The organism is Lacrimispora sphenoides, from assembly GCF_900105215.1.
GTDB classification, from domain to species: Bacteria; Bacillota; Clostridia; order Lachnospirales; family Lachnospiraceae; genus Lacrimispora; species Lacrimispora sphenoides_A.
Genome location: NZ_FOIP01000001.1, coordinates 2,597,844 through 2,713,186 on the forward strand (window position 1 = coordinate 2,597,844; position 115,343 = coordinate 2,713,186).

Here is a 115,343-nt window from a genome sequence, read left to right on the forward strand (position 1 = left end):
ATAGACTCGTCGGCTAAAATCCTGGGAACAATGCCGATTCCGATATTTTCTTTCACCGCCTGCAGGATCACATCCGAGTTGGTGCTTACCCATTGCGGCTCGGCCGATAAATTGTTTAATGCCAGGGCACAGTCAAAGGTGTCCCGGATGGTACAGCCCTGTTCTCTCAAAAGCAGGGGCTCTTCAATAAGCCGGTCCAGAGCCACCGGCTGTGCAAGGCGTTCTGCAAAAGGATGGCCGGGAGCGCAGATAACTGCCATAGGATAGGAAGAAAAAGGAATCTTCTCCAACTGTTCGTCCGCTATGACACCCTCGATCAGGCCGATATCCAATTCATTTTTTAAAAGCTTATTTGTGACTTCAATAGAATTGTTAACGGTGACCTTTAGCTGGGTATCTGGGTTTGTCAGGGTAAAGCGGGATACCACTTTGGGAAGTAAGTATCTGGCAAGGGTTACACAGGAGCCGATCCGTAAAGGCGCCTGCAGATGCAGGGAGCCGGAGTAGTTTTCCAGATCCTGATACAATTCCAGGAGAGGAATGACCTTAGACAAATAAAATTTTCCGTTTTCATTGATGACCACTCTTCGGGACACACGGTTAAACAGAGAAGAGCCGACGGATTCTTCCAGTTCGTTGATGGCGTGGGAGATGGCTGGCTGGGTCATGGACAGCGCTTTGGCCGCTCCGGTGATGCTGCCTTCTTCACACACCGTTTTAAAGATAGTAAGATGTCTTAAGTTCATATCAGGGATCCTTCCATTACCAAGATGTTATATAACAATCTTCATTATATCATTTTGATAATGGTATGAACAGAGATTTAGAAAAAAATGTCAAAAATATTTAAAGCCTCACCATCATCAGATGGGCGGCCGCATAACTTCCATCCCGGTATTTAAAGCAGTACTCCTTGGTGCCGTAAATCTCAAAACCGTACTTTTTATAAAGAGCCAGACCCCGTTCATTTTCACTTACCACTTCCAGCTCCAACTGCTCATAGCCCATTTCCCGGGCTCCCCTTATGATGGCTCCAAGGAGATGGGAACCGATCCCAAGCCCCCAGTATGGCTTGCATATGGAGATGCCAAAGGTGGCCCGGTGGGCATAACGATCAAATAATGCAATGGGGTTGATTCCGGCATTTGCAATAATCTTCCCGTTAACTACGGCGCAGATCATCAAATCCTTCTGGCTTTTAAGGAGGGAAGATAGAAAATCCTGTTCGTGGTGGAGAGAGATGTTGATCTCATCTGCGTATCGGGACATATACCTGGTTTCCTCTGAAGTCTGGCTCATGAGTCTTAAGATAGCGGCTGCGTCACCAGGGCCGGGACTTTTTAAGAGGCATGGGGTCCCGTTTTTTAACAGGACTTCTTTTGGCTTGTATTCCATAATTGAATTACCTCCTGAAATGAAAAAGAAAGCAGCTGATTTTGCGGCTTTCTTTTTCTGTCATAGTTTATTTGAAACCAGGTATCTTTACAGCCGTTTTGCAATGGCCTTTATAAATTCCTCACTGTTTAAAGCTGTTGGATTAGGTATGGTAGTAATGAGTGCCAGATCTTTTGTCATTTCACCGGCTTCGATGGTATCGATGGTCGCCTGTTCCAGTTTATCTGCAAATGCGGCCAGTTCTGCGTTTCCATCCAGTTCTCCCCGTTTTCGCAGTGCACCGGTCCATGCAAAGATGGTGGCAACGGAGTTTGTGGAGGTTTCCTCCCCCTTTAAGTGCTTGTAGTAATGGCGCTGTACGGTTCCGTGGGCGGCCTCGTATTCATAATCCCCATCCGGAGATACCAGGACAGAGGTCATCATGGCCAGAGATCCGAAAGCAGATGATATCATATCGCTCATTACATCGCCGTCATAGTTTTTGCAGGCCCAGATGTAGCCGCCTTCTGATTTCATGACGCGGGCGACTGCATCATCGATCAGGGTGTAGAAATAGGTGATGCCTGCCTCTTTAAATTTGTCCTCGTAATCAGCCTCAAAGATGTCCTGGAAAATATCCTTGAAGGTATGGTCGTATTTCTTTGAAATGGTATCCTTAGTGGCAAACCATACATCCTGACGGGTGTCAAGAGCGTAATTAAAACAGCTTCTTGCAAAGCTTTCAATGGAATCGTTTAAGTTATGCATTCCCTGTACGATTCCTGGACCGTTAAAGGAATGGACCAGCTCCCGTGTTTCGCTTCCATCCTCTGCGGTATAGACAAGTTCTACTTTACCGGTTCCGGGGATCTTCATTTCAGATCCTTTATAAACATCACCGTAAGCATGCCTTGCTATGGTAATAGGTTTTTTCCAGTTCATCACACATGGTTCGATTCCCTTTACAACAATGGGAGCGCGGAACACGGTTCCGTCTAAGATTGCCCGGATGGTGCCGTTGGGACTTTTCCACATCTCTTTTAGGCTATATTCCTTTACACGGTCTGCGTTGGGAGTAATGGTGGCACACTTGACAGCGACCTTATATTTTTTGGTGGCATTGGCGGAGTCAATGGTCACCTGGTCGTTTGTCTTGTCACGGTATTCCAGGCCCAGGTCGTAGTATTCTGTATTTAAATCAATATATGGCAGCAGAAGGTGGTCTTTGATCATCTGCCAGAGAATCCTGGTCATTTCATCGCCATCCATTTCGACGATAGGGGTTGTCATCTTAATCTTATCCATGTGTTTGTCCTCCTTAGAAATGTTCGTGTTATGCTATAGTATACGATGAATTATAAAATCACACAAGCGTTTCTATGTAAACTTATCCAGCCATTTTTCAATATTATACACAGTTTTCGGCTCAATGAAATGTTCCACCTTTTCCACCTGCTCTAACTCATCAGAATTTTGATTGATGTAGCAGAAAAAACGGTGGAGGACTTCATGGCGGAATAATAAATATTCTCCCAGCTCTAAGCCGTCCTCTGTCAGGGATACGGTGCCGTATTTCTCAAAGCATACCAGTCCCTGTTTCCTTAAGTTTCCCACCATTTTTGATGCGGAAGAAGGCTTTACATGCAGGCATTCCGCCAGCTCCTTGATGCGGACAGGCTGGCCGTCACGATGGATCCTGCATATCATTTCCAGATAATCTTCCATGGAGGAAGTGATTTGCGTATGCTCCAAGAGGGAGTAACCCTTCAGGGTATAGAAATTATCGGTTTGGGCCATGGTTCGATCCTTTCTTTTAACCTTTGAATATTACTTATATTTATTCTCATATAGGGAGATCTATGAGTGGGGAGGGTAAAAGGAGGGATGATTCGTTTAGCGCTAGCTTAATAGCACTTTGAACAGGGAGTTCTGCCCAGGGCATCTGCATCTGCTTGTGTCATGTGGGCAGGGGATTTCATATTGCGAACCTTAAGATGCTTTCTGATAAATTATCAGATGTGATTTTATAAAAAAAAGTTTACATCAGAACCAAATCCGTGTATAATGAAATCTTACAAGTGTAAGATTAAAGGAGAACCATTTTGCGCAATCATAAATTATGGAAAAAAGAGAATCTTTCCGGACTTCAATTACTGGACCGGATTCCAAGACTGGCAATCCTGGGTGCTTTATTCGGATTTCTGTTTCTGGCGCTTATTTTACGGTTATACCGTTTACAGATCCTGGAAGGGGCAGCAAATCAGGAGGAGTTTATGAGTTCCATTATGAAGACTCAGAGACTTGCCGGAAGCCGGGGAAACATCTATGACAGGAATGGGAATTTACTGGCTTCAAACCGGCTTTCCTATGATATAACCCTGGAGGATTCCCAGAATTACAGATCCAACAAAGAACGTCAGCGGTCCTTGAACGGAATTGCCTATCAGCTGATCCGCCTGGTTCAGGATGAGAACAAGCTGAATACAGTTTTGCCTATATCTGTGGACGAACAGGGAAACTATGGATTTACAGAAGAAGGGTGGAAGCTCAGCCGTTTCAAAGCCGATTTTTATGGAAAAAGCACGATAGATGAGCTGACGGAAGAACAAAAGAATGTAACAGCAGAAGAACTCATGAAAAAATTATGCGGCAAGGAAAAGTTCCTGATTGAGGATACTTACACAGAAGAAGAACAGGATCAATACGGACTGCCTCAAAACCTTACTGCAAAGGATATTTTGCAGATAGCAAACATCCGCTACGGCCTTTCCTTAAATTCATACCGCAAGTACCTTCCATATCTGGTCGCATCAGATGTGTCTGAGGAATCGATGGTGGCGGTGTTGGAAATGAAACGCAGCCTGCCGGGGGCGGATATCCAGGAAGGCAGCATCCGTGTTTACGACGGAGGAGAAAGCCTTTCTTCCATATTGGGGTATACCGGGCCGATTTCCGCCGATGAACTGGAAGCAGGGAATCGGGAAGGTGCCGTTTACACGAACCAGTCCACGATAGGAAAAGGCGGAATTGAGAAATCTATGGAAGACCGGCTTCGTGGCCAGGATGGCATGGAACAGTTTTATACGGACGTCGTGGGAAACCGGAAATCGGACCCGGAAATCACCAGGGTGCCCCAGACTGGAAACGATATTTACTTAACCATTGACAAGGATTTACAGAACGCGGTTTATCAGATGCTGGAACAGCAGATTGCCGGAATCCTCCTTGCCAACATGTCAGAGAGCAAAAGGGCGGACATGCCAAAAGCAGCCGATGCCTCCCAGATCCGGATTTCATCGGATGAAGTGTATTTTGCATTAATAAAGAATCATGTCATTGATACCGGACGGCTGCAGGAAGCGGATGCAACGGATCTTGAGAAGGCTGTCTATGAAAGGTTTACGAATAAGAAAGAGCAGGTTTTTAGGGAGTTTTCTGATTCCTTTGATGTTTCAGACTCCGGATATGACTCTTTAAGCAGTGAGGTGAAAGGTTATTATGATTATCTTCTGGATGTAGTAAAGAAGAAAAAAATACTTTCGGATAAAAGCGGGGATTGGGACCGGAAGGAAAAAAGCTTCCGCCAATATCTTTCCGATTGTATTGCAAATGGCTGGATTGATTTAGGCCAGGTGGAATCCTCTGAAAAATATATGACACTTGAAAACAGCAGACACCTGACGGAAGAAATGATCCTGGACAGTTTAAAGAAAGATTCCGGTTTTGATTTACTGATATTTCAGGCAATGTTAACAGAAGGTACTTTAACTGGGGAGGATGTGGAAAAACTTCTTTATGAACAGGGAATCCTATCAAAAGAGGATCCGGATTATGCCCTTCTTACCAATGAGCAGCTGAATGCCTGGCAGTTTATACGTAAGAAAATAAAAAATCTGGAGATCACCCCCGCCCAGCTGGCGTTAAACCCCTGTTCCGGATCGGCTGTAGTGGTTAGCCCCAAGGACGGACAGGTGCTCGCCTGCGTAAGCTACCCGGGCTATGATAACAACCGGCTGGCAAATCAGATGGACACGGAATACTATCAGAGGCTTGCAGCAGATTTATCCCTGCCCCTGTTTAACCGGGCTACCAGCCAGCTGACGGCTCCTGGTTCCACCTTTAAACCGATAACGGTAATTGCAGGATTGAATGAAGGGGCCATCAGTACAGATACCAGTATCGTATGCACCGGCGTATTTGATAAGATAGAGCCTCCTCTGCGCTGCTGGAAACGGTCAGGACACGGTCCGATTCTCTCCAGTGCCGATGCCCTTAAAAATTCCTGTAATGTTTATCTGTCCGAAATCACATACCGGCTGGGGACCGGAGAGGACGGGTTGTTTTCGGAAGAGAAAGGACTCAATAAGCTTCGTGAATATGCCGGCTTGCTTGACCTGGATAAAAAGACAGGCATTGAAATCGGGGAAGCGGAACCTCATGTTACGGATCGGTTTGCCATACCTTCATCCATCGGACAGGGAACCCATAACTATACGACGACGCAGATTGCGCGTTATACCTCAACACTTGCTAACCATGGGAATAGCTATGACCTTTCCCTGATTTATAAAGTGACAGATTCAGATGGCAATACGATCCAGTCCTTTACGCCAGTGCTTCAGTCCAATGTTTCAATTCCAGACTACATATGGAATGACGTGGCAAAGGGCATGAATGAACTGGTAAAAACCAATGCAACCTTAAAAGACTTAAAAGTGAATGCAGCCGGAAAGACCGGAACGGCAGAGGAATCCAAAAGCCGGCCAAACCACGGACTTTTCATAGGATATGCCCCGTTTGAGGACCCGCAGATAGCCGTAACTGTGCGGGTCGCCAACGGCTACAGTTCCGGCAATGTGGTCGGGGTAGGAAAAGAGATTTTCAATTATTACTTTCATCTGGAAGATCCCGCTGATATCCTTACCGGGACTGCTTCCGGCGTTTCCAATAATCTGCGGACGGATTAACAGGAGGTATGCGATGAGGCATAGAAAAAGGAGATTTTTATTCAGCACTGTTTGCACACTTGGTATATTGCTGACCGGTTTGGCAGGGGCGGCTCTGTTCTTTTGGATTCAGGAGAAAATCGAAGCGTCAAGGAAAAAGCCTGATGAGTTGTTTCTGGAATATGTGGAATGCCTTTCTAAGGCAGACTATACGGATATGTATGGGATGTTAGATGATCAGAGTCATCTTAATATCAGTGAAGAGGATTTTATTACCAGGCATAAAAATATCTACGAGGGGATTGAGTCTTCCGGAATAATCGCCCAGATCGGGCAGGTAGTGGAAAAAGACGGGGTAGCGGCGGTCAGCTACAATATGAGCCTTGACAGTATAGCAGGAGAAATAAACTTCAGCAATCAGGTAAAGTTCCGGAAGGAAAAGAAAAAAGGCTATCAGATGGTGTGGGACGACAGTGTGATCTTTCCGGAGCTGAGTCGTTCCGATAAGGTGAGAGTATCAACAGACAAGGCAAAGAGAGGAAGTGTTTTTGACAGGAACGGACTGCTTCTGGCAGGAAAAGGCACCGCTTCCTCCGTAGGTTTGGTACCCGGAAAAATGAGTGAGGATTCTGCCGGAGATCTGGAGACCCTTGGGAACCTTCTTGGGATATCTGCGGATGCAATCGGGAAGAAACTGTCGGCCAAGTGGGTGAAAGAAGATTCTTTTGTACCTTTAAAAACTATTAAAAAAGTGGATGAGTTAAATTTGAATTCCATGGAGCCCCGGGAGGACAATGTTAAAAATAAGGAATTCCAGGATGAACTTCTTGCAGTTCCGGGAGTCCTGATCACAGACACGGAAGTACGCTATTACCCATTGGGAGAGAGTGGAGCCCATCTGGTGGGATATGTTCAGAATGTGACGGCAGAGGATCTTGAAAAACATCCGGGTGAGGATTATCTATCGGACAGCGTGATCGGAAGAAACGGAATGGAGGCCTTGTTTGAGAAGGAACTGAAAGGGACCAATGGACGGACAATTACTATTGCTGATTCCGGCGGGACCGTTAAGAAAACCCTGGCTGCAAAGCCGAGAGTAGATGGAAAGGATATCACCCTGACCATTGACAGTAAACTTCAGGATGAGATTTATCAAGCATTCAAAGAGGATAAGAGCTGTACGGTCGCCATGAATCCTTTTACCGGCGAAGTGCTGGCCCTTGTCAGCACGCCATCCTACGATGACAATGATTTTATCCTTGGAATGTCCGAAGAAAAATGGGCTTCTTTAAATGGTGACGAAAGAAAGCCCATGTTCAACCGGTTCCGTCAGAGATTTGCTCCGGGATCTTCCTTTAAACCCATAACCGGTGCCATCGGGCTTACCACCGGAGCGATTGATCCTGACGAGGATTTTGGTAGAGAAGGGTTAAGCTGGAGAAAGGATGAAAGCTGGGGGAATTACTATGTCACCACCCTTCATGATTACAGCCCAGCGATACTGGAGAATGCATTTATTTATTCGGATAACATTTATTTTGCAAAGGCTGCATTAAAAATCGGCTATGATGATTTCATGTCCGGTTTGGATAAGCTGGGTTTTAATCAAGAGATTCCTTTTGATATTTCTGTAACAAAGTCTCAATACTCCAATACGGAACGGATCGAAACTGAGGTTCAGCTGGCTGACAGTGGATACGGACAGGGCCAGATGTTAGTGAATCCCATACACTTGGCGACGCTTTATACCATGTTTGCCAATCATGGAAACATCATAAAACCTTATCTTCAGTACAAAGCGGAGCCAAAGCCGGAAGTCTGGCTGCCGGGGGCATGTTCCCCGGAGATTGCAGACAGGATTCAGACTGCTCTCGGCAAGGTGATCAGTTCCGAACACGGGACCGGGCACGCGGCTTACCGAAATGATATTGAGCTTGCGGGAAAGACGGGAACGGCTGAGATCAAGGCATCAAAAGACGATAGAACGGGTACGGAGCTTGGCTGGTTTGCTGTCTATACTACAGATCCAAATCTTGAGACTCCTATTCTTCTTGTCAGTATGACGGAAGATGTGAAGGACCGGGGAGGGAGTGGATATGTGGTGAGAAAGGATAAAGCTATTTTAAATTCTTATATTCCAGGGGGGCAGTAAATAGAGGGCTGCCGATATGGTTTGAATTTAATATGCTAATTCTTTTCTTTAATTAAAAAACGTTTTTATTGTAAATATGATATCAAGAAATTATGCATAGATATACACGAGAAATCCCTAAGAACAAAATTAGGGATTTTTTTGTGTATGTTTATGCGTTTTTCTGTCTGGTTGGTGAGGGGATGTAATCTTGAATTTATAAAAAAGAACATATGTTCGAAAAAGTATTGACAACTGGATTCGATAGTATTATAATCCAGTTGTCGACAGAACAGAACATGTGTTCGAAAATGTAAGAAGAATAACGTAGGATCAGAGATTGTTTCGTGGCAATGTTTGTAACAGTTTAATGATCAGAGTTAACGTGTTTAGCGGTAAAATAACTAAAGAAATCAAAGAAGAAAAATTCAAATTAAAAGAGGAGAAATAATATGTCAAGTACAAATAAAACATCATTAGGATTAAATATGTGGGAAGCATCAAATAAGCCTGTAAGACAGGATTTTGTCAATGATAATGTTATTATTGATGAGAAAATTACTAAGTTAAATAGTGATTTAAATAATAAATGCTTAATTTAATCAACTGTAAGTATGCTACAGAACAAATATAAATTTATGCTATACGGAGCATATGCTGGATCTAGTTATTACAGGTAAAATAGGATTTTAAAAGTCTTATCTAATGGCATAGCAAAGTTGGACTACTCTGTGGATTAAATGATTATTTAAGTTATTTGAGTTCACGGAATACGTTATACTAGTTTGGTCTCACTGATGCTTAAAATGATCATTTACATCTAATAAGCACTAAAATTATATATATTCAGCACTTCCGGGATTCCACCGTCAACAGGCCGCAAAAACAGTATCACCAATCTCATTTACAAACGAATAGATATAACCAGCCTTATAAGTGCTTAATAGTACTGGAGCTACAACAGGTTTTAGTTTTTTGTTAATGTAAAAAAATGTAGTTTCATTTGCTAACCACTGACGGTGCAGTTATAGAAAGAAATATTAATCTGATCTCCTGATATACCTGAGCATTACGTTTATGGTCCTAAAAAACGCCTAATGTGTTAATGAAATTGGCCTTATACCATTTATATTATCGCTTACCGTTACTAAATTGCTATTTGTTGTAGCAATCTGATTCTGTAAATCACTATATTATTGAGTAGTGGACCAAAACGGCTCTATCTTTTACAATAATGTGGAAGGAGGGCTTTAACAAATGATAGAGCAGATTTTGGAAAAAGTAATCAATACTATGCTGCCGCACCTGGATAGTGGACAAATGGAGCAGTTGCATAATGCACTGTATATTAATTTTCACGGCGTGGAAGTAAGGGAAGAATGTTACGAGGTAGCAGAAACGGGCATTGACGGCGACACCTTAAAGGTCAAGATGTTCGTGGCAAGCAAAAAGGCAGTTAACCGACAGGAAAATACCTTAAAGCAATATACAACGGAGATCTGCAAGATGCTGGATTTCCTGGGGAAACGGATTGAGGACATTACCGCCATGGATCTCCGATATTATTATGGGGTCATGAGGGAGCAGCACGGCATTAAAATGACCACCATGCAGACAAGGCTGCATTATTTATCCAGCTTCTGGGATTTCCTCACTACAGAGGAGCTTGTGACCAGTAACCCGGTTAAGCGGGTAGGGATCCTGAAGCTGGCCAAGACCATCAAAAAGCCGTTTTCCCAGGAAGAAATGGAAGCACTTAGGGTTAATTGTACGGTACTGAGGGACCGTGCCTTAATGGAGTTTTTGTACAGTACAGGTGTCAGGGTGTCAGAGTTGGCGTTACTGAATGTTTGTGATATAGAAATGGGGCGGCAGGAGTTGATTGTATTTGGTAAGGGAAGTAAGGAAAGAAAGGTGTATTTGACGGATAATGCTAGGTTTTACTTAAAGAGATACCTTAAGGAGCGTATGAAGGAGGAGGGGATAACCGAGGAAGAATTGGTAAATAAGCCTTTATTTGCAACACTAGATCAGCCTCATGCTCGCCTAACTGTTGCCGGAATCCAATATATGTTTAGGCAGCTTGGGCGGCGTGCAGGTGTGAAGAAGGTCCATCCGCATCGTTTCCGAAGGACTATAGCTACTGATCTATTGAATAGAGGGATGCCGGTGGAGCAGGTGTCAAAACTTCTGGGACATGAAAAATTAGATACGACAATGATCTACTGCACTGTCCAGGAGGAAAATGTGAAAGAGTCTCACCGAAAGTTTGCATAAATAGCTGAAATGGATTGATTTTAAGTAGCTGGAAACGGATGCTTTATTAAGTTTACCCTTTTTCCAAACAAAAACTGGGAATAAAGTAATAAGGAGATATGAGAGATGGCTTAATAATATAGTGATTTAAGATCAGATTGCTACAAAAATAGCAATTTAGTAACGGTAAGCGATAATATAAATGGTATAAGGCCAATTTCATTAACCACATTAGGCGTTTTTTAGGACATAAACCGTAATGCTCAGGTATATCAGGAGATCAGATAATATTTCCTTTCTATAACTGCACCGTCAGTGGTATAGCAAATGAAACTACATTTTTTACATTAACAAAAAACTAAAACCTGTTGTAGCTCCAGTACTATTAAGCACTTATAAGGCTGGTTATATCTATTCGTTGTAAATGAGATTGTGATACTGTTTTTGCGGCCCGTTTGACGGTGAATCCCCGGAAGTGCTGAGATATATATAAATTTTAGCTGCTTATTAGATGATTAAATGATCATTTTAAGCATCAGTGAGACCAAACAGTAACGATATTCGGAACGAAAAAGTTGCTACAGCATTAAATCCAATCTGTATTGTAGTATCATCATAACGATGACAGTATAGTATCCGAAAGTCACTGCTATGCCGTTCCACGATAAGCAGGCTATTGGTGCACAATAGTCCGGTAGTTTTTACCTGTAATACCGAGATCGGCCAGCCTTATATGCATCCAAGTATTACGCCGTATTTAATGCGGCGATTTGTTTACTCGCTAGATACTTACAGTCCTGATTAAGGATTAATTTGCTGTTCAATATTTAAATCACTATTTACTTGAGTCAAACGGAACTGATACTCCTTCTTCCCCTCAATAGGAAAGAAGGAGTATCAATATAATAAATTATTTATTCTATCATAAAGTTTACCATTGGCAAAAAAAGAAATATGGCAAGAAACCACATGGTACTGAAACGGAAGATATCATAAACACGACGGGATGCAGGTGAGGAGTACCAGACAAAAAACTCCAAATACAATCAATTATGAAACAAAAACTAAAATTACCAATAGAAAATGAAAGGAGGAACTTATTATTTATGAACCGACCGGAATGTTTACATATCCCTACCCTCCACGAGGGAGAACAAGCACAAATCAGCTGGGGAGCGGTGGAAGCAGATAAAAATTATATTGCAGAACGGGTATTTAATGAATCTTTTTTACAGGCCCTGTCCGGATACACCTGGGATAATATTGACAGTACCAATGATCCATGGAGCATGTATGATCAGGATGCCCTCACCTGGCATCAAATCGAAACCAGAACAGGCAAAGGTCAGCACTGGGAACGCCTGGATTATGAGCAGTTAAGCTGGTCGCAGCTTGAGAACCATTCGCATACCTGGCAGCAGTTAGAAAGTCAGGAAATCAGTTTTGAAATATTTAAAGGTCCCGGCGATGAACGGCCCGGCATTGAGCAGGGGTGTACCTGGCTGGAACTGGACGAGCTTAATAAAACCTGGACTAGCCTAGAAAACTCCGGACATTCATGGGAAGAAGGGGAGAAAATGACGCTGCCTGGCCTCTCATGGGAGAGTATTGACTCCAGATGGCGGACGTTTAACGAATGGGAAGGAAAAGAATTGACCTTTCATGAACTGGATACACAGAAACAGATTGAAGAACACCGGGGAATGACAGATTTCATCCCAATTGGGGCATTAAACACAATGTACCGGATCAAAGCATATGATTCAAACGGTGATGAGTTTGATTATTTAGCAACAGCACAATTGCCGGTTATTCCTATATTTTACCGCAACAGCACCATGGAATACCCGGTAAAGACCGGCAAACGTTACTCAGTCCTGCTGAAAGCCCAGGAGGTCAGCGGTCTTGACAAGATCCGCATGAACCTCCGGTATGATCCATACTTACTGGAATTAACCAGTCTAGCAGCCGGCAGCCTAAGAAGCATAGCAGAACCAGGAAATTATCCGGAAGAAAATTTAAGAATATATTCCAGTATACCGGGAAAGCTGTGGTTTCAATCAACCAGACAGTTAAGTCAGAATGAATGCTTTAGCGGTTCCATTGCATTGGTAGAATTTATCGCCAAGGGAACTGGAAGTGCAGCAGTATCATTATTTTAAGATGAAGAAGGGATTAGATGAACGATAAAAAAATTATAGAGGACTATATAGATAAAAATGAATGGGAAGCGCCTGACACAAATGCGGATGAGGACGTATCAGGCGAAGTATCATCTGAAGCAGAAAGCCTGAAAATACGAGTTCGCCGGGCGGCACTATCTTCGGAGTATGAATTTATCGAAACAAAACAGTATCCGGAATCCCCATTTAACTACTTTGAAACAAATCAGGTAAATGCCCAGTTAAACACCGGCAATGTCCAATATGATACAACCGATTTTGTACTGCCCGGCAGGGATGGCTTCGATGTATCCATAGCCAGACGCTATGATTCCGGCTGTGCAAATTTAGTGGATATGGCTCCACATGTCCTCGGTTCAGTTATAAGAACAGGTTCTATAAATAACACATTTTATACCTCAACCTATGGACTAGGACACGGATGGTCCTTTGTTCTGCCGTCCATTGAGACTGTGCAGAATTTTGGTTGGACTTGGTGGCCCCAATTATCAACAACTCGCAGTTATGATTATATTCTACATCTTGAAGATGGAAGAAGTTTAAGAATGAACCGGGATTTCGACGTATTTGAAAATTATCATTTAAAAGATGTGGAAATTGATACCAAGTCAGGTGAGATTTGGCACCCTTATAAGGCGGATACTCCCAAATCTTATCATCTCATAATTAAATACAAGAATGGAAACAGGGATTATTTTAATTCTAATACAGGTGATGGTGACCGAAATATGGGCCGAGTAGATTTTAAATTGGTCGCCCGCCAGGATAGGTTTGGAAATACCATTTTTTATAATCTAAAGGGCTCCCAAGGTATGGAGATTGTGGACACCTGGGGGCGTACAATCACACTGAGTAGAACCAATGACGGATTTGTCTGGGAATTACCGGAAATTACGGCAGGAAATGCATGCAAAATTGCCTACCATATCAATAGGAAAGGTACTCAAACACTCACCGAAGTAATAGGCCCTGTAGGCAGCTTGACCGAGTATAACTACGAAACTTCCAGAGGTTATATGAAATGTGCCTCCTCTGGAGTAATAGGAAACGACCCCGGAACGCAATATCGCGAGTATCTGCTGCTAAAGAGCGTCACATACCCCAATCATGCCTCCACACAGTTTACCTATGACAGGAAAATTAGCATTAATAATAGTACTGGTGGATATATTGACCATTTTGCATTGACGATGAAAAAGGATATTGCTGACGGAGCCGAATACAACAAGGGAGAATATAACTACACGCTTGATTCTGAACTCCAAAATGGTAAGTATATCGAATATGCAAAAGTAACAAATCACCAGGACATTGTGGAAACCTATAAGTTCTATAGTGATGGGCAGCTAGATATAAAGGAGGTTAAGGATCATAATAACCTTATTTCAAAGAGCGATTATACATATAGCAATAAACTAATGATAAGAGCCATTGACCAGGTATTTGACAGAAACGATCAATCAAAATTTCTGAAAAAGGAAACCAACTGGACTTATTCCTCCGATCAAAAAGCAAATGTCATTAAGTTTAAGGAAACCTATACGGATGACCCTTCCAGTGATCAGGAAATCATTACAGAGTATGGAGACTACAGCCTCATTCTTAAAACAGAAAGAATAAATGGCACTGACCTGATCATAGAAAAAAATGAGCTTCATAAGGATTTAGGAAATAGGGTCATAAAATATCATCGGGTCTATGAAAATGGAGTCTTAAAAGAAAAGACAGAATATGATTATCAGGATAAGGCCAATCCCTATTGCGTGACCAACGAAAGAAAATACTTCCTGGCTGATAGCGGGAACCTGGAACAGTCAGGTGAATATGCGGAAACCATTTATAAATACAGTTCTCCATCTAGTACCGCCAGCAGATACACACATAACGTTATATCAAAAGAACAGACCGTCATCCGCGATGCAGACGGCAAACTCTGCGATCCAATCAAGGAAGAATTTCAATATGACAATTGGGGACGGATGGTCTACAAAAAGGATTCCAGGAATCAGGTAACTACCTATCGCTATGACGAACTGGGACGGTTTGTGGTAGAGACGCTCCCTCCGATAGACGGCAATCAGGCATTAAATGAAACCTATTATAATGACAGCTTAAACTTTATCACAACAACAGATGCAAATCACCAGAAAAGACGAATTCAATACACACCCTTTGGACAGATTCAGCAGGTCTGCCTAGCCGTATCCAAGGAACCGGCCACAGGTGATGTTGTGCTCCAGGATTTCCGGTATAATTCATGGGGAGAGCTGACAGAAGCGGTTACATATGATGGGAACGGCACAGCAGCGGATAATATAAGAAAAACTGAACGTTATTCCTACGATTCATTTGGCCGGGTGCTATCCTACACGATTCCACAAGTGGACTATGAGGAGAAGCATGAATACAATGAGGTATTTACCGATCCGGCGGATGGCATGAAATACTTTCGTGAGGTAAAAAAAGTCATAGGAGACGCCTTCGCTCCGGATATAGTGACAGAATGTTATAAAGACCAAAAAGACCAGGTTAGAAAGGAATTTTTAGCCGGAAAAAGGGTGTTTACCTACATATATGACAATGCAGGAAACAATATTAGTAAAATTGATGACAGGAACACAGAACGCTTTGAGTACGATTACGCAGGCCGTGTAGTAAAATCCATACGGACAGACTCCGGTCAGGAAAGAATTACCAGCATTCAATATGATGCATTAGGCAATAAACGCTTCCAATGGGATGAAGCTGGAAAGAGAACCGAATTCCAATACGATAAAGCAGGACGTCTTGTTCAAACCTTAGCGCCGTTTGACCACCGCAGCCAGAAAGTAAAATATTACTATGATGGAGCCGGTAATATCATATGTGAAAAGAAGACACAAAAAGATGGCTGGCAGGAGACTCAGTATGTGTATGATGCCAGGAACCGTTTGACTGATACCTACCAGTACCTAAGTCCGGGCAGTTGGATTAAGACTACCTGCCGGTATGATGCAATCAATCAGGTCATTCTAAGGAGAACTGGGGATACCCCATCCGGCCAAGGACGGGAGGTGACAAAATACACTTATGACCGCTTTGGAAATGTCACGGCAATGACGGATGCCCGTGGCTATACGGAATACTATGAGTTTGACAAAGCCGGAAGATTGCAGAAAAAAACGGACAGAAACAAGGACCAGACCGTTTATCAGCATGATGCCCTGGAACGACTGATAAAGGAAACCGTGCAAAAGAGAACTCCTGATGGAATGGCAGTCAGTGAGAGGGAGTACGCCTATGGTAAGAACGGCAAGCGGATTCGGGAAGTCAGCCGAGAATTCGTGGGAGGAAAACAAACCCTCCTCCTGGAGACGAAGTACCGTTACAATAATAAAGGACAGCTAACACGCCAGGAAGATCCCGGAAATGTAAGGAAAGATTATACTTATGACATATATGGAAACCGGCAGTCCTTTCAACTGATTTGTGAAGGAAAGGCAAGCCCGGAGGTCAGTATGTATTACGTGTATGGTGACTTATACCGTTTAAAGCAGGTAAGAAAAAGTAACGCTGCCGGGGTGATACTGGCAGAGTACGAATACGACGAAAAAGGCAACCGAAAAACCCTCCGCTATCCGCAATCCGGTATGGAAACCAGTTATAAGTATAATGACGGCAACCGGGTAATATCTTTAGAGAATAAACGGCAGGGAACTGTGATTACTGCATGGGAATACAGCTATGATGTAGATGGGAATATTCTAAGCAAAATTAATAAAGCCAATTCTGCCCCAGTCACCATATCATATCAATATGACCGGCTGGGCCGTCTGACAGAAGAAGACTATTCCGACTGGAAGCGGACGATTTATACCTATGATGCCTATTCCAACCGTATGAAAATGATGGTGGAAGGAAGAACAAAGGATGAGCTGGTCAGTGTTACCAGCTATGAGTATGGTTCGAACAACCGATTGGAAAAGGAGACAAAGAAGCAGGGGAAAACGACGGAAACTTATCGGTACCGTTATGATAATAATGGGAATGAGACCTTCCGGATTTGGGAGAAAACAGCGCCAACACCGGACTATCCTGGAAATGTCAAGTTATCGGGGAATTATCAAAAGGAGACTCCAACGGTTTATGAATGGAGACATTATGATGGATACAACCAGCTAATCCGAATCAATCAGGACGAGAAAGAGATTACCTACCAGTACCGGGGAGATGGCCTGCGCCATAGCGCCCAAGTGAGGAAACTCACTGAAAGCCAGGGAAAAACGAACCTGTATTGTTGGGATGGAAGCGATATTGTAGCGGAACAGGCGGACGGCGATAAAATGAAAACCTATTTAAGAGGAATCAATTTGATTGCCGGAGAAATAGACCATGTGGTATACTACTATATATTGAATGAACATGGGGATGTGACCCAGCTTTGGAGTCAAAACGGAACTTGTAAAGCCTCGTATGAGTATGATGCTTTTGGAACTGAGCGAAATCTAGATAAGGAGGATGATAATCCGTACCGGTATTGTGGCGAGTACTACGATTCGAGCAGTGGCACTTATTATCTCCGTAGTCGTTATTACGATCCAGTAACAGCTCGCTTTACAACAGAGGATAGTGTCCGTGCACGTAGGAAGAACATTTTTGATCCTTACGGAAATTATCAAGATATTCAGTTAAATGGTGGGGTATATGTTGATCGGACAAAAGGTCAATATATTGTAGATGATCCGCTTGGTTTGAACTTATATACCTATTGCCAAAATAATCCTATTATGTTCACTGATCCAAGTGGGCACGAAGTTACAAAGGATAAGCCGCCGACAGACAATGAAGGATATGTTGCCCCTAAAGGAGGGCCTGTACAAGGCAAAGATAAAAGCGGTAATAAAGGCTGGGTTGATAAGAATGGTAACATATGGGTACCAGTTCCTGATGGAAGTCCCAACGCTCATGGTGGTGGGCATTGGGATGTTCAACGGCCTGATGGAAAAGGATATGTTAACAAATACCCGGGTGGCGCTGAACGTAAGGGATCAGGCAAGGTGCCTAATTTACCTAAAGTTCCCAACAACAATGCAGTAAAAGCAGTTGCTACTGGGGTAGCGGTTGCAGCTGGAGGATTTTTAATCTGGACAGGCGTAAAATGGATTACTGCAGCTCTCGTAGCCGCGCCAACTGGGGGAGTAAGTTTAGTCGTTGCCGCTGTAACGCCATAAAATGGGAGGAGAATATTTTGAATAGCAATTTACACGTGGAATCAGTCAATGGAGCTGCTTTGGAAGCATTAAGTCAAAACGAGGTATATCAAGCCCAAACTCTTTTTAGGCAAAATGCTAAGAAAAATCCTTGCTTCATAACTTTCAATAATTTGGGAGTGTTTCATGTTTTTGAAGGTTTAGTAAAATCTAATAATAGTGTACATAGGGCAACAAAGTTGGGTGTAGGATACTTAAAAAAAGCTGAAGCATATCAAAAATCAAATCTTACATTATCGGCTTTTGGATCGGTATGTTTTGACGCTAAGGACTACGAAGAAGCAAGTGAGTATTTTAGACAAGCATGTGAATTAAAACCTGATTATGCTTCTCTATATAACTGTGGAGTGTCCTATTATATGCAAGGCAAATATGGTGAAGCGGTACAATGGTTTCAAAAAGCCTTTGCTATTTGTGGCGATGACGATTATTCTAAGGCGTCCGTACACTATGCTTTTTCATTGCTCTATAGCAATAGGAAAGAGTTTCTCGTAGCTTTTCATAAAATGTTTAAAGTTAAGGATGAAAGCATGGAATGGGAAAAGTTTATTTTGGCATATTTTGCTGACGATTTGCTAATGGCAGAAAGTCAAATCGAATCTATGTTAAAACACTTCAGCATCGACCTCCATGATATGGCAATTGTCTTTGACTGTTTACTTAAATTGGGTAAAGGAGAAAAAGCAACGGAATACTTGAAACAAAAAGTGGAGGCTTTGGAGGAAAGCGATTATAATATGCGACCTGAGATGAACCGAATGAAAAAGGCACTTTTTCAAGCTGACTATCGAGCAAAGTTGATTTCTGAGTATAGATATAAAATACCGCTTATTAAACAATGTTGTTATTACGGTTGTAAACAGCACAATCCCATCTAATTTAATATGGCAGCCGCCTTGGGATCAATCTCTTGGCGGCTGTTTTCATATAATGCTTTAAGAATCAAGTAAGTTAGAAAAGTCAATCGAAAGGTCTTGGATTTGGAGCAGCAACAGTGGGGCCTGCTGGAGTATCATGTTTGTGAGGAGCTTATATAAATTTAACGTGACATAAACATTAGTGTGCAATTTTTTAGTTTTGACACACTCCTATAGACGAAACGCTTTAACTACTTAACTTATTGGCATTGTCTGCAATACCAGCTACCGGTACAGTAACCTTTTTATGCTCATTGGCTATAAATATCTTCATCATTTAAAATAGCTAATGTAATTTTTCCTGCCGTGCTTCCATTCGCCTGAGTCCCGCCCTGAATGTTTGTCGCAAACACATAGGTTTCATTTCCGGTCTCCACAAAGCCGATGAACCAGCCGTTTACATTTTTCCCTTCCACAGTCCCGGTCCCGGTTTTCCCGTACAGGGAAGCACCATTGGAAGAAGAGAGGAGTAAGGACTCTTTTACCGCCTTTATATTCTCCTGTCTGAATGGAAGATCATCCTGATAGAACCGAGCTAAAAGCTTCACCTGCTCAACCGGTGAAATCTTTAACGAAGATTGGATCCAGTAACGCCCTATTCCGCCGGATAAGTCCTTGTTACCATATCCGATAGTATCTAAGTATTGCTTTAACCTAGGCAGCCCGGTCTTTTCATCCAGGGAAGTGAAATACCAGTTAACCGAACGCTTCATGGCAGTATCAAGAGTCTGGTCCTGGTTCCAGGCTTCAAAAGGGTAACTGGTCCCATCCCAGGAAAGCAGGGAGGCTTCCGGCGTTATGGTTCCAATTTCCAGAGCGGCTAAGGCACTGTAAATCTTATAAGTGGAATCCGGGGAAACCCTCCTTGTTCCGGCGTCACGATTATAGATGCAGTACTGTCCCGAATCTAAGCAATACAGAACAAAACAGCCATCGTATCCTTTGAAATAAGAGGATAAATCCAGCGTAGTTACATTTTCAGCCGTAAAGTCGTATTCTGTACCAGTGTAGGCATCTGCAGACAATACTGGAATACAACCCAGCACCAGTGCTGCAATCACAGTAAAAAGAATTCTACTTTTCACCACACGCCACCTGGATTCTTTGTGGTAACCGGCAATGTTCAGAATGCGCCTTTTTATCTCTTTCTTTGAGCCGCTGATACTGGCGGCGGAATAGGAAAATAAGGATATCTTTTCTGCAAAATTTATCAGCGTGCTTCCATAATCCAGATAGCTGTCCGAATCCAGGAGGGACAGGACTGATGAATCGCAGGCAATCTCCCGGTCGCTTCTCATTTCCTTAAAAGCAAACCAGACAAAGGGGTGGAACCAATAAATGATTTGTGCCAAAGCCATAAGCCTGTTTACCAGAAGGTCCTTGTGTTTGCAGTGTAAAGTCTCATGGAGAAGAATATACCGGATTTCCTTTTTGGAAAGCTCAGTAAGCATATTAATAGGAACAATGATGCAGGGATTCCATAATCCGGCCGCAATAGGAGAGGAGATATAAGCGCTGCTATAAATCGGTATTTCTTTTCTAACACCAGATTCATCCATACATGTTGCAAATAGTTCCCGTATCTCCTTATTCTGAAGTGGAAGAGAGGACCTTTTCAGCTGCCTGATTTTCCTGCTAGAATGGATATGAAAACCAGTCATTAATACCATGCCGGTGATCCAGATACCAGTTAAAACAGTTGGAAGTACCGGATGCGCTACACGGCTTACGGAAACAGAAAAATCCTGGAGAAAATATTCGGTGGCTGCCGCGGTCTTATAGGCAGCCCCTAAGGTACCTGCATGCTCAGGCGAAAAGGAGCCGCCCAAAAACCGCAGCAGCTTAAACGCATATCCAGGAAAAAGAAAAGAGCAGGGTAGAAATGGTGCAGCCAGCACAAACAGAAACAGGAACCACAGATTGTACCGGATTCTTGCAGTCAGCTGTTGGTTTAATAATTTCCTGACCAGCAGGATTGCGGCAAGCAAAATGGCCAGGACCACGCTGTTAAGACAAAGGCGTGTCATAAAAGAATCGAGCATAATCAGCGTTCCTCCTCTTGTCCGCCCAGAAGAAGCTTTCTCAGTTCTGCCAGGTCTTCGCTTGATACATAATCACTGTTTAAATAGTTGGTCACCATGCTTGATATCTTTCCGTTGTAGAAACGGTTTAAAAAATGATCATTTTCTTTCGTTAAATATTCTTTTTTTTCCACGAGCGGGGTATAGACGAAAACACGGCCTTCCTTCCGATAGGTGGCAGCACCCTTTTGAACCAGTCTTTTTAAGAGTGTGTGAATGGTCTTTGGGTTCCAGCTGGTGGTCTTCACCAGTTTGTCCGTCACTTCGTTGGTACTGATGGGGGCATCATTCCATAGCACCTTCATTACCTCATATTCTGCTTCGGATATTTGCGGCAGTTGATTCATATGCGGTCTCCTGTTCTTACAATTGTAATAATACTATTATAAGAGCACGATGCAGGCATGTCAATGAGTTCTATGACTCTGTCTATTTGCAATCAGCGAAACATTAAAAATATAAACAGATTTTAAACATGGGACCGTCGGATATTGCATTTACTTAACAGCCATTTTTCCGTAAAATGAAACCATAAACAAACAAGGGAGGTTTAAGGGATGAAATTAAGGAGATTAAGCGGCATACTGTTGGCAGGGCTGATGGCGGCTGGAACGCTGGCCGGATGTTCAGGGTCCAAAACAGATGCCACAACAGCGGCAGCAGGCGGACAGACGGCTGCTCAGACAGAAGCGGAAAAGACTCAGTCAGCAAGTGGGGAAAAAACTGTCATTAAGGTCTGGTCCAAAGACCGGCACGACGCCACCTATGTTCAGAAAAAGGTAGACGAATACAATGCAAGTAACACGGATAATATTCAGATAGATTATCAGCTCTATACGGATAATTATGTGCAGGCCATTGATATGGCGGTACAAAGCGGGGAACTCCCTGATATTTTGGTACAGCAGGATCAGATGTTTGATAAATATGTAAACGAGGGTCAGTGGGCAGATTTTTATGATTACATGGATTCTGATATGAAAGAATATTTTAAATCTGTGGTTTATCCCGGTTACAACGAACTGGATGGAAAGCTGTATTTCATCCCAACCACCGGAACTACCTGCCGTCTTTTCTATAACAAAGAAATCTTTGACCGTGTAGGGATTACGGAACCACCAAAAACACTGGAAGAGGTGGTGGAGTATGCTAAAAAAATCAATACGGAATTATCCAAAGAAGGAATTTATGGATTTGCAGAAAATATGAAAAGTGCCAGCTCAGGCTTGCAGCGTTCCATGTGCGTCGGCCTGGATCGAGAGACCGGTCTGGTACGTGGATACGACTTCGTAAAGGGAGAGTACGACTTTTCACAGTGGGCAGATACTTTGAAGCTTTGGAAGGAACTGCTGTCCGACGAATGTGCGTTTCCTGGATGTGAATCACTGGATATCGATCCCTTAAGAACTCAGTTTGCAGCCGGCAAGATTGGTATGTATATGTCTTACAGCCATGCAGAGCCAGGGGTATACCAGAATCAGTTCCCTATGGATTCCTCTAAATGGGACTGCGTACCCATTCCAACCGTTGGCGGAAAAGCCACAGGAAAACAGTATTTTACCGGTACAGGAAGTTATGTTTTAAATGCAAAAAGTCCTAACGTGGATAAAGCATTTAAGGTTTATAAGGATATCTTTGCAAATGAAGATTATTTAATCGGATACTACGAAGGTGGATTTGGCGTAAGCATTCTTCCAAGTGTTATTGAAAAGGCAAAGCCAGGTAAAGATTTCCAGGATAAAAAATGGCTGCTCATCAGTGATATTGATGCCCTCCTTCCTAAGCCTCCTCACACTGCCTTCGCATCTGGTATGGTGGTGGAAGGTGAAGATATGTTTAAAACCTGCGAATCTATTTATTATGGAGACGCGGATATAGATTCTACCTTAAAGGATCTGACAGACCGTTACAATAAAGCGTATCAGGAAGCAGTGAAAAATGGAAGCGGTCATGAAGTAAAGATTGAAAACTATGACCCGATGAATCCAACTTTACAGTAATATTGAAAGAGGGGCGCAAAATCAGCGAGGCCCCTCTTTCTTTGAAAAGAAAGGAGTATGCAGATGAAAGACTGGAATAGCAAAAGTGCCTTGCGGGGAAGTAAGATTGTGAAAAAAAACCTGCAGGCCTATTCATTTATGCTTCCCAACTTGATTTTGTTCACCGTCTGTTCCTTATATCCGGTGGTGTGGACTTTGAAATATGTATTTTTCCAGTATGGGGGATATGGAACAGGAGTACCGAGATTTGTCGGCCTTGCAAATTTCGCCCGGGTGTTCCGGGATAAAGTTTATTGGGAAAGTGTGATCCATACTTTTACATACGGTTTCGGGAAGGTGGTTTTTATCATTCCTCTGGCCTTTTTTCTGGCATTTCTCTTAAATCAGCAAAAACGGGGGAATGGCGCGGCCCAGAGCATTGTATTTTTGCCTACCATTATGAGCTCCGCCGTCATGGGTCTGGTGTTTTATCTTTTATTCAATGCCTACAATGGTGAGGTCAATAAGTATTTAATGACGGCAGGTCTGATACAAAAACCCATAAACTGGCTGGGGAAAGAACATGCCATGAAAACCCTGATCCTGACAGCGGTCTGGGGCGGTGTGGGGAATTACATGGTATATTTTATAGCCGGAATCCAGCAGGTATCCGGGGAAGCAATCGAAAGCGCCAGGATCGACGGGGCCGGCAAGATCCAGACCATCTGGTACATCATCATTCCAATGCTGGGCCCCATATTAAAGATTATACTTATGCTGGCGATCACCTCTGCGTTTCACGACATTACCAATGTGATGGTATTAACTGAGGGCGGCCCCACCAATGCTACCATGGTCATGTCCCTGTACGGATACCGTTACTTCTTCCCCATTTCAGCGGCTGAAGCCACGGTTCCCCAATATGGCTACGGTGCTGCGGTCAGCGTCATATCCGCAGTGATCGCTGGTATGGTAACCGTAGGTTATCTGCGAATATCTAAAAAACTGGATGAAATTTATTAAGGAGGCGGCAGCATGAAAAACTGGAATGGAAAACATCTATCAAAAGCCGCCTGGCTTTCTCTGGCCGCAAAATGGGTATTTCTGGGCATTATGATTTTATTTACACTTTATCCGGTCATTTATACAGTGCTGGGATCTTTGAAAACCAATGCTGAGCTGACCCAGGGCGGCGGCTTTTTCCCGGAGAAATGGCATTTTGAGAATTATTACCAGGCTTTTGTCCAGGCAGACTTTACAAAATATACGTTTAACAGCATCGTGGTCAGTGTTTCCGTTACACTTCTCGCTGTGGTTACCTGCTCGCTGGCCGGTTTTATTCTGGCCAGAAGAGAGTTTGCCGGGAAAAAGGTGCTCTTAGCTCTTTACTTATCCATGATGTTCGTATCCTTAGGGTCAGTTACCCTGTATCCAATCTACGAATTACTTCGGGCATTAAAGTTAAATAAGTCCATAATTGCCCTTATTGTGGCTCTTACGGGAGGGCAGGCCACCAATGTTTTTCTGGTCATGGGATTTACAAAGGGGATTCCAAAAGAGCTTGATGAAGCTGCCATCATTGACGGCTGCAGCATTTATGGAGTTTATTCCCGGGTCATTTTACCCTTAAGTAAGCCAATCCTGGCGGTAGTAGCCCTATTTTCTTTCCGAAATGCCTGGAATGATTATATCACCAGTCTGATCATGACGATTTCCATGCCGAAGCTTCAGACTCTTACCGTGGCGGTCGTTCAGCTAAAATATTCTGTCAATGCCGCGGCCGAGTGGCACATCATGCTGGCGGGAGCGTCCATCGCTATCATCCCGATCCTGATTGTCTATTTGTTTGCCAATAAACAGTTCATTGCAGGCCTTACGGCAGGTGCAGTAAAAGGATAGGAAAAAGGGCGGGTCCTGTGATATACTGGTAAAAAACAGAAGAGCAGGAAAACGGGGGGAAAGCATGAAGAAATTTATAAACAATTTAAGATTCCGCAGTAAAATCATCTGGCTGTTCGGAATTATGTTTTTCTTTACTACCGCCATTAGTGGATTATCCTATTATCAGTACGCCTCCAATGATATTGAAGAGAATTTCAAAGTGGGGTCAGAGGACGTCCTGGCTCAGATTGTGAATACCTTGGGCCAGCGGCTGGGTGTCATCAATCAGAGGGCTAAGGGAATGCTTGCTAATTATACCTTTATGGTAACCCTTTCCGATTATTTAAATAATCCTAATGACATCAATCTGGTAAAAGCCTTAGGGACCATTCCGGATTTCATGAGAGACTTTGAGACCGGGGAGGGGCTGATCCACTCCACCTATATTTATACGGATAAAGGGAGCTTCGATAATTTTGTCCGAATGAGAAATTGGGAGTTTGATTTTAAAGAATCTGTTTTTTACAAAAGCTACCAGGCAGGCGGAGGCGATGCCATTCGCTGGTTCCCGATGTGGAAAGATGAGATATTTCAGGACAATGACCAGGTGATTCCCTGTGTCTGGCAGTTCAGTGTTCAGGGCTATGTGGGAAAGGAATATTTGGTGATCCAGTTAAAGAAAACCGAACTGGAGCGTCTTTTAGAAGGAAAATATGAATTTTTTGACAAAATACTTATTCTAGATGGTGCAGGAAATGTAATGATAGGTTCCCATGATATGGATCCGGGAGAACTAAGAAAGCTTTCGGAGTCCAGGGAAGGGGGAAGCAATGTCATTACCAGCGACTTTCAGTACGAGGGAGATTCCTATCTGGTCACCTATGAACGTCTTAAGGAAAATGGCTGGCAGATCTATGGGCTGAAATCAAGGCAGAGCCTGCTTGGAAGTCTGAAAATTCTTAGAAATACGATATTTGAGATCATGGGCGTTGTTTTCTTACTGGGAGTAGGGGTCATCCTGTGGTTGTCCCACCAGCTGACAAATTCTTTAAGACGGTTAGAAAAGCGTATGAGCTGCGTGGAAAAAGGTGACCTGGGAGTTCGGTTTTTCTACCCCTATAAGGATGAAGTAGGCAGCCTTGCAAAATCTTTTAACTATATGATCGGAGAGATCCAGAGCCTGGTCCGGAAACAGGAGGAGACCATTGAGGAGCTGAAACGGGAACGGGATTATGTGGCTGAGGTTCAGAAGCAGAAGCGGAAAGCGGAATTAAAGGCCCTGCAGGCTCAGATCAATCCTCATTTCCTCTATAATACCTTAAATGCCATCACCTGGCAGGCCGCCGATCAGGGAGCAGAAGAAATCAGCATCCTTTCTAATTCTCTTGGTAAGTTTTTCAGGATCGGCCTAAGTAAGGGGGCAGAGGTGATCACCCTTCGGGAAGAACTGGAACATGTGTCAAGCTATTTAGACATCCAGAGCATCCGCTATCATTCCCGTTTAAGCTACGAAATTCATGCGGATGACAAATGCCTGGATTTCCGTATGATCAAACTGATTCTGCAGCCTCTGGCTGAAAATTCCATTTATCATGGAATCAAAGAGAAACAGGGGGCCGGTATCATAAAGATCTCCGTCAGTGAAGAAGGATCTGGCAAAGAAACGGTCACGGAGCTTGTAGTATGGGATAATGGGGCAGGGATTCCGGAAGAAAAGCTTGCATTCATCAATGAAACCTTAAAAAAGGGCGGAACGGACTGTGGAGCAGGCTATGGCATCTACAATGTCAATGAAAGGATCCGGCTGTTTTACGGAAAAGAATATGGGCTGTATTATGAAAGCAGCTTCGGCCATTGGACAAAAGCGGTTCTTAGGATTCCGGCAATGACAGAGGAGGTGGAATGATGTACCGCATATTAATCGTAGATGACGAAGACTATGTAAGAGACTTACTGGTCAGAAACATCCAAAAATCCGCCCTGGAAGTGGATGTGGTTGCGGTGGCAGGTGACGGAGAGGAAGGGCTTAGAGAAGCTCTGTTAAATAAGCCTGATATTATCATTACGGACATAGCCATGCCCTTTATGAATGGCCTGGAATTGATCCGCAGGATTCAGGAAGCCGGGCTTTACAGTAAAAATGTGGTCATAAGCGGTTACGATGAATTTGACTATGCAAAGCAGGCCATTTCACTTGGAGTCAAGGATTATTTACTAAAGCCCTTTTTGCCCAGGGAAATGATTGATGTTTTGGCAAAGGTGATACAAGAGCTGGACAGCCAGAAGGCGCTTTTGCAAAATATGAGCCTGTTAAAGGAACAGGCCGTGAGCCGGGCCGGACTTGCCAGGGAAAAGGCGCTGAAGGCGCTCTTAAGGGGAAAGGAGTGTACAGAGGAACCGGACTTCATACTGGAAGGCAGTTTTTATGCGGCAGGAGTGATCCGCATGGAAGGCGGAGCATGGGATTTTGGCAAGCAGGAGCATGTGGAGGAGTTTCTGATGCTGATACGGAACGGTTACCTTTCTGCCGGGATCTGCCTGTATGCGGTCAGCTTTGACGGGATTCAGCTGGCGTCCATCTGGTGCGGTGACGGGGAAAACGAGGAGCACTTCCTTAAAAAGATTGGGGAAAGTCTGGAAAAAGTCAGTATGAGCCTGGAGAAGTATTACCATATACAAATGAACAGCGCCCTTGGCCGTGCTTACCGGAGTCAGACAAAGCTGGTGGATTCCTACCGGGAAGCTATGGCTGTGTGGCGGGGAAACTTAGACGTAGAAAAGCGATTCCTGTTTTATGGTGAGGAAAGCAGCCGGAAAGAGGAAATCAGCAGCAGCCAGATCCGGGAGTGGAAAAACCAGATCCGGCTTTCTGTGCGTGCAGGACAGGAGGCAGGGGCTCTTGCTGGGCTGTCAGGCCTGATGAAGTGTTATGCCTCCATGTCCAACAGGAAGAATGATTATGTGGGCGTATCTGTGGGGGAACTGGTTTATGCCATTCAGAATGATATGGAGCAGGATGGATATGACCGGGCGGATACGGAGCCTCTATCTTCCATGCAGGATCGGATCAATTACGGAAGCCTGATGGATATGAACCATATGCTGGCCACCTATATTGAAAAGTGCTGCCGGGTAGTACGGGAAAATTCAGAGGAAACCAGGGCAGATGCAGTGGTGAAGCAAATGAAGCAGATCATTGAAAATGATCTGCATAAGACGGAGCTGGACCTGGAGGCAGTGGCTTTAAAGGTGCATTTCAGCTCCAGCTATGTCAGGCAGATTTTCAAACAGTACGCAGGAGAGTGTTTTGGTGAATATTTAATCCGAAAGCGCATGGAACGAGCCGGGAGTCTGCTCCAGAAAACAAGCATGAAAATCCAGGAGGTGGCAGACCAATGCGGGTATGAAAACCAGCGATACTTTGCCAGCAGCTTTAAGAAATTTTATGGCTGCACTCCCACGGAATTTAAAAAATTGGTGGAAGAAGAGAATTTATATTAGGAGGGGTAGGATAATGATTCAATTTACAGAACAGGAAATCCGGCACTTAAGAGAAAAGTACCAAAGGCAGCGGTCAGCTGTTAATCGTATCATGGAAGATGTAAAGGAAATCATGGCAGAGCCTGTTTTGGTTCCCAAAACAGGGATCGCTAACTGGACCCTTTATTATTACTGCCCGGATTGTTCTGTGCGGCTTACTTTTGACAGAAACGATAAGTATCATCACAGTTGCCCCTCCTGTGGTCGGGTTTATTCCGGTGAGCCATATGACAGCACCTGGTGGGGGCTTATTAACAGCAGAAATTACACGGCAGTATTTCAGATGGCACTGATCCATCTGATCACAGGAGAAGCTGACTATGCCAGAAAGGCCGTAGATATCATGATGGAATATTCCAGATACTATAAGGACTATGAGGTCCACGGCAATATTCCTTATAATGGTCCCGGTAAGTCAGGCGCTCAGACTCTTGATGAGGCTAATTTCCTCAGAAGCTTTGCCATGAGCTATGATCTTCTGTCTGAATTCATGACGGAGGAGGAAAAAGAGTTTATTGGAAAGGAAATGCTCATCCCTGGAGCTGAATTTTTGATGGAACACCGCCATAACCAGCTGCACAATCATGAAGTGATCATAAGCTCAGCCATTGCGGTCATTGGACTGATCTTTGACATTGACCGGTATATCCAGTTTGCCGTTTATGAGCCTTATGGGATTCTATATCAGCTGGAGAATGGGGTGCTCCCGGATCACATGTGGTTCGAAGGAGCGCTGGGCTATCACTTTTATGCCCTTACCAGTTTCTTTGCCTATGAAAAGTTTGCCCTTCATACGCCTCACAGCCATATCGGTCATCCAAATTATAAAGCCATGATGGAGCTGCTGGCATCCTATCTGGAACCGGGATTCCGTATTCCCATGTTAAATGATACTAATTATGGACATACATCCTCAAGTCTATATTTATATGAATTTGCATACCGGGAACTGGGAGGAGAAAAGCTTCTTTTTATACTGAACCAGCTGTATGAAGAAGAAAAGAGAGATAATCTGGAAGCCTTTATTTATGGGGCAGATGAGCTGCCTAAGTGCAGTATGGAGCCAGGGAATTACCATGTGGAAGCAGGGCAGTCTGGGAGCACGATTTTAAGAGGGAAGGATGATAGATATCTGCTGATCAAGCATGACCGCTATGGCGGGGAGCATGATCATTATGATCGTCTTGGCATCAGTTATCTGTCTCATGGAAAGAGGATATCTCCTGATCTTGGGACCACCGGATACGGTGCGGTTATGCACTATGATTTTTATAAGAATACAGGTTCCCACAATACGATAAACATTGACGGAGATAATCAGGCGCCGGTCAATGCAAGGCTAACCCGTTATGAAGATAGAGATGGGGGCATATATGTGGAAGCAGAAGCGGACTGGACCAAACCCTATGAAATGCCGGACAGCTTTACCATCGTTCAGTGGAAGGAAGAAATTTACCGGCCTGTAAAAATGGTGAGAAAGATCGCATGGGAGGAAGATTATTTTGCGGAAGTATTCCAGGTAAAGGGGGCAGGGAAGGATCTGCCTGTGGACTGGGTCATGCATTTTTCAGGAAAACGGATCATACAGCCTGAGGGAATGGAAATAGAAAAGTTTTCTGACAGGAAGCCATATAGCTATCTTCATCACATGAAAAAGGCCATTCTGTCAGAAGATCAAACCACTGTGATCCATGATTATGAGGATGGAGGCATACATACCCGTGTATTTACCTGGAACCAGGGGATGGAATTGTATGATGGGATGGGGCCTGATAACCCGTCTATATCCGATATCAATTACCAGATCGAACGCGGGTATGGACCGGATCTTGTATTTGCCCATGTGATTACCAGCAGCAATGGGCCTTGCCTGCTCATGAATGTAAACTTTTCTGTAGATGGGGACTGTATCGTGATTGAAGTGGAAGGAGAAAAGGACGAAAGGAAATGGAGCAAGATCCATAAGATGTAAAGGATAGAAACAGGGCGGCCCAAAAGTTGGTAATCGACTTTTGGGCCGCCTTATTTAAGAAGGGAAAAAGCAGTGTAAATAAAATGGAACCTGTTTTTTATTTACTGCATATGTTAGGATATGGAAACTTTTTTTAGATGTATGGAGGCAGAAGGATGTCTGAAAATATATGCTTAACAGATTTAAAAAGGGGTCAGAAGGCAGTGATTGCAAAGCTGGCCGCCTATGATGATATGAGAAGGCGCTTACAGGATATTGGCATTATAGAGGGTACTACTGTGGAGTGCCTGGGAAAGAGCCCTTTGGGAGATCCTACGGCATTTTTAATACGGGGTGCGGTAATCGCTCTTAGAAGCGAGGATTCCGGCCGCGTCTTGGTGCAGTCAAATATAGAGGAAAAAGCAAACCGTCATTATGGGAAAGAAATGGTGGCTGCTAACCTTTCGCTGGAGGATTAGGTATGGGATTAAGCAGGGAATCGATGGGAATAAAGTCTGTGGACTGCGGTCTGGAAATTAAGAAACGGAAGGAAGAGGATAAGGTCATTGCACTGGCCGGAAATCCCAATGTAGGTAAGAGTACGGTATTTAATCAGCTTACTGGGATGAATCAGCATACAGGAAATTGGCCGGGAAAAACCGTTGCCAATGCCCAGGGCTGGTGCTCGGATGGTCAGCAGGGATATGTTATGGTGGATATTCCCGGCTGCTATTCCCTGATGGCCCATTCCACGGAAGAAGAGGTTGCCAGAGACTTTATTTGCTTTGAAAACCCGGATGCAGTAGTCGTAGTCTGTGATGCCACATGCCTGGAGAGAAACTTAAACCTGGTGCTGCAGATCATGGAGGCAACGACCAATGTGGTGGTATGTGTAAACCTTATGGATGAGGCTAAAAAGAAGAAAATTTTCTTAAACCTTGATATCTTGGAACAGCGCCTGGGGGTCCCGGTTGCCGGAACTGCAGCCAGGAGCAATAAGGGACTTGATCAGATCTACACCGGTTTAAAACACTGCCTGGAACAAAAAGAAGAGGTAGAGGAAAAACCTGCTCTCATCCAATATCCCCAATATATTGAAGATGCCATTGCCAGGCTCCTGCCCGCAGTGGAACAATTGGCCAAGGGAAAGGCAGAGGCCCGATGGCTTTGTGCCAGACTGTTGGATGCCAATGAGAATCTGATGGAAGCCGTAAGAAGATACCGAAAGACCGTGGCCGATTCCGAAGAAGTGGCTTCCTGTCTTGCTGAAATCTGGGAAGAATGGAAGACTGCCGGGATCAGCCAGGAGCAGGTAAGCGACGACATGGCTACTGTTTTCATAAATAAGGCAGAAAATTTATGCATGGATATCGTGGAATATGAAAATCAGACCTATAACCGGAAGGACCGGAAGCTGGATTGGATTTTTACCAGTAAGGCTACGGGCTTTCCCATTATGTTCCTGGTTTTACTTGGAATCTTCTGGATTACCATAACAGGGGCCAATTACCCGTCAGAGTTAATAAGCACCGTACTGTTTAAGATAGAAGCCTGGCTGATCGGGCTGGCTGACGCTGCCGGTGTGCCGGTGATTATCACTGAACTGCTGTTTCATGGCATTTACCGGGTTCTGGCCTGGGTAGTAGCGGTTATGCTGCCTCCTATGGCAATATTTTTCCCATTGTTTACTCTTCTGGAAGATTTTGGATACCTTCCCAGAGTGGCTTTTAATTTAGACAGATGCTTTAAAAAGTGTTCTGCCTGCGGAAAGCAGGCGCTTACCATGTGACAATGGAAATCTATGCTTTTTTTGATTCTTCCATGTTTAACTTGACACTTTTTCTTAGAAATGTTATATTTATTTACACGTAAACTGTAACTGAAAATAATACAGAATCACAACTAAAAACGCCGGAAATCAGTAACATATGGCACAACCAAAAAGGAGGTACAGTATTTGGGCTTTTCTATCGACGTAAGTATTCCAGTTATGACCGTGTTTCTTCAGGGGATTATCAGCTTCTTTTCTCCCTGTGTGCTGCCACTCATCCCGCTTTACATAGGGTATCTGTCGGGAGGGACGGGAGTCCGCGGGGAGGACGGGCGGATTTATTATAAACGCAGCAAGGTTATGCTTCACACTGTCTGCTTTGTTATCGGGGTCAGCTTCGCATTCTTCCTGTTGGGGCTGGGATTCTCAGCTCTTGGAAGCTTTTTTAAATCAAACCAGCTTCTTTTTGCAAGAGTGGGAGGTATCCTGGTAGTTTTATTCGGTTTATACCAGCTGGGAGTTTTTGGGACCTCATCTGTATTGGGAAGGGAACGCAGACTGCCATTTTCCCTTAATACCCTGGCCATGTCGCCCTTAACTGCGCTAATCATGGGCTTCACCTTCAGCTTTGCCTGGACGCCTTGTGTGGGACCGGCCCTTGCCAGTGTCCTGCTTATGGCTGCCTCAGCCTCCACAAAGGCAATGGGTTTTGTCCTGATTGGAGTATATACCCTGGGATTTGTTCTGCCGTTTCTGGCAGTGGGATTCTTTACTACCACAGTGCTTGAATTTTTTAAGACTCACGGCAATATTGCAAAGAATGCGGTAAAAGTCGGAGGAGTTCTCATGGTATTTATGGGAATTTTAATGTTCACCGGAAAGATGAATGCTGTGACCGGATACCTTTCATCCATTCCGTCACCTACGGCCACAGAATCAAGAGAGACGCCGCAGCCGGAAACGACTGCAAAAGCATCGGAAGAAGAATCTGCATCTGAAGAAGAATCCGTATCGGAATCGGGGAATACCGGTGAGTCAGATGAAGCCAATGAGCCTCTTCCGGCAGTTGATTTTACTTTAACCGATCAGTACGGCAATACTCATTCTCTTTCTGATTATAAAGGAAAGACGATCTTTTTAAACTTCTGGGCGACCTGGTGTCCCCCATGCAGGGCGGAGATGCCGGACATCCAGAAAATATATGAAACTGCTGATACAGAAGGGGATAATGCACTGATCATTCTGGGTGTGGCAGCACCTAATTATGGAAATGAAAAAGATGAAGAGGGAATTAAACAATTCCTGAACGAAAACGGATACACCTATCCGGTTCTGATGGACACGAATGCGGAACTGTTTGAAGCTTATGGAGTATTCTCTTATCCGACCACATTTATGATTGATAAGGATGGCAATGTATTTGGTTATGCAAGCGGTCAGCTTTCGGAAGATACAATGCGCAGTATTATAGAACAGACCATGAAGGGGCAGCGGAAATAATCTGCCGATATGGTTAAAACAGAGCAATTATGGCATTCCAAAGGGGAAAAGAATCTTTGGAATGCCATTTTTATTGGTTGAAATTACTGGAGGATTTTTCTTCATGAGCCTTGCGCAAACGGTCCCGGTTGTAAATGAGATGAAGAGTCATGGCATCCTGTGCGGCAATGGCATCGTTTTTTTGTATGGCATTTACAATTGCCATATGTGTTCTTATGGTTTCTTCTTTTAACTCGGAATGGGTAATGTCAATAAGCATATCAATAGCATGCATAATAAGAGGCTCAAGCTGCGGTACGATGACATTTCCGCTGATCTCTGCAATCTTAGCATGGAAAATGGCATCGGCTTCTGAGTGGGATTTTCCTAAGTCGTAACATTCCGCCACCCGTTCCGCCAGGTGGAGAAGCTCCTCGGCCTGCTCCGGTGTGGCCTTTGAGGCAGCCATAGCGGCGACCCTTGGCTCGATCATCATGCGGAATTCTAAAAGATCAGTCACCAGTTTCTCCTTATTTTCTATAAAGGTGAATCCAAGTGGATCATCAGCCACACCTGTATTGTGGCAGACGTAGATTCCGGACCCTTGCTGAACTGTCAGAATGTTGCGTGAAACAAGAGCCCGTATGGCTTCCCGCAGAGTGCTCCGCCCAACGCCCATAAGAGAGGAAAGCGTGGTTTCATTGGGGAGCTGTGCACCTTCTTTTAATTTATTATCAATGATATATTTGATGATTCCTTCCGCTGTTGTATCGGCAAGAGATTTATGTGATGGTGTCATGGCAAATTCCTTTCAGGTGAACAATAGTTTTATCTGATTATAAATGTAATTTCTGATTCATTCAAGTGCAAATGAATCAGATGAGTCATGAGTACATGAATATTGGTCTGATGAATATATAAAAGAAATAGATAATACATGATAGTATGTATGAAAATATTAGGAAAATACATGAAATAATGAAATGAATCATGAGGAATAGTTGACAATCATGTGATGAATTATTATAATCAAGATATAAATATAAAATGAAAAATTCAAGATAAACAGGAAAGGAGCATTATTATGGTTAGTCAGGATATACGGAAACTAGCTCCGGAAATCGACCCGCTTCGGATGGGTATGGGCTGGAAGGTAGAGGACCTTTCTAAAATGCAGATCATGGTGGAGAGCACCTTTGGAGACAGCCATCCGGGAAGTGCTCATCTAATGGAACTGGTAAATAAGACAGTGGATGGGGTAAGAGATAAAGGAGGAAAGGCAGCCAGATATTTTACAACGGATATCTGTGATGGAATGGCCCAGGGCCATGACGGCATCAACTATTCTCTGGTCTCCCGTGATACGATCTGCAATATGATTGAAATTCATGCTGGCGCAACTCCATTTGACGGCGGAGTATATATTTCAAGCTGTGATAAGGGAGTGCCTGCTCATCTTATGGCAATCGGCCGGGTGAATATGCCTTCCATTCTGGTAACCGGCGGTGTTATGGATGCCGGCCCGGATCTTCTTACCCTGGAACAGATCGGTAAGTACAGCGCCATGTGCCAGAGAGGGGAACTGGAGCCGGAAAAGCTGGAATATTATAAGCAGCATGCCTGTCCATCCTGCGGAGCCTGTTCTTTTATGGGAACGGCATCAACCATGCAGGTCATGGGAGAGGCCCTTGGCCTTATGCTTCCAGGATCCGCTCTTATGCCAGCAACCTGCCCGGATTTAAAGGATATGGCTGAAAGAGCCGGACATCAGATCATAGAACTTGCAAAAAAGGGAATAAAACCAAGAGATATTGTTACCATGGAATCCTTCGAAAATGCGATTATGGTACATGCCGCCATATCCGGATCAACCAATTCCCTGATCCATCTGCCGGCGATTGCCCATGAATTTGGTTTGGAAATAGATTCTGAGATGTTTGACCGGCTGCACAGGGGGGCCCATTATCTTCTTGATATCCGGCCCGCTGGAAAATGGCCGGCTCAGTACTTCTACTATGCAGGCGGAGTGCCCAGGATCATGGAAGAGATCAAATCCGTGCTTCACCTGGATGCAATGACTGTAACAGGAAAGACTCTGGGTGAAAATCTCGATATATTGAAACAAAATGGCTTTTATGATAAATGCGATGAATATTGTGCAAACGTCGGTGTGAAAAAAGAAGAAATAATCCGGCCGTTTCATGATGCCATCGGAACAGATGGGGCAATTGCCATCTTAAAAGGAAATCTGGCACCGGAAGGTGCGGTCATTAAGCATACGGCATGTCCAAAGGAGATGTTTGAGGCGGTGTTAAATGCACGCCCCTTTGACAGCGAGGAAGAGGCGATTGAGGCGGTTTTGAAACACCGCGTAAAACCTGGAGATGCTGTATTCATCCGATATGAAGGTCCAAAGGGAAGCGGAATGCCGGAAATGTTCTACACCTCTGAGGCGATTTCATCGGACAAAGAGCTTGGACGCACCATTGCCCTGATCACAGACGGGCGTTTTTCCGGAGCTTCCACAGGTCCTTCCATCGGACATGTTTCTCCGGAAGCAGCGGATGGCGGTCCCATTGCACTCGTGGAGGAAGGGGATATGATCCAAATTGATATTCCTAACCGGATCCTTGCAATTGTAGGTGTAAAGGGCCAGCGAAAGACAGAAGATGAGATGGAAAAGATTCTTACGGAGCGGCGGGAGCAATGGCAGCCAAGACCTTCAAAATACCAGTCGGGAGTATTGAAAATATTCAGTGAACGTGCAGTATCGCCAATGAAGGGCGGTTATATGGAGTAATAAAATGAAGAGAAAATGGGTATGGCAGGGGAGCTGCCATGCCTTTTTCTATTATTGAGGATATAGTATGAGATTAACATATGGTGGAGGGGCGCGGTATATGGTACAAACCTGTTTGAATAGGATTTCTCAGGAGGTGGATGATATGGATTCATCAGATCAGGTGACTTATGAGGAAAAAAACATGACCATAAAGGTGGAGCGGGTTTTTATTGGTGAAAAAACAGCTAAGGAGCGGGTTTTGGAATTATTGAAAAAACGCAGGGATGCCGGGGAGTTTCGGACATGATCAGATTCAGTTATGATCGTTCCGTAGCCTGGCTCAGGATGCATTGCACTTCTGTATGGGGAAGTCGCTTTGAATATTGTTGGAAGTATGTGTATAATGGTGTTAAAACAGGACTTAATCAGCCCCTTAATAGAGGAGGGGTACTGGAAAGCCCTGTTTTTCTATACCCATTGTTAGGTTTTCAGGTAAGGAAGAGTAAATTTAAAATTAAATGGTGCAAAATAGGAGGACACGCGAACTGATTTCGGATATATTAGTAATAGAAAAGGAGGCAAATCTTATGAAACATACAGCATATATTAAAACTGCCTTGGGTCCGATTAAAATATCCGAAGTGGATGGTTTTATTACTGAGTTGCTTTTTGTAAAAGATACCCTTGAAATTCCCGGAGAACAGAAGACCCCTTTGTTGGAGAAAGCGGAAAAGCAGATTAAGGAATATCTGGACGGGACAAGCAGGGGATTTGATTTGCCGCTTGCTGCAAAAGGGACGGAGTTTCAAAAGACCGTATGGGAAGCCCTGCATAAAATTCCGTATGGAGAGACGCGAAGCTATAAGCAGGTTGCGGAAATGATCGGAAGTCCGGACGCATCCCGGGCGGTTGGTATGGCAAATGGCAAAAATCCCATACTGATCCTGACACCGTGTCACCGTGTAGTGGGTTCAGATGGCAAGTTGACAGGCTATGCGGCAGGCCTTGAAATCAAGGAACAACTACTGGAATTGGAACTGACATATGGCGGCCGTTGAGACGAAGTTCTTTGATTACGGCAGGAAGGAAATAGAATACCTCTCCAATTCAGATCCGGTGCTTGGTGATGCGATGGCACGGTTCGGAAGGGTGGAGAGGGAGGTAATTCCTGATCCCTTTGCTGCTCTGGTCAATGCGATTATAGGCCAGCTAATATCTGTAAGTTCTGCCAAAACCGTATGGAGCCGAATTCAGGAAAGTCTCGGAGATATTACCCCGGAAAACTTATCAGCCGTTTCCGCGGATGAAATTCAGCGCTGCGGCATGATCATGAAAAAGGCTATAACCATCTCTGAGCTGTCAAAGGACATTTTACAGGGTAAGGTATGTCTGAATAATTTGCGGCAACTGCCAGACCAGGAGATCATCCGGTACTTAACGACGATAAAAGGGGTTGGGCTTTGGACAGCTGAAATGCTTCTCATTAATTGCCTGGAACGTCCCGATGTGGTTAGCTGGGGTGACATCGCCATTCGCAGGGGAATGGAAAAACTGTATGATTTTCCTAAGCTGACAAAGGACCAATTCGAAGTGTGCAAGAGACGGTATTCACCCTATGGCTCGGTAGCTTCCATTTATTTGTGGAAGATTTCCTTTTTATAAGGTAGGATAACATGGCAATGGAACGGAAGAATACCCATGGTACGGCAAATATATGAAAGGAGGTGTATTGCCATGCTGACAGAGGAGGAAAAATGGAAGGCAGCGCTTGAATGTGATACGTCTTATGACGGAAGATTTTATTACGGAGTAAAAACAACAGGAATTTTCTGCCGTCCTTCCTGTAAATCAAAAAGCCCTAAACGTGAAAACGTTGAATTCTTTGATACACCAGAGCAGGCACGTGAAAGCGGGCTTCGCCCCTGTAAGCGCTGCCGTCCTGATTTGCTGGAATTTCACCCGCAGAGAGAGAATGCGGAAAAAATTAAAGTAGTTTATGACCTTTATTATTCAGACAATGATCGCTTAAGGGAGGAATTGAAAAATCTTGGGCTCAGCAGAAACAGAATCCTCCAGCTGTTTCAGAATCAATATGAAAAGACCCCGACGGAGTATTTAAATGGTTTACGCATAGACAATGCAAAAAAGCTTCTGGCAAATACCCCGGATAATATTCTGCAGATTGCTTTACAAAGCGGCTTTGGAAGTCTTTCATCTTTTTACACACAGTTTAAGCGTGTAACGGATGTTTCTCCCAATGAATACCGGGAGAATCTCACAGGAAAGAATGCTGATTAGGAGAATGGTGAACTTTAGGAAGCAGTACTTTAGGAAGCAGTACTTTAGGAAGCAGTACTGTAGGAAGCAGCACCTATAGTATATGGTACAAACCTGCTGGAATAAGATTTTCCAGGAGGTGTAAGTGATGGATCGATTAACTCAGGCAGCTTATGAGAAAAAGAACGTCTTTACAAAGGCGTCAGCCTGCTACAAGGCGGCGCTTTACATGCGCCTGTCAAAAGACGACGATGGTACAGGGGAAAGCTCCAGCATTGGCACTCAGCGGAAAATGCTTCGTTCCTATGCGATAGAAAATGACTTTGAAGTTTACGGGGAATATGTGGATGACGGCTACAGCGGAACCAATTTTGACCGCCCGTCCTGGAAACGGCTGTTGAAAGATATAGATGCAAGGAAGGTAAACCTGGTAATTACCAAGGATTTATCCCGCCTTGGAAGGGATTATATCATGACAGGACAGCTTACTGAAATTTATTTTCCTTCCAGAGGGATCCGATACATAGCGGTCAATGATGGATATGATTCCGATAGTCCGTGGAGTGATATTGCACCGTTTAAGAACATTGTAAATGAGATGTATGCCAGAGATACTTCAAAAAAGATCCGCAGTGCATTCCAGACCAAAATAAATGAGGGGGCATTTATCGGAAATTTTGCTCCCTACGGCTACCAGAAGGATCCGCAAAATAAAAACCACCTTCTCATTGATCCTGTGGCAGCTTCCATTGTCCGGGAGATATTTGAATGGGCGGAGCAGGGGGCGGCTCCAACCCAAATTGCAGAGTATTTAAATGAGAGAAAGGTGTTGACACCGGCCATGTACCGCTGCGCCGAACGGCCTTATTTGAACTCGGATGATTATTCTAGGAGAAAGGAATGGACATCAGGCACGGTCTGTAAGCTGTTAAGCAACCCCGTATACTTAGGCCACATTGTTCAGGGAAAGACTGTAAAGGTTTCCTTTAAAAGCAGTATGACCCTTCGGAAGCCCAGAAACGAGTGGGTAGTCGTTGAGGATAAGCATGAGCCACTCATTTCCGGGGAGACTTATGAACGGGTAAGAAGACGGAGCGTTTCCCGCAAAAGCACAGCGGTAACCGGTTTTACCAATATTTTTTCCGGACTTGCCAAGTGTGGGGACTGCGGCCGAAACATGTCGTCCACAGGAACCGGTAGAAAAGCGAAATCCCGCAAGCTGGTATGCGGAGGGTATAAGCTTTACGGAAGGAAAGAATGTACGAATCACTTTTTAGATTACGAACTTCTTTATCGCGTAGTGCTTCAGGAAATCCGCAGCCTGCTATCATTTACGGAAAGTGAAAAGGAAGAAATCGAAGAAACCCTTCGTGAGCCTGTTAGCCCTGTAGAAATGCAGGGGGAAGAAAAGGCAGTGTTTTCACTGAAAAAAAGAAAAAAAGAGCTTGGTTACATAATTGAAAAACTCTATGAAGACCGGGTAAATGAAAGGATTAGTGAGGAGCGGTTTTATATAATGCTGGATTCCTGTGAAAAGGAGGAAAAGAAGATTGCAGAAAGCCTGGCCTTGATGGAAAGACCCTGTTCTTTGGATCAGGAAAGTGAGCCTGCTTCTGACTGTCTGCTATCAAGCCTGTTAAAGGATATAAGCCAGGAAAAAGGGCTTTCTTCCGATTTGCTGGGAAAATTTATAGATAGAATTGAGATTTTCCAAAGCAGTGAAGGGGGAGAGGGGAAAGCAGGGCGTAAATACCAGACGATCCGGATCTATTACAAAGTGGCTCCTATAGAAGATAGGAATGGTTTAGCATAAATTTCCGCTGTCATGTGCATGGGGTTTGGATGCAATGCGGCAGGAATTATCGGATGCCGGATCATCGATTCTCCGAGAGAGCGGCTGATTGCCATGATTACCAATAATTTTGTGCCGTGCAACGGGCGATTCCCCACCATGATCGCCATTATAACCATGTTTTTCGTGGGAGGGGCCACGGGTGCTTTTTCCTCCATATTGTCTGCGGCTATCCTGTCAGGTGTGATTATCCTTGGGATTATCATGACGCTTGTCATATCAAAGCTGTTATCGGCTACCATATTGAAGGGGGTTCCCTCCTCCTTTACCTTGGAGCTGCCGCCTTACCGGAGGCCTCAGATCGGCAAGGTCATCGTGCGTTCCATATTTGACCGTACCCTGTTTGTATTAGGCCGTGCTGTTTCCGTAGCGGCTCCGGCCGGGCTGGTCATCTGGCTTCTGGCCAATATATCGGTTGGTAATGCGACCCTGCTGGCCCACTGTTCCGGCTTTCTGGATCCTTTAGCCAGACTCATGGGCTTAGACGGAGTTATCCTTCTGGCTTTTATCCTGGGTTTTCCGGCCAATGAAATCGTGGTTCCCATCATCATCATGTCTTATATGGCAGAGGGAAGCATTCGGGATATCAGCGACCTGTCCGTCTTAAAAGAGCTTCTTGTAGCCAATGGATGGACCTGGATTACTGCAGTAAGCACCATGCTGTTCTCCCTGATGCACTGGCCTTGCTCCACCACCTGTCTTACCATCCGGAAAGAGACACAGAGCATGAAATGGACGGCTGTTTCCTGGTTGGTCCCCACTGTAACCGGATTTGTGGTATGCTTTTTATTCACAACTATTGCAAGGGTTTTCCTCTGATGTTTAAATTTCCCTGTGATTGTCTACAATAGGAGTAGAATACCGAATGGGAAAGGAGGGTGAAGCGTGAGCAGGATCTACCACGTTTACTCCCTGTCAGACCGGTTGAAAGCCAGAAAAATCGAGGGCGAGATTGCCAAGGTTGACGGGGTGAAAGATATCAGAATCTCGGAAGACTTAAAAGAAATGAAAATTGATATGGACAAAGGAAAAACATCCGCTGTCATGGAGCGGGTGGTAAACATCTGCAGCCGGATATCCTACGGATGTGAAGTAAAATATAAGTTTATTTAAACAGGACATTGAAAAAGGCGGCCAACGGGGCCGCCCTTTTTCATCAGTAAAAATTAATGAGCATTCTTTGCATAATCACCAATTTTTTTATCCATGTTAGAAATATGTTTTGTGAGCCAATCCACTACCATTTGATTGGCGTTTAAAATCACCAGAAGATTGCCTCCGGAAGATTTATATTCACTCCTTAATTTCTCCAGCTGCGCAATGAAAGCGGTATGAGCCTGCTTTTGCTCCGCATAACCGGGGTAATGAATGCTCATCATGTATTTTTCTTCGTCTGCAAAATGCTTTTTTGTATAAGCATCCAAAAAATCAAGAAGCTCTCCAACGTATTCCTTTGCGCGGTTGTTTTTCCCTGCTTCAAACAGCGCTTCTGCTTTTTCAAACCACATTTTATGCTGATCATCAATCATTGATATCCCTACGGATAAATTCGGTGTCCACGGCATAACAATTCCTCCTAATGTTTTAAAAATTTACATCTTCTTCCATTCTATACTAGAATTTCCAAAAGTTCAACCGTAGATATAGACAGAAAGGACATTTCAGATAAAATGCGGACATTTTTATTATTAAATATAAATTCAAAGAGAGCAGGGGAAAACAACGTTCAAAATAAGCAGATGAATTGACGTACCTTCCCGGTAATGCTATAATTTTTACTTAGTATGTAGTAAAAAAAATAGAACCCTATGGGGATGCCATTATGCCCAAAAGTATGGGCAGGAAAGAGGAAACATGGAGACAGAAGGAATCCGTCTGAACAAATTTTTAAGTGAAGCCGGGGTATGTTCCCGAAGGGAGGCGGATCGCTTCATTGAGGCTGGGAAAGTCTGTATAAACGGACAAGCGGCTAAGCCCGGCCAGAGAGTTTTACCTGGTCAGTCAGTTACAGTAAACGGACGCACCATTCACGCAGGAAAAGGAGATAATAGCCATAAGGAAGATCCGGTCCTTCTGGCAGTTCATAAACCCAAAGGTATCGTATGCACAACATCGGATAAAGACCGTGCCCCCAACATTGTGGATTTGGTGGATTATCCTGTAAGAATTTACCCCATCGGCCGCCTGGACAAGGATTCGGAGGGGCTGATCCTCATGACCAACCAGGGCACTCTGGTGAATAAGATGATGCGCAGCGGAAATGCTCATGAAAAAGAATATTTAGTAAAGGTCAACCGCCCGATAACCGATGAATTTATCCGGAATATGAAAAAGGGAGTATTCTTACCGGAGCTAAATGAGACCACAAGGCCCTGCGTTGTAAAGAAGGCCGGTGAAAAAGCGTTCCGTATCATTTTGACCCAGGGGCTAAACCGCCAGATCCGCCGAATGTGCGGACAGCTTGGCTTTGAAGTACGGATGCTGAAACGATTGCGAATTATGAATGTTGAACTGGGAGAATTAAAACCCGGAGCTTACCGGGAGCTTTCGAAAAGGGAGTACCACCAGATGAAAGAGGCCTTAAAAGGCTCGACGAATCGTTCTTATAAAGAACAGAAAAAGGAGATATCTGATGGACGCTAACATAAGCAGAATGAAAGAATTGATTGCCGTTTTGACGGCAGCAGGAAAGGCTTACTATCAGGAAAGCCGGGAAATCATGAGCAATTTTGAGTATGACAGGCTTTATGATGAGTTAAAGGATCTGGAAGAGGAGACTGGAATCATACTTTCTCAAAGCCCCACGCAGTATGTAGGATACCAGGCGTTAAGCGAGCTTCCAAAAGAGGCTCACGAAACTCCCATGCTTTCCCTTGATAAGACCAAGAGCACGGAGAGTCTGCAGGAGTGGCTGGGCGGCCAGACCGGAGTGCTGTCCTGGAAGCTTGACGGTCTGACCGTTGTTCTTTCCTATAACCACGGAACCCTCCAAAAGGCCGTAACAAGGGGAAACGGAGAGATCGGCGAAGTTATCACAAATAATGCAAAAGTATTTTCTAACATTCCTTTAAATATAACCCATCAGGGAGAACTGGTTTTACGCGGAGAGGCAGTGATCAAGTATTCGGATTTTAACCGGATCAATGAAGAGATCGAAGAGGTTGCTGCCAAATACAAGAATCCAAGGAATTTATGCAGCGGATCCGTAAGGCAGTTAAACAACCAGATCACAGCTAAGAGAAATGTGAATTTCAAGGCATTCGGCCTGGTAACGGCTGAGGACGTTGACTTTAAAAACTCCAGAAAAGAGCAGTTTGAATGGTTAAAGAGACAGGGCTTCGATGTGGTGGATTATAAAATGGTGATCAGAGATACTCTGCCTGAAGCGGTAGAAGAGTTTTCCAAAGCCATTTCCAGTTATGATATTCCTTCAGACGGCCTGGTGCTTTTGTTAGATGATATCGCTTACGGAGAATCTCTTGGCCGTACATCCAAATTTCCCCGTAATGCCATTGCTTTTAAATGGGCTGATGAAATCAAAGAAACAAAACTTGACCACATCGAATGGAGCCCATCCAGAACCGGGCTCATTAACCCAGTGGCAATCTTTGACCCGGTGGAACTGGAAGGAACTACGGTTAGCCGGGCCAGCGTTCACAATCTAAGCATTATGGAGGCATTGGAGCTGGGAGAGGGAGATGAAATTACTGTTTATAAGGCTAACATGATCATTCCCCAGATTGCCGATAACCTGACAAGAAGCAAAAAGATACGGATCCCTGAACAATGTCCAGTCTGCGGCGGAAAAACGGAGATCCGCAAGGTGAATGATGTCAAGAGTTTATACTGCACCAACCCGGACTGTCAGGCCAAACGGTTGAAAGGTTTCACCCTTTTTACGAGCAGGGATGCATTAAACATTGACGGTTTATCAGAGGCGACCTTAGAAAAATTTATCGGAGCCGGGTTCATCCGGGAATTTGCGGATATTTTCCATTTAGAGCAGCATGAGGAAGTCATCACCCAGATGGAAGGCTTTGGAAAAAAGTCTTACGACAACCTGATAAAAGCAATACAGAAAGCTTCCCATACCACCCTTCCAAGGCTGATCTATGGTCTGGGGATCGCAGGTATCGGATTGGCAAATGCCAAGATGCTGTGCCAGGAATTTAAGTTTGATTTTGAAAAGATGCGCGCAGCAGGGGAAGAGGAACTGACCGCAGTTCCAGGAATCGGAAAGGTGTTAGCGGATGCCTGGATCACTTATTTTAAGGAAGAGAAGAATGATGAGATGGTGGACCGCCTGCTGTCTGAGGTAAGCTTTGAGGGCGATATGGAGGCCAGGGGGGACGGAATCTTTGAAGGTATGGTATTTGTCATTACTGGTTCCGTGGACCACTATGAAAACCGGAAGGCCCTTCAGGAGGCCATAGAAGCCCACGGAGGCAAGGCTACTGGTTCGGTGACCTCTAAGACCACCTATTTGATCAACAATGATACTACGTCCAATTCTTCCAAGAATAAAAAGGCAAAGGAACTTGGAGTGCCCATTATTTCAGAAGAGGATTTCATTAAAATGCTGGAGGAATAAAATATGCCGATTAAAGTACAAAAGGATTTACCTGCAAAAGCCATACTGGAAAAAGAGAACATTTTTATGATGGATGAGGACCGTGCCTTAAGCCAGGACATCCGTCCTCTTCAGATCTTGATCATTAATCTCATGCCTGTAAAGGAAGAGACAGAGACTCAGCTTCTCCGGGCCCTATCAAACACTCCGCTGCAGGTGGACGGTACTTTTTTGATGCTGGAAAGCCATACCTCCAAGAATACGTCAGCCAGCCATTTAAATAAATTTTATGTTTATTTTGATGAGGTAAAGAAAAGAAAATTCGACGGAATGATCATCACCGGTGCGCCGGTGGAGAACATGGAATTCGAAGAGGTGAACTACTGGGAAGAATTAAAGAAGATCATGGAATGGAGCAAAACCCATGTGACCAGTACCCTTCATATCTGCTGGGGAGCCCAGGCAGGGCTTTATTACCATTATGGCATTCAGAAATACAAGAGAGAGAGTAAACTGTCAGGCATCTACCGGCATAAGGTTCTGGACCGGAAGGTTCCCCTTGTCCGCAGTCTGGATGATTATGTGATGGCTCCTCATTCCCGCTTCACAGAGGTAAGGAGAGAGGATATTGAAAAGCAGCCGGAGCTGGTGATTCTTGCGGAATCAAAAGAGGCCGGGATTCTTCTGGTAATGAGCCGGGACGGAAAGCAGGTATTTGTCCAGGGACATCCGGAATACGACCGTATGACTTTAGACGGAGAATATCACAGGGATTTGGATAAGGGATTGGAACCTGAGATTCCATGCAATTATTATGAGAATGATGATCCTGATACGGTGCCGGTGCTTAATTGGAGGAATGGGGCGAACACCATGTATGGGAACTGGCTGAATTTCTATGTATATCAGATCACTCCATATTTACTGGAGGCGGAGGAATAAAAGCCCTTTATTTTACAATGTTTTCCGCATTTTAAATTAATTTAATGTAATTTAAAAAGTATCGTACACTATCGCATTATAACAGTATCTATCATGGAAATGGGGTACAGATGGGGTACAAAAACGTATTAAATGGGGTATGACATATATTAAAAACGACCTGTATAATATAATGATTAATTATGTAAAATAGACCCTCTATTAGTTGTGATGATAAACATTATTTTTATGTCTTTATTTCTTGGAGTATACATTGCGAGCACATCGTTTGCTTCAGAAGTGGATAAAGATCACGCATTTAATAGCTATGAGAGTGTAGCTAAGATTTCTAACTCTGAAACTATATCAGGTAATGATAACGGTTTCCTCAGAAAAGCAAGTAGAACTACTGCAGTGTGCCTAGATTACTTGGAAATCGATAAAAGATTCTTGAAAAACCAATGGAGGGCAGTCGGGGAGACTGAAATCACTCCAACAGTAACCTGGAAAATTGCAATGGAACTAGAATTATATAAAAATGACCATATTGTAGCAACTGCTGGTAAGACCAAAAATAATACAAGTAGTTATACTGGAAGAACAAAGTGGTGTTCCGGTAAAAGCAGTGATACTTGGTCATCAGAGGGGATATTCAGAGTATTTGATGACAATGGAGTAAAAATACATGAACAAGAGTTATATGTAGATATGTAGATTAAAAGTTGATTGACCATAAAAATGTATAATCAGACCATCTTCATATAGTTTTGATGCAGATGGTCTGATTAAATTTATTCTAATCTTTGAAGTTTAGATTGAAGGAGTCAAATGAAATCTAAAAAAACAGGCGTAGTCACAATTATTGGGGAGGGCATACTCCCGGTTAAAGTGTGCGATATTAAGAATGGAAGACCAAAAGTAAAAAAAATTGAAACAGAGAATTATTACGAATTTACACTAATTTATTCAATATTTCATAGGGAAAAGAAGAGGTATGATAAAAACACACTTAAAGAAATAGAGGTAGAGTAAAAAATAAGGAATAGAAGAGTATTGAACTCAACTATTCCCTATAAATTATTTCGTAGTTTTTAGAATTTTTGTTTTCTGATTATCAGTAATATATCCCTTTATAACTGCATTAACCAACATTGCGGCCGTAAGTTGACCCTTACCGCAATCATATAATCTCATTAATGTCTCAAACATAATTATCCCTCCAGACTTGATAATACTAATGTGTCAACAGTTGCTCTTAAAGACTGATTCTCTGCTTCCAGGGCGGCTAGTTATAGTTTTCAATATTTGATTTCCAATAAAAGCGCAGATTTATAGATTGTCGTATCATATGAGTCAAGCGCATTATAAAAACCGTAAAATTCCTTATTCTATGCAGGATAATAAAATGCCGTTTGATATATTTATCATCCGATTTCACCATAAAAATATCGAAGCAAAAGGGACTTGACAAAAGTGTATAGCAACCATATACTATTAACATGGAAGAGATTAAAAACAACAAACATAAAATTGCATATGAATCTTTAGATTTGGCGTTTGCTTTAATGGAACTAGATAAAAAGACGCGTTACTATGGAACTGATGTGCCAATTTTTCACTCTGAAATACATGTAATAAAGGCAATAGCCGAACACCCAGGCATTCATGTGGGCGGTCTGGCGGATATTCTAGGAGTAACAAAAGGGGCTGTCTCGGAAATTATTAAAAAGCTGGAGAGAAAGGCTCTGATTATAAAGGAAGTTGATGAGCTGAATTTATCTAGATATTCACTGAGCCTGTCGAAAAAAGGGGAAAAAGCTCATAAAATCCATATGCATTACCATGCTATTTTAAATGGTGTTGTGGAAAATGAGCTGCAAAATGCTACCGAGTCTGAATTGAATTTTTTGTCAAACTTCTTGTTATCCCTTAAAAGCAGGGTTGAAAATTTCGATGAAAATATTGTTAAATAAAAATTTTACATAAGTGTATGGTAGCTATACACATTTTTATTATAATTAGGTTAGGAGGAACTAACATGAAAAAGAAAAGAATATTAGAAGAAGATAATACTACTGATAATATTGAAACTAATGAGCGGAGATATAGACAAATGCTTCAAACTAACGAAAGGATTTTCGGGGCTATTTATAATTCTTTTGCTTCGTATGCTCCCTTTTGTTTTTATCCATATACATATTCAATGCTTCTACAATCCAATCCTATTGATAACGTAGTGGAAAATAATGAAATTGAAGAACTTTTAAAAAAGCAAGATGAATAAATCATTAAATCAAAGAGTAAAAGGGGGGATGAAAAGCAGTGTATAAAAATATGTGTTGTCATTCAAGAAAAAAACTTAGTCCTTCAAAAGAAAATTATTTAAAAGCTATATATAAGTTATCCGAGACAGCACAAGCAGTACGCTCAATTGATCTTGCTACCTATTTAGGAGTTTCTAAACCGAGTGTTTATAATGCTGTGACCATATTGCAAGAGGAAGGATTAGTTATTAAACCTTTACGTGGAGAAATCCATCTCACTGACGAAGGGTATAACCAAGGGAAAATCATTATATATAAATTTCAACTAATAAAACAATTCTTAATTTCCTGTTGCAATGTTAATGAGCGGATAGCGAGTGAAGATGCTTGTAAAATAGAGCATCTTATCAGTGACGAAACTATGTTTGCTCTAAAAAGTATACTGCATGAATGGCATCACCAAATCCGGTAAGGCCATCTACAGAAACAATCAGGATATCCTCTACTTCCCGGTTTTTAATTTCTGTCAGAACTCCAAGCCAGTATTTTGCACTTTCATTTCCTCCAACCCACATACCCAGAACTTCCTTTGAGCCGTTTAAGTGAATTCCGATAGCAATATAGACTGCTTTTTTGACAGTTGCATTATCCTGCCTTACATAATAGTGAATGGCATCCATGAACACAACCGCATATTTTCTATCAAGGGGACGATTTTGCCACTCTTTTGCCAGGGACAGAATGCGGTCTGTCATCTTAGATATCATTTCAGCAGAGGCTTCTACTCCATAAACACTGTGCAGATGAGTTGAGATATCTCTTGTGGACATTCCTTTCGCATACATGGAAAGTACTTGATCCTCAATATTGGATATATCTGTTTGATTCTTTTTTACAATCTGTGGCTCAAAATCACCTTTTCTATCTCTCGGAATATCCAGAGAGATTTCTCCCATGGAAGAGACTACGTTTTTCTTACTGTAGCCGTTTCGGCTGTTGTCCGTTTCTTTTGCCGAATAGTCATACTTAGAGTATCCGAGCTATGTATCCAGTTCCACCTCCAGCATACCTTGCAAGGTATCACCAAGCAGGTCTTTTAGCATCTCCTGGACGTCCTGTGCAGTTTTGGGCTGATAATGCTTTAAGAGCCCATTGATGAATGCTTTTCGTTCCGGTGAAAGTTTTCTTTGTCTTGCCATAAAAATATCCTCCTGGATTAATATTTATTTTAACATTAATCCAAGAGGATTTCTCTTAGTTTACACAAAATTTTTTACAGTCTCAACTTCGACATAAATAGAAGTTACTCATTGAAACTAGAAGTCACCTCTTTATTTTACTTCTACCATTAATTTGGTTAAATAAAGAGGTAACTTCTATAAAAGACATAATGCTTGCAAGAACAGTACTTACTTCTACTTTTTCTTCACTTAACAAATAGAATTTCTGGGTCTATAATAATGATTAAGGCATCATTTCGTTTTTTGGCAGTACCTTATTAAGGCATCCGGAATAAGTGACAAGACTAAATATATGCCAAAAATATAGGACTAAGTTCTACAATGGAACCGTCTGTGCCAAGTCAACTTATTTCTTTATTAGTTCAGGACGCAGCGTTACGTCATCTGGTAAGATTTTTTAAATGAAGCGTATCATGCAGCCTGTAATTCTGCCAAGGCGTAAGTATATTAAGTCCCCATGGTAAGCTGCCTGAATAAATTGACCACATTAACCTGTCCGTATCCCCATATGTTATTTGGATAGGTGTATGAGCTTGCCCGCACGGCACCTCTCATCATCAGTCGGCTGACATCGACTCCATTCATCGTTTTGTAATACTCCTTGACAATGGCCCACTCAAAGGCCATGGCAATGATGCCGGCCACATGAGCAGCAGCAGCCCCTGTGCCTGTAACAGAACCATATCCATTACCGGGAACCGCACAGGTAAGCTGATAACCAGGAGCAGCAATATCCGGTTTAATAAGGCCGGTTCTTGTATAGCCCCTGCTTGATTCTCCAATTATTGAGTTATTAATCTGATTGTATGCAGTCACAGTCGTTTGGTGACTACCGTTTCCGGGTGAAGTGATGGTGGTATCAGGAGAGGAATTAAGAAAAAAGGTCTGATTGGATATGAGACCGTTTGAAGGGAGCCAGGCATGAAAGGACAAAGGTTCATTTTCAACGCTCCTGATCCGTATGCGCCAGACTCCGGGAGTGGTATTCTGAAAGCGTACAAGAATCATCTGGTCTCCGGTTTCCACTTCAAAAACATTATTACTGATATAAAGAGTGGTAGGGGTGAATATAAAGTTAATTATCCTGCAAGCACCAAATTCAGGATAGATCGACTGGGAGGATTCTCTATATGGTGAGGAAATATCAATGGAAAGCCGTCCAAGGGAACTTGACCAGATTTCCATAGCAAACATTTTATCTTTTTCCCCTATTCTTAATTCAAAATCATTGTAATAAGGCTCTGATTGGGTAGAATTAAAATAATGTCTTTGACTGTTTCCCTCGTTACCGGCAGAGACGGATATGCCGATACCGGGCTGCAATGCCATGTCGTTTAGGTAACTACTTAGTGAGCTACTTCCATCATTGCCCCCAAAGCTGCTTCCAAGGGCAATACAGGTAACCACAGGTTGGTTAAATCTTTCCTGAATGGTAAGGGAATAACGGAAGCCAAGTATAAGATCTGATTCCTGGAAGCATAAAGCATCATTAGGAATAAAATAAAAGTTTTTTAGATTCTCTTTTGCTTCCTTAAGCTTTACGATCACCAGATCAGATTGAGGGACTACACCGCTAAAGGATTCCAGTAAGTTGGGAGTGCCGGCAATAACGCTTGCAATGGCCGTTCCGTGTCCATTGGTGTCTGTTGTTGGTACAATGGAGAAGGGGGCTTCAGAGTTTAACGCGGTATTGATTGTCTCCCGGCTGTATTCCGTACCAAAGGTAAACGTATCGGGAGGAGAGCCCTCTTGCTGAGTCTGGTCCCATATAGTAAGGATACGGGTTGAACCATCGCTGTTGCAGAACGCGGGATGCTGGTAATCAATACCGGTATCAATGACAACTACAATTACACCCTGTCCGAATAGAGCTAAGGTAGGATTCCTCTGCACCTCACCAATGCCGGTCTTTTCAAGGCTGACCGTAGAAGTGAGTGTGTATATTAAAGGAAAGGTGTGAACAGGATACTTTTCAAAATCACAAATATGTATGTCAGCAGTTGGGACATGGAGTAAGGAATGACGGTTGTTTAAATAGGTAATGTTATCCTCACTGACAGATGGAGCCACTGGGTTTGTAATAATTAAATCATAATAATCATTATCCAAAATTTTTATCATAATTAAGTCTCCTTATTACTACAACAGTAGTATTCATGTAATTTAAAAAAAAGAGAGCATCCGTCAAATATATTCCGGTAGCGTTGCCGGATTGATATGCGTGTTAAATGATATGACAGAAGATGAATAAAAATGAAGTAGTTGTAGGAAAAAAAAAGGAATCTTATATTGGTTTTAAGAAATCAAGAGATTGGAAGAAGATTAAGTACTCAAAGACGAAGATTTTGTTTGCATAGAATATATACTAAACAAAAACAGCATGACGACGCTGATCCTGGCAAAGTACGATGATAATGATGAATTAATTATTACAAACCATGTTTCTCTTGGCGTTAGAAACTCAGGCAGCATGGAATGATAATTTCAAATTGTCCTTTAAAACACTTAAAGGGATATACTGATGCAACATGGATTGATCCATTGGTATGTACAATCGAATACATGCCTTCTGAAAAAGAGGGAATACGTCAACCAACATTTAAAGAAGTGAGAGATGATAAACTACCAAGGCAATGCAGGATTAAGGAAGATGACAAGTGAGAGAGTACTGCAATTTGAAAGTGCTGTTGATGCTGAACTCGAAGCACAAGGGATAAAAGTACTTGGAGGATAGTCAAAAATATTACATCCAGATAAATCAGGAAATTTAAAAGCAAAACCATCTACTGTATATGTAACGTGGCGTATTGGCTACACAGCAGCAAATGGATTTTTATACAAGAGCATATTCTAATGATTTAAATTGTCTTCTTAAAAGTATGGTGGGGGCAAATGAATATCAGGATCTAGGAAGTGCTGCTAAGGGATATTATGAGATTAGGGTAACAAATATTGTACCAACATATGCTATTAATCATACAACCGAAACAAATAAAAAATTCACTTCCGGTACAGTCTTAGAATGTCAAGCCTATGTAGACATTGATGCCATAAATGTAATTTCTGGTGGAGAGTGGTATGGCTCTGATGTAGTAACAATTCCATAATTTAGCTCTTTGTTAATATTAACAATAAAGCAGTATTATTTTAAAGTTTATTATCTGTTTCTAGGGTGTCTTGGCCTACGAATAATAGCAAAATGATTCCTTTAAACGAGCTGCTGTATTTTTGCAAAAGATATGATATACTATAGTAAAAGGTAGGTAAAAAATTATGGATAATATTATTGGTGGTTCTTCAGGCTGGACATATATTTATCTTGATGATCAAGATATAGAGTCTCCGGTATCGCCTAGTTCCATAGAAGCAATTAATAACAACTTAAAAATCATAGAAGAATTAGAAAAAGAAAATAGGAAAGCAAATTAATTATTAACAATCTTAGAAGAAAAATAATGGATACTAAACATGAGGATGGGGGATCAAAAAATGTCAATACTATATAATGTAGTTGGAATTAAACAAAAATACAATGTATAGATTGAAGTATTAATAAAAGAGTACTTTTATATGAATTGCAATATATTAGAATTGGAATTTAATATATAATAGGTAATTATTTTTTTTAGAAATATTGCTGACAAATCCCCACTTTTCATTTATATTATGATAAAAATTTAACATCAATGAAACTCGATTGCTGAAAGCGATCGTTGGTAGTTGATTGGATAGGTTCTTGTGTTTTTTCGCCAAGTACTGATTATCCAATACGCCAATGGTCGCTTTTTTAATATTCTATAGAATTTAATTCATCTCGTAGAGTTCAAAAAAGCTGTAATGGATAGGAGTAATTATCTTTTTTGGATAGAAGAATTCTTAGCAGAGAGATAAAATAATTATTTATTATTTGTTTATTTAGGGGGTGATTCCATCGCACTAAGTAGAGGAAATGAGACTACAATGTTACATAAAAAATATCAAAGGGGATAATGAACTATGAGAAAAGTCAAATATGAAACAAAAAAGATTGTGGCGGCTATATTAGCAGGAATAATTACAGTAAGTAGTTCGGCCACGGCCTTCGCGTCTGTTCCACAAAGGGATACTATAAGGCGAAATTCATTATAAACAATATTGTAATTTTTCTTATAAATACCTTGTATACATAGAAAGAAATTATCTATAAAAAACAACAGCACTGGTTTATTGGGCTATGATAGAGTTGGAGGAATAAAACCCTATATTCTACAACGTTTTTATTAAAAATATGTAAAAGAATAATTTAAAAAATTATTGCAAAATAATATTTAAAGTAGAAATGAGAGTAGAAACAGAGGAAGATACCCATGTGAATTTAAGGTAGATTTTCAATTGCAATTCCGTAATGTTTTTATCATCAGATATTAGTATAAGGGTATTATTTATTGATTGAATCAGTAAATAGTACCCTTATATTTATTGTTTATTTATTATAAAAAGACTGGTATTTATTCAATGAAGGATTGAATAACCAGTCTTTTTTAACCTCATTAATTACTTCAATGCCGAAAAGGAAGTGGTGGGAGAGGGCTTACTTATGCCCGATAAAGCGTAGCACGCTGTGAGCAAGCAGGGAAGCGGATTGCGAATATCCGATTAACTCTGTAATCATCATGGGTTGGAAATAGCAGGAACGGAAAAACAGAGATAAGAATATCCATATATATGCAATTGAGCCATTTTTTGCGCGTTGTTCAAAGAATAACCAGCATGTTATACTTGTGAAAAACTAAGAGAGAAAAGGATCATGTGATGAACAAAAGTATTATGAAGAAACTATTTCTGTCTGTTTCCGTTTTTATGGTGATCGTTCTGAGTTGTTATTTAGGCAGGGTGGCATTTGCTGAAAGACCTAACAGAATTTCCTCAGAACCTACCCAAAACTCCACAACCGTTGCGGTTGCAGACACACCGGTACCTCTTTCCCCGAAAACTATTGCAGATAATCCTGAAACGGCTGCTGTCCTTGCCGCAGAGGAATCATATACATCGCCCGCAACAGAACCGCCTGCTTCGCCCGCAGCGGAATCATCTGATCTGCCCGCAGCAGAATCCTCTAACCTGCAGACTGGTAAATTAGTTGGATATTATGCAGCATGGGCGGCCTATTATAATCACTATCCAAACCAGATCGATGCAAGGAAGCTGACCCATATTAATTATGCTTTTGCCAACATTGGTTCTGACTTAAAACTAACCCTGGGATATCCTGACGTGGATGCCTCTAACATAAAGCTTTTAAATTCCTTAAAACAGACCAATCCGGATTTAAAAACACTGATTTCCGTTGGAGGCTGGAACTGGTCCGGGAAGTTCTCGGATGTGGCCCTGACAGAGGAGACCAGAACTGCATTTGCAGACAGCTGCGTTGATTTCATTAAAAAATACGGATTTGACGGAGTCGACTTAGACTGGGAGTATCCGGTCAGCGGAGGTCTGGCGGCAAATTCCAGGCGCGGGGAAGATAAACATAATTTTACTCTGCTTCTTAAAAAGATTCGGGAAAAACTGGATGCGAAAGGTACTGCTGACAATAAGCATTACTTACTGACCATTGCAGGAGGAGCGGATACTTCTTACATAAACAATGTGGAGCTGTCAAAGCTGGCTCAGTATCTGGATTATGCAAATATCATGACCTATGATCTGCATGGATACTGGGATTCTAATACAGATCTCCTTGCTCCTTTATATGACAACGATGATTCTTCTCCCCAGTATAAGGCGAGTGTGGAAAGAGCTGTTAATGCCTGGCTCGGAGCCTCTTTTCCGGCAGAAAAGCTGGTAATGGGTATTCCGTTTTACGGATATTTATATTCTTCTGTAAATAATTCAAACAATGGATTGTACCAGACCTTTGGCGGTTCCAATTCCATCGGATATCAGGATATTAAAGAAAATTATTTAAATAAATCTGGCTATACCAGTCATTTCCATACCCAGTCAAAGGTTCCATGGCTATTTAATGGTACGGTCTTTATAAGCTATGAGGATCCGAAGTCCATAGGCTATAAAACTGATTATATCAAATCAAAGAAGTTAGGCGGCGCTATGGTTTGGGAGCTGAGTCAGGATTCGGAGGGAGAACTTCTAAACGCACTGTATCATGGACTGAAACAATAAAAGAAGGCGTCAGCCCCATATCCCGGACAGGGAATATGGGACTGACGCCTTTTTTGTTCCAGACGGTCCATATAAGGATTTTATTATTTTTCCAGGGTGCTGAGTCCTGCAACTTCATCTACGGGAAGAGAAAAAGCAATGGCATGTTCTCCGGTTTCCTTTAACACTGTTTCGCAGATGGATTTAAGAACCGCCTGTTTATCCGTGAAGGGAACCAGGATGAGGAGAATTTCCTTCTCACTGGAAAGAGTCAGACCAAAAAGCTTTTTTGAATCATCAGCAAGAGCTTCTCTGGCTTTGACCAGGGTTCCTCCCTTACAACCGGCATTTCTGGCAGCCTCCATGATAGGAGCAGAAAGGTCGGTATTGATGACAGCAGCAATTAGTTCGTATCTGATCGTATCTGACATAGAGCGATCCTCCTTGTGATAATCTGTGGATGAGGGCATATCCCCGGATGACGGGGCATTTTCTAATATATTGGAAGCTGCGGCGCTGATTCCTGACAGGGGGATGGTAAATACTATGCCATAGCCTTGTTTTTCAAGTTCTAATTTTTCATGCAGAGCAGATAATAAGCGCTTGGTAGCCGCTTCCTCCACAATTCCGATAACCAGATCTTTTTCCGGCTCATCAAACCCAAGACAATCCCTGATTGCAGAGCTTGCGGTCCCGTGTCCTCTGGTAATGAGAAGCAGTTCCTGATGATGTTCTCTAAAAACGGAAGCTGCCTTTTCGCCCTTTCCCCTGGCAACGATAATCGTTATCCAGTTTATTTTACGATTGGAAGTCATCAGCCTCCTCCTTTCCTAAGTCAATAAATTCAAGTTCCATATTAAGAAGCGGCGCATTCGCCGGAACGTTCGCTTTTTTCGTTTTGTAGTTATAAGAGACGCCGATAAGCTGTATGATGATCAGGGGCGTCATAGCGACCATGGCTACAATACCAAAGGCATCGGTCACAATATTTCCACCCAAAGCCTCACAGGCTCCCATAGCAAAGGGAAGGAGGAAGGTAGCCGTCATAGGACCGGAAGCCACACCACCTGAATCAAAGGCAATGGATGTAAAAATCGGCGGGACTACAAAGGAAAGGCCAAGGGCCAGGGCGTAGCCGGGAAGCAGGAGTGCCAGTAAGGGCAGGCCTGTCATGACCCTTATAATTGATAATCCAAGGGAGATAGCCATGCCGATGGATAATCCGGTCATCATGGTTTTTTCCGAGATGGAGCCTCCTGTAATGTCCTCTACCTGCTTATTTAAAACCTGTACGGCCGGTTCGGCTTTTACGATATAGAATCCAATAAGCATTCCGATGGGAACCATGACCCAATTATAAGGGAGTGAGGCAAGCTGCTGTCCCAGATAATTACCGGCAGGCATAAAGCCTACGTTGACGCCGGTAAGGAAAAGCGTCAGTCCGATGTAGGAGTAGATGAGTCCTACCAGGATTTTGATTAACTGCCTTTTTCGAAGCTTCAGAAAGAAGAGCTGGAATACGATAAAGAACAGCAAAACGGGTAAAAGAGCCAAGAAGACCTCCCAGGCATAATCAGGAAGTTCATGCTGAAAAGCCAGCCAAAGATCCTGGGAATTGTTTATGGAAGGGATCATCAAGGGTTCATAATCAGTGGCAGAGGATTTATAGACCAGACCCAGTATCATAACGGAAAGAATCGGTCCTATGGAACAAAGTGCGACCAGGCCGAAGCTGTCGCTATCCGAATTCTTACCCCGTCCGATGGTTGAGAGACCTACGCCAAGTGCCATGATAAAGGGCACCGTAATAGGGCCAGTTGTAACTCCGCCGGAGTCAAAGGCCACAGCCAGAAATTCTTTTGGAACAAAAGCGGATGTAATAAAGAGTATGGCATAGCAGATCATAAGGATATGGGATAAGCTCCAGCCAAACAGGGTTCTTAAAAATGCAATTGCCAGGAATACTCCTACTCCTGCGGCCACAGAAAGGATCAGGACCATGTCAGGAACTGCGGGTGTCTGTCCCGCCAGGACCTGAAGGTCCGGTTCTGCGATGGTAATAATAAAACCAATGACAAAACAGGCAAAAACAATAAGCGGAAGCTTTTTGGATTTTGCCAGGTGGGCACCCGCTTTTTCCCCGATGATCATCATGGACATGTCTACACCAAGTGTAAAAAAGCCCATTCCAACGGTTAAAAGGGTTGCACCTACCAGAAACAGCATCAGTGGGTCAAGTGGCATGGGAGTGATGGTTATGCACAGGATCAACACGATACATGTAACGGGCAGGACAGATGATAGGGATTCTACTATTTTTTCTTTTAATTTTTGATTCAAAGAGATACCTCCTGTTGTCCGTTTTTAATGATAGGGATTCTTAAGAATGATAATTTGCACAGAATTGTGCATGAGCCTGCAGACTCTTTTTAGATCATGACTAGTTTAACACATAATTAGTTGCGAGTGCAACTAAAATCTTTATGAATAATTAATATCACTGGAAAAAGTTGTCATCGGTTTACAAATGTACAATTACCTGTCTTACTAATTTCATATCCCTTAAATGGAAGGAGACTGTTTTTAAATTCCTTAGAACTTATCGTGTCGGCAATTCTTTGAAAAGCCGGATGGCTCAAGGCTTCTACAGAAAAGACTAAGTCCATGGAGGCGGAGGACAGAGGGATATAATCCAGCTGCGGGTATGCAGCCAGGTGGGAGATATCTCCGATGCCTGCATCAGCAGCTCCCGATGCGACTGCATTTGCGGCTGACATATGGGAGAGACATTCCTTCTGGTATCCGGAGATAGCGGTCTTTTCAATGCTTTGGGCTGAAAGGCTGGAGTCCATATAGATCCGGTACCCGTTTCCCTTCTCCCTGTTTATGAACCGGATATCCGGCCGGCATAAATCCTTTAAGGTGTGTATGCCCTTTGGATTTCCTTTTCTGATATAAAAACCTGCCTGAAGGCTGCAGATATGGATGATTACTGCTTCCTTTCCTGGCAGCAGGCTTTGAATCTGCTGGATTTCCTGACCTTCCCGGCCGGTGCAGAAAGAGGTGAGGGCCATATGGGTCTTTTCATAATACAGGGAATACAGGCTGTTATATTCATTCATATAGGAATGCAGGATGGGAAGGCTGTCCGGACGCAGGCTCAGCTGGCTGCGAAGCAGTTCCACAACTCTGGATTCCTGACTGCTTATGATCAGGCCGCTGGCGTTAAGAAGGTAATCCATCTGCCGGATCGCGGAATCAGCGGTAAACAGGGGGATATCCATGATCCCGGGAAGAGGCTCATCTGCCTGGAAAGAACTGCTGCTGTTTGGAACCTTTAAGTATTCATCCAGCTGTTCCTGGCTGATCCTTATCTGCTTGCCCACCTTATTTGCCCTTAATTCTCCTCTTTTTATCAATTCATAAACAGTAGATTTTTTGATTTTAAGCTGATCTGCGACTTCCTGGGTGGTATATATTTTTTCCATACGATTTCCTCTTTATTTCTTGTGGTTTCCATCAGTTATAATTAGTTATAGCATATTTCATTTCATTGTCAATCAAAGCTGCAAAAGCGGGTCTAAATCCCGATGTTATTATATAATTAGATTGGCATTGACATTCCTTAAAATTTCATCTAAAATGAATTGGTAATTACCAAACGGGACAAAACCCAACAAAACATAATTAAAATGAACAACTTGTTGTTCAAAAAAATCAGGAGGAAGTATTATGAAACAAGGAAAGAAATTACTGGCAGTAATGTTGGCAGCAATGTTTGCTGCTGGTACGGTTGCGGGGTGCGGTTCAACCGGTACAAAGGCTACGCAGGCGGATCAGACAACTGCAGCGGAGGAAACCAGTAAAGCTGAGGAAACTACGAAGGCAGAAGAAACCACCGAGGCAAAGGCAGAGAAGGAAGACCTTTATGTCTTTATTGCAGCCAGTTTAAAAAACACAATGGAAAAGATCAAGGAAACTTATGAAAAGGATTATCCAAATGTAAACATAATATACAATGCAGACAGCTCAGGCACTCTTCAGACTCAGATCGAAGAAGGCGCCCAGTGTGACATTTTCTTTTCTGCGGCAACAAAGCAGATGGATGCGTTAAAGGATGGCGGATTTGTAGTAGACGGCTCCATCAGCAACCTTCTTGAGAATAAAATTGTTCTCATTAAGCCAAAGGATGGGAAAACTGAAGTAACCGGCTTTGACAATATTACAAAGGCATCAAGCCTTGCTCTCGCAGGAGAGGATGTTCCTGTAGGCCAGTATGCAAGAAAGCTGTTCACCAATCTGGGAACTCTTGATCAGGTGATGAAGATGGAAATTAACGAAGGCGCCAATGTTACTGCTGTTCTGACAGCTGTTGCAGAAGGAAGCAACGAAGTTGGAGTTGTTTATGCAACTGATGCGGCTTCTATGGCGGGCAAGGTTGAAATCATTGCTGAAGCAGATAATACCATGATCGATCCTGCTGTTTATCCGGTAGGCCTGATCATTGACAAGGAGGCATCAGAAGGGCAGGCAAAGGCAGCCGCTGATTTTAAAGAGTTTCTGGTAAACGATGAAGGCGTTATGAAGCTGTTTACGGATGCCGGATTCGCAAAATCTTCTAAATAAATAATTCATAAAAAAAGGGGGTGAAAATCTATGCTTGAACTGATGAAAACAATAGATTGGAGTCCCCTTTTTATTTCTCTTAAAACGGGGATTCTGGCAACGGTGCTGACATTTTTTCTGGGGATAGGCGCCGCAAGGCTGATTATGAAGCTGAATAACACGGCAAAATCCATTGTAGATGGTATCCTAACATTGCCTTTGGTACTCCCGCCTACTGTGGCCGGGTTCTTTCTTCTGTTGATCTTCAGCCTTCGAAGACCCTTCGGCAAATTTCTTTTTGAGGAATTTAATATAAAGATGGTACAGACATGGCCTGGCTGTGTCATAGCTGCTTTTGTTATCGCATTTCCTTTGATGTACCGGAATGCGAGGGCGGCTTTTGAGCAGGTGGACGTTGACATGATCCATGCGGGAAGGACCCTGGGGCTGTCGGAGAGGAAGATTTTCTGGAAAATCATCGTTCCCATTGCAGCTCCTGGACTGGCTTCCGGAACCGTACTCGCCTTTGCCAGAGCCATCGGAGAATACGGGGCGACCGCCATGCTGGCAGGAAACATCCTAGGAAAGACCAGAACGGTTTCCGTTGCAATTGCTTCCGAAGTTGCGGCAGGAAACTGGGATACAGCTGGATTCTGGGTATGTGTCATTGTAATCTTGTCTTTTTTTATTGTTGCTGTTATAAATTATATATCTGGAAAAAATATGAAACATGTGAACAGGTGGATTTGATATGGCATTGCAGGTAAACATCCGAAAAAAGTTTTCAGGATTTGAATTAAATGTGGAATTTGAAACTGAGGCTGGCTGCATGGGGATCTTAGGAGCCTCAGGCTGCGGGAAAAGCATGACTTTAAAATGTGTGGCAGGAATTGAAAAACCGGATCAAGGCCGGATTGTTTTAAACGGGAAGGTATTGTTTGATTCGGAAAAGGGGATCAATCTGCCTGCCAGAGAACGCCGTACCGGCTACCTGTTTCAGAACTATGCCCTGTTTCCCACCATGACGGTAGAAGAAAACTTGAGTATCGTGATTCCGGGAAAAAAACGGGATAAGCTTCCCCTTGTCGCTGAACAGCTAAGGCGCTTTCAGCTGGAAGGGCTGGAAAAAAGATATCCCTCCCAGCTGTCGGGAGGGCAGCAGCAAAGAGTGGCACTTGCCCGCATGCTTTTATACAAGCCGGATATTATTATGTTAGATGAGCCGTTTTCTGCATTGGATGGCTTTTTAAAGGATACGCTTCAGATGGAAATGCTGGAACTGATCAGGGAATATAAAGGTGATGTGCTCATGGTATCCCATTCCAGAGATGAAATCTACAAATTCTGTGACCATATGATGCTTCTTTCAGAAGGAAAAACCATATTAAAAGGCTGCACAAAAGATATTTTCCGCAGACCGGAAAGAATGGAAGCAGCAAAGCTGACCGGCTGCAAAAATATATCATCCATAGAGAAAATAAGTGATTATGAGCTTTATGCCTGTGAATGGAAGATAAAGCTTAAAACAGAGGAGAAAATCGGAGATTCCGTCAGGTACGTAGGAATCCGGGGCCATAACCTGATTCCGGTTCAGGAACGGTCGGAGGAAAATGTCATGGGAATTGAATTGGCTGGATTTGCCGATACGCCTTTCCAAAGGCAGTACCTGTTCCAGAACTCAGACGATAAAACCTCCTCAAAGATCTGGTGGGTCCAGGATAAAATGGACTTTGAGGAAGGAAAGATTCAAAATATTCCGCCATTTATGAAGTTTCCCAAGGAAGACCTCCTGCTTTTGCTATAGTATTTGTGAGAACCGGTTGACAATGAGTATAGAAATGCTTACAATCATTTTATGAAAAAGCAGTATAATCTTTTGGCTTATAATCCATAATTACTTCTATATATTTCCACTTTCCTGCCATGCATTTTTGGCAGAACCCGCCCCGTTTTACCGGGTGTAAAGGTAACCGAAGTATATTTCCACAGGCCAGGATTGAATGAGAGGAGGCATATGAGATGAAACTCAGTGCAAGAAATCAGTTTAAGGGAAAAGTTGTAGGAATTGAGACAGGTGCGGTAAACGCCATTGTAACCATTGATATTGGCGGCGGCAATATCGTATCGTCCACAGTTTCCATGGCGGCGGTGAAGGACTTAGGACTGGAAGTCGGAAAGGATGCCTATGCCATCATTAAAGCGACTTCTGTAATGGTTGGGATTGATTAAAAACGGAAATTATAAAAACGGACTTTTGACAGTCCGTTTTTTACTTTTTAAATATGTAGAACGTAAATCCTCAGCAAAGAATAATCCTTAAAGGTCCCTGGATTTATCCCCTTTCATAATATGAGCACCAAGAAGGAGTACCAGATAGAATATGCTTAATATAGTAATATGGAATGCGGTTTTTATAAATAATGGCATACTCTTAAATGGATCTGTCACGGAAAACAGCGCAAAGTAGATACCGATGGCGAGCACCATCAGGGCCGCCGGCTTTAGGATCATATCCCAAGCGTTCCACACAAAATCCACCTTTTTCCGCAGGGTCAGCACATGCATCATGGCCAGAAGCAGTTCACTGGCCAGCATTCCCACCAAATAGGCTAAGATCCCATATTTGGGAATTCCAAAGAGAACAAATCCTAAACGCAATAACAATGCAATGGCGTTCTGGACAAAGGTGACAGAGGTTTTCCCCAGGCCGTTTAAAATACTTCCCATAGTAGTTACCAGATAGAGGAAGGGACAAAGCCATGCTAATATGGTCATATAGGTTCCGGCGCTATTATCCTTAAATACGCTGACACCCAAGTCATTACCAAACAGGGTAAAGATACCGATGCAAAGGATTCCCACGTACAGGCAGTAACGAAGTGACATGGAAATGGCATCACCGATCCTCCGGTCATTTCCCTCTGACTGGGCCTCGGCTACCGTTGGCAGCAAAAGGACGGCCAGGGAATTAAATATGGTGGAAGGGAACAGAATAAAGGGCAAAGCCATTCCGGTTAAAACACCATATACGGAAAATGCTCCTGAATCGGAAAGCCCTGACATCTGCAGTCTGCTGGGAATCAGGATGGCTTCTGCGCTTGCAAGGACATTTAAGACCAGGCGGTTCCCCATAAGAGGCATTGCCAGGTGCATAAGCCCGGGAGCAGTTTCATGGAAGGAAGAGGCAACCGCTGTGACGCCTTCGGGCATTTTTGGTGAAAAAAAGCGATAGGCCGTGATCGTATAAAGAGAAGAAACAATTTCTCCTATCAGATGTCCCATGGCTGCCAGCTGGACAGTGATTTTAATCCCGGATTCTATCATGATATCTGCAATGAGGAACACGGCTCCGATTCTTATGAACTGTTCGATCACCTGAGCAGATGCCGGGACATGTGGGCGCTGCATACCATAATAGTAACCATTGATACAGGCGTGAATGGCCGCACAGGGGACGGATAACGCAATAAAGAGAAGAAGAGGGGCACAGCGGGGTTCCATCAGGATATTGACGGCCAGGAAATCCTTAAACCGGATGATGGCGTATGCCAGGATCAAGGAAATAGCCACTGAAATAATAAGGCCGGTTCGGAAAATGGAACGGCCTTTTCTCACATTAGCGGCTACGGACTGGGATATGGCGGTCTGAATAGAACCGGCGCATAAGGCAAAGCATACGCCAAACACCGGATGGATCAGGTTAAAGATTCCAAGTCCTTCTGCGCCAATGGTCCGTGAGAGAAAAATCCGGTAAAAAAAGCCTAACAACCGGGTGATCAGCCCGGCAGAAGTCAAAAGAAGGGTGCCGGTGAGAAGCGCATATTTTCTTGGCGAAAGTTTTCGGGGAAATTTCAGAGAATCATTCATGCAATCTCCTGAAAATGAGAATTATTATAAATATATGGAATGGGCTTCTTCTTCATGACATCTGTTGCAGTTCAGTTATGCCAGCTCCGATTGTACAAATTTTTGTGCATGGCTGAACTGTAACTATAATGAGAATCATTCCTATTGAAATTCTAGGAAATGTGTGTATAATAGAATTTGTAGATGAAGCTTTTAACTTTAGAACTACAGAAAGGCGGAACTAACAATATGAAGCAATTGATTTATCTTGACAATGCAGCGACTACCCAAACACGGCCCGAGGTCGTGGAAGCCATGCTGCCTTATTTTACGGAGTTTTATGGAAATCCATCCTCCGTATACGAGTTTTCCGGCATCTCAAAAAAAGCCGTCTCAGGAGCCAGAGAAACCATTGCAAACACTTTGGGAGCCAAGGCTAATGAGATCTATTTTACTGCAGGCGGTTCAGAGTCTGATAACTGGGCACTGATTGCAACAGCAGAGGCTTATGCTTCAAAAGGAAAACACATCATCACCAGTAATATTGAACACCATGCCGTGCTTCACACCTGTGAGTATTTGGAGAAGCAGGGCTTTGAGGTAACCTATTTAAGTGTAGATGAGAATGGGGTTATAAAGCTGGAGGAGCTTAAAAAAGCGATCCGCCCAGACACCATCCTTATTTCCATCATGTTTGCTAATAATGAGATAGGAACCATAGAACCGATCAAAGAAATCGGAGAGATTGCAAAAGAACGGGGAATATTATTCCACACAGATGCGGTCCAGTCATTTGGCCATGTGCCCATTAACGTAGATGAATACCATATCGATATGCTCAGTGCCAGCGCCCATAAGATCAATGGACCCAAAGGCATTGGCTTTCTCTATATCAGAAGCGGCATTAAATCCCGTTCCTTCATTCATGGAGGCGCTCAGGAGAGAAAACGCCGTGCCGGTACGGAGAATGTGCCGGGGATCGTAGGCTTTGGCAAGGCTGTGGAGCTTGCGGTTGCAGGTATGGCTGATAGAGCAAATAAGGAATATGAGCTTCGTAATTATCTGATGGACCGGGTTATGGCAGAGGTTCCTTTTACAAGAATTAACGGACACAGGAAAAACAGGCTGTCCAACAACGTAAATTTTGCTTTCCAGTTTATTGAAGGAGAGTCCCTGCTGATCATGCTGGATATGAAAGGTATATGCGGCTCCAGCGGTTCTGCCTGTACTTCAGGCTCCTTGGACCCATCTCATGTGCTGCTTGCCATTGGCCTTCCTCACGAAATCGCCCATGGTTCCCTTCGTCTGACCTTAGATGAGAACAACACAAAGGAAGAGATGGACTATGTTGTGGAATCCATTAAGGAGATCGTGGAAAAACTGCGCAGTATGTCCCCGCTTTATGAGGATTATATCAAGCATCAGGCGAAATAATTCAAAGTGCCGCCTATTAGCGGCTGGAAACAAAGCAGATTGATTACCTTGAAATGGAGAAAATAAATTATGTATACAGAAAAAGTTATGGATCATTTTGAGCATCCAAGAAATGTAGGGGAAATTGATAACCCCAGCGGCATGGGCACCGTAGGTAATGCCAAGTGCGGCGATATTATGAGAATCTATCTGGATATTGATGAAAATCAGATTATCCGTGATGTGAAATTTAAAACCTTTGGCTGCGGAGCCGCGGTTGCTACCAGCAGCATGGCTACAGAGATGGTAAAGGGAAAATCCGTTCAGGAGGCCATGGCTGTGACGAATATGGCTGTCTGTGAAGCGCTTGATGGATTACCCCCGGTTAAGGTTCACTGTTCCCTGCTGGCAGAGGAAGCAATTCACGCTGCCTTATGGGACTATGCAAAGAAAAACGGACTTGAGATTGAGGGCTTAAAGAAACCCAAGTCTGATATCGGTGAGGAAGAAGTGGAAGAAGAATATTAAGATGCCGGGCTTTTGCTTATCCGGCTAGAAAGTGGAAACATAAAGCTATGAGCAAAGGGAAAGTAGTAGTAGGAATGTCTGGAGGTGTGGATTCTTCTGTGGCGGCATGGCTCCTGAAAGAACAGGGGTATGAAGTCATAGGTGTTACCATGCAGATATGGCAGGATGAGGATACCGGGACCCAGGAGGAAAACGGAGGCTGCTGCGGCTTAAGCGCCGTGGACGATGCCAGACGGGTGGCCTGGGACCTGGAGATTCCTTATTATGTCATGAATTTTAAAGAAGAATTCAAATCCCAGGTCATTGATTATTTTGTAGGAGAATACCAGAAGGGGCGTACGCCCAATCCCTGCATTGCCTGCAACCGTTATGTCAAATGGGAGTCTCTTTTAAAGCGAAGCCTGGATATCGGGGCTGATTTTATTGCCACAGGCCATTATGCCCAGATCGATAAGCTTCCAAGCGGAAGATATGCATTAAAGAAGTCCGTGACTGCGGCAAAGGACCAGACGTATGCCCTTTACAATCTAACGCAGAACCAGCTGGCCCATACCTTAATGCCGGTAGGAGCTTATTCCAAGGACCAGATCCGTGAGATCGCGGACAGGATCAATTTAATGGTAGCCCATAAGCCGGACAGTCAGGAGATCTGCTTTATTCCGGATAATGATTATGCAGGTTTCATTGAAGAAAGTGCAGGGGAAAAAGCGCCGGAGGGGAACTTTGTGGATCTTTCCGGCCAGGTGATCGGCAGACACAAGGGAATTACCCATTACACCGTAGGCCAGAGAAAAGGGCTTAACTTATCCATGGGCCACCCGGTTTTTGTGGTGGAGATACGGCCTGAAACCAATGAAGTAGTAATCGGAACAGGCGATGACGTTTATGACCATACTCTGCGGGCCAACCATATTAACTGGATGGCAGTTCCCGGACTTCAAGGAGAAACCATGCGGGTATCGGCAAAGATCCGCTACAGCCATAAGGGTGCCATGTGTACCATACAGGAAGTGGAGGATGGAGTGGTGGAATGCAAATTTGACGAACCTCAGCGTGCCATCACTCCTGGGCAGGCTGTGGTATTCTATGATGGAGACTATGTTGTCGGAGGAGGAACCATACTTTGAGGAATGTAAGAAAAGGTCGCGGTTGGCTGTTATTGGCCTCTATCCTTCTTTGCGCATTTATGCTAGCAGGCTGTGCCAGGAAATATGAAGCAGTAAAAGCACCTGCTCTGGAAGAAGCCCAGGGCGGTTTAGGCCAGGAGGAGGGAGAAGAAACGGCTCCCGTGTCCATTGCGGAGGATAAAACCGGAGAAACTGAGACCGGAAAATCAGCGGAGACAAGCTCCCATGAAGCTACTGTAACCATGGAGACAGCTCCTTCTTTTGAGGCAGCCGATGAGACCGTTTATGTTACCGGATCCCAGGTAAATATAAGAAAGTTTCCTTCTGCTGACGGAGAGATTCTGGACAAACTTGATAAGGGTGCTGTCCTTAAACGGACCGGATCCAGCGAGAGCTGGAGCCGGGTAGTTTATAAGGACAAGGAATGCTATATTTCCTCCCGGTACGTGTCAAAAGACAAGCCGGTTCAGGAGACGGCGAGTGCAGCTCCTTCTGTTTCCGGAAACGGGACGGGGAAGATCATTGCCATAGACGCAGGCCATCAGGCAAAGGGCAATTCCGAAAAGGAGCCCATCGGGCCAGGCTCTTCTGAGATGAAGGCAAAGGTGGCTTCCGGAACTCAGGGAACGGCAACAGGTATCCCGGAATACCAGCTCACTCTTGCGGTTTCTTTAAAACTAAAGCAGGAGCTTATAAACAGGGGCTATCAGGTTTATATGATCCGGGAAACCCATGATGTAAACATCAGCAATGCAGAACGTGCCCAGATGGCGGATAAAAGCGGAGCAGATATCTTCGTTCGGGTCCATGCCAATTCCTTAAATGACAGTAGCGTTCAGGGGGCTCTTACCATGTGCCAGACGGCTAAGAATCCTTACAACGGAAACTTATACAGCAAGAGCCAGGCTCTTTCCAAAGCCGTTGTGAATGGAATCTGCAATCAGACCGGATTTAAGAACCGGGGAGTGCAGGAGACAGATTCCATGAGCGGCATCAACTGGTGTAATATACCGGTTACCATTGTGGAGATGGGATTCATGAGCAATGCGGACGAAGATAAGAAGATGGCTACCGAGGAATACCGCGATAAGATCGTAAAAGGGATTGCCGACGGAATCGATGCATATTATAAATAATATCAAAGAAGAACAGTTGTTTTGAGCCTGACTCAAAGCCTGTTCTTTTTTGCGTTTGCCGGACTAGGCATAAATGAAAAAGAAATGGCATACATTTTCCTGAAATGCGGCTGAGTAACAAGGAGAATGGAAGCATGGCAGATTATGGACTGGCGATGGCAGGTGGCGGAACCAGGGGAGCAGCTCATGTGGGAGTATTATCGGCGCTGGAAGAAGTAGGACTTCTTCCCGACAGGGTAGCAGGGGCCAGTGCCGGAAGCATTGTAGCAGGGCTTTATGCAGCAGGCATGACAATCGGAGATATGAGGGAAACGGTGCGGTGGCTGATAAAACATGGCAGAAGCCTGATTGATCCGGATATTTTAGGAATTGCCCTATTTCTTCCCCAGTTCCTGATGGGAAGGGAGACAACGCTTCAAGGGCTTATAAAAGGAAACCGGCTTCAGCGTTTTCTCTGCGATTTAACGGATGGGATGGAGATACAGGGTAACTGCTGCAAGGGCCTGCTGGTTCCGGCTGTGGATATTAACAGCGGGGATACGGTAGCCTTTACAAACATGTTTGCAGAAGAAATTCCCCTTTCCGCATTGAGACAGGAGCACGTGAAATGGGAACGGAGCGGACTTCTTTGTGATATCATGATGTCAAGTTCCTCAGTTCCTGCCGTATTCCGGCCAAGGCAGATGAACGGCTTTCTGTTAGTGGATGGGGGTGTGACGAACAATCTTCCTGTAGACCTTTTGATCGCGGCGGGGGAAACAAGAGTCATTGCAGTGGACATTGGAGAAGAATATGAAATGCCTCACGATTATTCCATCATTGAGACTGCATTCCATTCCTTCTCCATTATGAGCAGGGAGCTTAAGGACTGCCGTTCCAGAGGTGAGATCCTTCTGTTAAAGCCGCCCATGCCAAAAGGTGCAGGACTTTTGACCTTTGAATGCATGGAAGAGTGTATGGAAAATGGCTACCTTTACACAAAAAAAATGATCCCAAGGATCAGGCGGGTACTGGAAATGAGATAGGATTTATAGTATTCTATAAAAACAGATTGCGATCAGGAGGAAGAGAAATGGAATTGACATTCAGATACGCCGAAAGAAAAGATACGGCTCTAATATTGAAATTTATTAAGGAACTTGCAGAATACGAAAAGATGCTTGATGAGGTGGTGGCCACAGAGAATCTGCTGGAAGACTGGATTTTTAACAGGCAAAAGGCTGAGGTGATCTTTGCCCTGGCTGACGGGAAAGAGGTTGGTTTCGCTTTGTTCTTCCATAACTTTTCTACATTTTTAGGGAGAGCTGGAATCTATCTGGAAGATTTGTACATAAATACAGAGTACAGAGGCTGTGGAATTGGAAAGGCATTATTAAAGAAGCTGGGGGAGATCACGGTGGAACGGGGCTGCGGCAGGCTGGAATGGTGGTGCCTGGATTGGAACAAACCCAGCATTGATTTTTACCGTTCCATGGGAGCGGAGCCTATGGAGGACTGGACGGTTTACCGGATAGCAGGCAATGCTTTAAAAGAGCTGGCGGACTAACTTTAAATATTTGCTCATAGCCTAAAAAAGGACGTACACAAAACAAGTATCTGTGTACGTCCTTTTTCTTGCTTATTTATTTGTTTTTTCAATTTCCTGCATCTTCATCGCACGAACCTTTAACGGAAGTCCGAAAAGAGTGATGAAGCCATCTGCGTCGTGGTGGTCATATAAGTCTCCTGTTGTAAAGGAAGCCAGGGACTCGCTGTACAGGGAATAAGGAGAAGTGGTTCCGGCCTTAATGATATTACCCTTATAAAGCTTCAGCTTTACTTCTCCGGTCACATACTTCTGTGTGGATTCCACAAATGCCTGAACTGCTTCACGCAGGGGGGTAAACCATTTTCCTTCATAAACGATCTGCGCAAATTTATTGCCCATATCTTTCTTCACTTCCATCGTAGCACGGTCTAAGACCAATTCCTCTAATTGCTGATGAGCCTCAAGAAGAATGGTTCCGCCGGGAGTTTCATAAACGCCGCGGGATTTCATTCCCACAACCCGGTTTTCCACGATATCCACAATGCCGACACCGTGCTTGCCGCCCAGTTCATTTAACTTGGTAATGATATCAGAAACTTTCATCTTTTCCCCATTGACGCTGGCAGGGATACCTTTTTCAAAGGTCATGGTCACATATTCTCCCTCATTCGGAGCCTTTTCAGGAGATACACCCAGTACTAATAAATGGTCATAGTTAGGTTCGTTTGCCGGATCTTCAAGCTCCAGGCCTTCATGGCTGATGTGCCATAAGTTACGATCACGGCTGTAGCTGTTGTCAGCAGAGAAAGGAAGGTCGATTCCGTGCTGCTTGCAGTATTCAATCTCATCCTCGCGGGACTGCATGGTCCATACATCGGTCATACGCCATGGAGCAATGATCTTTAAATCAGGAGCCAGAGCCTTGATTCCCAGCTCAAAACGGATCTGGTCGTTTCCTTTACCCGTAGCGCCGTGGCAGATGGCGGTAGCGCCTTCTTTCCTTGCGATTTCCACCAGCCTCTTTGCAATGGCCGGACGTGCCATGGATGTTCCTAATAAGTATTTGTTTTCATAAACCGCATTTGCCTGCACACATGGAATGATGTAATTGTCGCAGAAGTCATCAACCAGATTTTCAACATATAATTTGGTAGCACCGGATAATTTTGCTCGTTCCTCTAAACCGTCTAATTCATTTCCCTGACCGCAGTCGATGCAGCAGCAGATTACCTCATAATCAAAATTTTCCTTTAACCACGGGATAATGGCTGTGGTATCAAGACCGCCGGAATAGGCTAAAATAACTTTCTCTTTCATTTATAGATCCTCCTCGATTTTAAATGGATTTTTTTTCATTGAACTTTCATAAATATACACCCAAATCATGAAAAATGCAAGGGTAAAATAAAAAATATAAAAAAAACTTGCATATTATACGCTATCAATGTATAATTATAAACTATCAGTTATAGAAAAATATGGAAAAGCGTTCTTTATAACAGAAGAGCCTGTATAAATAAGGTATAAAACGCCAAAAACCGGCAGAAATAAAAAACAAATGACCTATGAAAAAATATAAGGAGAGATGAATATGATTAAGGCAGGAATAATAGGATCCACCGGATATGCAGGCGGCGAGCTTGCAAGACTTTTGCTACAGAGAGACGATATAGAGATCCTATGGTACGGATCAAAAAGCTATGTAGATCAGAAATACGCTTCTATTTACCAAAACATGTTTCAGATTGTGGACGATTTCTGCCGGGATGATAATGTGGAGACCCTGGCTGAAATCGCAGATGTAATTTTTACGGCGACGCCTCAGGGTTTTTGTGCATCTCTTATAAATGAGGAGATTTTAAGTAAGACAAAGGTGATTGATTTAAGCGCAGATTACCGGATCAAGGATGTGGCTGTCTATGAGGAATGGTATAAGATGGAGCACAAGACACCTCAGTTTATAAAGGAAGCAGTCTACGGACTACCGGAAATCAATCGGGAGAAAATTAAAAATGCCAGACTCATCGCCAATCCAGGCTGTTATCCTACCTGCTCTACTCTATCCATTTATCCTCTGGTAAAGGAAGGGCTCATTGACCCCAGCACAATCATCATTGATGCCAAGTCAGGAACCTCCGGTGCCGGAAGAGGAGCTAAGGTGGATAACTTATACTGTGAGGTCAATGAAAACATAAAGGCTTACGGCGTAGGCGTTCACAGACACACTCCGGAAATTGAGGAGCAATTATCCTATGGGGCGGGCCGTCCGGTCACCATAAGCTTTACCCCCCATCTGGTGCCCATGAACCGGGGCATTCTCATAACGTCCTATGCGGCTCTCACCAAGTCAGTTTCTTATGAGGAAGTAAAAGCGGTCTATGATAAATATTATTCTAAAGAATACTTTATCCGGGTTCTGGAAAAGGATGTGGTTCCCCAGACCAAATGGGTGGAAGGAAGCAATTTTGTGGATGTGAATTTCAAGATTGATCCAAGAACTAACAGGGTAATCATGATGGGTGCTATGGATAATCTGGTAAAGGGAGCCGCAGGACAGGCGGTGCAAAACATGAATATCCTGTTTGGACTGCCGGAGAATAAAGGGCTTAAGCTCATTCCTCTGTTCCCGTAAGGGGTATGAGTGAAGACTGAGTCAAGAAAGAAACAACCGCATAATACAACAGGCGCGATAATAAAAGGGGATAAGGAGAGTATATATGATACTTCGTACCATGACATTGGAGGATTATTACCAGGTGCATAAGCTATGGACAGGAATCAAAGGATTTGGAATCCGTACGGTAGACGATTCAAGAGAAGGCGTGGAAAAGTTTTTGAAGAGAAATCCCCAAACCAGCGTGGTGGCAGAAGAGGACGGAATTATCATAGGATCCATCCTATGCGGGCATGACGGGCGGCGGGGCTGTATGTATCATGTTTGTGTGGCAGAGGAATACCGACAGAATGGAGTAGGACATAAAATGGCTCTGGAAGCAATGAAACGGCTGCAAAAAGAAGGGATCAGCAAGGTAAACCTAATTGCTTTTAAGTCCAATACTTTGGGAAATGAATTCTGGAGCAAGTCCGGCTGGACATACCGCAATGATATTAATTATTACGATTTTAACCTAAATGAGGTTAACTCCGTAAATTTTGTTGATTAAGTGAGGGAAATGAGATGAATTTAAAAAGAATATCTGCAGAATTTTCCGTGTGTAAGCTGTCTGGTCCAGCGGAAATTGGAACACTTGACATTACCTCCGGATTCTGGTTTCTGGGAAAGACAGACGAGGAGCTGTCGCTGGTATGCGAAACTTCCTCAGTTCCCCAAAATGCCGCGGAGCGGGAGGATGGTTTTTTGGCATTCCGAATAGAAGGAATCCTGGATTTTTCCCTCATCGGGATTTTATCAAAAATATCAACGGTACTGGCAGATCATGGAATCGGGATATTTGCAGTATCCACATTTAATACGGATTACATTCTTGTGAAAAAGGAAAATTATGAAAAGGCTTTAAATCATCTGTTGGCCGCAGGGTATACGGTCACAGGAACAAAGGAGGAAGACTGATATGAAGCAGGTAGACGGCGGAGTAACCGCGGCAAAAGGATTTAAGGCGGCATCCACAGCAGCGGGAATTAAATATAAAGACAGAAAAGACATGGCGATGATTTACAGCGAGGTGCCCTGTAAGGCAGCAGGAACCTTTACCACCAATATTGTAAAAGCAGCCCCTGTAAAATGGGATAAGGTCATTGTGGAAAATTCCCCATGCGCCCAGGCAGTTGTTGTCAATGCGGGCATCGCCAATGCCTGTACAGGAGAGGAAGGGCTTCGTTACTGTATGGAAACAGCAGAAGCGGCGGCGGATAGCCTTTCTATCCCTGTCAGTTCCGTACTGGTGGCGTCCACCGGTGTGATCGGGAAGCAGCTTCCTATGGACCGAATTGTGGCAGGCGTGAAAGCCATGGTGCCTGCTCTTGACGGCAGCCAGGAAAGCGGGACGGCAGCGGCCATAGCCATTATGACTACGGATACGGTAAAGAAAGAGGTTGCAGTTCAATTTGAAGCCGGAGGAAAGACCATTACCATGGGCGGCATGTGCAAGGGCTCCGGAATGATCCATCCCGACATGTGCACCATGCTAAGCTTTGTTACCACTGATGCGGCTATTTCCAAAGAGCTTCTGCAGGAAGCATTAAGAGAGGACATCAAAGATACCTACAACATGATTTCCGTGGATGGGGACACCTCCACCAATGACACCGTGCTCCTTCTTGCAAACGGCATGGCGGGGAATGAAGAGATCCAGACAAAGAACGAGGATTATGAAGCATTTTGCATGGCGCTTAATTTCATTAATGAAGTTCTTGCAAAGAAGATGGCAGGCGATGGGGAAGGCTGTACCGCACTGTTTGAGGTAAAGATCGTTGGAGCGGAAACAAAGGAACAGGCGGTGACCCTTTCAAAATCAGTAATCACCTCCAGCCTGACCAAGGCTGCTATTTTCGGCCATGACGCCAACTGGGGCAGGATCCTTTGCGCCATGGGTTATTCCGGGGTCATATTTGATCCGGAAAAGGTGGACCTATATTTTGAGAGCGCAGCGGGAAAGTTAAAAATCATTGAAAACGGAGTCGCTCTTTCCTACAGTGAAGAGGAAGCCACCAGGATCTTATCGGAACCGGAAGTGACAGCAACTGCGGATATTAAATTGGGAGAAGCCACAGCTACGGCCTGGGGATGCGACCTGACCTTTGATTATGTGAAGATCAATGCGGATTACCGTTCATAAGAAGGGCAATACCTGTATATCAAAAACGTAGTCTGGAAACACCTTACTGGTATCCCTTTACGCCCTGTAAAACGGGGCGGGCTCTGCCAGAAAACAGGCAGGAAAGAGGAAAGGAGAAATTTATATGCAACTGGATCATAGCATTATGGAAAAAGCAGAGGTACTGATAGAAGCCCTCCCGTATATACAGCGTTTCAACCGCAAAATCATTGTAGTGAAATACGGCGGCAGCGCCATGGTGGATGAGGAATTGAAAAAGCAGGTCATCCAGGATGTAGTGCTTTTAAAACTGGTGGGCTTCAAGCCTATTATTGTTCACGGCGGGGGAAAGGAAATCAGCAGGTGGGTAGAAAAGTCAGGCATGGAGCCTCATTTTGTCAATGGCCTCCGGGTAACCGATGAACCTACTATGGAGATTGCAGAGATGGTACTTAACCGGGTCAATAAAAGCCTGGTGCAGATGGTTAATGAGCTGGGGGTAAAAGCCGTGGGAATCAGCGGAAAAGACGGTATGATGTTAAAATGCCAGAAACGCTATTCAAACGGAGAGGACATTGGTTTTGTGGGAGATATTACAGAGGTGGATCCTCAAATCATATATGATTTACTGGAAAAGGATTTTCTTCCCATCATATGCCCTGTGGGCTTTGACGAGAATTTTGAAACCTATAATATCAATGCTGATGATGCAGCCTGTGCCATTGCCACGGCTATGGAAGCGGAGAAGCTGGCTTTTTTGACAGATGTTGAGGGCGTTTATAAGGATTTTCAGAATAAGGAATCCCTTATTTCGGAAATGTCCATGGCTGAAGCGCAGGAATTTGTGGAAAGCGGGATGCTTGGGGGAGGTATGCTCCCTAAGCTTCAAAACTGCATCGATGCCATGAAGCAGGGAGTATCCAGGGTACATATCATGGATGGACGGATTCCCCATTGCCTGCTTTTGGAAATATTTACGAACAGGGGGATCGGAACGGCCATAATGAGTGCAGGAGAGGAGCGTTTTTATCATGCGAAGCAAGCAGGAGTACATTGAGAAAGCAGAATCGGAGATTTATAAGACCTACAACCGTTTTCCTATTGTTTTTGACCATGGGGATGGTGTCCGTCTCTATGATACGGATGGAGAGGAATATCTGGATTTTGGAGCCGGGATCGCTGTCATGGGTTTGGGCTATAATGACCCGGAATTTAATGAAGTCTTAAAGGAGCAGTTGGATAAGTTACTTCATACCTCTAATTTATTTTATAATGTCCCGGCCGTGGAAGCGGGAGAACTGATTTTAAAGGCCTCTGGCATGGATAAGGTTTTTTTTACCAACAGCGGAACGGAAGCGGTGGAAGGCGCATTAAAGATAGCCAGAAGATACGCTTACAATAAGGACGGAGGCCATGACCACGAAATCATTGCCATGAAACATTCCTTTCACGGCAGGAGCTTTGGAGCTCTTTCCGTAACAGGTAATGATCATTACCAGGAACCTTTTAAGCCTTTGCTTCCGGGGATAAAATTTGCGGATTTTAATGATCTGTACAGTGTAAAAGACCTGCTGAACGATAAGACCTGCGCCATAATTATGGAAACCGTTCAGGGAGAAGGGGGAATCTATCCGGCCAGCGAGGAATTTTTAAAGGGTGTAAGAGCACTTTGTGATGAGCATGACATGCTGCTGATTCTTGATGAGATCCAGTGTGGAATGGGGCGGACCGGTACCATGTTCGCCTGGCAGAAGTACGGTGTAAAGCCGGATGTGATGACCGTGGCAAAGGCTTTGGGAAACGGCGTGCCAGTGGGAGCATTCCTGGCAGCAGGAAAAGCCGCGACAGCCATGTCCCCCGGCGACCATGGAACTACCTACGGCGGAAACCCCTTTGTGACAGCTGCGGCGTTCAAGGTGCTGGAACTGTTTGAAAAGAGAAAGATCGTGGACCATGTAAAGGAAATGGGAGAGTATCTTACAAAGAAGCTTAAATCCCTGGCGGACCGGTATGATATCGTAAGTTCACAAAGAGGTATCGGCCTGATCCAGGGCCTGGAGTTTTCTGTGCCGGTTGCTCCCATTGTGAGCCAGGCACTGTTAGAAAAAAATCTGGTGCTCATCAGTGCCGGGGCGAATGTTATTCGCTTTGTTCCTCCGCTGGTGATCGAAAAAGAGCATATGGATGAAATGGTGGAGAAACTGGAGGCGGTACTGAAGAGTCAGATTTAACATTTTTACCGGAGCTTTCGGAAGGAATTCTGAAGGCTCCGGCTTTTTTAATCTGCTCTCACATCTTAAATAATTCCGGCTCAATCCTGTTAACATTAGTTTCCAAAGAGTTCTGGTCAATGAGTGCCACAATGAAAGCATCTGCGGCTCCGGTAGTATCCATAGTAAGGGGAGGCAAGTAAGTATCCCTGGAAGGAGGAATTCTTTAGATAGCAACCGGAATGCACAAGGGTGATGATCACGGTCTTTGGCCCTTGTCTCATAAATTCATCGGCTTTCCCTTCCGCATCAGTAATATCCGGACACAATAGTTTTACCTGGCTTTCCACCTTTTATTTATTAATTATAACAAGTAATGAATGATGTAAAGTTAATTATATAGCAGATATGCGTATTTTCTAATAAGCATTATGAATGAAGCTGACAAATAGGTATAAGAAAGCAGTTTAATAAAATGCTTTTTTGTGCAAAAGTACTTGACATCTTATTCTAAGGATGGTAGCATTGGCTTAAGAAATACAGATAATAAAGCTGTTTTATTTTTTGGCAAAAAGGAAAAACGTTTTACCTAAAGAAAAAAGTAAAATGATATCCTTTTACACTATATTTTTAAAGGAGGTATTTCAATGAAAAAAAGAGTTTTGAGCATTCTGATGACGGCAGCACTGGTGGTATCGCTGGCCGGCTGTTCCGGCGGGGCAGGAGCAGCGAAGGAGGCCGGTAAGACGGTGGAGGCAACCGCAGGGACAACTGCAAAGGCAGCATCAGAGAATGGGGAAGGAAAGGAAATGGCAGGAGCCGGAAAAAGGGTATGTATCGTGTATTCCGGTAATTTAGGGGACAAGTCATATAACGATTCCTGCAATGAGGGGGCAAAAGAGGCTGCCGCAGATTATGGAGTGGAAATTAAAAATCTGGAGGGCACATCTGCAGAAGAATGGGAGGCAAACTTTTTATCTGCTTGCGAGGACGGTTATGATCTCGTTATCTGTTCTTCCTCTAACTTTGAAGAGTATATGAAAGAGCATTGTGCCAGCTATCCGAATGTAAAGTTTGCAATTATTGATACCACGGTGGAAGGCGATAATATCGTATCCATAAGCTTCGCACAGAATCAGGGTTCTTTCCTGGCAGGTGCGGCTGCAGCCATGTTTACCCAGAAAACAGATATTGAAGGGGTAAACCCGGACAAGATCATTGGCTGGGTAGGAGGAATGGATATTCCGGTTCTTCATGATTTCTTTACTGGATATGAGCAGGGAGCAAAATACATAGACCCGGATATTAAGGTTCTTCAGTCTTTTGCAGGAACATGGAACGATCCGTTAAAGGGCAAGGAGCTGACTCTGGCGCAGTTTGATCAGGGAGCGGATATCGTAATGAACGTAGCATCCGGCACAGGCCCTGGAATTCTGGAAGGAGCAAAGGAAGCAGGAAAATATGCCATAGGTGTGGATTTAAACCAGGATAATGACCAGCCGGGAAGCGTACTGACTTCTATGGTAAAGCGTGTGGATACAGCCTGCTATCTGGCAATCCAGTCAGTGGTTGAAGACACATTTAAGGGAAATTCCACTTCTTATCTGACCATAAAGGAAGAAGGCGTCGGCCTGACCGATTTCAGTGTGATGAAAGAGCACCTAGGAGATAAATTCCCTGAAGACATCGTAGAAAAAGTAAAAGAACTGGAAGAGAAGATCGTTTCCGGAGAAATTGTCGTAGAGAATTATACCGGCTTCGGTGCAAATAAATAGCAGGAACTGAAATGAATGCAGAATGGTTTGGATTTCCTGATTCCCCTCGGGTTTCCAAACCATTTTACAATCATAAGGTGCGGGAGACGGCTACTAACATAAAGAAGAGGGTGAAAGTTTGAGCGAATATGTAATTGAAATGAAGGATATTGTAAAATCATTCGGAAATGTTCATGCAGTAAGGAACGGGCAGTTTACCTTAAAAAAGGGTGAGATCCATTCTCTGATCGGAGAAAATGGAGCCGGAAAGTCCACCATGATGAAGCTGCTTTACGGTATGTATCCCATTGATGACGGAAGCATCCGGATCCATGGAGATCATATTCCATCCATCTCTCCTAAAATTGCCATTGAAAAAGGCATCGGAATGGTGCATCAGGAATTTATGCTGGTCAATGAGCTGACAGTATTAGAAAACATTATTCTGGGATTTGAACCCCGGCATGGTATCACCATTGATTTTGATAAAGCCAGAAAGACGGTGGAACAGTATATCAGTCAGTATGGAATGGATATCCAGCTCGGGAAGAAGATTAATCAGATATCAGTAGGTGAAGCACAAAGGGTGGAGATCATCAAAACTTTAACAAGGGGAGCCAATGTGATCATTCTGGATGAGCCTACGGCAGTCCTGACGCCCCAGGAAACGAGACAGCTTTTTGTAATTCTTCAGAATTTAAGAAAAGATGGAAAATCCCTGGTGTTTATCTCTCATAAATTGAATGAGGTCATGGAGATTTCTGACCGCATAAGCGTAATGCGTCAGGGTAATTATATTGGAAGTGTAAATAAGGAAGAGACTTCCCCGGCAGAGCTTGCAAAAATGATGATCGGAAGGGAAGTATTTTTAAATATTGAAAAAACCCAGACAAAGCCGGGGGAAAAGGTTCTGGAAGTAAAGGATGTATGGGTTTCCGGAGAAAAGGAGATCTCAAAGATCAGGGGAGTATCACTGGATGTCCGGGAGGGAGAGATCGTTGGTATAGCGGGAATCGATGGAAACGGACAGAGTGAGCTGATTGAGGCAATCGCAGGACTCCGGCAGGTTGAGAAAGGATGCGTGCTTTTAGACGGAAAAGAGATAGCGGGCCTTAGTCCAAAGCAGATCAGGAAAGCCGGATTGTCCCATATTCCGGAAGACCGCAATACAAGGGGCTTAAACCGGTCCATGAGCATCAAGGAAAACCTCATAGCCGTACAGGTAGGGGAAACTCCATTTTGCCGGGGCGTCGTACGAAATGATAAGGAAACCCTGGAATATGCTAAAAAGTTGTCTGAAGTTTTTGACATCCGTCCCAGAGATCCTGAAATATCTACCCAGTCTCTGTCAGGCGGAAATGCACAAAAGGTCGTAGTTGCAAGGGAAGTTTCTATTGGGGGGAAACTTCTGGTTGCATCCCAGCCTACCAGAGGGGTTGATATCGGAGCTATTGAATCCATCCGGAAAATTCTGCAGGAGGTCAAAGCCAAAGGAATGGGAGTTTTGCTGGTTTCTGCTGACTTGGAGGAAATCTTGTCCCTTTCAGACCGGATCGTTGTCATGCACGAAGGCAGGATAACAGGAAGGCTGAAGGCAGAGGAAGCCAACGAGGATAATCTGGGATTACTGATGATGGGCGGAACTGCATCGGCTGAAGAAAGGGGAAGTACAACATGAATGTAGCGGTAAAGAGCATACAGAAAATTTTACTTACCATGCTGCTTGCATTGGCAATCGGTGCCTTATTTATCCTGTTTATCGGGGAAAATCCCCTGGAAGCCTATGGGGCACTGCTGCGTGGTGCATTTAACGGGAAGCTCAAGATAGGAACCACCCTGGCCAGCTTTACGCCCCTTCTCCTCACCTCTTGTGCGTTTGCGGTCGCGGCAAAAGCGGGAGCATTCAACGTAGGAGTGGAAGGTGAGGTGTTTCTTGGAGGTATTACTGCCGCATATATCGGAATCAACTGGACATTTCTTCCGGCTCCTGTCCTCTTAATCGTCTGCTTTCTGGGAGCCATGGCAGTGGCGGCATTGTGGGCACTTATTCCAGCGGTACTAAAGGCTTATTACCGTGTGAGTGAGGTTTGTGTGACCATTCTCATGAACAGCGTAGCCCTGTACATAACCTCTTATCTGGTCAGCGGCCCCATGAGTGCAGGCGTGGCCAATGCCCAGTCTCTGCCGGTGACGGTGAACCTGCCTCAGTTTATGAAGCCAAGCAGTGTCAATGCAGGACTTTTCATAGCCCTTATCACAGTGGTTCTTATGATCTGGGTCTTAAACAAGACTACTTTTGGATATAAGGTAAAAACAGTGGGAACCAACCCATCTCATGCGGAGTATGTGGGCATCAGTCCTAAGAAGATATTTATACAATCCATGATGCTAAGCGGGGCATTGGGCGGTATGGCTGGCTGCATTGAAGTTTTGGGGGTTCACGGTTATTTCCTGAATAATTTTGCGGCGGGGCTTGGTTCCAATGGCATGCTGGCCTCTTTGATCGTTAAAAACAATCTGGCTTTTGCACCCTTTATGTCCTTCTTCCTGGCGGTGTTAAAATCAGGAGCCATGGGGATGCAGCAGAGTACCGGTGTACCAAAATCGATTGTTGACACCATAACAGCAGTATTCATTATTGTAGCAACCATGGAGCTTCTGTTTCAGTTTAAGAATAAGAAAACTAAAAAGGAAAAGAGCAAATAGGAGGAGGCAGGACTATGGATTTAGGAAAAATTTTCAGCGTATCTTTGATATATGCAACCTTTCGTTCTGCCACGCCTATTATTTATGCGGCATTGTGTGCAGCCATTACTCAGCAGGCAGATATTTTAAATATCGGAACGGAAGGAATCATGCTGACCGGTGCATTTGCGGCAGTAGCAGTCAGCTATTTAACCGGAAGCTGGCTTTTGGGAGTCGTAGTTGCCATGATTGCAGGGCTTATTATGGCCATGATCATGGCAGTAGGCCATATCCGTTATAAAGCGGAGATCTGTGCCATCGGTATGGGCATCAATTTATTTGCACTGGCGATCACCAAGTTTCTTTTAAACAGCGTCTTGGGAAAAAGCGGTACGTTTTCAGAACCGGGGATCATTGCGATTCCAAGAGTCAGTCTTCCATTTCTGGCTAAAGTCCCATTTTTGAAAGAGATTTTTGATAACTGGTGCATCACCGAGTGGTTTGTTATTGTACTGATTATACTGGTCTGGTTTGTATTTTATAAAACGGTCTGGGGCCTTCGCTTAAGGGCAGTCGGCCAGTTTCCAATGGCAGCACAGACGGCAGGAATTAATGTAAATTCCATGAAATACAGGGCCATAGCCATATCGGGCCTGATCGGAGGCCTGGCAGGAGCCCATTTATCCCTGGGATACAGCAAAATGTTTACGGAGAATATGACAAATGCCAGGGGATTTATGGGAGTGGCGGCTATGTATTTCGGAGGTGCCCACCCAATCCTGACAGCAGCTGGATGTCTGGTGTTCGGGTTGACAGATTCCATAGGTGCCAGGCTTCAGGCTTACGGCGTGCCGTCCCAGCTGGTACTTTTGATGCCTTATGTGGTGACCATAGCTACCCTGGCAGTATCCATGGCATCTAAACTGGCAAGGGAAAAGAAGAAAAAGAGTGCGTTAGCAAAAGCTTAAAAAGGAGAATAATCAATGGAAAAACAGAAAGTTATCCTGGACTGCGATCCAGGACACGATGATGCGGTGAACATATTACTGGCAGGAAAAAACAGTGGGATAGAGGTGCTGGGTATTACAGTGGTGGCAGGAAACCAGTCCCTTGAAAAAACCACAAGAAATGCCCTGAATATCTGTCAGTACCTGGGACTTAATATCCCCGTCTATGCCGGCTGCGGACAGCCCATGATCCGGGATAAGCAGCTTCTTGCAGGAGATATCCATGGAGAAAGCGGACTTGACGGTCCGGTTTTTGAACCATTACAGAAAAAGGAAGAGGCGGAGCATGGGGTAATGTTTCTCGTCAAAACTCTGATGGAATCGGAAGGTGACATTATTCTGGTGCCAACAGGTCCCCTGACCAATATTGCCATGGCCATGAGAATGGAGCCCCGCATTATACCAAAGATAAAAAGAATTGTTCTCATGGGAGGCTGCTATCAGCTGGGGAATGTAACTCCGGCGGCTGAATTTAATATTATCGCTGATGCAGATGCGGCCCATGTGGTATTTTCCAGCGGCCGCCCCATTACTATGGTAGGGCTTGATGTGACCAGGAAAGTGCTTTGTTATCCCCAGGTGGTAAAACGGATGGAAGAGATCGGCACTCCGGCAGCCCACCTGTTTACAGAGCTGATGGGACATTTCAACAAGAGCCAGAAGGAAGTGTTCGGCTGGGATGGCGGGCCTCTCCATGACCCGGTAACCATTGCTTCCATCATTGATCCAGAGCTTCTGGTGACAAAACCTATGTTTACGGAAGTGGATATCAGAAGCGTACAAAGCTACGGAAGGACCAATTGTGACTTCTTTGGCTACAGTCATAGAGAAGCCAATGTGGATGTGGCCGTGGATATTGATGTAGAACGTTTCTGGGATCTGATCGAGACGGGAATCCGGGCTTATGGTTCGTGAGGTGGATGATGGAACAATTGAAAGAAGTACTGGAAAGCAACAGAGAAGAATATGTTAAATATTTATCAGAACTGATTGCCATAGATACCCAGGATATTGGACATGGGATTGCCGGAGGAAGAGAAAAAGAGGGGCAGGAATATTTAATCCGGCTATTGGAAGAGATGGGAGCGGATCAGATAGAGAGAGATCCCATGACCGAAGAGACGATCGCAGCCTCCATAGAAACATATGGGGAAGGCAATCCTGGTCATGACTATAAGGACCGCTATAACGTCTATGCCGTTTTTAAAGGGCAGGGAAGCAAGAGCCTGATGTTTAACGGTCACATGGATACCATGCCTCCGGGGGATGAGTCCCAGTGGAATGTGCCTCCTCATGCTCCGGAAATCGCAGATGGCAAGCTGTTCGGCCTGGGGGCTGCGGATATGAAAGGTGGCCTTATGGCTTCCGTCATGGCAGTAAAGCTTTTAAAGGATGCCGGTATTCCTCTTCCTCTTAACGTCCACATCTGCTCGGTGTGTGATGAAGAGGGAGGCGGCAACGGCTCTATTCAGGCGGTTATGAGAGGAAAACGGGCAGATGGAGTGGTGGTCTGCGAGCCAACATCCGGAGAACTGATTCTGGCTCATATGGGATTTGTATTTATGAAAGTTCAGGTCACCGGGAAATCCAATCATTCCGGCGCAAAATGGCTGGGTGTGAGCGCCATTGAAAAGGCAATAAAGATCATAGAAAGACTGAATGAACTGGAGCATGGCTGGCTGCTTGGCCTTAAGCACCCCCTTCTTCCTGCCCCTAATTTAAACGTAGGAACTATTCATGGAGGAAGTGCGGGATCCACGGTTGCCGGGAATTGTGAATTTGAGATGTGTATCCACTACCTTCCTGGCCTGATGAGCCATGAGCAGGTAGTAGCTGAGGTCACAGACGAGATCAGGCGCCTGGCAGAAAGTGATTTATGGCTGCGGGAGCATATGCCGGAAATCAGTATATATCAGGCAGGAGGTCCTTTTGAGATGGAAAAGGGGCCGTTTGTAGACAGCTTTGAAAGAGCATTTGAAAAAGCGGAGGGAAAACCAGTGGTTATAAAGGGCTCTCCGGCTGGCTGTGACTCCAGGTTGTGGAGGAATATAGCCGGTTGTCCAACCATACAGTTTGGACCCGGAAATCTGGAACAATGCCATTCCGTAAATGAGTATATTCAGATAGAAGAATATCTTAAGGCAATTCATATTTATGCACAATTGATTTTAGAATGGGGAAAGGAAGACAGGACAGATGAATAAGAAAATATTATTGGCAGGAGAATCCTGGATGAGTTATACTACACATGTAAAGGGGTTTGATTCTTTTTATACCTCTTCCTATGAGACGGGAGAAAAGTGGCTGAAAAAGGCACTGGAGAAAGCTGGTTACGAGGTAACGTTCCTTCCAAATCACCTGGCATCGGACGAATTTCCATTCACCATGGAAGAATTAAAGCAGTATGACGGGGTCATTCTGTCCGATATCGGAGCAAATACCCTGCTTCTTCCTGTGGCAACCTTTACACACAGCCGTAAGATGCCGGACCGTTGTAAGCTGATCCGGGATTATGTTCTGGATGGAGGGGCACTTTTAATGATCGGGGGATATATGACATTTTCAGGCGTAGATGCAAAGGGAAAGTGGCATGATACCGCTGTCCAGGAAGTTCTTCCTGTGGAGGTTTTGACTGTGGATGACAGAATGGAGCACTGTGACGGTGCAAAGCCTGTTGTAGGAGAAGCCCATGAAGCCATATCCGGACTTCCGTCGGACTGGCCGGAGGTTTTGGGATACAATAAAACAGTGGCAAAGCCGGAAGCAATTATACCCGTTACCATAGAAAATGATCCGTTCCTGGCACTGGGAACCTATGGAAAAGGAAGAAGTGCAGCATTTACCACGGATTGCGCCCCTCACTGGGCTCCGCCGGAATTTTGTGAGTGGGAATATTACGATCAGCTTTGGAAGGGGATCTTTGACTGGCTGACGGAGAAATAGAGGGATTGGAATGAAGAAGGTAGGCTGGGAAGAGGAAGCGGTACAGCTTTTAAAGGATTTGATGGGAATCAGAACAGTCAACGGAAAAGACGGAGAGAAACCGGCAGCAGAATATATCTGCCAATACTTAAATAACCGTGGAGTGAAGGCCTTTGTTCAGGATATTGGAGAAGGAAGGGGAAACGTAATTGCCCTGCTTCCGGGAGATGATGCGGATAAGGGAATGATCTGGAATGGACATTTGGACACGGTGGACTACGGTCAGCTTGAGAGCTGGGACCGGCAGCCATGGACTCCGGTGATACATAACGGTTTCCTCTTTGGGCGGGGAGCCAGTGACATGAAGAGCGGACTGGCTGCCCTGGTATATGTTCTCGGTATGCTGGGGGAGGCTGGGAAGAAGCCGAAAACCTCCATCCAGTTTCTGGGGACATGTGACGAAGAGCGGGGAGGGACCGGAGCAAAGGCCATTATTTCCGGCGGACATATGATGGAAGCATCGACTTTACTGATCGGAGAACCTACGGGCTGTACCGTGGGAATCGGACAAAAAGGCTGTATCTGGCTAGAATTGGAAGTAAGAGGTAAGACCAGCCACGGGGCATATCCGGAAGAAGGCTGCAATGCAGTTACCTGTGCATATGAAGCGGCCGAGGGTCTGGCAGACTGGATCCGTGGACATGGCCATCCGGTACTTGGAAGCGCTACTGCCCAGATTACAGAAATCCAGGGAGGGATACAACCAAACATGACACCGGATGTGTGTACTGTTTTATTAGATATCCGGACCGTGCCGGGACTTACTTTTGAAAAGATTCTCTGCCGGCTGGAGACGATATTTCAGGACATCAGCCGGAATTCAGGAGGTATCCCCAGTCTGACTACTACAATAAAAAATCACAGAATAAGCATTGAAGCGGACAAGGCTTCCTGGGGAGTTTCCCAGCTGGTAAAGAGTATGGAGGCTGCCGGAATTAAGGAAGCCTATTCAGGAATTTCCTACTTTACGGATGCCTCCATACTGGCGGAAGGAAAAGAAGGGCTGACGACCGTCTTATTTGGACCAGGCTCGGCAGATATGGCGCACAAGCCCAATGAATGTGTATGCATCGCGGATTACCTTAAGGCAGTACGGGCATTGACAAATATGGCAGCAGCGAGGAGTGAGGATGAGAGCAACAATTAAGGACATTGCGAATGACACAGGACTATCTGTGACGACGGTATCTCTGGTATTAAATGGGAAGGCCCATAAGATACCGGAGGATACAAAAAAACGGATTATGGAATCGGCACAAAAGCTTAACTATCGGCCGAATCAGCTGGCAGTCAGTCTGGTTAAAAAGAGAAGTAAAACCATAGGTCTAATTATTCCTGATATCGGAAATATCTTTTACGCCAATATGGTAAAGGGGATTGAGGAGTGCTGCAGGGAGTATGGCAGAACACTGGTCTTGTGCAATACCAACGATCTCCATAAGAGGGACATGGAATATATCCGTTTTCTGGCTGACCAGGGTGTAGACGGAATCATCTATGTCATGTCCAGAGAAAGTGATGAGACAGCCGGTAAAGAATCGGTTCGCTTATTGGAACAGCTGCAGCTGCCGTTTGTGCTTCTGGACCGCTTTCTTACGGATGTGGACTGCGCAGAAGTTATCCTGGATCATGAAATGGGAGGGTATCTGGCAGCGAAACATCTGGCAGAGCTTGGCCATAAGAAGATCGCCTGTGTAACAGGTCCTGCAAATTTGGCGGATTCAGAAAGAAGATTGAAAGGATATGCCCGCGCGCTGCAGGAATTTCATATTCCTTTTGATGAAAGGCTGGTTTATGAAGGTGATTATACCATGGAATGCGGGGAACGTGCTGTAACGGCGCTGATGCAGTATGGATATACGGCAGTATTTGCCTGCAACGACCTATCAGCTTTTGGAGTGTGCAGGCAGCTGTCCCAATATCATAAGAAAGTACCTGTAGATATATCGGTGGTAGGATATGATGATGTTTTGTATGCGGAAATGATGGCGGTTCCTCTTACAACGGTCAGACAGCCTGTATATGAGATGGGAGTTGAGTCAGTCAAACGGCTGATTTCCCTGATAAAAAAGAAAAAAGTAGATAATAAGACTGCGGTATTTGAACCGAAATTGATTATAAGAAGCAGTACCATGGGAATTAGACAGGAGTACAATATATGAAAATATTAAATTTTGGTTCTTTGAATATTGATTATGTTTACCAGATGGATCATTTTGTCAGAGAGGGAGAAACCATATCCTCAGATTCTTTGGAGATATTTTGCGGAGGAAAAGGCCTCAATCAGTCTCTGGCACTGAGCAAAAGCGGCGTTAAAGTCTGGCATGCAGGAGCGGTTGGGGAACTGGACGGTGAAATATTGACCCAGCAGCTGGAGCAGTTCGGCATAGATACAAGTAATATTAAGCGGGTAAAAAATAAGACAGGCCATGCCATAATACAAAAGAATCAGGAAGGGCAAAATGGCATCCTTTTATATGGCGGAGCGAATCAGGAAATAACAAAGGATCAGGTGGACCAAGTATTAAATGAGTTTGGGGAAGGGGATTTTCTCATTCTTCAAAACGAAATCAACGAAGTTGGATATATTATGGAGCAGGCATACGGGAAAGGAATGAGAATCGTTTTGAATCCTTCCCCCATGAACCGCAAAATATGGAGTTACCCTCTTCATTATGTGGAGTTTTTTATATTGAATGAGATTGAAGCCGGGGATATCTGTCAAAAATCCGGTAGCGGCAGAGAACTCCTGGGTCAGTTGGCTGAAAAATTCCCGGGCGCAAAGATTCTTTTGACACTGGGACAAGATGGTTCTTTATACAAAGACGGCGATCAGGTGTTTGAGCAGGAAATCTATGAGGTACAGGTGGTTGATACAACAGGGGCCGGGGATACCTTTACCGGCTATTTTATAGGCGGACTTGCTCTGGGAGAAACTCCCGGACAGGCTTTGGATCATGCGGCAAAGGCAGCTTCCATTGCAGTATCCAGAGCAGGTGCTGCACCTTCGATACCCACGAGGGATGAAGTTTTAAATGGATATTAAAGCTAAATGCAAAAAGAGGAGGCACCCGGGAGATCAGATCCCAGGGCTTCTTTTTTAGTTCGCTGAACGATACAGAGATTACTTGTGTACCAATGATAAGAAAAACGACATGGAACTGTGCTAAATGCACAAAAAAAACGTACCGTGTAAAATAAAATTAGAAATCTGTATTAAAAATATTGACGAAATCTATTTAATTTAGTATAATAAGTGAAAGAAATACGATTTACTGGAAGTGTTACTGTTCGGCAGGCCTGGCCAGGATGATGTAAGGTTGCAGATAATAATGTTTAGCTGCGGTTTTACATGATCTTGGCCTTTTTTATTTGAGAAGGTGAACTTATTGTATGTAGAAAAGCGTATCAATAATAATGTACTTTTGGCTTCAGAGGATGGACAGCAGATGGTTCTGGTGGGGAAAGGCATTGGTTTTCAGGCTTACCCTGGTAATAAAATAGATAAAAGCAGGATTGAGAAAACCTTTTATCCTACAAACAACATGACGTTCACTCAAATGGCAGCCCTTATGACGGGGTGTGGACCAAATGAGTTAAGGGCAGTTTTTAAAATTGTAAATATGGCCAAGGAGACATTTAAAGAATTAAATGACAATATGTTCTTTTCTTTACTTGACCATTTATCCTTTGCCCTTAAGCGTCGCGAAATTCAGATGGATATAGTAAATCCGCTGGAATGGGAGATAAAGAAGTTCTACTCCAGAGAATACCAGATGGGCATTAAGGCATTAGAAATTATAAAGGCTGATTTAGGGACGCAGCTTCCTGACAGCGAAGCCGCATTTTTTGCCCTTCACATTGTTAATGCACAGATAGATAGTGTAACGGGTGAGGAGATTTTTGGGATCACGGAAATGACAAATTCTATTTTAAAGCTGGTCAAGTATTTTTATCAGTGCGAGTTTGATGAGGACAGCGTGTTCTTTAACCGTTTTATAACTCATGTAAGGTATTATCTGATGAGACGGTTAAAAGGTGAGGAGGTCGCCTCTACAGAAAGGGAGATTATTGACTCAGTCCGCAAAGCAGATTCCCAGGCTTACGAATGTGCGAACAAGATTGCCCAGTATATTTATGAGCGTCAGAGATGGGAAACTTCCGAAACAGAGAAAATGTTCTTAATGCTACATATTATTAATTTAGTAAAAAAGGTAAATAAATAAGGGATTCGTTACAGTTCGGCTGGCAAGACCCAAACCTGCCTGACAGTGGATTACTGTCAGGCAGGTCTGGGTCTTTTGTTTATATTATGTTCTGCCATTATCCCCTGCTCTGCGCAGAGGAAGTGCGGCTGCATAAGGCATCGTGCTCCGATGAGGTTTTGATGGAACTGAAAATCTGCTATTTGGCTGTGAAAGCGCGCACCAGCCAGGCTGATGGAAAATTGCAATTTTATGATGTAAAAGGAGGAGTAAAATGGAACGAGAAGAATTAGCAAGAAAAATTATAGAGCATGTAGGCGGGATAGGAAATATCAAGTCTTTGTCCCATTGCATGACACGGCTTCGGTTTTTCTTATTGGATGACAATAAAGTCAGCGAAGAGGAATTAAAGAAACTTTCCATACTTGGTGTCCAGAAGCAGGGAGGCCAGTACCAGGTTATCGTAGGAAATGACGTATCCAAGGTATATAAGGAAATCATTAAGCAGTATCCGGGGATTGCCGGAGGAGAAAATGTCCCGGATAACTCCGGAGAGAAGAAAGGAAGTATTTTTAACCGTATGCTTGCAACACTGACTGCCATATTGGTTGCACCGCTTTCCGCTATTATCGGCGGCGGTTTGATATTGGGTATCCGGTATATGTTTACTACCCTGCACATTTTGCCGGGTGACAGCTCACTTATTTTCCTGCTTACGGTAATTGGTAATTCCTCCCTTTATTTTTTCCCATTTCTGCTTGCGGTTTCGGCTGCCAAGCGATTCAATACCAACATTTACATGGCTATGGGGATAGCAGCTGCCATGTTGGATCCCAATATCATAGCAAAGGTTGGGGAAGATCCGGTAAGGCTTTTTGGGGCAATACCTATTCCTATGATTAATTATGGAAGCAGTGTTATACCTATTATCCTGGCGGTATGGTTCATGAGCAAGGTATATGGCTGGCTGGATGACCATCTGCCTTCAATGATTACCGTTATATTTGTTCCTCTGCTGACTTTTTTGATTGTTATTCCAATAAACTTAATATTAATCGCGCCTCTGGCTACTTACCTGACAACTTATGTATCAAATGGTCTTGAGTGGCTGATAAACTTGAATCTTGGAATCGCAGGTTTTGTGATCGGCTCGACCCGCCCGCTGCTGGTATTGGTAGGTTTGCATCATGCCGTCCGCCCCCTTCAGTATATGCAGTTAGAAACCCTTGGATATACCATAATTTCCCCGGCTACTTTTATATCCACCATGTCCCAGGCAACCGCTGCATTTGCAGTTGCAGTACTTGTTAAAGACCGGAAGAGTAAGCAGATTGCAACTTCTTCCACCATTTCAGGCTATTTAGGTATTACCGAGCCTGCTCTGTATGGAATTATCTTTAAATATCGGGCAGCTCTGGTGGGCTGTATCTTAGGCGGCGGCCTTGGGGGTATGGTAAGTACCATGATGGGGGCGAAGGCCTTTTCATCAGGGCTGCCCAGTCTATTGACAACCCCGATATTCATGGGGGATAAGCCCCTATCCATAGTTTTCGGCCTGATTGTAATGTTTGTGTCTACATTCGGAATTACGTGGTTTCTTGGAAAAACTGTGTTTAAGCTGAATGATAACGTGGTCTTAACCAATGGAATATCTGAAGTCGAAGCGGCTAAGGGGAAAGCAGAACCAGGGCATCTGGTGTTCAGCCCTGTCAGTGGGCAGATCTGTAAACTGGAGGTTATTAATGACGAAACATTCTCCAGCAAATTATTAGGTGAAGGTATTGGAATCGTTCCGAGTGAAAACTTGGTTGTCGCTCCTGGGGATGGTACGGTCAATACAGTTTTCCATACCAACCATGCACTTGGTCTGATTACGGAGGATGGTACGGAGGTACTTATTCATATCGGACTTGATACGGTCAAACTGGAAGGGGAATTCTTTACTGCCAGATGTAAGGCAGGGGATAAGGTGAAAAAAGGGGATGCTCTTATTGAGTTTGACCGGGAACAGATTGCAGCAGCTGGTTATGATACCACGGTTATTGTAGTGATTTCTAATACCCTGGCGTATGGGAATATCCAGCCTGAATTTGAAGATGGGCCTATTTTTGCAGGCGAGAAAATATTAACTGTCAGATAGAAAACTGGTATACCTCTATGTCCAAAAAGCATGGACAATAATAAGGAACACCCTACGGGTATACCTCTATGTCCAAAAAGCACGGACAGTAATAAGGAAACACCCTACGGGTATACCTTTATGTCCAAAAAGCATGGACAATAATAAGGAAAGGAGAATGGATATGTTAAAACATGCACCTAACGGCTTTCCAATAGGATTTCTATGGGGAAGTGCGTCCGCAGCATGCCAGATAGAGGGTGGCTGTAGCGAAGGAGGGAAGGGCCTGAGCGTAGCAGATGTGGCAATGAAGCAGGGAAAGGAAGTTCCACGAAAAGATTATAAAAACGTTACAAAAGAACAGATAAATGCAGCAGAAGGCTACGTTGGGGAGGAACGGTATCCTAAGAGACATGGTGTGGATTATTATCACCGTTTCAAGGAGGATATTGCCTTGTGTGCCCAAATGGGATTCACAGCCTTTCGAATGTCGATTGCCTGGAGCCGGCTTTTTCCAAATGGTGATGAGTTAGAGCCTAATCCTGAGGGAGTGGGATTCTACCATGAGGTGTTTAAAGAACTGAAGAAATATAAAATAGAACCCATTGTGACTCTTTCCCACTTTGAGATGCCTCTTCATCTGGTCACCCAATATGGTGGCTGGGCTGATCGTAAGCTGATTGATATGTTTGTTCGTTACTGCAAAGTTTGCTTTGACGAATATGGGAGCTATGTCACTTATTGGATCAATTTTAATGAAATGAACGGTACCCGCTTTAATACTTTTTATTCAACCGGCATCGTCCGGGAGGATTGGGGAGATAAGTTTGAGCAGGCTACCTACCAGGCCGCTCATAACCAGTTTGTCGCTTCTGCTAAAGCTGTCAAATATTTGAGAGAGACAAGGACTAATGCCAGGATGGGCTGCATGGTGGTTCCATTTACCCGTTATCCAGGTACATGCAAGCCGGAGGATGTGATGAAGATGCAGCATGACATGCATCTGGACTGCTATTTTTATACGGATATTTATATGAGGGGAGAGTATCCTGGATATGCGCTCCGTTACTTTGATGACCATCAGATCCAACTTGAGACGGAGGATAAGGATTTTGAACTGATAAAAACATATACGGTCGATTACCTGACTTTCAGCTATTATTCCACCAGCATATCCAGCGTAGAGCAGGAGGGCTGGGAAACAACAGACGGGAATTTAAGCCAGCAGCTTAAAAATCCCTACCTGGAAGCATCTGAATGGGGCTGGCAGATTGATCCCATGGGACTGCGCTATCAGCTTAGCTGCTTTGCAGACCGGTATCCGGGAGTAGAAATGATGGTGGTCGAAAACGGCCTTGGCGCTCAGGATATTGTAGAAGCAGACGGCAGCATCCAGGATGATTACCGTATTGATTACCTTCGCCGCCATATTGAGCAGATCAAGGAATCCATTCGTGATGGGGCCAATGTGATTGGATATACATCCTGGTCTTCCATGGATTGTATTTCTTCTGGCACTTCTGAAATGGCAAAGCGTTATGGATTCATTTATATTGATTTGGATGATAACAATGAAGGGACTCTTGAAAGAAAACCAAAGAAATCGTTTTACTGGTATAAGAAGGTAATCGAGACTAACGGAGAGAAATTATAAAAAAGAGGGGAGTATTTTAATATGCAATTAATTATCACAAAGGACTATGTAACCATGAGCCAGATGGCTCTTACTCATGTATTGACTCATATGTACACAGGGGATAACCGAAGGGTCAACCTTTCCATAACGGCAGGAAAAACCCCGGAACGGATGTATCAGCTGCTTACAGAGGAGTATAAAGGAAATACCTGTTTTAAACATGTCCATTTTTATAACTTTGATGAGATACCCAGGGAACGGGAGGAAACCGGTGTAACCATGAATGATTTAAACCGTATGTTTTTTGATCCGGCCGAGGTGCCCGGGGAACTGATTCACGTTCTGGATACAAAGGACTGGAAAGATTACGATAAGAAACTTAAAGAAGATGGCGGATTAGATATGCTCATCATGGGGCTCGGTACGGATGGACATTTCTGCGGTAATCTTGCAGGTACGGTAGAACATTTCGGCATGGAGACCCGTATGGTAACGAAAGAGGAATATCCTATTTCATATTTTGAAAGAGAGACTAGTCCGGATCATTATGTGACATTCGGGCCGAAAACTGTAATGAATGCCCGTCATCTCATCATGATCATTAATGGCAGCCACAAAGCAGAAATCGCAAAAAAGGCCTTGTTCGGCCCGGTTACGCCGGAGGTTCCTGCCAGTGTATTCCAGCTGCATCCTAATTATACGGTCATCATGGACGAGGAGGCCGCATCTTTGCTGGATTATTAAAGCAGGGGAAAAGCAGAATGAATACTTCACAAATATAGCTTTTAAACATTTTATTCAAATCTAAGATAGACGACATAACTCTGGAAGTCATGGAAGTGATGAAAACAAGGGATCGAAAGGTATGGATTTAAATGCAAAAAGAGGAAGCACCAGGAGAACGGAACCCAGGGCTTCCTTTTCTGTTATAAGGCTGTCTCTCGATTCAGTTCCCGGATCTCACGAACACGCAAAAGAATAGGAAGCAAAACTCCGGCTGCAATCAAACTGAATAAATTCTGTACCATATTAAACGGAACATTAGAAATGGCAGCTGGCCAGCTGTATACTGCAAGTTCAAAAATAAAATATCCGCCTGTGACCACTGCGCTGCAAACCACTCCGGCGGCTAAAAAAGGCAGTACCCGAAAGCCCCTCGCTGGTCCACGGGAAGGCAGATGTTTATACAAATATCCACTTAAAAATGCCGCCAATGCCTTAATGATCAGGGTAGCGGGTGCATAAAAAGCGTAACCGGACAGCAAATCCGCCATCATAGAGCCTATCCCTCCTGCGGCGGCACCTGCCATAGGTCCTAAGAGCATGCCGCTTAGCAATACCATCCCGTCCCCCAGATGAATATAGCCGCTGAATGCAGATGGTATATGTATTACCATAGTGGCTGCAGTGGTAAGAGCTGCCATCAAAGCGCTGAAAACGATCTTTTTTGTTCTGTTATTATTCATGTCTTCTCCTCTCTTGCAGGTCATTTTAATTCATATTGAACTTATCATATAGAAAAACTGGCATTTTATAAATATCCAATTTAGATAAAATTATACATACCAGTTTTGTTTGGGCAGTTTTAACCTCTACATGAAGAAGATGCAAACCCGAAGGGAAATAGGACATTTTTGGAATAGCGGGATATTTCTTTTTCAATTATAATCAAATTACCACGTGGAAAATAAAATAAAGGAAGCGGTCAGGATGGAAAAGGAGAACTGGGTACTAGCATGCGCAGTTTATATAGACGAACATTTAAAGGAAGAACTGTCAGTGGAACGCATTTCCGCATGGGCAGGATATTCTCCCTGGTATTTTTCCAGACGTTTTAAGGCGGAAATGGGAGTTTCGCCCATGGAGTTCGTAAAACAACGGCGTCTTTTTGCGGCGTCCGGAGAAATCCGCAGGGGAAAGAGGATCATAGATGCAGCCTTGGAGTATGGCTGGGAGACTCACAGCGGTTTTACCAAAGCTTTTTGCGGTCAGTTTGGGTATGCCCCTGTTCTCTTAAGAGCGCTCTATATTCGTGATGCTTCTATGGAAGGAGAACGGGATCACTTGGAATTATATATAAAGTCAATGGAGCCTTATAAAAAACCGGAGGAGTTGTGGGAAATTCTTTGCCGGACACTTATAGAAAATGGAACAGAACATGATCAGGAAAATTTAAACAGAATTTATGAGCTTGCATCATTCTGCCACAAGGGACAGAAACGGTATTCGGGGGAAGACTATATCACTCATCCCTTAAATGTTGCTTTGATTCTTGCAGATATGGGAGCCGATGAGGATACTGTATGTGCCGGACTTCTGCACGATGCAGAATCAGGAATCTGGGAAGAAGGACTAAAGGAAGAGAAAGCCGGAGAAAGGATTTTGGATGTCCTTCTGGCGTACCGGGAATTTGAAGGCAGGCATGAATGTCCGGATGAGAGAGGGGCATTGATTGCTCTGGCCGACCGGCTCCACAATATGCGCACCATAGAATTTGTGGATCCATCTACCTGGAAATGGCGGGCGGAAGATACGATGAAAATATTTTCTCCCATAGCTGCAAAATACGAAGATATCAGGCTTCGGTCAGAATTAGACGAACTTTCCATGAAATTCCTTTAAATGCAATTATATCAACTGCTGCACGCAGCCATACCCGTACGAGAAGCGGAATGGCTGCGTTTTTTTTATGTAAGGTTGACAGCGGGAGATGTCCCTGTTAAAATCAAAAAAAATATTTTATCTTTCTAAGGCACTAATGGGCGGTATAACAGGCGGTATTTATTATAAGGAAGGAGCGATTAAAATGAAGATTGGTGCCATAACGGTAGGGCAGAGTCCGAGAACTGATGTTACCGAAGATATCATGGATATTTTTAACGGCAAGGCTGAAGTCCTTGAAAGGGGAGGACTGGATGGTCTGACAAGAGAGCAGATAGAGAAATTTAGCCCCAAGGAGGGTGATTATGTGCTGGTCTCCAGATTAAATGACGGAACCTCTGTTACGTTTGGAGAACGTCATATCATCCCAAGGATTCAACATGCAATTGAGGAATTGGAAGAGCAGGGGGCGTACTTTATTATGATGTTTTGTACAGGAAAATTTCCGGACACCTTAAAAGCAAAGGTTCCCCTGATTTATCCTTGTGAAATTTTAGACAGAACCGTTCCTCTTCTGACAGCCGCCTCCTCGATTCTTGTAGTGACGCCATCTCCTTTGCAAATAGCTCAAAGCGAGAAAAAATGGTCCAGGATCGTAAGGAAGGTTAAAGTTGTCTCCGGCTCCCCTTATGGAGAATGGAAGGAGCTGGAAGAAACAGCCAGGCTTGTGAGGGATACAAAAGCGGATCTGGTGATTCTGGACTGCATTGGCTTCAGCCGGGATATGAAACGGCTGTTCGCGGAAGAGACCGGAAAGCCGGTAATTCTTCCCAGGACCTTATTGGCCCGCCTTGTTTCTGAATTGACAGATGTCTAAAAAAAAGAAAAAACAGTATATATTTAAATTTAACCCCATCACTGTGCATGATGTTTAAATTGTGCACGAAAAACCGTGCAAACTGTTATTTACAAAAAAAATCCTCCCTGTTAAAATACTTATCAAATATTCTCCAACAGGAGCAGAGAGGATTGATTGGATGAGTGACCTGTTATCCAGAGCAAAAGAACTTGAGGATTATGGAATTGATATCAGGCGCAGGATACATAAAAAACCGGAAATCGGCTTTGACCTTCCGGAGACCGTAAAGCTTGTCAGGGAAGAGCTTAAGTCCATTGGTTTTGAGCCCGCTGCCTGCGGAACTGCAGGGATCACGGCGCTGGCCGGAAAGCCTGGAAAGACTTTTTTACTAAGAGCTGATATGGATGCCCTGCCCATGAAAGAGGAAACAGGACTTCCTTTTGCATCGGAGAATGGCTTCATGCATGCCTGCGGCCATGATATGCACACCAGTGCATTGCTTCTGGCTGCACGGATATTGAAAGAGAGAGAAGGGGAATTGAAAGGAACGGTGAAACTCATGTTCCAGCCCTGTGAAGAGGGGGTAGGAGGCGCTTTGGACATGGTAAATGCAGGCGTTCTTGAATGCCCTTCCGTGGATGGAGCAATGGCTCTCCACGTGCTCCACGAGAAGTCCGGAAGCGTTGGATATTCCCGGGGCACAGCTTGCGCTTCCAGCGATATCTTTACAATTACGGTAAAGGGAAAGGGCGGACATGGAGCCGCACCTCATCTCTGCGTTGATCCGATACATATAGCTGTCCACATTCATTTGGCACTGCAGGCCCTTAACAGCCGCGAGGTAAATCCTGATGAGATGCTGGTATGCAGTATCTGCCAGATAAACGGGGGAACAGCCACCAACGTATTTCCGGAGACGGTGGTATTAAAAGGAACCATACGCACCATGAATGGAAAGGTGAGAAGCTTTGCCAGAGAACGTCTGGTCCAGATTGCAGAACAGACTGCCAGCACATTCCGGGGAGAAGCAGAAGTAAAATTTCTTCATGAAGGCGTTCCGCCCATGGAAAATAACGGGGATCTTCTGGAGGCTTCCAACGGATATATCGACATCCTTTTGGGAGAAGGAACCTGTAAGGAACTGCCCAGAATGACCGGTTCAGAGGATTTCTCCATAATATCTCAGATGGTTCCCTCAGTTCTTTATTGGGTGGGAACCGGTTCAGAAGAGGAAGGATACCCTTACGGCGTTCACGATCCAAGAGTCACATTTAACGAGGAAAGCCTTCACAAAATGGCTGCCATCTATGCCAATACAGCCATCTGCTGGCTGAGAGATCACTCCTGATAACCAGGAAAAGAAAATATCATATGTTTCGGATATAACGATAGTTAAAGGCGACTATGCTTACTTTGACTGTCGTTTTATTAATATACAAGGAAAAGAGGAATCATTATGAAAAAAAGATTTTTAGCGGCAATTTTAACGGTAGCTGTCTCAGCCGGATTAAGCGCATGCGGTTCCGGTTCTTCGGCCACAACGGCTGAAACAACAGCGTCAGCTCAGGGAACGATGGAAGAAACGAAAGTTCCTGCGGGGGAGCCGGTCTCCGGCGGTGTTATGACTATTTCCCTTTCTTCCTCACCCAAAAACCTGGATCCTGTCAAGTATACGGGAACCTATGAATCTCAGATCATCGGCACAGTCTGTGATACTCTTGTGGAATATAATACGGATCTTACGGAAATCCAGCCAGCCCTGGCAAAATCCTGGACCGTAAGCGATGACGGGCTTGCTTATACTTTCACGCTGCGTGACGATGTATACTTCCAGCCTGGTAAGTATCAGGAAGGAAGAAAATTGACAGCAGAGGATGTGAAATACTCCCTGGAGCGCTCCCATGAGCTTTCTGCATTGCAAAGGCTGGACATGCTGGATCACTGTGAGGTTGTCAGCGATACGGAGGTGGTCTGCTATTTGCCTGAGCCAAATGCCGTATTCCTGACTGCACTGACTGATGCAGGCAATGTGATTATTCCAAAGGAAGAGGCAGAAGGCTGGGGAGAGGATTTTGGTTCCCACCTTGTAGGTACAGGCCCCTTTGCTCTTCAGTCCTTTGAGCTGGATCAGCAGGCTGTCCTTGTGCGCAATGATAAATACTGGGCAGCAACCCCTTATCTGGATGGAGTTACATTTAAACCGGTCAGTGACGGAAACCAGGCGGTAAATGCCCTTCGCACCGGTGAGGTGAATTTGGCCACCAGCCTTAGCGGCGAAGCTGTAAAAATAGCGAGAGAGGATCCGAACGTAGAACTCATGGAGATGCCGGGCCTTCACGTTGCTTACATTTATTTTAATCAGGTAAATGGACCAACTGCAGATATCAAGGTCAGAGAAGCGATCATCAAGGCGGTTAATATCAAAGACCTTACGGCAGGTGTGTACCAGTACCAGGAAGCACAGCCGGCCAGTCTGCCTCTGCCTCCGGGCTCCTGGGGATACGATTCCAGTCTGGAATCAGAAGTTCCCGCTTATGATCCGGAAGGGGCAAAAAAGCTTCTTGCAGAAGCCGGATATCCTGATGGGTTTGATATGAATATTTATATTTCCAACACAGAAGCAAGGATTAAGATGGCAACCTTATTCCAGGCGTACTTAAAAGAAAACTTAAATATCAATGTGAACATTAATACCAGCGAATGGGGTACCTTCAGCGAAATCGCATCGTCGGGGAAAGCAGATGTATTTGCAATGTCATGGACCTGGTATCCTGATCCCTATTTCTTTTTAAATAAAATATTCCATACAAGCTCCATCGGCTCCCTTGGAAACGGACAGGGCTTCAGCAACAAGGAAGTGGACCAATATCTGGATGATGCGCTGCTGTCCACAGACCAGGAAAAGAGGGCGGAAGCTTATAAGAAGGCCCTTGCGGTAATCGTTAAGCAAAATCCGGGCATCTTCTATGCAAATGAGAATGTAAACTGGGGCGTAAGTCCAAAGGTTCAGGGGCTGGAACTGCGCGCCGACGGCAAGGTTAAGATCTGTACTCCGGATATAAATGTATGGTTATCCAGATAAGGTTACCGTTTAGTCATGCCATTCATCATTTGGCGGATAGGGATATTGCTCAGCAATATCCCTGATTTAAAAGACACAGGAGGAGATATATGTTAAAGACAATTCTAATCAGATGCCTGCAGATTATTCCGTCTCTTTTTGTGGTTGTCACGCTGACTTTTGTACTGACCAGAATGATACCGGGCGATCCGGCCAGAGCGGTACTGGGACCTCAGGCATCCGTAGAAGATGTGGAGAAAATGCGGGAAACCATGGGACTTAACCAGCCTTTGGCAGCTCAATATAAGGATTATATGATAAACATCGTAAAAGGGGATTTTGGGACATCTTATTCCTACAATCAGCCAGTGTTTTCATTAATTGCAAGGCGTATTCCAAGTACGCTGCTGATCGCTCTGCCGGCGGTTTTGATCGCGCTGTTCGCAGGAATGTTAGTAGGGGTTACCTCTGCCGTACATCAAGGCACGCTCTTTGATTACGTATTCATGATACTGGCTCTGGTAGGAGTCTCCATGCCGATTTTCTGGCTGGGGCTTATGCTGGTTTTAATGTTCAGTGTAAATTTGGGCTGGCTGCCGGTTCTTGGCATGGGAGATATTTCCAAGGGGCTGGGTGATGTGATCCGCCACATGGTACTTCCCTGCTTTTGCCTTGCCACCATCCCGACGGCCACCTTTTCCAGAATCACCCGTTCCAGCATTCTGGAATCCATTCATGGGGATTCCATCCGTGCACTTCGGGCCAGAGGAATCAAAGAGTCTGTGGTGATCTGGAAGTATGCCTTAAAAAGTGCACTTCCTCCCTTAATAACGGTTCTGGGATTACAGCTTGCCGGCTGTTTTGCCGGTGCAATCCTTACGGAAACCATATTTTCCTGGCCGGGCATGGGAACGCTGATCGTCGGAGCCATTGACAACAGGGACTATGTTTTGATCCAGGGGGCAGTTTTAGTCATAGCCCTGGCCTTTGTAATGATCAATATGTTTGTGGATGTGATTTACATGATCATCAATCCAAATGTCAATTATGAAGGAGGAAATTAAATGGCGAAATCACTTGGATTGGATCAGCAGTCCCACGAAGAGATATTAAAAAAAGAAAGAAAATCCAACAGTGCCTGGAGCAAACTAAAGAGAAATAAAACAGCGCTTCTTGGATTGTTTGCTGTCAGCGTTATGGTCGCTCTTGCCATTCTGGCTCCGGTAATTACAAACGGGAAACCAAATGAAATTCATCCTATCGATGCTTATCTGAAATTTTTTGAAAAGGGCCATCTGCTGGGTACCGATGAGTTCGGGAGGGATTTATTTACCAGGGTCTGTTACGGCGCCAGAGTATCCTTGCTGGTTGCTGTCGGTGCTACCGCTGTCGGCGGAGTAACCGGAGTGATTCTGGGCCTTATTGCAGGCTATATGGGAGGAATTGTGGATGCCGTCCTGATGAGAATCATGGATGGAGTCCTTGCCTTTCCCTTTATTCTGCTTTCCATTGTTCTTATGACCGTCCTGGGGTCGGGTATTATCAATGTGATCCTTGCCATAGGCATAGCGGAGATTCCACGGTTTGCAAGAGTCGTAAGGGGACAGGTGCTGATCGTAAAAAAGGAAGAATACTGCAATGCCGGAAGGGTGATCGGAATATCTCATTTCCGTATGCTGGCACACCATATCCTGCCAAATACTGTTTCAGAGGTAATCGTGTATGGGACTCTTAATATAGCCAGTGCCATTATTTCGGAAGCGGCATTAAGCTTTCTGGGGCTTGGCATTGAACTGCCTACCGCCTCATGGGGAAGTATTCTCCGTTCCGGAAGAAACTGCTTAAATACGGCCCCTCATATTGCAGCCGTATCAGGTACCTTCATATTGATCACTGTGGTCGGCTTTAATCTGCTGGGAGACGGTATCCGGGATGTGCTGGATCCAAAAATGAAAAAGTAGGTAATGAATATGGATATTAACAGGATAAAAAAAGATGTGGATCAGAGCATTGAGGAAAAAGGAGAAGATTTGTGGGGACTTGCCAGATACCTCTGGGAAAATCCTGAATATAATTTTAACGAATTCAAATCCAGCAGAGCCATATGGGAACTTTTGGAGAACTACGGATTTAAAGTGGAAAAAGAAATCTGCGGTTTGAATACGGCCTTTCGCGGGGAATATGACAGCGGAAAGCCGGGGCCTCATATCGGCTTTCTGGCAGAATATGATGCGGTTCCCGGAATGGGACATGCCTGCGGTCACAACCTGATGGCAGCAATGGCTGTGGGAGCCGGTTTTGGAGTAAAGTCTGTCATCCACCGTCTTGGGGGGAAGATCTCTGTGTTTGGAACCCCTGCGGAAGAGGGAGGAGGGGGGAAGGTCATTTTGCTGGAGAAAGGAGCATTCCAGGGCCTTGATGCGGCAATGATCCTCCATTCTGCCAATGAAACGGTAGTCAATGATATTTCCTATTCAAAGACAGATCTGACCGTTGAATATCAAGGTAAGAGCGCTCATGGAGCCACCTGGCCGGAAGAAGGAAACAGTGCCCTGGATCCCTTGCTTCAGTTATTCCAGTATATAGGCGGACAGCGCCTGCGCTGGAACGGCAGGGGAACGATCCTTGGGGTTATTACAAACGGAGGTAAGGATCCTATCCATATTCCTGATTTTTGCCAAGCTAAATTTACGGTCAGGTCTTTTGACAAGAGATTTAAAGAACAGATATTGAAGGAGTTTCTGGAGGCAGGACAGTCCCTTGGGACTATGACAGGAACCAGGTTCCGGTATGAATGGGATGGGTATACCTATGAAGATATCCGCAATAACAGCCAGCTTGAAAAGCTTCTTTTAAGAAACTTAGAAGACCTTGGAGAAAAGGTAATGCCAAGGAGAAAAGAACTTGGAATCGGCTGTACCGATGTGGGGAATCTTACTCATGTCATTCCAGGACTCCAGTCCTATATCCAGGTGGTTCCCGGCTTAAGAGGCCATACGAAGGAATTTGAGGAGGCCTGCGGCAGTATGTCCGGCAGAAGGGCTGTGTTGGTGGGAGCCAAAGCCATGGCTTTTACAGCGGCGGATCTGCTGTCCTCACCTGAAGCAATGGAAAAGGTAAAGCAAAGCTTTGCGGAAATGAATAAAAAATATGAGTAAAGGAGGTGCTGCTGTGGGAGAAGTATTATTAACAGTGAATGACTTAAAAACATATTTTTATACGGCAAGCGGCGTGAGCAAAGCAGTCGATGGAGTGAGCTTTCACATAAACCGGGGAGAAATCATGGGAATTGTGGGAGAGTCAGGGTCAGGAAAAAGCGTTGCCTCCTCCTCGATCATCCGGCTGCTGCCGGCCAGAACCGGAAAAATTGTAAGCGGCAGCATAGACTTTGACGGAACAGATGTATTGAAGCTGGGAAAAAGGGAGCTTTTGTCCTTCCGGGGCCGGGATGTTTCCATGATTTTTCAAAATCCCATGACTTCCCTTTCGCCGGTATTTAAGGTAGGCCATCAGATGGTGGAAATGATCTGCGCCCATCACAAGGTCAGCAGGCAGGAGGCTTACCGCATGGGAGAAGAAGCTTTAAGAATGGTTGGAATACCGGATGCCGGGCGGCGGATGGATTCCTATCCCTATGAATTGTCAGGCGGCATGTGCCAGCGGGTAATCATAGCAATGTCCCTGTGCAGCAATCCGAAACTGATCATTGCGGATGAACCCACGACAGCTCTGGATGTGACGGTTCAGGCACAGGTGCTGGAGCTGTTAAAGGATATGCGGGAGAAAAACGGGATGGCCATTCTACTGATTACCCATAATCTTGGTGTGGTATGGCAGATGTGTGACAGCGTCATGGTGATGTATGCGGGAAAGACCGTTGAGTATACGTCCTGTAAGGAATTGCATCACAATCCCCTTCATCCTTACACCTGGGGACTGTTGGATTCCATGCCGAAGCTGAGCAGCAATTCCGGAGAAGAGCTGGCAACGATCCAGGGAACCCCGCCGGATTTAAGATTGACGGGAACCTGCTGTAATTTTTCCAACCGTTGCCCATATGCAGAGGAACTGTGCAGAAACCAGGTTCCTGACTTAAAGGAACTTGAGCCGGGGCATTTCGTTGCCTGTCACAGGCAAAGGGAGGAAAGCCGTCTTTTTCGGGGAGGTGTGAAACAACATGAGTGAGAAAAGGATGATCTTACAAGTGAAAGGCTTGTCTAAGGATTTCCAGATAAAAGGAAAGAAGCTGGGGAGCAAAAAAGCGGTTCTTCATGCGCTGCAGGAAATCGACTTAGATATTCATGAGGGAGAGGTACTTGGTGTCATAGGAGAATCAGGATGCGGGAAATCCACCCTGGGAAGGTGCCTGGTAGGCTTACATAAACCGACAGAAGGGGAAATCCTGTTTGAAGGAAAAAGCATATTGGGAGTCAGAGCAAAGGATAAGCTGGAAATGTGCAGGAACATTCAAATGATATTCCAGGATCCCTATTCTTCACTGGATCCCAGGCATACTGCGGCTGATTCTGTTTCTGAACCCATGGTGGTTCATAAAACCGTAAAAGGCAGAGCAGCGATGGAGCAGAGGGTTTTAGAGCTTTTGAAACAGGTAGGGCTGGATGTGCAGCATATGAACCGGTATCCCCATGAGTTTTCAGGCGGGCAGAGGCAGCGTCTGAACGTGGCCCGTGCCATATCCATAAATCCCAGGCTGATCATCTGTGATGAGCCGGTATCAGCTCTTGATGTATCCATTCAGGCCCAGGTAATCAATCTTTTAAAGAAGCTTCAAAAGGAATACAATCTTACTTATGTGTTCATATCCCATGATTTAAGCGTTGTAAAATATGTCAGCGACAGAATCGTAATCATGTATCTTGGGCGGATCGTGGAAATCTGCAACGGAGGAGATATCTATAAGAATCCCCTGCATCCGTATACCCAGGCGCTGTTATCGGCGATTCCTCCGGAATGCCCTGATGAGGAAAAAGAGCGGATCGTACTTCAGGGAGAGGTTCCAAGCCCCATTGGAGAACGAAAGGGCTGCCCCCTGGCTGGACGGTGCCCTCAGTGCATGGAACGGTGCAAAAACGAAATGCCAAGGCTGAAACAACAGGGAGAAGAGGGACATCAGGTGGCCTGCTTCCTATACGAAAAAAAGTAAACCGGAAACGGAGGATTATGGGATGACAAAAAAGGAACTTCTGCACTATGTGGATGAGCATAGGGAAGAATTGATACAGCTTGTATCGGAACTGATTCAGATAAAAAGCGAAAATCCTACGGGTACCCAGAGAGGCGTGATTGATTATGTGGAAACATTTCTTGGGAAAGCAGGGATTGAGTTTAAAGAAACCGGCTGCAATCCGGATTATCCCTGCATTGTAGCAGGGATCGGAAGTGAAACGGGATTTTCCATGATTATTAACGGTCATGTGGATGTGGTGCCGGCCGGTGATTTAAGCCAGTGGGATTTTGATCCCTTTTCCGGTGAGATCACAGAGACCCAGATCTTAGGCAGAGGGACCTCTGATATGAAGGCAGGGGTGGCCGGCGTTTTATTTGCCCTTTCCCTTTTGAAAAGAGAGCATGTTCCGTTAAATGGGAACATCAGGCTCCACATAGTTTCCGATGAGGAAAGCGGAGGGCAGTTCGGAACCCAGTGGCTGTGTGCCAACGGCTATGCGGACCATGCCGATGCCTGTCTGGTGGCGGAGCCAACATCTATGAATACCATTGAGATCGGACAAAAGGGAGGCCTTCTTCTGACCTTGAAGGCCTTTGGGAAATCGGCCCATGGAAGTCTAGGAAATTTTAAGGGAGAGAATGCTATTTTGAAATTATCCAGGGTTCTTCCCCATATCTCCATGCTCACGGAAATAAAGGGCCATTTTACAGACAGGCAGCAAAAGCCATTAAAGGATTCCCAGATGCTGGCGGAGAAAGAAAATAATATTCCTGGATTAGGAAGGGCTATTGATCATGTGACCACAAATGTAGGCCTTATAAAAGGAGGAACCAGGCACAATATGGTTCCTGATTATTGTGAGGCTATTGTTGATGTACGGTTGCCCATCGGAGTCCGCAAAGAAGAGATTGAAGAGGTATTAGAACAGATCATGGAGGCCAGCGGAGCAGAGGGGGTGGAGTATGAGCTTCATTATAAGAGCGAAGCCAACTTCACCGACCATGAAGCCCCCATTGTCCTGGCATTTAAGAAAAATGCAGAAGAATTATTGGGAAGAGAGGTCATACCTGCCTACCAGTGGGCATCAAGTGATGCCAGGGATTACCGGCTGCTTGGAATCCCCACCATCCAGTTCGGCCCTTCCAATACGGTTGGGATTCATTCCTATAATGAAACGGTCCAGATCCAGGACGTGGTCACGGCTGCCAAAACTTATATAGGTGCTATTTGTGATCTTATGGAGGTTTTGTAAAACACCCCGCAGGCAGTCACCAAGGTCAGGCCGCCTGGCGCCTGACCGCTGCTTTCGTGAGAATAAATTTTTGGAGGATTCGCAATGTTGATGAAACAATTGATAGAGGTACATGACCTGCTTGACAGCAGCTATGCAAACGGAAAGGGGGCAATGGAGTATTTAAAAACCATCAGGCCGGATGCTGACGTGGAAGTATATACCTTGGTGGGACAAAAGGGAAAAACAGATATGATTAAGGTAAGGATTCCCGGAGCGAAAGGAAAGGCAAAAGGTTTAGATGCCCCGACCATCGGACTGCTTGGAAGATTGGGAGGCCTGGGAGCCAGACCGGAGAGGATCGGCTTTGTCTCTGACGGGGATGGGGCCCTTATCGCCTTATCCTTAGCGGCGAAACTGCTGGACATGCAGAACAAGGGGGACTATCTGGATGGCGATGTTTTTATATCCACCCATATCTGCCCGGATGCGCCCACCAGAGAGCACAAGCCGGTTCCGTTTATGGATTCTCCGGTGAATATGGCGCAGGTGAATCAGGAAGAGGTAACGGTGGAGCTGGATGCCATTTTATCCGTTGATACCACAAAGGGAAACAGGATCATCAACAACAGAGGTTTTGCCGTTTCTCCTACTGTAAAGGAAGGATACATATTGCGGGTTTCCGAGAGCATTTTGGATCTGATGCAGACAACAACAGGAAAACTGCCTTATGTATACGCCCTTTCCCAGCAGGATATCACGCCTTATGGAAACGGACTGTATCACTTAAACAGCATTCTTCAGCCAGCAACCGCCACAAAAGCACCCGTGATCGGAGTTGCCATAACAACGGAGGCGCCGGTCGCAGGATGCGCAACCGGTGCAACCCATATCACGGATTGTGAAGAGGCGGCAAGGTTCATGCTGGAGGTTGCTAAGGCTTACGGCAGGGGAGAATGCAGTTTCTATGATGAAATGGAGTTTGATAGGATCCAGTATTTATATGGAACCATGGGACATTTTCAAACCCTGGGAACAGGAAACGAATGTGACGACGACGCTTAGGATTTAAGTGTTTTTTAACAGCTCCCAGGCGCAGATTCCCAAATACAGACGGAAGATGTCCTCAATGGCTGTGATATCGCTGCACAGAAGCTTTTTGATGGCAGATAGCCGGGCGGTCAGGGTATTCCTGTGGATGAAAAGCTTCTGAGCGGTTTCAGTCAGATTCATAGAGTTTTCCAAATACGCCTTAAGGGTCACAAGAAGCTCGCTTTTATTCTCGGAATCATAGATAGCAAGGCTGCTGACGGTATCTTCGTATATTTTTTCTCTTTCATAAGTGGTCAGCTGGTTTAAAAGATGATAAGCAAATTGCCTGGTATAAGAATGAATGTGGGCGGTTTGGCGGTCGGAGGTCTGCAGGTGTAATGTCTGCAGGCTTTCTTCATATGCCTTTGCAATGGAAGTGCAGGTAGTATGGCAGCGGCTGATCCCCAGTCTGAAAAAGGTTTGATAATCCTTTAAATAATCCGACAGCTGCAGGGCAGCCTGATTGGACAGTGAGAGCGCCTCCACATTAGGTATTTGTTTCGGATACAGGAGAAAAATAACAATACGGTTTTCGTTGTGGCATAAGAAGTATTTATGGCTCAAATGGATCAGTCCCTGGTTTACGGCATTGTAGAGGCTGCGGAAAAGCTTGCTTTCTTTTGACTGGCATTCCAGGGTGATGCATACCTTTTTTAAGTCGTTTGGAAAGGAATAGGCATCGCAAATCACCCGAATTTCCTCAATGGATTTATTTTTAATGTCCGAAAGCATATAGAAAAAAGAATCATAATAATTTTCCTGGGAAAAGGCTCTGTTTTGAATCTGCATGGATGTGAGTTCCAGCGCGAGTACGGAGAATATCTGCTTAAGGACTTCCATGATGGTGGTGTCGATTTCTTTTTTGGTGATATCAATACATAAGTAATGCTTGTTGTCGGGAAGCAGAAAGGTATGAAAGGTAAGGAGTGTGTCATTGCAGTAAAAGTTACGTTTTCTGACGAGCTCTTTTGGTGTTTTCTCCGGCAGGGAATTGAACGGCTGGATCTGCAATTTGTGAATTCTGGAAAAATCCCCGTATTCTTTGGGCGGAATGCGGTAATATATGGGGAAATCAGTAGTTGTGGTTATCATTGTCATGGAATTGGTATAATTAGATATCCGCTCAAGCATTTTCATGATTCCTTCTCTATTAAAAAAGGATTCATGAAATTTTTCCGCCTCGCTGAGGATGAATTGCTGCCTTAAAATTTTCTGCTCAATAAGATTTTCGTTTATTATATTTATTATGTTGGTATAACCATGATAAAAAGGCACCGAAACAAGCGCAAGTCCATACTTGGCAGCCTCTTCGATCATGGAGTCGGGAATCCTGTCAAAAAAACGTTTCACTTTAATGCAGAATGCGGTACAGTCAATGGCATGGAGGTCCGCAATTATTTTTTTCTGGATTTCAAAATCATTATAAAAAATGTAACCCGTTGTAAGAACGATTTCATTCTTTTTTATCCACTTTACACCGTCAGGATTATCAAGCACGCTGATGCCGGTGATGGTTTTATGAAGAGCTTCATCTTCTCCAATGAATTCCAGATTATCTATGGGGGTTTCATATATAAACCATCCAAGGGTCAAGGGAGGATATTTCATTTCATGCTCCTTTTCATTCAAAAACAAAGATTAACCAGGGACTTGATTATTTTTGACAATCATAGCATTGACTGTTTCACTTGACAAGTTAAACTTGTTTTTTTACAGAAAGCCTTATATAATAATGGAAAATAAAATGCGGTTGGAAAGGCGGATCAATATTATGATACAGGACTTTACAATTCACACATTCCTTGAAAAACTATCCTCAAAAAGCCCAACGCCGGGCGGTGGCGGGGCAGCAGGTCTTGGCGGTGCCATAGGAGCGGCTTTGGGAGAGATGGTGGTAAACTTAACTCTTGGCAAGAAGCGGTATGCCGATGTGGAAGAAGAAATGCAGTCAATCCTTGAAAAGCTGGAAGTTTTGAAAAGCGAATTTTTAAGGCTTGCAGATGAAGACGAAGTTGTATTTGTTCCTTTGGCGGCTGCATACGGCCTCCCCTCCGGCACGGAGGAAGAAAAACTCCATAAGGCGGAAATCTTAGAAACCCACCTTCTTGCAGCCACTCTGGTTCCTCTCATGGTCATGGAGCGTTCCATGGAAACTCTTGATATCATGGAGATCCTGGCAGAAAAGGGAAGCCGTCTGGCTGTCAGTGACGTAGGCGTGGGAGTTCAGTTTATCCGTTCCGCACTGCTGGGAGCCAAGATGAATGTTTCCATCAATACAAAGTCCATGAAGAATCGGGAAAAGGCCGGACAGCTACAGGTTCAGGCGGAACACCTGGCAGAAGAAGGAATCAGAAAGGCAGATGCCATCTATGCGAAGGTGGAAGCTGCGTTAAAGGCATAATAAGGAGGAGGAAAACAGACGTGATAACCTTAAAGGGTGCAGCCGTATCTGCAAAAATCAAGGAACAGGTAGAAACGCTTTTGACTGATTTAAAGGGAAAAACTCCAAAGCTTGCCATTGTGCGGGTAGGAGAACGGCCGGATGACTTATCCTACGAGCGGGGAGCTTTAAAGAAGATGGAAAGCTTCGGTCTGATGGGGGAAAGCTTTGCATTTCCCCAGGACATCACTGATGAAGCATTTAAGGAAGAATTTGCAAAGATCAATGAAAACCCGGACATCGATGGCATCCTTCTCCTTCGTCCCCTGCCAAAGCAGATCAAGGAAAAGGATATTGAGCATATGATTGACCCGGGAAAAGATTTGGATGGCATATCACCAGAAAATATCGCCAGGGTATTTGCCGGAGACAATACCGGATTTGCACCCTGTACGGCGGAAGCGGTGGTGGAAGTCCTAAAAGCCAATGATATTGCCCTGACAGGAAAGAGAGTAGCCATCGTGGGCAGAAGTATGGTAGTTGGCCGCCCCTTATCCATGCTGATGCTGAAAGAGAACGCTACGGTTACCATCTGCCACACCCGTACGGAAGATTTAAAGGAAACCTGTAAAAATGCTCAGATCCTTGTGGCTGCTGCCGGTCGTGCAAGGATGGTGGATGCATCTTTTGTAGGTACGGATGCCATAGTGGTTGATGTGGGAATCAATGTGGACAAAGACGGAAAGCTTTGCGGAGATGTGGATTTTGATTCTTTAGAAGGAACTGCCTCCATGGCAACTCCTGTACCAGGAGGTGTAGGAGCGGTGACAACGGCTGTGCTGGCAAGGCATCTGGTGTTGGCTGCCCTTAAAAGATAAAACTCTTTTTATGCGAAAAAGTAAAACAGAGGCGCTGCAGAAAAAGCAGTGCCTCTGTTTTTTATCCGTTTAATGCCTGCCGCTTCACCTGTCCGATAGCTCCCAGTACTGGTGGGAAATACAGGATTAATACGGTTAATACTAACTCTGGCAGGATATAAGTGGCATTATAACCCAGAGTATAAACCAATGGGGGTATGCCCTCCGGTGTATAGGAAGCAAAGAATATATAACCGGAGATAACATGGAATAAGTACCGACCCGTAACGCCCACAATATATCCGGCTACAAGACCGTGCTTTTTATTACTGAACAGACCGGAAAGCCCCAAAGCACCGAATGCCAAGGGATAGTCAAGAAGAACCTGGATCGGAGCGAATATATAGGGGTTCGTGATAAACTGTAAAATTCCGTAGGCTACACCGGTCGTGATCCCGGCCTTTACACCGTAAACATAACCGATGAGGCAGATGAACATCATGGAAAACAGAGTGACGGAGCCGCCAAAAGGAAGGGAAGCTACTTTGATAAAGGAAGTTACCGTTGCAAGCGCCATCGCGCCTGCGCAGTAAACCAGCTGGCGGGTCTGCAGCTTTTGAGATTTAGAAGACGATCTGCCAAGAAGATGCAGGGCAAAAAAGATTGCAGCAAATAGAACAATCACCAGCAAGTATCCTGCCGGCTTTAATAAATACTCTTCACTTTCCGCAGAGTAAGTTAGAAAAAATGACATAAAAAATCCTCCTTTGTGTGCGCAGGAGGGGACTACTATTGCTTCCTTACGCCGGCATTATCCGGTTCAAGTAGTGAGGGTTTGGTTTCTACCAATCTCAGCCAATGGCTCCCCTAGCGTGTGTAATTTATACAATTTTGCTGTGAGTATAGCGCAAATACACAGGCTTGTCAAGCCTTATCAAGTCATGTTTTTCATGTCTGATCCATAACCAAATTGTAAATTCAGTATAAAAATGCAAATTAAGCACAACCTAGTAAAAGCAGTAAAGTTGAAATAAGGTCCGCTTGATTTATTATTAACAAATTGGAGATACGGAGGTTGTTTTAATGACAGGCTTTATTATTGCTCTTATATCCGGAGCGCTTATGAGCATACAGGGAGTTTTTAATACGGGAGTGACAAAGCAGACCAGCATGTGGGTTTCTACAGGCTGGGTACAGCTGACTGCATTTTTGACCTGCCTCATTCTGTGGTATTTCTCCGGCAGGGAGAACATTACCGGTCTATTTGACGTACAGCCAAAGTACTTATTGATAGGCGGCGTTTTGGGTGCATTCATTACCTATACCGTAGTAAGGAGTATGGGGACGCTGGGGCCGGCCAAAGCGGCTCTGATTATTGTAATTTCCCAGATCATTGTTGCCTACGCCATCGAGTTATTTGGCTTGTTCGGTGTTGAAAAGGTAGGATTTGAATGGAAGAAGCTGATCGGCGCGGTTGTTGCCATTATCGGAATCATGATATTTAATTAATTTGGAAATAGTGCTTGTATTTACTTATTTCTTTAGGTAGAATAGTAACATAGGCTGAAGATGGTATCCTTTTTTGGAGATTTTTGTAAGAGGAGGGATATCATGGATTACAAGAAAGTTAAAATCATCCTTATCGCCCTGTGTGTCTTAGGGGCGGGTGTATGTTACGGCTTGAGCAGAAGCCAGGAGGTTCGCAGGTCAGGGATTTCTCTGTCAGAGGAATCGGCTTTATCTTCCGGGGAAACGGTTACCGGAATTGGAGCAGGTGATGGCCCGGCGGCTTTAACGGCAGAAGAGACCAGCTTAGGAAGTGCAGGTGAGGAAACGGCCCTGCCTTTCTATGTACATATCTGCGGAGAAGTTATTTCTCCCGGTGTTTATGAGCTTAAAGAAGGAAGCCGGGTTTTTCAGGCAATCGAGAAAGCAGGCGGAGTCACAGACCAGGCTGCGGCAGAATATTTAAATATGGCGGAGCAGGTCAAGGACGGCATGAAGATCGTGGTCCCTGGTAAGGAAGATGTGGAAGCGGCAAAGGCCAGGGGAGAAATTTCCTTACAGGCAGAGGCTTCATCTAACGTACAAAGAAACAAGGTAAATTTAAATACAGCCACCAAAGAGGAACTGATGACCCTTCGGGGAATCGGAGAAGCCAAGGCAGCTGATATTCTTAAGTATCGGGATAGCCACGGCGGATTTCAAAAGATCGAGGATATCATGAAGATATCCGGCATCAAAGATGCGGCGTTTCAAAAAATAAAAGATGATATAACGGTTTGAAATAGAGGATAGAGGTGTAGTATGGCAAGCGTTTTAGTAGTTGATGATGAAAAACTCATCGTAAAAGGAATGAGATTCAGTCTGGAACAGGACGGTATGGAAGTGGACTGTGCCTATGACGGAGAGGAAGCCATTAATCTGGCAAAACAGAAAGAGTATGATGTGGTCCTGTTGGATGTCATGCTTCCCAAATATGACGGATATGAAGTATGTCAGGCCATCCGGGAATTTTCCGAGATGCCCATTATCATGCTGACGGCAAAGGGCAATGATATGGATAAGATCCTGGGCCTGGAATACGGTGCCGACGATTATATTACAAAGCCTTTTAACATTCTTGAGGTAAAGGCCAGGATCAAGGCTATCCTGCGCCGGAATGCCAAGAAGAATAAGCGGGATAACCAGGAAGACAGCCAGGTGATAAAAGAAGGCGATTTGAAGCTGGACCGGGACAGCAGGAGAGTGTTCATTGCTGAAAAAGAGATCAATTTAACGGCAAAGGAGTTTGACCTTTTGGAGCTTCTTACCTGCAATCCGGGTAAGGTTTACAGCAGGGAACAGCTTCTTACTTATGTATGGGGAAATAAAGCTATGGATACGGGGGATGTACGGACGGTAGACGTTCATGTAAGGCGTCTTAGGGAGAAGATCGAACCCAGTCCAAGCGATCCTAAATATGTGCATACCAAGTGGGGCGTAGGATATTATTTCCGCGTCTAGTAAATGAAAGAGGAGGATTTCTGACGGGAGACCGGGGAAATCCGCCTTTTCTTTAAATTTTGGGAGAGAAAATTCCATAGATCAGAATCAATTTTGGAAACGGGGAAACGATAGGATGGATTACAGCATTAGAAAAGTAAGAAAAGAGGATTTGGACCAGGTGGTGGAAGTGGAGGCCCTCTGTTTTCCGCCGGAAGAGGCGGCAGGGAGAGAAGCCATTTTGCAGAGGTTCGATCATTTTCCTGAAAGCTTCCTTGTGGCGGAGTTTTCCGACGGGACGATCATCGGTTTTATTAATGGATGCGTTACAGATGGGAATACAATCTGTGACGAAATGTTTGAAAAAGCAGATTTTCATAACCCAGATGGTGCTTACCAAAGCGTGTTTGGACTTGATGTGATAAAAGAATGGCGGGGACGGGGAGTTGCCGCTGCGCTTATGAAACGTTTTATTGAAGAAGCAGGGAAAAGTGGCAGGAAAGGAATGATACTCACCTGCAAGGACAGGCTGATTCACTATTACGAAAAATTCGGATACCAGAACATGGGAGTGTCCGGATCTGTGCACGGAGGAGCCGTCTGGTATGATATGCGGCTTGATTTTATGGATACAGGGAAGTGAGGCACCGTCAGTATGAAGAGAAGCCCCCAGGGAGAGCGGTGGAGACGGCTTGACAATACGGCAAAGATATTTCCGGTCATAGCCAGTGAAAATTTAAGCAATGTATTCCGGATCTCTGCGGTTTTAAAGGAAGAGGTGGATCCGGGCACCTTACAGCGGGCACTGGAAGAGATCCTTCCTCAGTTTGAGGGATTCTCGGTGAGGCTGCGGAGGGGATTTTTCTGGTATTATTTTGAGGACAATATGAGGATGCCGGTCATTGAACGGGAAACGACTTACCCCTGCAAGTTCATTGATCCTCACAGTAATCAGCTTTATTTGTTCCGGGTCACATATTTTGACAGGCGGATCAATCTGGAGGTATTCCATGCAGTTACAGACGGCCTGGGAGCGGTGAACTTTTTAAAGGCCCTTGTTTACCGGTATCTGGATCTTAAGAAGAATTCAAGGACCGGACACCGGGCGTCTCAGAAGATATCATCGGATGTATCCATGAATGTGGAGGATAGTTACGTCCGTCATTATAAAAAGACCGAAAAACGTAAATACAGCTCAAGAAGAGCTTACCACCTGGCAGGAGAAGCCCTTCCTCTTGATGAGGAAAATGTTCTTCACGGTTATGTGGACTTAAAGATGCTTAAAACGGTCGCTAAAAGCTATGGGGTCAGCATCACCAGATTTTTGACGGCGGCTTTGATCTTTACGATCTATCAGGAATATCTTGATGGAAAGCCTTGTGAGGAATCCATCGGCATCAGTATCCCCATTAACCTGCGGACCTTTTTCGGCTCGGAGACAACTGCGAATTTTTTTGCGGTGACGCTTATTGATTTTTTATCCACCAGTGAGGAACATACCTTTACCGAGGTACTGGAAGCGGTAAGCAGCCAGATGGATTCAAAGATCACAAAGGAAAAGATGGAACAAATCATCTCCTATAATGTTTCCAATGAAAAGAAGTGGTATCTGCGGGCCGCGCCCCTTTTTGTAAAATGGTGTGCATTAAACCTGGTTTTCCGGAAAAATGAGAAGGCCTACACCATGACTCTTTCCAATATCGGTCCGATTGATATTGAAGAGGATTACAGGAAGGAAATCGAGCGG

100 protein-coding genes, 3 pseudogenes and 1 riboswitch (2 of these 104 cut by a window edge) are annotated in these 115,343 nt (G+C 44.3%); of the genes and pseudogenes, 84 read left to right on the top strand and 19 right to left on the bottom strand.

The genetic code is table 11. The features are described 5' to 3' along the window. From BMW45_RS11820 to BMW45_RS11835, 4 genes are all read right to left on the bottom strand, one after another. On the bottom strand, nucleotides 1-746 hold the 5' portion of the coding sequence (locus BMW45_RS11820; RefSeq protein ID WP_092243711.1) for a LysR family transcriptional regulator. It extends 133 nt beyond the left edge of the window; 746 of the gene's 879 nt are visible here — the first part of the coding sequence; the start codon lies at nucleotides 744-746; the stop codon falls past the left edge of the window. Between the two features lie 100 nt (nucleotides 747-846). Further along, nucleotides 847-1,395, bottom strand: a complete 549-nt coding sequence (locus BMW45_RS11825; RefSeq protein ID WP_092243714.1) for a GNAT family N-acetyltransferase — start codon at nucleotides 1,393-1,395, stop codon at nucleotides 847-849. Between the two features lie 87 nt (nucleotides 1,396-1,482). Next, nucleotides 1,483-2,679: an NADP-dependent isocitrate dehydrogenase gene (locus tag BMW45_RS11830; protein ID WP_092243717.1), complete on the bottom strand. Its 1,197-nt coding sequence runs from the start codon at nucleotides 2,677-2,679 to the stop codon at nucleotides 1,483-1,485. A 72-nt stretch (nucleotides 2,680-2,751) separates the two neighbouring features. Next, a complete protein-coding gene (locus BMW45_RS11835) occupies nucleotides 2,752-3,171 on the bottom strand; it encodes a metal-dependent transcriptional regulator (protein WP_025234729.1) in 420 nt (139 codons plus the stop codon). Between the two features lie 305 nt (nucleotides 3,172-3,476). On the opposite strand from BMW45_RS11835, the gene BMW45_RS11840 reads away from it, so the two are divergent. From BMW45_RS11840 to BMW45_RS11865, 7 genes are all read left to right on the top strand, one after another. Next, complete coding sequence (locus tag BMW45_RS11840) at nucleotides 3,477-6,341, top strand: penicillin-binding transpeptidase domain-containing protein (protein WP_092243720.1); 2,865 nt, start codon at nucleotides 3,477-3,479, stop codon at nucleotides 6,339-6,341. A 13-nt stretch (nucleotides 6,342-6,354) separates the two neighbouring features. Next, a complete protein-coding gene (locus BMW45_RS11845) occupies nucleotides 6,355-8,472 on the top strand; it encodes a penicillin-binding transpeptidase domain-containing protein (RefSeq protein ID WP_092243723.1) in 2,118 nt (705 codons plus the stop codon). A gap of 431 nt (nucleotides 8,473-8,903) precedes the next feature. Then, complete coding sequence (locus BMW45_RS27815; protein ID WP_166433334.1) at nucleotides 8,904-9,053, top strand: hypothetical protein; 150 nt, start codon at nucleotides 8,904-8,906, stop codon at nucleotides 9,051-9,053. A gap of 655 nt (nucleotides 9,054-9,708) precedes the next feature. Next, the gene (locus BMW45_RS11850) at nucleotides 9,709-10,728 is read left to right on the top strand and encodes a tyrosine-type recombinase/integrase (protein ID WP_092243726.1); all 1,020 of its coding nucleotides are present in this window, start codon (nucleotides 9,709-9,711) and stop codon (nucleotides 10,726-10,728) included. A 1,085-nt stretch (nucleotides 10,729-11,813) separates the two neighbouring features. Beyond that, a complete protein-coding gene (locus BMW45_RS11855; protein WP_092243729.1) occupies nucleotides 11,814-12,869 on the top strand; it encodes a cohesin domain-containing protein in 1,056 nt (351 codons plus the stop codon). 17 nt (nucleotides 12,870-12,886) lie between these two features. Further along, complete coding sequence (locus tag BMW45_RS11860) at nucleotides 12,887-18,100, top strand: RHS repeat-associated core domain-containing protein (RefSeq protein ID WP_092243732.1); 5,214 nt, start codon at nucleotides 12,887-12,889, stop codon at nucleotides 18,098-18,100. A 17-nt stretch (nucleotides 18,101-18,117) separates the two neighbouring features. Beyond that, on the top strand, nucleotides 18,118-19,017 hold the full coding sequence (locus tag BMW45_RS11865) for a tetratricopeptide repeat protein (protein ID WP_166433335.1): 900 nt from the start codon (nucleotides 18,118-18,120) through the stop codon (nucleotides 19,015-19,017). Nucleotides 19,018-19,307: 290 nt separating this feature from the next. On the opposite strand, the gene BMW45_RS11870 is transcribed toward BMW45_RS11865, so the two are convergent. Next, nucleotides 19,308-21,098 (bottom strand): BlaR1 family beta-lactam sensor/signal transducer, encoded by a 1,791-nt coding sequence (locus BMW45_RS11870; protein ID WP_092243738.1) that lies wholly within the window; start codon nucleotides 21,096-21,098, stop codon nucleotides 19,308-19,310. Between the two features lie 2 nt (nucleotides 21,099-21,100). After that, nucleotides 21,101-21,484: a BlaI/MecI/CopY family transcriptional regulator gene (locus tag BMW45_RS11875; protein WP_092243741.1), complete on the bottom strand. Its 384-nt coding sequence runs from the start codon at nucleotides 21,482-21,484 to the stop codon at nucleotides 21,101-21,103. A 210-nt stretch (nucleotides 21,485-21,694) separates the two neighbouring features. Between BMW45_RS11875 and BMW45_RS11880 the strand changes: the two genes are divergently transcribed. The 9 genes and pseudogenes from BMW45_RS11880 to BMW45_RS11920 all read left to right on the top strand — a co-directional run bounded on the left by BMW45_RS11880 (nucleotide 21,695) and on the right by BMW45_RS11920 (nucleotide 33,759). Then, nucleotides 21,695-23,137 (top strand): ABC transporter substrate-binding protein, encoded by a 1,443-nt coding sequence (locus BMW45_RS11880; RefSeq protein WP_092243744.1) that lies wholly within the window; start codon nucleotides 21,695-21,697, stop codon nucleotides 23,135-23,137. Between the two features lie 63 nt (nucleotides 23,138-23,200). Continuing rightward, a complete protein-coding gene (locus BMW45_RS11885) occupies nucleotides 23,201-24,139 on the top strand; it encodes a carbohydrate ABC transporter permease (RefSeq protein WP_092243747.1) in 939 nt (312 codons plus the stop codon). A 12-nt stretch (nucleotides 24,140-24,151) separates the two neighbouring features. Continuing rightward, nucleotides 24,152-25,015: a carbohydrate ABC transporter permease gene (locus tag BMW45_RS11890; RefSeq protein ID WP_092243750.1), complete on the top strand. Its 864-nt coding sequence runs from the start codon at nucleotides 24,152-24,154 to the stop codon at nucleotides 25,013-25,015. 64 nt (nucleotides 25,016-25,079) lie between these two features. Next, nucleotides 25,080-26,903: a histidine kinase gene (locus BMW45_RS11895; protein WP_092243753.1), complete on the top strand. Its 1,824-nt coding sequence runs from the start codon at nucleotides 25,080-25,082 to the stop codon at nucleotides 26,901-26,903. After that, nucleotides 26,900-28,498, top strand: a complete 1,599-nt coding sequence (locus tag BMW45_RS11900; protein ID WP_092243756.1) for a response regulator transcription factor — start codon at nucleotides 26,900-26,902, stop codon at nucleotides 28,496-28,498. Before BMW45_RS11895 ends, BMW45_RS11900 begins: the two co-directional genes overlap by 4 nt. Before the next feature lie 13 nt (nucleotides 28,499-28,511). Continuing rightward, nucleotides 28,512-30,509: a heparinase II/III domain-containing protein gene (locus BMW45_RS11905; protein ID WP_166433336.1), complete on the top strand. Its 1,998-nt coding sequence runs from the start codon at nucleotides 28,512-28,514 to the stop codon at nucleotides 30,507-30,509. Between the two features lie 155 nt (nucleotides 30,510-30,664). Further along, the gene (locus BMW45_RS11910; protein ID WP_025234713.1) at nucleotides 30,665-30,967 is read left to right on the top strand and encodes a FeoA family protein; all 303 of its coding nucleotides are present in this window, start codon (nucleotides 30,665-30,667) and stop codon (nucleotides 30,965-30,967) included. Nucleotides 30,968-30,969: 2 nt separating this feature from the next. Beyond that, a pseudogene (locus tag BMW45_RS11915) lies at nucleotides 30,970-32,274 on the top strand (FeoB small GTPase domain-containing protein); the annotation flags it as partial. Between the two features lie 171 nt (nucleotides 32,275-32,445). Continuing rightward, nucleotides 32,446-33,759, top strand: coding sequence for a redoxin family protein (locus tag BMW45_RS11920; RefSeq protein ID WP_092243765.1), 1,314 nt, complete (start codon nucleotides 32,446-32,448; stop codon nucleotides 33,757-33,759). A 70-nt stretch (nucleotides 33,760-33,829) separates the two neighbouring features. Here BMW45_RS11920 and BMW45_RS11925 read toward each other — a convergent pair whose 3' ends face one another. Next, nucleotides 33,830-34,537, bottom strand: a complete 708-nt coding sequence (locus BMW45_RS11925; protein WP_025234710.1) for a FadR/GntR family transcriptional regulator — start codon at nucleotides 34,535-34,537, stop codon at nucleotides 33,830-33,832. 285 nt (nucleotides 34,538-34,822) lie between these two features. On the opposite strand from BMW45_RS11925, the gene ilvD reads away from it, so the two are divergent. The 8 genes and pseudogenes from ilvD (at nucleotide 34,823) to BMW45_RS11970 (ending at nucleotide 41,762) form a co-directional block, all read left to right on the top strand. Next, entirely contained in the window at nucleotides 34,823-36,538 is a 1,716-nt protein-coding gene (gene ilvD / locus BMW45_RS11930; protein ID WP_092243768.1) for a dihydroxy-acid dehydratase, read from the top strand. A gap of 145 nt (nucleotides 36,539-36,683) precedes the next feature. Further along, on the top strand, nucleotides 36,684-36,827 hold the full coding sequence (locus tag BMW45_RS27820) for a hypothetical protein (protein ID WP_166433337.1): 144 nt from the start codon (nucleotides 36,684-36,686) through the stop codon (nucleotides 36,825-36,827). 280 nt (nucleotides 36,828-37,107) lie between these two features. After that, on the top strand, nucleotides 37,108-37,578 hold the full coding sequence (locus tag BMW45_RS11945) for a methylated-DNA--[protein]-cysteine S-methyltransferase (RefSeq protein WP_092243774.1): 471 nt from the start codon (nucleotides 37,108-37,110) through the stop codon (nucleotides 37,576-37,578). Further along, nucleotides 37,565-38,182 (top strand): DNA-3-methyladenine glycosylase family protein, encoded by a 618-nt coding sequence (locus BMW45_RS11950; RefSeq protein WP_092243776.1) that lies wholly within the window; start codon nucleotides 37,565-37,567, stop codon nucleotides 38,180-38,182. The genes BMW45_RS11945 and BMW45_RS11950 overlap by 14 nt, the downstream gene beginning before the upstream one ends. A 72-nt stretch (nucleotides 38,183-38,254) precedes the next feature. Then, on the top strand, nucleotides 38,255-38,818 hold the full coding sequence (locus BMW45_RS11955) for a bifunctional transcriptional activator/DNA repair enzyme AdaA (protein WP_092243779.1): 564 nt from the start codon (nucleotides 38,255-38,257) through the stop codon (nucleotides 38,816-38,818). A gap of 127 nt (nucleotides 38,819-38,945) precedes the next feature. After that, nucleotides 38,946-40,610, top strand: coding sequence for a recombinase family protein (locus BMW45_RS11960; RefSeq protein WP_092243782.1), 1,665 nt, complete (start codon nucleotides 38,946-38,948; stop codon nucleotides 40,608-40,610). A gap of 12 nt (nucleotides 40,611-40,622) precedes the next feature. Next, nucleotides 40,623-41,468 (top strand): annotated as a pseudogene (locus BMW45_RS11965) (nucleoside recognition domain-containing protein); the annotation flags it as partial. Between the two features lie 66 nt (nucleotides 41,469-41,534). After that, nucleotides 41,535-41,762 (top strand): hypothetical protein, encoded by a 228-nt coding sequence (locus BMW45_RS11970; protein ID WP_092243785.1) that lies wholly within the window; start codon nucleotides 41,535-41,537, stop codon nucleotides 41,760-41,762. Between the two features lie 53 nt (nucleotides 41,763-41,815). Here BMW45_RS11970 and BMW45_RS11975 read toward each other — a convergent pair whose 3' ends face one another. Beyond that, complete coding sequence (locus BMW45_RS11975) at nucleotides 41,816-42,214, bottom strand: bacteriohemerythrin (RefSeq protein ID WP_092243788.1); 399 nt, start codon at nucleotides 42,212-42,214, stop codon at nucleotides 41,816-41,818. A 289-nt stretch (nucleotides 42,215-42,503) separates the two neighbouring features. On the opposite strand from BMW45_RS11975, the gene BMW45_RS11980 reads away from it, so the two are divergent. The 5 genes from BMW45_RS11980 (at nucleotide 42,504) to BMW45_RS12000 (ending at nucleotide 47,172) form a co-directional block, all read left to right on the top strand. Continuing rightward, a complete protein-coding gene (locus BMW45_RS11980) occupies nucleotides 42,504-43,292 on the top strand; it encodes a pseudouridine synthase (RefSeq protein WP_092243791.1) in 789 nt (262 codons plus the stop codon). Next, nucleotides 43,282-45,240, top strand: coding sequence for an NAD-dependent DNA ligase LigA (gene ligA, locus BMW45_RS11985; protein ID WP_092243794.1), 1,959 nt, complete (start codon nucleotides 43,282-43,284; stop codon nucleotides 45,238-45,240). The genes BMW45_RS11980 and ligA overlap by 11 nt, the downstream gene beginning before the upstream one ends. Nucleotides 45,241-45,243: 3 nt before the next feature. Beyond that, nucleotides 45,244-46,161: a homoserine O-acetyltransferase MetA gene (gene metA / locus BMW45_RS11990; RefSeq protein ID WP_092243797.1), complete on the top strand. Its 918-nt coding sequence runs from the start codon at nucleotides 45,244-45,246 to the stop codon at nucleotides 46,159-46,161. Nucleotides 46,162-46,389: 228 nt separating this feature from the next. Beyond that, on the top strand, nucleotides 46,390-46,854 hold the full coding sequence (locus BMW45_RS11995) for a hypothetical protein (protein ID WP_143057032.1): 465 nt from the start codon (nucleotides 46,390-46,392) through the stop codon (nucleotides 46,852-46,854). A gap of 114 nt (nucleotides 46,855-46,968) precedes the next feature. Continuing rightward, nucleotides 46,969-47,172: a UDP-N-acetylmuramoyl-tripeptide--D-alanyl-D-alanine ligase gene (locus BMW45_RS12000; RefSeq protein WP_092243802.1), complete on the top strand. Its 204-nt coding sequence runs from the start codon at nucleotides 46,969-46,971 to the stop codon at nucleotides 47,170-47,172. Between the two features lie 45 nt (nucleotides 47,173-47,217). On the opposite strand, the gene BMW45_RS27480 is transcribed toward BMW45_RS12000, so the two are convergent. Then, nucleotides 47,218-47,349, bottom strand: coding sequence for an XkdX family protein (locus BMW45_RS27480; RefSeq protein ID WP_143057033.1), 132 nt, complete (start codon nucleotides 47,347-47,349; stop codon nucleotides 47,218-47,220). Nucleotides 47,350-47,639: 290 nt separating this feature from the next. On the opposite strand from BMW45_RS27480, the gene BMW45_RS12005 reads away from it, so the two are divergent. From BMW45_RS12005 to BMW45_RS12015, 3 genes are all read left to right on the top strand, one after another. Next, a complete protein-coding gene (locus BMW45_RS12005; protein WP_092243805.1) occupies nucleotides 47,640-48,113 on the top strand; it encodes a MarR family winged helix-turn-helix transcriptional regulator in 474 nt (157 codons plus the stop codon). Nucleotides 48,114-48,178: 65 nt separating this feature from the next. Beyond that, nucleotides 48,179-48,424 (top strand): hypothetical protein, encoded by a 246-nt coding sequence (locus BMW45_RS12010; protein WP_166433338.1) that lies wholly within the window; start codon nucleotides 48,179-48,181, stop codon nucleotides 48,422-48,424. Nucleotides 48,425-48,462: 38 nt separating this feature from the next. Continuing rightward, a complete protein-coding gene (locus BMW45_RS12015; RefSeq protein ID WP_092243811.1) occupies nucleotides 48,463-48,876 on the top strand; it encodes a metal-dependent transcriptional regulator in 414 nt (137 codons plus the stop codon). Here BMW45_RS12015 and BMW45_RS12020 read toward each other — a convergent pair. Both BMW45_RS12020 and BMW45_RS12025 read right to left on the bottom strand, forming a co-directional pair. Further along, nucleotides 48,842-49,603 (bottom strand): annotated as a pseudogene (locus BMW45_RS12020) (IS256 family transposase); the annotation flags it as partial. The gene BMW45_RS12015 and the pseudogene BMW45_RS12020 sit on opposite strands and share 35 nt — an antisense overlap. A gap of 489 nt (nucleotides 49,604-50,092) precedes the next feature. Beyond that, nucleotides 50,093-51,766: a S8 family peptidase gene (locus BMW45_RS12025; protein ID WP_092243814.1), complete on the bottom strand. Its 1,674-nt coding sequence runs from the start codon at nucleotides 51,764-51,766 to the stop codon at nucleotides 50,093-50,095. A 354-nt stretch (nucleotides 51,767-52,120) separates the two neighbouring features. On the opposite strand from BMW45_RS12025, the gene BMW45_RS27485 reads away from it, so the two are divergent. The 4 genes from BMW45_RS27485 to BMW45_RS12035 all read left to right on the top strand — a co-directional run bounded on the left by BMW45_RS27485 (nucleotide 52,121) and on the right by BMW45_RS12035 (nucleotide 55,807). Then, the gene (locus BMW45_RS27485; RefSeq protein ID WP_143057034.1) at nucleotides 52,121-52,306 is read left to right on the top strand and encodes a hypothetical protein; all 186 of its coding nucleotides are present in this window, start codon (nucleotides 52,121-52,123) and stop codon (nucleotides 52,304-52,306) included. A gap of 146 nt (nucleotides 52,307-52,452) precedes the next feature. Next, nucleotides 52,453-52,752 (top strand): hypothetical protein, encoded by a 300-nt coding sequence (locus BMW45_RS12030; protein ID WP_143057035.1) that lies wholly within the window; start codon nucleotides 52,453-52,455, stop codon nucleotides 52,750-52,752. A gap of 166 nt (nucleotides 52,753-52,918) precedes the next feature. Continuing rightward, entirely contained in the window at nucleotides 52,919-53,074 is a 156-nt protein-coding gene (locus BMW45_RS27825; protein ID WP_166433339.1) for a hypothetical protein, read from the top strand. Between the two features lie 1,362 nt (nucleotides 53,075-54,436). Then, complete coding sequence (locus BMW45_RS12035) at nucleotides 54,437-55,807, top strand: glycoside hydrolase family 18 protein (protein WP_092243820.1); 1,371 nt, start codon at nucleotides 54,437-54,439, stop codon at nucleotides 55,805-55,807. Between the two features lie 83 nt (nucleotides 55,808-55,890). Here BMW45_RS12035 and BMW45_RS12040 read toward each other — a convergent pair whose 3' ends face one another. From BMW45_RS12040 to BMW45_RS12050, 3 genes are all read right to left on the bottom strand, one after another. Beyond that, nucleotides 55,891-56,601, bottom strand: coding sequence for a hypothetical protein (locus tag BMW45_RS12040; protein WP_092243823.1), 711 nt, complete (start codon nucleotides 56,599-56,601; stop codon nucleotides 55,891-55,893). Next, on the bottom strand, nucleotides 56,585-58,126 hold the full coding sequence (locus tag BMW45_RS12045; protein WP_092243826.1) for a DUF1538 domain-containing protein: 1,542 nt from the start codon (nucleotides 58,124-58,126) through the stop codon (nucleotides 56,585-56,587). Before BMW45_RS12045 ends, BMW45_RS12040 begins: the two co-directional genes overlap by 17 nt. Before the next feature lie 173 nt (nucleotides 58,127-58,299). Next, complete coding sequence (locus BMW45_RS12050) at nucleotides 58,300-59,274, bottom strand: helix-turn-helix transcriptional regulator (protein ID WP_092243829.1); 975 nt, start codon at nucleotides 59,272-59,274, stop codon at nucleotides 58,300-58,302. A 244-nt stretch (nucleotides 59,275-59,518) separates the two neighbouring features. On the opposite strand from BMW45_RS12050, the gene modA reads away from it, so the two are divergent. The 4 genes from modA to BMW45_RS12070 all read left to right on the top strand — a co-directional run bounded on the left by modA (nucleotide 59,519) and on the right by BMW45_RS12070 (nucleotide 62,620). After that, entirely contained in the window at nucleotides 59,519-60,412 is an 894-nt protein-coding gene (modA, locus tag BMW45_RS12055; RefSeq protein WP_092243832.1) for a molybdate ABC transporter substrate-binding protein, read from the top strand. Nucleotides 60,413-60,442: 30 nt separating this feature from the next. Continuing rightward, on the top strand, nucleotides 60,443-61,141 hold the full coding sequence (gene modB / locus BMW45_RS12060; RefSeq protein ID WP_025234677.1) for a molybdate ABC transporter permease subunit: 699 nt from the start codon (nucleotides 60,443-60,445) through the stop codon (nucleotides 61,139-61,141). Nucleotide 61,142: 1 nt separating this feature from the next. Continuing rightward, complete coding sequence (locus tag BMW45_RS12065) at nucleotides 61,143-62,195, top strand: sulfate/molybdate ABC transporter ATP-binding protein (RefSeq protein ID WP_092243835.1); 1,053 nt, start codon at nucleotides 61,143-61,145, stop codon at nucleotides 62,193-62,195. Between the two features lie 215 nt (nucleotides 62,196-62,410). Then, nucleotides 62,411-62,620, top strand: coding sequence for a TOBE domain-containing protein (locus tag BMW45_RS12070; protein ID WP_025234675.1), 210 nt, complete (start codon nucleotides 62,411-62,413; stop codon nucleotides 62,618-62,620). 87 nt (nucleotides 62,621-62,707) lie between these two features. Here BMW45_RS12070 and BMW45_RS12075 read toward each other — a convergent pair whose 3' ends face one another. After that, entirely contained in the window at nucleotides 62,708-64,258 is a 1,551-nt protein-coding gene (locus BMW45_RS12075) for a polysaccharide biosynthesis protein (protein ID WP_092243838.1), read from the bottom strand. A 228-nt stretch (nucleotides 64,259-64,486) separates the two neighbouring features. Between BMW45_RS12075 and nifS the strand changes: the two genes are divergently transcribed. From nifS to BMW45_RS12105, 6 genes are all read left to right on the top strand, one after another. Next, nucleotides 64,487-65,671 carry a cysteine desulfurase NifS gene (nifS, locus tag BMW45_RS12080; RefSeq protein ID WP_092243841.1) on the top strand — a complete coding sequence of 395 codons (1,185 nt, stop codon included), beginning with the start codon at nucleotides 64,487-64,489 and terminating at the stop codon, nucleotides 65,669-65,671. A 69-nt stretch (nucleotides 65,672-65,740) separates the two neighbouring features. Then, complete coding sequence (gene nifU / locus BMW45_RS12085; RefSeq protein WP_025234672.1) at nucleotides 65,741-66,178, top strand: Fe-S cluster assembly scaffold protein NifU; 438 nt, start codon at nucleotides 65,741-65,743, stop codon at nucleotides 66,176-66,178. Between the two features lie 47 nt (nucleotides 66,179-66,225). Beyond that, entirely contained in the window at nucleotides 66,226-67,305 is a 1,080-nt protein-coding gene (gene mnmA / locus BMW45_RS12090) for a tRNA 2-thiouridine(34) synthase MnmA (protein ID WP_092243846.1), read from the top strand. Continuing rightward, the gene (locus BMW45_RS12095; protein ID WP_207649068.1) at nucleotides 67,302-68,441 is read left to right on the top strand and encodes an N-acetylmuramoyl-L-alanine amidase; all 1,140 of its coding nucleotides are present in this window, start codon (nucleotides 67,302-67,304) and stop codon (nucleotides 68,439-68,441) included. Before mnmA ends, BMW45_RS12095 begins: the two co-directional genes overlap by 4 nt. Before the next feature lie 134 nt (nucleotides 68,442-68,575). Continuing rightward, nucleotides 68,576-69,466: a patatin-like phospholipase family protein gene (locus tag BMW45_RS12100; protein ID WP_092243849.1), complete on the top strand. Its 891-nt coding sequence runs from the start codon at nucleotides 68,576-68,578 to the stop codon at nucleotides 69,464-69,466. Nucleotides 69,467-69,513: 47 nt separating this feature from the next. Then, a complete protein-coding gene (locus BMW45_RS12105) occupies nucleotides 69,514-69,987 on the top strand; it encodes a GNAT family N-acetyltransferase (RefSeq protein WP_029702059.1) in 474 nt (157 codons plus the stop codon). A gap of 72 nt (nucleotides 69,988-70,059) precedes the next feature. Here BMW45_RS12105 and BMW45_RS12110 read toward each other — a convergent pair whose 3' ends face one another. Continuing rightward, nucleotides 70,060-71,286, bottom strand: a complete 1,227-nt coding sequence (locus tag BMW45_RS12110; RefSeq protein WP_092243852.1) for an argininosuccinate synthase — start codon at nucleotides 71,284-71,286, stop codon at nucleotides 70,060-70,062. A 274-nt stretch (nucleotides 71,287-71,560) separates the two neighbouring features. On the opposite strand from BMW45_RS12110, the gene argC reads away from it, so the two are divergent. The 20 genes from argC to BMW45_RS12215 all read left to right on the top strand — a co-directional run bounded on the left by argC (nucleotide 71,561) and on the right by BMW45_RS12215 (nucleotide 94,086). Further along, nucleotides 71,561-72,601, top strand: coding sequence for an N-acetyl-gamma-glutamyl-phosphate reductase (gene argC, locus BMW45_RS12115; RefSeq protein ID WP_092243855.1), 1,041 nt, complete (start codon nucleotides 71,561-71,563; stop codon nucleotides 72,599-72,601). Nucleotides 72,602-72,686: 85 nt separating this feature from the next. Further along, nucleotides 72,687-73,133, top strand: a complete 447-nt coding sequence (locus BMW45_RS12120; protein WP_092243858.1) for a GNAT family N-acetyltransferase — start codon at nucleotides 72,687-72,689, stop codon at nucleotides 73,131-73,133. Between the two features lie 14 nt (nucleotides 73,134-73,147). Next, nucleotides 73,148-73,540, top strand: coding sequence for an ACT domain-containing protein (locus tag BMW45_RS12125; protein WP_092243860.1), 393 nt, complete (start codon nucleotides 73,148-73,150; stop codon nucleotides 73,538-73,540). Nucleotide 73,541: 1 nt separating this feature from the next. After that, a complete protein-coding gene (gene argJ, locus BMW45_RS12130) occupies nucleotides 73,542-74,765 on the top strand; it encodes a bifunctional glutamate N-acetyltransferase/amino-acid acetyltransferase ArgJ (RefSeq protein WP_092243863.1) in 1,224 nt (407 codons plus the stop codon). Nucleotides 74,766-74,889: 124 nt separating this feature from the next. Next, nucleotides 74,890-75,801: an acetylglutamate kinase gene (gene argB / locus BMW45_RS12135; RefSeq protein WP_029702057.1), complete on the top strand. Its 912-nt coding sequence runs from the start codon at nucleotides 74,890-74,892 to the stop codon at nucleotides 75,799-75,801. After that, nucleotides 75,776-76,975, top strand: coding sequence for an aspartate aminotransferase family protein (locus BMW45_RS12140; RefSeq protein WP_092243865.1), 1,200 nt, complete (start codon nucleotides 75,776-75,778; stop codon nucleotides 76,973-76,975). Before argB ends, BMW45_RS12140 begins: the two co-directional genes overlap by 26 nt. Before the next feature lie 626 nt (nucleotides 76,976-77,601). Continuing rightward, nucleotides 77,602-78,729: a BMP family lipoprotein gene (locus BMW45_RS12150; RefSeq protein ID WP_092243869.1), complete on the top strand. Its 1,128-nt coding sequence runs from the start codon at nucleotides 77,602-77,604 to the stop codon at nucleotides 78,727-78,729. Between the two features lie 139 nt (nucleotides 78,730-78,868). Further along, entirely contained in the window at nucleotides 78,869-80,386 is a 1,518-nt protein-coding gene (locus tag BMW45_RS12155; RefSeq protein ID WP_166433395.1) for an ABC transporter ATP-binding protein, read from the top strand. Next, a complete protein-coding gene (locus BMW45_RS12160; protein ID WP_025234657.1) occupies nucleotides 80,383-81,414 on the top strand; it encodes an ABC transporter permease in 1,032 nt (343 codons plus the stop codon). Before BMW45_RS12155 ends, BMW45_RS12160 begins: the two co-directional genes overlap by 4 nt. Nucleotides 81,415-81,428: 14 nt before the next feature. Beyond that, nucleotides 81,429-82,361, top strand: a complete 933-nt coding sequence (locus BMW45_RS12165; RefSeq protein ID WP_092243874.1) for an ABC transporter permease — start codon at nucleotides 81,429-81,431, stop codon at nucleotides 82,359-82,361. A 15-nt stretch (nucleotides 82,362-82,376) separates the two neighbouring features. Continuing rightward, nucleotides 82,377-83,315: a nucleoside hydrolase gene (locus BMW45_RS12170; RefSeq protein WP_092243877.1), complete on the top strand. Its 939-nt coding sequence runs from the start codon at nucleotides 82,377-82,379 to the stop codon at nucleotides 83,313-83,315. 5 nt (nucleotides 83,316-83,320) lie between these two features. After that, nucleotides 83,321-84,604 (top strand): M20 family metallopeptidase, encoded by a 1,284-nt coding sequence (locus tag BMW45_RS12175; RefSeq protein ID WP_092243880.1) that lies wholly within the window; start codon nucleotides 83,321-83,323, stop codon nucleotides 84,602-84,604. Continuing rightward, a complete protein-coding gene (locus BMW45_RS12180; RefSeq protein WP_092243883.1) occupies nucleotides 84,597-85,343 on the top strand; it encodes a glutamine amidotransferase in 747 nt (248 codons plus the stop codon). Before BMW45_RS12175 ends, BMW45_RS12180 begins: the two co-directional genes overlap by 8 nt. A 10-nt stretch (nucleotides 85,344-85,353) precedes the next feature. After that, nucleotides 85,354-86,529 carry a M20 family metallopeptidase gene (locus BMW45_RS12185; protein WP_092243886.1) on the top strand — a complete coding sequence of 392 codons (1,176 nt, stop codon included), beginning with the start codon at nucleotides 85,354-85,356 and terminating at the stop codon, nucleotides 86,527-86,529. After that, complete coding sequence (locus BMW45_RS12190) at nucleotides 86,513-87,544, top strand: LacI family DNA-binding transcriptional regulator (RefSeq protein ID WP_092243889.1); 1,032 nt, start codon at nucleotides 86,513-86,515, stop codon at nucleotides 87,542-87,544. The genes BMW45_RS12185 and BMW45_RS12190 overlap by 17 nt, the downstream gene beginning before the upstream one ends. Continuing rightward, nucleotides 87,541-88,428: a ribokinase gene (locus tag BMW45_RS12195; protein ID WP_092243892.1), complete on the top strand. Its 888-nt coding sequence runs from the start codon at nucleotides 87,541-87,543 to the stop codon at nucleotides 88,426-88,428. Before BMW45_RS12190 ends, BMW45_RS12195 begins: the two co-directional genes overlap by 4 nt. A 343-nt stretch (nucleotides 88,429-88,771) precedes the next feature. After that, nucleotides 88,772-89,608 (top strand): PRD domain-containing protein, encoded by an 837-nt coding sequence (locus tag BMW45_RS12200; RefSeq protein WP_166433340.1) that lies wholly within the window; start codon nucleotides 88,772-88,774, stop codon nucleotides 89,606-89,608. Nucleotides 89,609-89,861: 253 nt separating this feature from the next. Next, entirely contained in the window at nucleotides 89,862-91,727 is a 1,866-nt protein-coding gene (locus tag BMW45_RS12205) for a glucose PTS transporter subunit IIA (protein ID WP_092243898.1), read from the top strand. Nucleotides 91,728-91,890: 163 nt separating this feature from the next. Further along, the gene (locus tag BMW45_RS12210; protein ID WP_092243901.1) at nucleotides 91,891-93,360 is read left to right on the top strand and encodes a glycoside hydrolase family 1 protein; all 1,470 of its coding nucleotides are present in this window, start codon (nucleotides 91,891-91,893) and stop codon (nucleotides 93,358-93,360) included. Nucleotides 93,361-93,381: 21 nt separating this feature from the next. Then, a complete protein-coding gene (locus BMW45_RS12215) occupies nucleotides 93,382-94,086 on the top strand; it encodes a glucosamine-6-phosphate deaminase (RefSeq protein ID WP_092243904.1) in 705 nt (234 codons plus the stop codon). 182 nt (nucleotides 94,087-94,268) lie between these two features. Here the strand turns inward: BMW45_RS12215 and BMW45_RS12220 are convergent, their stop codons facing one another. Beyond that, nucleotides 94,269-94,808 (bottom strand): ECF transporter S component, encoded by a 540-nt coding sequence (locus tag BMW45_RS12220; protein WP_092243907.1) that lies wholly within the window; start codon nucleotides 94,806-94,808, stop codon nucleotides 94,269-94,271. Between the two features lie 244 nt (nucleotides 94,809-95,052). On the opposite strand from BMW45_RS12220, the gene BMW45_RS12225 reads away from it, so the two are divergent. From BMW45_RS12225 to BMW45_RS12275, 11 genes are all read left to right on the top strand, one after another. Continuing rightward, complete coding sequence (locus BMW45_RS12225; RefSeq protein WP_092243909.1) at nucleotides 95,053-95,964, top strand: helix-turn-helix domain-containing protein; 912 nt, start codon at nucleotides 95,053-95,055, stop codon at nucleotides 95,962-95,964. 184 nt (nucleotides 95,965-96,148) lie between these two features. Then, complete coding sequence (locus BMW45_RS12230) at nucleotides 96,149-96,820, top strand: AroM family protein (protein ID WP_092246412.1); 672 nt, start codon at nucleotides 96,149-96,151, stop codon at nucleotides 96,818-96,820. 160 nt (nucleotides 96,821-96,980) lie between these two features. Continuing rightward, nucleotides 96,981-98,150 (top strand): M20 metallopeptidase family protein, encoded by a 1,170-nt coding sequence (locus BMW45_RS12235; protein ID WP_092243912.1) that lies wholly within the window; start codon nucleotides 96,981-96,983, stop codon nucleotides 98,148-98,150. Between the two features lie 108 nt (nucleotides 98,151-98,258). After that, nucleotides 98,259-99,884 (top strand): ABC transporter substrate-binding protein, encoded by a 1,626-nt coding sequence (locus BMW45_RS12240; protein ID WP_092243915.1) that lies wholly within the window; start codon nucleotides 98,259-98,261, stop codon nucleotides 99,882-99,884. Between the two features lie 89 nt (nucleotides 99,885-99,973). Next, nucleotides 99,974-100,927, top strand: coding sequence for an ABC transporter permease (locus BMW45_RS12245; protein ID WP_092243918.1), 954 nt, complete (start codon nucleotides 99,974-99,976; stop codon nucleotides 100,925-100,927). Further along, nucleotides 100,928-101,824: an ABC transporter permease gene (locus BMW45_RS12250; RefSeq protein ID WP_092243921.1), complete on the top strand. Its 897-nt coding sequence runs from the start codon at nucleotides 100,928-100,930 to the stop codon at nucleotides 101,822-101,824. A 9-nt stretch (nucleotides 101,825-101,833) separates the two neighbouring features. Beyond that, complete coding sequence (locus BMW45_RS12255) at nucleotides 101,834-103,021, top strand: M20 family metallopeptidase (RefSeq protein WP_092243923.1); 1,188 nt, start codon at nucleotides 101,834-101,836, stop codon at nucleotides 103,019-103,021. Further along, nucleotides 103,014-104,048, top strand: coding sequence for an ABC transporter ATP-binding protein (locus BMW45_RS12260; protein ID WP_207649069.1), 1,035 nt, complete (start codon nucleotides 103,014-103,016; stop codon nucleotides 104,046-104,048). Before BMW45_RS12255 ends, BMW45_RS12260 begins: the two co-directional genes overlap by 8 nt. Continuing rightward, the gene (locus tag BMW45_RS12265; RefSeq protein ID WP_092243929.1) at nucleotides 104,041-105,027 is read left to right on the top strand and encodes an ABC transporter ATP-binding protein; all 987 of its coding nucleotides are present in this window, start codon (nucleotides 104,041-104,043) and stop codon (nucleotides 105,025-105,027) included. Before BMW45_RS12260 ends, BMW45_RS12265 begins: the two co-directional genes overlap by 8 nt. A gap of 22 nt (nucleotides 105,028-105,049) precedes the next feature. Continuing rightward, the gene (locus tag BMW45_RS12270; RefSeq protein ID WP_092243932.1) at nucleotides 105,050-106,303 is read left to right on the top strand and encodes a M20 family metallopeptidase; all 1,254 of its coding nucleotides are present in this window, start codon (nucleotides 105,050-105,052) and stop codon (nucleotides 106,301-106,303) included. 84 nt (nucleotides 106,304-106,387) lie between these two features. After that, complete coding sequence (locus tag BMW45_RS12275) at nucleotides 106,388-107,347, top strand: DUF1177 domain-containing protein (protein WP_092243935.1); 960 nt, start codon at nucleotides 106,388-106,390, stop codon at nucleotides 107,345-107,347. Between the two features lie 3 nt (nucleotides 107,348-107,350). On the opposite strand, the gene BMW45_RS12280 is transcribed toward BMW45_RS12275, so the two are convergent. Continuing rightward, complete coding sequence (locus BMW45_RS12280; protein WP_092243938.1) at nucleotides 107,351-108,982, bottom strand: PucR family transcriptional regulator; 1,632 nt, start codon at nucleotides 108,980-108,982, stop codon at nucleotides 107,351-107,353. A 163-nt stretch (nucleotides 108,983-109,145) separates the two neighbouring features. Here BMW45_RS12280 and BMW45_RS12285 point away from each other — a divergent pair, with 163 nt between their 5' ends. Together BMW45_RS12285 and BMW45_RS12290 are read left to right on the top strand one after the other, a co-directional pair. Then, on the top strand, nucleotides 109,146-109,775 hold the full coding sequence (locus BMW45_RS12285; protein ID WP_092246415.1) for a cyclodeaminase/cyclohydrolase family protein: 630 nt from the start codon (nucleotides 109,146-109,148) through the stop codon (nucleotides 109,773-109,775). A gap of 20 nt (nucleotides 109,776-109,795) precedes the next feature. Next, nucleotides 109,796-110,632, top strand: coding sequence for a bifunctional 5,10-methylenetetrahydrofolate dehydrogenase/5,10-methenyltetrahydrofolate cyclohydrolase (locus BMW45_RS12290; RefSeq protein WP_092243941.1), 837 nt, complete (start codon nucleotides 109,796-109,798; stop codon nucleotides 110,630-110,632). A gap of 61 nt (nucleotides 110,633-110,693) precedes the next feature. Here BMW45_RS12290 and thiT read toward each other — a convergent pair whose 3' ends face one another. Further along, complete coding sequence (gene thiT / locus BMW45_RS12295; RefSeq protein WP_092243944.1) at nucleotides 110,694-111,365, bottom strand: energy-coupled thiamine transporter ThiT; 672 nt, start codon at nucleotides 111,363-111,365, stop codon at nucleotides 110,694-110,696. 26 nt (nucleotides 111,366-111,391) lie between these two features. Next, a riboswitch (TPP riboswitch) is annotated at nucleotides 111,392-111,490 on the bottom strand. A gap of 204 nt (nucleotides 111,491-111,694) precedes the next feature. On the opposite strand from thiT, the gene BMW45_RS12300 reads away from it, so the two are divergent. From BMW45_RS12300 to BMW45_RS12320, 5 genes are all read left to right on the top strand, one after another. Then, a complete protein-coding gene (locus tag BMW45_RS12300) occupies nucleotides 111,695-112,120 on the top strand; it encodes a DMT family transporter (protein WP_025234636.1) in 426 nt (141 codons plus the stop codon). Nucleotides 112,121-112,222: 102 nt separating this feature from the next. After that, nucleotides 112,223-112,897, top strand: a complete 675-nt coding sequence (locus BMW45_RS12305) for a helix-hairpin-helix domain-containing protein (protein ID WP_092243947.1) — start codon at nucleotides 112,223-112,225, stop codon at nucleotides 112,895-112,897. Nucleotides 112,898-112,918: 21 nt separating this feature from the next. Then, a complete protein-coding gene (locus tag BMW45_RS12310) occupies nucleotides 112,919-113,617 on the top strand; it encodes a response regulator transcription factor (RefSeq protein WP_025234634.1) in 699 nt (232 codons plus the stop codon). A 115-nt stretch (nucleotides 113,618-113,732) separates the two neighbouring features. Continuing rightward, entirely contained in the window at nucleotides 113,733-114,239 is a 507-nt protein-coding gene (locus BMW45_RS12315) for a GNAT family N-acetyltransferase (protein WP_092243950.1), read from the top strand. A gap of 12 nt (nucleotides 114,240-114,251) precedes the next feature. Next, nucleotides 114,252-115,343, top strand: the 5' portion of a protein-coding gene (locus BMW45_RS12320) for a DUF6320 domain-containing protein (RefSeq protein WP_092243953.1). The gene runs 765 nt beyond the window's last position; 1,092 of the gene's 1,857 nt are visible here — the first part of the coding sequence; the start codon lies at nucleotides 114,252-114,254; its stop codon lies off the right edge, out of view.

Coding starts and splice junctions, on each gene's coding strand:
- BMW45_RS12310 (WP_025234634.1), top strand. CDS start 112,919: ATGGCAAGCGTTTTAGTAGTTGATGATGAAAAACTCATCGTAAAAGGA.
- BMW45_RS12305 (WP_092243947.1), top strand. CDS start 112,223: ATGGATTACAAGAAAGTTAAAATCATCCTTATCGCCCTGTGTGTCTTA.
- ligA (WP_092243794.1), top strand. CDS start 43,282: ATGGACGCTAACATAAGCAGAATGAAAGAATTGATTGCCGTTTTGACG.
- BMW45_RS27820 (WP_166433337.1), top strand. CDS start 36,684: ATGGATTCATCAGATCAGGTGACTTATGAGGAAAAAAACATGACCATA.
- BMW45_RS12100 (WP_092243849.1), top strand. CDS start 68,576: ATGGCAGATTATGGACTGGCGATGGCAGGTGGCGGAACCAGGGGAGCA.
- BMW45_RS12010 (WP_166433338.1), top strand. CDS start 48,179: ATGAAAAAGAAAAGAATATTAGAAGAAGATAATACTACTGATAATATT.
- BMW45_RS12000 (WP_092243802.1), top strand. CDS start 46,969: ATGAAATCTAAAAAAACAGGCGTAGTCACAATTATTGGGGAGGGCATA.
- argC (WP_092243855.1), top strand. CDS start 71,561: ATGATTAAGGCAGGAATAATAGGATCCACCGGATATGCAGGCGGCGAG.
- BMW45_RS12155 (WP_166433395.1), top strand. CDS start 78,869: ATGAAGGATATTGTAAAATCATTCGGAAATGTTCATGCAGTAAGGAAC.
- BMW45_RS11995 (WP_143057032.1), top strand. CDS start 46,390: ATGTCTTTATTTCTTGGAGTATACATTGCGAGCACATCGTTTGCTTCA.
- BMW45_RS12160 (WP_025234657.1), top strand. CDS start 80,383: ATGAATGTAGCGGTAAAGAGCATACAGAAAATTTTACTTACCATGCTG.
- BMW45_RS12215 (WP_092243904.1), top strand. CDS start 93,382: ATGCAATTAATTATCACAAAGGACTATGTAACCATGAGCCAGATGGCT.
- BMW45_RS12240 (WP_092243915.1), top strand. CDS start 98,259: ATGAAAAAAAGATTTTTAGCGGCAATTTTAACGGTAGCTGTCTCAGCC.
- BMW45_RS12165 (WP_092243874.1), top strand. CDS start 81,429: ATGGATTTAGGAAAAATTTTCAGCGTATCTTTGATATATGCAACCTTT.
- BMW45_RS11885 (WP_092243747.1), top strand. CDS start 23,201: ATGAAAGACTGGAATAGCAAAAGTGCCTTGCGGGGAAGTAAGATTGTG.
- BMW45_RS12180 (WP_092243883.1), top strand. CDS start 84,597: ATGAATAAGAAAATATTATTGGCAGGAGAATCCTGGATGAGTTATACT.
- BMW45_RS12315 (WP_092243950.1), top strand. CDS start 113,733: ATGGATTACAGCATTAGAAAAGTAAGAAAAGAGGATTTGGACCAGGTG.
- BMW45_RS11950 (WP_092243776.1), top strand. CDS start 37,565: ATGGCGGCCGTTGAGACGAAGTTCTTTGATTACGGCAGGAAGGAAATA.
- BMW45_RS12255 (WP_092243923.1), top strand. CDS start 101,834: ATGGATATTAACAGGATAAAAAAAGATGTGGATCAGAGCATTGAGGAA.
- nifS (WP_092243841.1), top strand. CDS start 64,487: ATGAAGCAATTGATTTATCTTGACAATGCAGCGACTACCCAAACACGG.
- nifU (WP_025234672.1), top strand. CDS start 65,741: ATGTATACAGAAAAAGTTATGGATCATTTTGAGCATCCAAGAAATGTA.
- BMW45_RS12070 (WP_025234675.1), top strand. CDS start 62,411: ATGAAACTCAGTGCAAGAAATCAGTTTAAGGGAAAAGTTGTAGGAATT.
- BMW45_RS11925 (WP_025234710.1), bottom strand. CDS start 34,537: ATGACACCATCACATAAATCTCTTGCCGATACAACAGCGGAAGGAATC.
- BMW45_RS12185 (WP_092243886.1), top strand. CDS start 85,354: ATGAAGAAGGTAGGCTGGGAAGAGGAAGCGGTACAGCTTTTAAAGGAT.
- BMW45_RS11890 (WP_092243750.1), top strand. CDS start 24,152: ATGAAAAACTGGAATGGAAAACATCTATCAAAAGCCGCCTGGCTTTCT.
- metA (WP_092243797.1), top strand. CDS start 45,244: ATGCCGATTAAAGTACAAAAGGATTTACCTGCAAAAGCCATACTGGAA.
- BMW45_RS12260 (WP_207649069.1), top strand. CDS start 103,014: ATGAGTAAAGGAGGTGCTGCTGTGGGAGAAGTATTATTAACAGTGAAT.
- BMW45_RS12040 (WP_092243823.1), bottom strand. CDS start 56,601: ATGACTTCCAATCGTAAAATAAACTGGATAACGATTATCGTTGCCAGG.
- thiT (WP_092243944.1), bottom strand. CDS start 111,365: ATGTCATTTTTTCTAACTTACTCTGCGGAAAGTGAAGAGTATTTATTA.
- BMW45_RS12140 (WP_092243865.1), top strand. CDS start 75,776: ATGCGAAGCAAGCAGGAGTACATTGAGAAAGCAGAATCGGAGATTTAT.
- BMW45_RS12195 (WP_092243892.1), top strand. CDS start 87,541: ATGAAAATATTAAATTTTGGTTCTTTGAATATTGATTATGTTTACCAG.
- BMW45_RS11945 (WP_092243774.1), top strand. CDS start 37,108: ATGAAACATACAGCATATATTAAAACTGCCTTGGGTCCGATTAAAATA.
- BMW45_RS12210 (WP_092243901.1), top strand. CDS start 91,891: ATGTTAAAACATGCACCTAACGGCTTTCCAATAGGATTTCTATGGGGA.
- BMW45_RS12245 (WP_092243918.1), top strand. CDS start 99,974: ATGTTAAAGACAATTCTAATCAGATGCCTGCAGATTATTCCGTCTCTT.
- BMW45_RS11845 (WP_092243723.1), top strand. CDS start 6,355: ATGAGGCATAGAAAAAGGAGATTTTTATTCAGCACTGTTTGCACACTT.
- BMW45_RS11825 (WP_092243714.1), bottom strand. CDS start 1,395: ATGGAATACAAGCCAAAAGAAGTCCTGTTAAAAAACGGGACCCCATGC.
- BMW45_RS12285 (WP_092246415.1), top strand. CDS start 109,146: ATGATACAGGACTTTACAATTCACACATTCCTTGAAAAACTATCCTCA.
- argB (WP_029702057.1), top strand. CDS start 74,890: ATGCAACTGGATCATAGCATTATGGAAAAAGCAGAGGTACTGATAGAA.
- BMW45_RS11860 (WP_092243732.1), top strand. CDS start 12,887: ATGAACGATAAAAAAATTATAGAGGACTATATAGATAAAAATGAATGG.
- BMW45_RS12105 (WP_029702059.1), top strand. CDS start 69,514: ATGGAATTGACATTCAGATACGCCGAAAGAAAAGATACGGCTCTAATA.
- BMW45_RS12265 (WP_092243929.1), top strand. CDS start 104,041: ATGAGTGAGAAAAGGATGATCTTACAAGTGAAAGGCTTGTCTAAGGAT.
- BMW45_RS12170 (WP_092243877.1), top strand. CDS start 82,377: ATGGAAAAACAGAAAGTTATCCTGGACTGCGATCCAGGACACGATGAT.
- BMW45_RS11910 (WP_025234713.1), top strand. CDS start 30,665: ATGTCTGAAAATATATGCTTAACAGATTTAAAAAGGGGTCAGAAGGCA.
- BMW45_RS11830 (WP_092243717.1), bottom strand. CDS start 2,679: ATGGATAAGATTAAGATGACAACCCCTATCGTCGAAATGGATGGCGAT.
- BMW45_RS12005 (WP_092243805.1), top strand. CDS start 47,640: ATGGAAGAGATTAAAAACAACAAACATAAAATTGCATATGAATCTTTA.
- BMW45_RS12125 (WP_092243860.1), top strand. CDS start 73,148: ATGAATTTAAAAAGAATATCTGCAGAATTTTCCGTGTGTAAGCTGTCT.
- modA (WP_092243832.1), top strand. CDS start 59,519: ATGAAACAAGGAAAGAAATTACTGGCAGTAATGTTGGCAGCAATGTTT.
- BMW45_RS12280 (WP_092243938.1), bottom strand. CDS start 108,982: ATGAAATATCCTCCCTTGACCCTTGGATGGTTTATATATGAAACCCCC.
- mnmA (WP_092243846.1), top strand. CDS start 66,226: ATGAGCAAAGGGAAAGTAGTAGTAGGAATGTCTGGAGGTGTGGATTCT.
- BMW45_RS12205 (WP_092243898.1), top strand. CDS start 89,862: ATGGAACGAGAAGAATTAGCAAGAAAAATTATAGAGCATGTAGGCGGG.
- BMW45_RS12270 (WP_092243932.1), top strand. CDS start 105,050: ATGACAAAAAAGGAACTTCTGCACTATGTGGATGAGCATAGGGAAGAA.
- BMW45_RS12250 (WP_092243921.1), top strand. CDS start 100,928: ATGGCGAAATCACTTGGATTGGATCAGCAGTCCCACGAAGAGATATTA.
- BMW45_RS12065 (WP_092243835.1), top strand. CDS start 61,143: ATGGCATTGCAGGTAAACATCCGAAAAAAGTTTTCAGGATTTGAATTA.
- BMW45_RS11975 (WP_092243788.1), bottom strand. CDS start 42,214: ATGCCGTGGACACCGAATTTATCCGTAGGGATATCAATGATTGATGAT.
- BMW45_RS11960 (WP_092243782.1), top strand. CDS start 38,946: ATGGATCGATTAACTCAGGCAGCTTATGAGAAAAAGAACGTCTTTACA.
- BMW45_RS27480 (WP_143057033.1), bottom strand. CDS start 47,349: ATGTTTGAGACATTAATGAGATTATATGATTGCGGTAAGGGTCAACTT.
- modB (WP_025234677.1), top strand. CDS start 60,443: ATGCTTGAACTGATGAAAACAATAGATTGGAGTCCCCTTTTTATTTCT.
- BMW45_RS27825 (WP_166433339.1), top strand. CDS start 52,919: ATGGATAATATTATTGGTGGTTCTTCAGGCTGGACATATATTTATCTT.
- BMW45_RS12150 (WP_092243869.1), top strand. CDS start 77,602: ATGAAAAAAAGAGTTTTGAGCATTCTGATGACGGCAGCACTGGTGGTA.
- BMW45_RS12110 (WP_092243852.1), bottom strand. CDS start 71,286: ATGAAAGAGAAAGTTATTTTAGCCTATTCCGGCGGTCTTGATACCACA.
- BMW45_RS12225 (WP_092243909.1), top strand. CDS start 95,053: ATGGAAAAGGAGAACTGGGTACTAGCATGCGCAGTTTATATAGACGAA.
- BMW45_RS12035 (WP_092243820.1), top strand. CDS start 54,437: ATGAACAAAAGTATTATGAAGAAACTATTTCTGTCTGTTTCCGTTTTT.
- BMW45_RS12050 (WP_092243829.1), bottom strand. CDS start 59,274: ATGGAAAAAATATATACCACCCAGGAAGTCGCAGATCAGCTTAAAATC.
- BMW45_RS11855 (WP_092243729.1), top strand. CDS start 11,814: ATGAACCGACCGGAATGTTTACATATCCCTACCCTCCACGAGGGAGAA.
- BMW45_RS12190 (WP_092243889.1), top strand. CDS start 86,513: ATGAGAGCAACAATTAAGGACATTGCGAATGACACAGGACTATCTGTG.
- BMW45_RS11875 (WP_092243741.1), bottom strand. CDS start 21,484: ATGAATCAACTGCCGCAAATATCCGAAGCAGAATATGAGGTAATGAAG.
- BMW45_RS11955 (WP_092243779.1), top strand. CDS start 38,255: ATGCTGACAGAGGAGGAAAAATGGAAGGCAGCGCTTGAATGTGATACG.
- BMW45_RS11900 (WP_092243756.1), top strand. CDS start 26,900: ATGATGTACCGCATATTAATCGTAGATGACGAAGACTATGTAAGAGAC.
- BMW45_RS11870 (WP_092243738.1), bottom strand. CDS start 21,098: ATGCTCGATTCTTTTATGACACGCCTTTGTCTTAACAGCGTGGTCCTG.
- BMW45_RS27485 (WP_143057034.1), top strand. CDS start 52,121: ATGATAATTTCAAATTGTCCTTTAAAACACTTAAAGGGATATACTGAT.
- BMW45_RS12275 (WP_092243935.1), top strand. CDS start 106,388: ATGTTGATGAAACAATTGATAGAGGTACATGACCTGCTTGACAGCAGC.
- BMW45_RS12120 (WP_092243858.1), top strand. CDS start 72,687: ATGATACTTCGTACCATGACATTGGAGGATTATTACCAGGTGCATAAG.
- BMW45_RS12075 (WP_092243838.1), bottom strand. CDS start 64,258: ATGAATGATTCTCTGAAATTTCCCCGAAAACTTTCGCCAAGAAAATAT.
- BMW45_RS12235 (WP_092243912.1), top strand. CDS start 96,981: ATGAGTGACCTGTTATCCAGAGCAAAAGAACTTGAGGATTATGGAATT.
- BMW45_RS11850 (WP_092243726.1), top strand. CDS start 9,709: ATGATAGAGCAGATTTTGGAAAAAGTAATCAATACTATGCTGCCGCAC.
- BMW45_RS12300 (WP_025234636.1), top strand. CDS start 111,695: ATGACAGGCTTTATTATTGCTCTTATATCCGGAGCGCTTATGAGCATA.
- BMW45_RS11905 (WP_166433336.1), top strand. CDS start 28,512: ATGATTCAATTTACAGAACAGGAAATCCGGCACTTAAGAGAAAAGTAC.
- BMW45_RS12230 (WP_092246412.1), top strand. CDS start 96,149: ATGAAGATTGGTGCCATAACGGTAGGGCAGAGTCCGAGAACTGATGTT.
- BMW45_RS27815 (WP_166433334.1), top strand. CDS start 8,904: ATGTCAAGTACAAATAAAACATCATTAGGATTAAATATGTGGGAAGCA.
- BMW45_RS12025 (WP_092243814.1), bottom strand. CDS start 51,766: ATGATAAAAATTTTGGATAATGATTATTATGATTTAATTATTACAAAC.
- BMW45_RS12220 (WP_092243907.1), bottom strand. CDS start 94,808: ATGAATAATAACAGAACAAAAAAGATCGTTTTCAGCGCTTTGATGGCA.
- BMW45_RS11835 (WP_025234729.1), bottom strand. CDS start 3,171: ATGGCCCAAACCGATAATTTCTATACCCTGAAGGGTTACTCCCTCTTG.
- BMW45_RS11980 (WP_092243791.1), top strand. CDS start 42,504: ATGGAGACAGAAGGAATCCGTCTGAACAAATTTTTAAGTGAAGCCGGG.
- BMW45_RS11895 (WP_092243753.1), top strand. CDS start 25,080: ATGAAGAAATTTATAAACAATTTAAGATTCCGCAGTAAAATCATCTGG.
- BMW45_RS11880 (WP_092243744.1), top strand. CDS start 21,695: ATGAAATTAAGGAGATTAAGCGGCATACTGTTGGCAGGGCTGATGGCG.
- ilvD (WP_092243768.1), top strand. CDS start 34,823: ATGGTTAGTCAGGATATACGGAAACTAGCTCCGGAAATCGACCCGCTT.
- BMW45_RS12175 (WP_092243880.1), top strand. CDS start 83,321: ATGATGGAACAATTGAAAGAAGTACTGGAAAGCAACAGAGAAGAATAT.
- argJ (WP_092243863.1), top strand. CDS start 73,542: ATGAAGCAGGTAGACGGCGGAGTAACCGCGGCAAAAGGATTTAAGGCG.